The sequence below is a fragment of the Roseomonas elaeocarpi genome (assembly GCF_042433915.1).
In the GTDB taxonomy this organism is placed as follows: domain Bacteria; phylum Pseudomonadota; class Alphaproteobacteria; order Acetobacterales; family Acetobacteraceae; genus Roseomonas; species Roseomonas elaeocarpi.
This window is the reverse complement of sequence record NZ_JBHLUN010000015.1, coordinates 54525-165519: the sequence shown is the minus strand read 5'-3', so window position 1 is coordinate 165519 and position 110995 is coordinate 54525. Positions and strand designations below refer to the sequence as shown.

At 71.8% G+C, this 110995-nt stretch carries 103 protein-coding genes and 3 tRNA genes (2 of these 106 only partly in view); 45 read left to right on the top strand and 61 right to left on the bottom strand.

Annotation, left to right across the window (positions count from 1 at the left end; translation table 11 throughout):
* Together ACFFGY_RS19890 and ACFFGY_RS19885 are read left to right on the top strand one after the other, a co-directional pair.
* Nucleotides 1-488, top strand: the 3' portion of a protein-coding gene (locus ACFFGY_RS19890) for an ATP-binding protein (protein WP_377046357.1). Its footprint begins 319 nt before the window's first position; only the last 488 of its 807 coding nucleotides appear in the window; its start codon lies off the left edge, out of view; the stop codon is at nt 486-488.
* Nucleotides 485-1540 (top strand): MBL fold metallo-hydrolase, encoded by a 1056-nt coding sequence (locus ACFFGY_RS19885; RefSeq protein WP_377046270.1) that lies wholly within the window; start codon nt 485-487, stop codon nt 1538-1540. Before ACFFGY_RS19890 ends, ACFFGY_RS19885 begins: the two co-directional genes overlap by 4 nt.
* A gap of 80 nt (nt 1541-1620) precedes the next feature.
* Here ACFFGY_RS19885 and ACFFGY_RS19880 read toward each other — a convergent pair whose 3' ends face one another.
* Complete coding sequence (locus tag ACFFGY_RS19880; RefSeq protein WP_377046269.1) at nt 1621-2097, bottom strand: DUF192 domain-containing protein; 477 nt, start codon at nt 2095-2097, stop codon at nt 1621-1623.
* A 291-nt stretch (nt 2098-2388) separates the two neighbouring features.
* Between ACFFGY_RS19880 and ACFFGY_RS19875 the strand changes: the two genes are divergently transcribed.
* The 6 genes from ACFFGY_RS19875 to ACFFGY_RS19850 are packed head-to-tail and all read left to right on the top strand — an operon-like array spanning nt 2389 to nt 7827.
* Nucleotides 2389-3093 carry a CoxG family protein gene (locus ACFFGY_RS19875; protein ID WP_377046268.1) on the top strand — a complete coding sequence of 235 codons (705 nt, stop codon included), beginning with the start codon at nt 2389-2391 and terminating at the stop codon, nt 3091-3093.
* A gap of 2 nt (nt 3094-3095) precedes the next feature.
* On the top strand, nt 3096-4004 hold the full coding sequence (locus tag ACFFGY_RS19870; RefSeq protein WP_377046267.1) for an AAA family ATPase: 909 nt from the start codon (nt 3096-3098) through the stop codon (nt 4002-4004).
* Nucleotides 3991-5208 carry a vWA domain-containing protein gene (locus tag ACFFGY_RS19865; RefSeq protein ID WP_377046266.1) on the top strand — a complete coding sequence of 406 codons (1218 nt, stop codon included), beginning with the start codon at nt 3991-3993 and terminating at the stop codon, nt 5206-5208. The genes ACFFGY_RS19870 and ACFFGY_RS19865 overlap by 14 nt, the downstream gene beginning before the upstream one ends.
* Nucleotides 5205-5525 (top strand): XdhC family protein, encoded by a 321-nt coding sequence (locus ACFFGY_RS19860; protein ID WP_377046265.1) that lies wholly within the window; start codon nt 5205-5207, stop codon nt 5523-5525. Before ACFFGY_RS19865 ends, ACFFGY_RS19860 begins: the two co-directional genes overlap by 4 nt.
* Entirely contained in the window at nt 5522-6217 is a 696-nt protein-coding gene (locus ACFFGY_RS19855; protein WP_377046264.1) for an XdhC family protein, read from the top strand. The genes ACFFGY_RS19860 and ACFFGY_RS19855 overlap by 4 nt, the downstream gene beginning before the upstream one ends.
* Complete coding sequence (locus tag ACFFGY_RS19850) at nt 6214-7827, top strand: NTP transferase domain-containing protein (protein ID WP_377046263.1); 1614 nt, start codon at nt 6214-6216, stop codon at nt 7825-7827. The genes ACFFGY_RS19855 and ACFFGY_RS19850 overlap by 4 nt, the downstream gene beginning before the upstream one ends.
* A 4-nt stretch (nt 7828-7831) precedes the next feature.
* Here ACFFGY_RS19850 and ACFFGY_RS19845 read toward each other — a convergent pair whose 3' ends face one another.
* The gene (locus ACFFGY_RS19845) at nt 7832-9355 is read right to left on the bottom strand and encodes a hypothetical protein (protein ID WP_377046262.1); all 1524 of its coding nucleotides are present in this window, start codon (nt 9353-9355) and stop codon (nt 7832-7834) included.
* 94 nt (nt 9356-9449) lie between these two features.
* Between ACFFGY_RS19845 and ACFFGY_RS19840 the strand changes: the two genes are divergently transcribed.
* From ACFFGY_RS19840 to ACFFGY_RS19825, 4 genes are all read left to right on the top strand, one after another.
* A complete protein-coding gene (locus tag ACFFGY_RS19840) occupies nt 9450-9968 on the top strand; it encodes a hypothetical protein (RefSeq protein WP_377046261.1) in 519 nt (172 codons plus the stop codon).
* Nucleotides 9965-10375 carry a hypothetical protein gene (locus ACFFGY_RS19835; RefSeq protein WP_377046260.1) on the top strand — a complete coding sequence of 137 codons (411 nt, stop codon included), beginning with the start codon at nt 9965-9967 and terminating at the stop codon, nt 10373-10375. The genes ACFFGY_RS19840 and ACFFGY_RS19835 overlap by 4 nt, the downstream gene beginning before the upstream one ends.
* Before the next feature lie 277 nt (nt 10376-10652).
* Nucleotides 10653-11003: a RidA family protein gene (locus ACFFGY_RS19830; RefSeq protein ID WP_377046259.1), complete on the top strand. Its 351-nt coding sequence runs from the start codon at nt 10653-10655 to the stop codon at nt 11001-11003.
* 272 nt (nt 11004-11275) lie between these two features.
* Nucleotides 11276-12124 carry a CHAP domain-containing protein gene (locus ACFFGY_RS19825; RefSeq protein WP_377046258.1) on the top strand — a complete coding sequence of 283 codons (849 nt, stop codon included), beginning with the start codon at nt 11276-11278 and terminating at the stop codon, nt 12122-12124.
* Between the two features lie 125 nt (nt 12125-12249).
* Here ACFFGY_RS19825 and ACFFGY_RS19820 read toward each other — a convergent pair whose 3' ends face one another.
* Nucleotides 12250-13608: a cytochrome P450 gene (locus ACFFGY_RS19820; RefSeq protein ID WP_377046257.1), complete on the bottom strand. Its 1359-nt coding sequence runs from the start codon at nt 13606-13608 to the stop codon at nt 12250-12252.
* A gap of 130 nt (nt 13609-13738) precedes the next feature.
* Between ACFFGY_RS19820 and ACFFGY_RS19815 the strand changes: the two genes are divergently transcribed.
* Nucleotides 13739-14230, top strand: coding sequence for a YidB family protein (locus ACFFGY_RS19815; RefSeq protein ID WP_377046256.1), 492 nt, complete (start codon nt 13739-13741; stop codon nt 14228-14230).
* Nucleotides 14231-14283: 53 nt separating this feature from the next.
* Here the strand turns inward: ACFFGY_RS19815 and ACFFGY_RS19810 are convergent, their stop codons facing one another.
* The 9 genes from ACFFGY_RS19810 to ACFFGY_RS19770 all read right to left on the bottom strand — a co-directional run bounded on the left by ACFFGY_RS19810 (nt 14284) and on the right by ACFFGY_RS19770 (nt 22719).
* Nucleotides 14284-15366, bottom strand: a complete 1083-nt coding sequence (locus ACFFGY_RS19810) for a toxic anion resistance protein (protein WP_377046255.1) — start codon at nt 15364-15366, stop codon at nt 14284-14286.
* The gene (locus tag ACFFGY_RS19805) at nt 15363-16064 is read right to left on the bottom strand and encodes a hypothetical protein (RefSeq protein ID WP_377046254.1); all 702 of its coding nucleotides are present in this window, start codon (nt 16062-16064) and stop codon (nt 15363-15365) included. The genes ACFFGY_RS19810 and ACFFGY_RS19805 overlap by 4 nt, the downstream gene beginning before the upstream one ends.
* Entirely contained in the window at nt 16064-16201 is a 138-nt protein-coding gene (locus ACFFGY_RS19800; protein WP_377046253.1) for a hypothetical protein, read from the bottom strand. The genes ACFFGY_RS19805 and ACFFGY_RS19800 overlap by 1 nt, the downstream gene beginning before the upstream one ends.
* A 183-nt stretch (nt 16202-16384) precedes the next feature.
* Entirely contained in the window at nt 16385-17281 is an 897-nt protein-coding gene (locus ACFFGY_RS19795) for an ABC transporter permease (RefSeq protein ID WP_377046252.1), read from the bottom strand.
* Nucleotides 17278-18225 (bottom strand): ABC transporter permease, encoded by a 948-nt coding sequence (locus tag ACFFGY_RS19790; protein ID WP_377046251.1) that lies wholly within the window; start codon nt 18223-18225, stop codon nt 17278-17280. Before ACFFGY_RS19790 ends, ACFFGY_RS19795 begins: the two co-directional genes overlap by 4 nt.
* A gap of 45 nt (nt 18226-18270) precedes the next feature.
* Nucleotides 18271-19821, bottom strand: coding sequence for an ABC transporter substrate-binding protein (locus ACFFGY_RS19785; RefSeq protein ID WP_377046250.1), 1551 nt, complete (start codon nt 19819-19821; stop codon nt 18271-18273).
* On the bottom strand, nt 19818-20924 hold the full coding sequence (locus ACFFGY_RS19780; protein WP_377046249.1) for an ABC transporter ATP-binding protein: 1107 nt from the start codon (nt 20922-20924) through the stop codon (nt 19818-19820). Before ACFFGY_RS19780 ends, ACFFGY_RS19785 begins: the two co-directional genes overlap by 4 nt.
* A gap of 8 nt (nt 20925-20932) precedes the next feature.
* Nucleotides 20933-21904: an ABC transporter ATP-binding protein gene (locus tag ACFFGY_RS19775; RefSeq protein ID WP_377046356.1), complete on the bottom strand. Its 972-nt coding sequence runs from the start codon at nt 21902-21904 to the stop codon at nt 20933-20935.
* Between the two features lie 95 nt (nt 21905-21999).
* Nucleotides 22000-22719: a DUF1028 domain-containing protein gene (locus ACFFGY_RS19770; protein ID WP_377046248.1), complete on the bottom strand. Its 720-nt coding sequence runs from the start codon at nt 22717-22719 to the stop codon at nt 22000-22002.
* Nucleotides 22720-22845: 126 nt separating this feature from the next.
* Between ACFFGY_RS19770 and ACFFGY_RS19765 the strand changes: the two genes are divergently transcribed.
* A complete protein-coding gene (locus ACFFGY_RS19765; protein ID WP_377046247.1) occupies nt 22846-24345 on the top strand; it encodes a YifB family Mg chelatase-like AAA ATPase in 1500 nt (499 codons plus the stop codon).
* Nucleotides 24346-24425: 80 nt separating this feature from the next.
* Here the strand turns inward: ACFFGY_RS19765 and ACFFGY_RS19760 are convergent, their stop codons facing one another.
* Nucleotides 24426-24803, bottom strand: a complete 378-nt coding sequence (locus tag ACFFGY_RS19760; RefSeq protein ID WP_377046246.1) for a YraN family protein — start codon at nt 24801-24803, stop codon at nt 24426-24428.
* A 69-nt stretch (nt 24804-24872) separates the two neighbouring features.
* Here ACFFGY_RS19760 and ggt point away from each other — a divergent pair, with 69 nt between their 5' ends.
* Nucleotides 24873-26678, top strand: a complete 1806-nt coding sequence (gene ggt / locus ACFFGY_RS19755) for a gamma-glutamyltransferase (protein ID WP_377046245.1) — start codon at nt 24873-24875, stop codon at nt 26676-26678.
* 223 nt (nt 26679-26901) lie between these two features.
* Nucleotides 26902-27381, top strand: a complete 480-nt coding sequence (locus tag ACFFGY_RS19750; RefSeq protein WP_377046244.1) for a CreA family protein — start codon at nt 26902-26904, stop codon at nt 27379-27381.
* A gap of 19 nt (nt 27382-27400) precedes the next feature.
* Here ACFFGY_RS19750 and ACFFGY_RS19745 read toward each other — a convergent pair whose 3' ends face one another.
* Entirely contained in the window at nt 27401-28492 is a 1092-nt protein-coding gene (locus tag ACFFGY_RS19745; RefSeq protein WP_377046243.1) for an AI-2E family transporter, read from the bottom strand.
* A gap of 292 nt (nt 28493-28784) precedes the next feature.
* Between ACFFGY_RS19745 and otnI the strand changes: the two genes are divergently transcribed.
* A complete protein-coding gene (gene otnI / locus ACFFGY_RS19740) occupies nt 28785-29564 on the top strand; it encodes a 2-oxo-tetronate isomerase (RefSeq protein ID WP_377046242.1) in 780 nt (259 codons plus the stop codon).
* 225 nt (nt 29565-29789) lie between these two features.
* Nucleotides 29790-30668, top strand: coding sequence for a helix-turn-helix domain-containing protein (locus ACFFGY_RS19735; RefSeq protein WP_377046241.1), 879 nt, complete (start codon nt 29790-29792; stop codon nt 30666-30668).
* A gap of 117 nt (nt 30669-30785) precedes the next feature.
* Here the strand turns inward: ACFFGY_RS19735 and ACFFGY_RS19730 are convergent, their stop codons facing one another.
* Nucleotides 30786-33479, bottom strand: a complete 2694-nt coding sequence (locus ACFFGY_RS19730; RefSeq protein WP_377046240.1) for a bifunctional acetate--CoA ligase family protein/GNAT family N-acetyltransferase — start codon at nt 33477-33479, stop codon at nt 30786-30788.
* 85 nt (nt 33480-33564) lie between these two features.
* On the opposite strand from ACFFGY_RS19730, the gene ACFFGY_RS19725 reads away from it, so the two are divergent.
* Nucleotides 33565-34530 (top strand): alpha/beta hydrolase fold domain-containing protein, encoded by a 966-nt coding sequence (locus tag ACFFGY_RS19725; RefSeq protein WP_377046239.1) that lies wholly within the window; start codon nt 33565-33567, stop codon nt 34528-34530.
* A gap of 85 nt (nt 34531-34615) precedes the next feature.
* On the opposite strand, the gene ACFFGY_RS19720 is transcribed toward ACFFGY_RS19725, so the two are convergent.
* A complete protein-coding gene (locus ACFFGY_RS19720) occupies nt 34616-35770 on the bottom strand; it encodes an amidohydrolase (RefSeq protein WP_377046355.1) in 1155 nt (384 codons plus the stop codon).
* 23 nt (nt 35771-35793) lie between these two features.
* Here ACFFGY_RS19720 and ACFFGY_RS19715 point away from each other — a divergent pair, with 23 nt between their 5' ends.
* The 3 genes from ACFFGY_RS19715 (at nt 35794) to ACFFGY_RS19705 (ending at nt 42163) form a co-directional block, all read left to right on the top strand.
* Entirely contained in the window at nt 35794-37764 is a 1971-nt protein-coding gene (locus tag ACFFGY_RS19715) for a BamA/TamA family outer membrane protein (RefSeq protein WP_377046238.1), read from the top strand.
* The gene (locus ACFFGY_RS19710; protein WP_377046237.1) at nt 37764-41828 is read left to right on the top strand and encodes a translocation/assembly module TamB domain-containing protein; all 4065 of its coding nucleotides are present in this window, start codon (nt 37764-37766) and stop codon (nt 41826-41828) included. The genes ACFFGY_RS19715 and ACFFGY_RS19710 overlap by 1 nt, the downstream gene beginning before the upstream one ends.
* Nucleotides 41829-41977: 149 nt before the next feature.
* On the top strand, nt 41978-42163 hold the full coding sequence (locus tag ACFFGY_RS19705) for a hypothetical protein (protein WP_377046236.1): 186 nt from the start codon (nt 41978-41980) through the stop codon (nt 42161-42163).
* Between the two features lie 54 nt (nt 42164-42217).
* On the opposite strand, the gene ACFFGY_RS19700 is transcribed toward ACFFGY_RS19705, so the two are convergent.
* From ACFFGY_RS19700 to ACFFGY_RS19690, 3 genes are all read right to left on the bottom strand, one after another.
* On the bottom strand, nt 42218-43606 hold the full coding sequence (locus ACFFGY_RS19700; protein ID WP_377046235.1) for a dipeptidase: 1389 nt from the start codon (nt 43604-43606) through the stop codon (nt 42218-42220).
* Nucleotides 43607-43886: 280 nt separating this feature from the next.
* On the bottom strand, nt 43887-44345 hold the full coding sequence (locus ACFFGY_RS19695; RefSeq protein WP_377046234.1) for a GlcG/HbpS family heme-binding protein: 459 nt from the start codon (nt 44343-44345) through the stop codon (nt 43887-43889).
* A gap of 230 nt (nt 44346-44575) precedes the next feature.
* Nucleotides 44576-44794, bottom strand: coding sequence for a hypothetical protein (locus ACFFGY_RS19690; protein WP_377046233.1), 219 nt, complete (start codon nt 44792-44794; stop codon nt 44576-44578).
* Nucleotides 44795-45114: 320 nt separating this feature from the next.
* On the opposite strand from ACFFGY_RS19690, the gene ACFFGY_RS19685 reads away from it, so the two are divergent.
* Nucleotides 45115-46074 (top strand): aldo/keto reductase, encoded by a 960-nt coding sequence (locus tag ACFFGY_RS19685; RefSeq protein WP_377046232.1) that lies wholly within the window; start codon nt 45115-45117, stop codon nt 46072-46074.
* Nucleotides 46075-46128: 54 nt separating this feature from the next.
* Here ACFFGY_RS19685 and ACFFGY_RS19680 read toward each other — a convergent pair whose 3' ends face one another.
* The gene (locus ACFFGY_RS19680) at nt 46129-46692 is read right to left on the bottom strand and encodes a DedA family protein (protein ID WP_377046231.1); all 564 of its coding nucleotides are present in this window, start codon (nt 46690-46692) and stop codon (nt 46129-46131) included.
* Nucleotides 46693-46892: 200 nt separating this feature from the next.
* Between ACFFGY_RS19680 and ACFFGY_RS19675 the strand changes: the two genes are divergently transcribed.
* Both ACFFGY_RS19675 and asnB read left to right on the top strand, forming a co-directional pair.
* On the top strand, nt 46893-47189 hold the full coding sequence (locus ACFFGY_RS19675) for a hypothetical protein (protein ID WP_377046230.1): 297 nt from the start codon (nt 46893-46895) through the stop codon (nt 47187-47189).
* Nucleotides 47190-47405: 216 nt separating this feature from the next.
* Nucleotides 47406-49289 carry an asparagine synthase (glutamine-hydrolyzing) gene (asnB, locus tag ACFFGY_RS19670; protein ID WP_377046229.1) on the top strand — a complete coding sequence of 628 codons (1884 nt, stop codon included), beginning with the start codon at nt 47406-47408 and terminating at the stop codon, nt 49287-49289.
* 21 nt (nt 49290-49310) lie between these two features.
* On the opposite strand, the gene ACFFGY_RS19665 is transcribed toward asnB, so the two are convergent.
* The 5 genes from ACFFGY_RS19665 to ACFFGY_RS19645 all read right to left on the bottom strand — a co-directional run bounded on the left by ACFFGY_RS19665 (nt 49311) and on the right by ACFFGY_RS19645 (nt 55823).
* Nucleotides 49311-49679, bottom strand: a complete 369-nt coding sequence (locus ACFFGY_RS19665; RefSeq protein WP_377046228.1) for a DUF2934 domain-containing protein — start codon at nt 49677-49679, stop codon at nt 49311-49313.
* Nucleotides 49680-49929: 250 nt separating this feature from the next.
* Nucleotides 49930-52626, bottom strand: coding sequence for a valine--tRNA ligase (locus ACFFGY_RS19660; RefSeq protein ID WP_377046227.1), 2697 nt, complete (start codon nt 52624-52626; stop codon nt 49930-49932).
* A gap of 167 nt (nt 52627-52793) precedes the next feature.
* Nucleotides 52794-53453, bottom strand: coding sequence for a DUF2497 domain-containing protein (locus ACFFGY_RS19655; protein ID WP_377046226.1), 660 nt, complete (start codon nt 53451-53453; stop codon nt 52794-52796).
* Nucleotides 53454-53455: 2 nt separating this feature from the next.
* Nucleotides 53456-54946, bottom strand: coding sequence for a TolC family outer membrane protein (locus ACFFGY_RS19650; RefSeq protein ID WP_377046225.1), 1491 nt, complete (start codon nt 54944-54946; stop codon nt 53456-53458).
* 178 nt (nt 54947-55124) lie between these two features.
* On the bottom strand, nt 55125-55823 hold the full coding sequence (locus ACFFGY_RS19645; protein WP_377046224.1) for a protein-L-isoaspartate O-methyltransferase family protein: 699 nt from the start codon (nt 55821-55823) through the stop codon (nt 55125-55127).
* 601 nt (nt 55824-56424) lie between these two features.
* Between ACFFGY_RS19645 and argC the strand changes: the two genes are divergently transcribed.
* The 7 genes from argC (at nt 56425) to ACFFGY_RS19610 (ending at nt 63448) form a co-directional block, all read left to right on the top strand.
* The gene (gene argC, locus ACFFGY_RS19640) at nt 56425-57402 is read left to right on the top strand and encodes an N-acetyl-gamma-glutamyl-phosphate reductase (RefSeq protein ID WP_377046223.1); all 978 of its coding nucleotides are present in this window, start codon (nt 56425-56427) and stop codon (nt 57400-57402) included.
* Nucleotides 57403-57515: 113 nt separating this feature from the next.
* Nucleotides 57516-57589: transfer RNA gene (locus ACFFGY_RS19635), tRNA-Cys, on the top strand.
* 101 nt (nt 57590-57690) lie between these two features.
* A tRNA-Asn gene (locus ACFFGY_RS19630) sits at nt 57691-57766 on the top strand.
* A 399-nt stretch (nt 57767-58165) separates the two neighbouring features.
* Nucleotides 58166-59317 carry an alpha-D-ribose 1-methylphosphonate 5-triphosphate diphosphatase gene (locus ACFFGY_RS19625; RefSeq protein WP_377046222.1) on the top strand — a complete coding sequence of 384 codons (1152 nt, stop codon included), beginning with the start codon at nt 58166-58168 and terminating at the stop codon, nt 59315-59317.
* Nucleotides 59314-60123: a DUF1045 domain-containing protein gene (locus ACFFGY_RS19620; RefSeq protein ID WP_377046221.1), complete on the top strand. Its 810-nt coding sequence runs from the start codon at nt 59314-59316 to the stop codon at nt 60121-60123. The genes ACFFGY_RS19625 and ACFFGY_RS19620 overlap by 4 nt, the downstream gene beginning before the upstream one ends.
* Before the next feature lie 109 nt (nt 60124-60232).
* A complete protein-coding gene (locus ACFFGY_RS19615; RefSeq protein WP_377046220.1) occupies nt 60233-62020 on the top strand; it encodes a gamma-glutamyltransferase family protein in 1788 nt (595 codons plus the stop codon).
* Between the two features lie 336 nt (nt 62021-62356).
* On the top strand, nt 62357-63448 hold the full coding sequence (locus ACFFGY_RS19610; protein ID WP_377046219.1) for a hypothetical protein: 1092 nt from the start codon (nt 62357-62359) through the stop codon (nt 63446-63448).
* 42 nt (nt 63449-63490) lie between these two features.
* Here ACFFGY_RS19610 and ACFFGY_RS19605 read toward each other — a convergent pair whose 3' ends face one another.
* Nucleotides 63491-65089 (bottom strand): ABC transporter substrate-binding protein, encoded by a 1599-nt coding sequence (locus tag ACFFGY_RS19605; protein WP_377046218.1) that lies wholly within the window; start codon nt 65087-65089, stop codon nt 63491-63493.
* 108 nt (nt 65090-65197) lie between these two features.
* Here ACFFGY_RS19605 and ACFFGY_RS22765 point away from each other — a divergent pair, with 108 nt between their 5' ends.
* Entirely contained in the window at nt 65198-65590 is a 393-nt protein-coding gene (locus ACFFGY_RS22765) for an Lrp/AsnC ligand binding domain-containing protein (RefSeq protein WP_456316176.1), read from the top strand.
* 178 nt (nt 65591-65768) lie between these two features.
* Nucleotides 65769-67061 carry a sugar MFS transporter gene (locus ACFFGY_RS19595; protein ID WP_377046217.1) on the top strand — a complete coding sequence of 431 codons (1293 nt, stop codon included), beginning with the start codon at nt 65769-65771 and terminating at the stop codon, nt 67059-67061.
* A 228-nt stretch (nt 67062-67289) separates the two neighbouring features.
* Here ACFFGY_RS19595 and ACFFGY_RS19590 read toward each other — a convergent pair whose 3' ends face one another.
* Nucleotides 67290-68897: a gamma-glutamyltransferase family protein gene (locus tag ACFFGY_RS19590; protein ID WP_377046216.1), complete on the bottom strand. Its 1608-nt coding sequence runs from the start codon at nt 68895-68897 to the stop codon at nt 67290-67292.
* A 155-nt stretch (nt 68898-69052) separates the two neighbouring features.
* Here ACFFGY_RS19590 and ACFFGY_RS19585 point away from each other — a divergent pair, with 155 nt between their 5' ends.
* The 3 genes from ACFFGY_RS19585 to ACFFGY_RS19575 all read left to right on the top strand — a co-directional run bounded on the left by ACFFGY_RS19585 (nt 69053) and on the right by ACFFGY_RS19575 (nt 70534).
* Nucleotides 69053-69394: a tRNA-binding protein gene (locus ACFFGY_RS19585; RefSeq protein WP_377046215.1), complete on the top strand. Its 342-nt coding sequence runs from the start codon at nt 69053-69055 to the stop codon at nt 69392-69394.
* Between the two features lie 12 nt (nt 69395-69406).
* Nucleotides 69407-69895 (top strand): xanthine phosphoribosyltransferase, encoded by a 489-nt coding sequence (gpt, locus tag ACFFGY_RS19580; RefSeq protein WP_377046214.1) that lies wholly within the window; start codon nt 69407-69409, stop codon nt 69893-69895.
* Between the two features lie 123 nt (nt 69896-70018).
* Nucleotides 70019-70534, top strand: a complete 516-nt coding sequence (locus ACFFGY_RS19575; RefSeq protein WP_377046213.1) for a DUF4142 domain-containing protein — start codon at nt 70019-70021, stop codon at nt 70532-70534.
* Nucleotides 70535-70628: 94 nt separating this feature from the next.
* Here ACFFGY_RS19575 and ACFFGY_RS19570 read toward each other — a convergent pair whose 3' ends face one another.
* Complete coding sequence (locus tag ACFFGY_RS19570) at nt 70629-71927, bottom strand: hemolysin family protein (RefSeq protein WP_377046212.1); 1299 nt, start codon at nt 71925-71927, stop codon at nt 70629-70631.
* Nucleotides 71928-72142: 215 nt separating this feature from the next.
* Between ACFFGY_RS19570 and ACFFGY_RS19565 the strand changes: the two genes are divergently transcribed.
* The 3 genes from ACFFGY_RS19565 to ACFFGY_RS19555 all read left to right on the top strand — a co-directional run bounded on the left by ACFFGY_RS19565 (nt 72143) and on the right by ACFFGY_RS19555 (nt 75738).
* Nucleotides 72143-74968, top strand: coding sequence for a glycosyltransferase (locus ACFFGY_RS19565; RefSeq protein ID WP_377046211.1), 2826 nt, complete (start codon nt 72143-72145; stop codon nt 74966-74968).
* Nucleotides 74961-75413 (top strand): DUF3429 domain-containing protein, encoded by a 453-nt coding sequence (locus ACFFGY_RS19560; protein ID WP_377046210.1) that lies wholly within the window; start codon nt 74961-74963, stop codon nt 75411-75413. Before ACFFGY_RS19565 ends, ACFFGY_RS19560 begins: the two co-directional genes overlap by 8 nt.
* Nucleotides 75414-75480: 67 nt before the next feature.
* Nucleotides 75481-75738, top strand: a complete 258-nt coding sequence (locus tag ACFFGY_RS19555; RefSeq protein WP_377046209.1) for a hypothetical protein — start codon at nt 75481-75483, stop codon at nt 75736-75738.
* Between the two features lie 90 nt (nt 75739-75828).
* Here ACFFGY_RS19555 and ACFFGY_RS19550 read toward each other — a convergent pair whose 3' ends face one another.
* The 11 genes from ACFFGY_RS19550 to ACFFGY_RS19500 form a co-directional block, all read right to left on the bottom strand.
* The gene (locus tag ACFFGY_RS19550) at nt 75829-77328 is read right to left on the bottom strand and encodes a M81 family metallopeptidase (RefSeq protein WP_377046208.1); all 1500 of its coding nucleotides are present in this window, start codon (nt 77326-77328) and stop codon (nt 75829-75831) included.
* 2 nt (nt 77329-77330) lie between these two features.
* Nucleotides 77331-78578 (bottom strand): Zn-dependent hydrolase, encoded by a 1248-nt coding sequence (locus ACFFGY_RS19545; RefSeq protein ID WP_377046207.1) that lies wholly within the window; start codon nt 78576-78578, stop codon nt 77331-77333.
* Nucleotides 78575-79864 (bottom strand): ArgE/DapE family deacylase, encoded by a 1290-nt coding sequence (locus tag ACFFGY_RS19540; protein ID WP_377046206.1) that lies wholly within the window; start codon nt 79862-79864, stop codon nt 78575-78577. The genes ACFFGY_RS19545 and ACFFGY_RS19540 overlap by 4 nt, the downstream gene beginning before the upstream one ends.
* Before the next feature lie 210 nt (nt 79865-80074).
* A tRNA-Pro gene (locus tag ACFFGY_RS19535) sits at nt 80075-80151 on the bottom strand.
* Nucleotides 80152-80185: 34 nt separating this feature from the next.
* On the bottom strand, nt 80186-80593 hold the full coding sequence (locus ACFFGY_RS19530; RefSeq protein WP_377046205.1) for a MerR family transcriptional regulator: 408 nt from the start codon (nt 80591-80593) through the stop codon (nt 80186-80188).
* Nucleotides 80594-80923 carry an integration host factor subunit alpha gene (locus tag ACFFGY_RS19525; RefSeq protein WP_377046204.1) on the bottom strand — a complete coding sequence of 110 codons (330 nt, stop codon included), beginning with the start codon at nt 80921-80923 and terminating at the stop codon, nt 80594-80596.
* A 133-nt stretch (nt 80924-81056) separates the two neighbouring features.
* Entirely contained in the window at nt 81057-82022 is a 966-nt protein-coding gene (locus ACFFGY_RS19520; RefSeq protein ID WP_377046203.1) for a beta-ketoacyl-ACP synthase III, read from the bottom strand.
* 8 nt (nt 82023-82030) lie between these two features.
* Nucleotides 82031-83119: a phosphate acyltransferase PlsX gene (plsX, locus tag ACFFGY_RS19515; protein WP_377046202.1), complete on the bottom strand. Its 1089-nt coding sequence runs from the start codon at nt 83117-83119 to the stop codon at nt 82031-82033.
* Nucleotides 83120-83145: 26 nt separating this feature from the next.
* Nucleotides 83146-83349 (bottom strand): 50S ribosomal protein L32, encoded by a 204-nt coding sequence (gene rpmF / locus ACFFGY_RS19510; protein WP_377046201.1) that lies wholly within the window; start codon nt 83347-83349, stop codon nt 83146-83148.
* Nucleotides 83350-83465: 116 nt separating this feature from the next.
* The gene (locus ACFFGY_RS19505) at nt 83466-83978 is read right to left on the bottom strand and encodes a YceD family protein (protein ID WP_377046200.1); all 513 of its coding nucleotides are present in this window, start codon (nt 83976-83978) and stop codon (nt 83466-83468) included.
* The gene (locus ACFFGY_RS19500; RefSeq protein WP_377046199.1) at nt 83975-84514 is read right to left on the bottom strand and encodes a ubiquinol-cytochrome C chaperone family protein; all 540 of its coding nucleotides are present in this window, start codon (nt 84512-84514) and stop codon (nt 83975-83977) included. The genes ACFFGY_RS19505 and ACFFGY_RS19500 overlap by 4 nt, the downstream gene beginning before the upstream one ends.
* Here ACFFGY_RS19500 and ACFFGY_RS19495 point away from each other — a divergent pair.
* The gene (locus tag ACFFGY_RS19495; protein WP_377046198.1) at nt 84513-85190 is read left to right on the top strand and encodes an outer membrane protein assembly factor BamE; all 678 of its coding nucleotides are present in this window, start codon (nt 84513-84515) and stop codon (nt 85188-85190) included. The genes ACFFGY_RS19500 and ACFFGY_RS19495 overlap by 2 nt on opposite strands.
* Before the next feature lie 33 nt (nt 85191-85223).
* On the opposite strand, the gene thiL is transcribed toward ACFFGY_RS19495, so the two are convergent.
* From thiL to rpiB, 9 genes are read right to left on the bottom strand one after another with little or no spacing between them, the layout of a single operon-like run.
* Nucleotides 85224-86192 carry a thiamine-phosphate kinase gene (gene thiL, locus ACFFGY_RS19490; protein WP_377046197.1) on the bottom strand — a complete coding sequence of 323 codons (969 nt, stop codon included), beginning with the start codon at nt 86190-86192 and terminating at the stop codon, nt 85224-85226.
* Between the two features lies 1 nt (nt 86193).
* Complete coding sequence (gene nusB / locus ACFFGY_RS19485) at nt 86194-86748, bottom strand: transcription antitermination factor NusB (RefSeq protein ID WP_377046196.1); 555 nt, start codon at nt 86746-86748, stop codon at nt 86194-86196.
* Nucleotides 86745-87254, bottom strand: a complete 510-nt coding sequence (gene ribH, locus ACFFGY_RS19480) for a 6,7-dimethyl-8-ribityllumazine synthase (RefSeq protein WP_377046195.1) — start codon at nt 87252-87254, stop codon at nt 86745-86747. Before ribH ends, nusB begins: the two co-directional genes overlap by 4 nt.
* Nucleotides 87251-88369, bottom strand: a complete 1119-nt coding sequence (gene ribB / locus ACFFGY_RS19475) for a 3,4-dihydroxy-2-butanone-4-phosphate synthase (RefSeq protein ID WP_377046194.1) — start codon at nt 88367-88369, stop codon at nt 87251-87253. Before ribB ends, ribH begins: the two co-directional genes overlap by 4 nt.
* Complete coding sequence (locus ACFFGY_RS19470; protein ID WP_377046193.1) at nt 88366-88983, bottom strand: riboflavin synthase; 618 nt, start codon at nt 88981-88983, stop codon at nt 88366-88368. The genes ribB and ACFFGY_RS19470 overlap by 4 nt, the downstream gene beginning before the upstream one ends.
* Nucleotides 88983-90086, bottom strand: coding sequence for a bifunctional diaminohydroxyphosphoribosylaminopyrimidine deaminase/5-amino-6-(5-phosphoribosylamino)uracil reductase RibD (ribD, locus tag ACFFGY_RS19465; protein WP_377046192.1), 1104 nt, complete (start codon nt 90084-90086; stop codon nt 88983-88985). Before ribD ends, ACFFGY_RS19470 begins: the two co-directional genes overlap by 1 nt.
* Before the next feature lie 26 nt (nt 90087-90112).
* Complete coding sequence (gene nrdR / locus ACFFGY_RS19460; protein WP_377046191.1) at nt 90113-90565, bottom strand: transcriptional regulator NrdR; 453 nt, start codon at nt 90563-90565, stop codon at nt 90113-90115.
* Between the two features lie 13 nt (nt 90566-90578).
* Nucleotides 90579-91883, bottom strand: a complete 1305-nt coding sequence (gene glyA / locus ACFFGY_RS19455; protein ID WP_377046190.1) for a serine hydroxymethyltransferase — start codon at nt 91881-91883, stop codon at nt 90579-90581.
* Nucleotides 91884-91893: 10 nt separating this feature from the next.
* Nucleotides 91894-92355, bottom strand: coding sequence for a ribose 5-phosphate isomerase B (gene rpiB, locus ACFFGY_RS19450; protein ID WP_377046189.1), 462 nt, complete (start codon nt 92353-92355; stop codon nt 91894-91896).
* 200 nt (nt 92356-92555) lie between these two features.
* Between rpiB and hemB the strand changes: the two genes are divergently transcribed.
* A complete protein-coding gene (gene hemB / locus ACFFGY_RS19445; protein ID WP_377046188.1) occupies nt 92556-93551 on the top strand; it encodes a porphobilinogen synthase in 996 nt (331 codons plus the stop codon).
* A gap of 34 nt (nt 93552-93585) precedes the next feature.
* Here hemB and ACFFGY_RS19440 read toward each other — a convergent pair whose 3' ends face one another.
* Together ACFFGY_RS19440 and ACFFGY_RS19435 are read right to left on the bottom strand one after the other, a co-directional pair.
* The gene (locus ACFFGY_RS19440) at nt 93586-94737 is read right to left on the bottom strand and encodes an alpha/beta hydrolase (RefSeq protein ID WP_377046187.1); all 1152 of its coding nucleotides are present in this window, start codon (nt 94735-94737) and stop codon (nt 93586-93588) included.
* Nucleotides 94738-94810: 73 nt separating this feature from the next.
* A complete protein-coding gene (locus ACFFGY_RS19435; RefSeq protein ID WP_377046186.1) occupies nt 94811-95701 on the bottom strand; it encodes an alpha/beta fold hydrolase in 891 nt (296 codons plus the stop codon).
* Nucleotides 95702-95771: 70 nt separating this feature from the next.
* On the opposite strand from ACFFGY_RS19435, the gene ACFFGY_RS19430 reads away from it, so the two are divergent.
* Both ACFFGY_RS19430 and ACFFGY_RS19425 read left to right on the top strand, forming a co-directional pair.
* The gene (locus ACFFGY_RS19430) at nt 95772-98216 is read left to right on the top strand and encodes a penicillin acylase family protein (RefSeq protein WP_377046185.1); all 2445 of its coding nucleotides are present in this window, start codon (nt 95772-95774) and stop codon (nt 98214-98216) included.
* A 72-nt stretch (nt 98217-98288) separates the two neighbouring features.
* Nucleotides 98289-99062 (top strand): arginyltransferase, encoded by a 774-nt coding sequence (locus ACFFGY_RS19425; protein ID WP_377046184.1) that lies wholly within the window; start codon nt 98289-98291, stop codon nt 99060-99062.
* A 45-nt stretch (nt 99063-99107) separates the two neighbouring features.
* On the opposite strand, the gene parC is transcribed toward ACFFGY_RS19425, so the two are convergent.
* The 10 genes from parC to ACFFGY_RS19375 all read right to left on the bottom strand — a co-directional run bounded on the left by parC (nt 99108) and on the right by ACFFGY_RS19375 (nt 110167).
* Nucleotides 99108-101378: a DNA topoisomerase IV subunit A gene (gene parC, locus ACFFGY_RS19420; RefSeq protein WP_377046183.1), complete on the bottom strand. Its 2271-nt coding sequence runs from the start codon at nt 101376-101378 to the stop codon at nt 99108-99110.
* Nucleotides 101379-101481: 103 nt separating this feature from the next.
* Nucleotides 101482-102285 carry a DNA repair protein RecO gene (gene recO, locus ACFFGY_RS19415; RefSeq protein ID WP_377046182.1) on the bottom strand — a complete coding sequence of 268 codons (804 nt, stop codon included), beginning with the start codon at nt 102283-102285 and terminating at the stop codon, nt 101482-101484.
* 7 nt (nt 102286-102292) lie between these two features.
* On the bottom strand, nt 102293-103222 hold the full coding sequence (gene era, locus ACFFGY_RS19410; protein ID WP_377046181.1) for a GTPase Era: 930 nt from the start codon (nt 103220-103222) through the stop codon (nt 102293-102295).
* A complete protein-coding gene (gene rnc / locus ACFFGY_RS19405) occupies nt 103215-103895 on the bottom strand; it encodes a ribonuclease III (RefSeq protein ID WP_377046180.1) in 681 nt (226 codons plus the stop codon). Before rnc ends, era begins: the two co-directional genes overlap by 8 nt.
* A 5-nt stretch (nt 103896-103900) precedes the next feature.
* A complete protein-coding gene (gene lepB, locus ACFFGY_RS19400) occupies nt 103901-104656 on the bottom strand; it encodes a signal peptidase I (protein WP_377046179.1) in 756 nt (251 codons plus the stop codon).
* 150 nt (nt 104657-104806) lie between these two features.
* Complete coding sequence (acpS, locus tag ACFFGY_RS19395) at nt 104807-105214, bottom strand: holo-ACP synthase (protein WP_377046178.1); 408 nt, start codon at nt 105212-105214, stop codon at nt 104807-104809.
* Nucleotides 105215-105222: 8 nt separating this feature from the next.
* Entirely contained in the window at nt 105223-107502 is a 2280-nt protein-coding gene (locus ACFFGY_RS19390; protein ID WP_377046177.1) for a RelA/SpoT family protein, read from the bottom strand.
* An 11-nt stretch (nt 107503-107513) separates the two neighbouring features.
* Nucleotides 107514-107915, bottom strand: coding sequence for a DNA-directed RNA polymerase subunit omega (rpoZ, locus tag ACFFGY_RS19385; protein WP_377046176.1), 402 nt, complete (start codon nt 107913-107915; stop codon nt 107514-107516).
* A 76-nt stretch (nt 107916-107991) separates the two neighbouring features.
* Nucleotides 107992-108513 carry a 2-amino-4-hydroxy-6-hydroxymethyldihydropteridine diphosphokinase gene (folK, locus tag ACFFGY_RS19380; protein WP_377046175.1) on the bottom strand — a complete coding sequence of 174 codons (522 nt, stop codon included), beginning with the start codon at nt 108511-108513 and terminating at the stop codon, nt 107992-107994.
* Nucleotides 108514-108586: 73 nt separating this feature from the next.
* Complete coding sequence (locus ACFFGY_RS19375; protein WP_377046174.1) at nt 108587-110167, bottom strand: ABC transporter substrate-binding protein; 1581 nt, start codon at nt 110165-110167, stop codon at nt 108587-108589.
* Between the two features lie 239 nt (nt 110168-110406).
* Here ACFFGY_RS19375 and ACFFGY_RS19370 point away from each other — a divergent pair, with 239 nt between their 5' ends.
* On the top strand, nt 110407-110805 hold the full coding sequence (locus ACFFGY_RS19370; protein WP_377046173.1) for a hypothetical protein: 399 nt from the start codon (nt 110407-110409) through the stop codon (nt 110803-110805).
* Between the two features lie 8 nt (nt 110806-110813).
* Here ACFFGY_RS19370 and ACFFGY_RS19365 read toward each other — a convergent pair whose 3' ends face one another.
* A protein-coding gene (locus ACFFGY_RS19365; protein WP_377046172.1) for a sulfite oxidase-like oxidoreductase crosses the window boundary here: on the bottom strand, nt 110814-110995 show its final stretch. The gene runs 478 nt beyond the window's last position; only the last 182 of its 660 coding nucleotides appear in the window; its start codon lies beyond the right edge, outside the window; the stop codon is at nt 110814-110816.

Genomic DNA, 110995 nt, shown 5'->3' with positions numbered 1-110995 from the left:
GCAGCCTGCCCGCGCTGCTGAACCTGCTGCGGGCGCAGCCTCGCCGCTGCCTCGTCTTCTGTGACGACCTGAGCTTCGAGCGCGAGGATGCCGACTACAAGGCGCTGAAATCGGTGCTCGACGGCGGCATCGAGGGGCGGCCGGCCAACGTGATCTTCTACGCCACCTCGAACCGCCGCCACCTGATGGCGCGCGACATGATCGAGAACGAGCGCTCCACCGCCATCAACCCCGGCGAGGCAGTGGAGGAGAAGGTGTCCCTGAGCGACCGTTTCGGTCTCTGGATCGGCTTCCACAACTGCGACCAGCCGACCTTCCTGCGGATGGTGGACGGCTATGCCCACCGCTTCGGGCTGGACGTGCCGACGGAGGAACTGCACGCCCGCGCGCGGGAATGGTCGGTGACGCGCGGCGGCCGCTCGGGCCGCGTGGCCTGGCAGTTCGTAACCGACCTGGCCGGGCAGCTCGGCCGGTCGATCCCGGCGTGACGGCGCAGTCCTCCGTGGCCGTCGGAGCGGCGGGCCAGACGCCAGCCACGGCCACGGTCCCGGCGACCGGCCAAGCCACGGGCGCGGTGCTGCGCAAGGGCCGCTTCCTGAACCCCGACGGCTCGCGCGCCGGGCAGCACCCGCGCAACGTCCTGCGCCTGTTCCGGGAAGGCTTCGGCCCGCCCTGGCCGCCGGTCACCGCTGCCGTCATCCGCAGCGAGGCGCCACCAGCGCCCCTGCCCGGCCATGTCGCGGTAACCTTTGTCGGCCACAGCACCTTCCTGCTGCGCTTCCACAACGGTCCGACGCTGCTCACCGACCCGGTCTGGAGCGACCGCTGCTCGCCCTTCCGCTTCGCAGGTCCCAAGCGCGTCCGGCCGCCGGGCCTGGCACTCGACGCCCTGCCGCCGCTCGACGCGGTGCTGCTGAGCCACAACCACTACGACCACATGGACCTGGCGACCCTGCGCCGCCTCATGCCCGTGCGCGTGGTGACGGGGCTGGGCAACGGCCGCTATCTCGCCCGCAAGGGCCTGCCCGGCGCGGAAGAGCTGGACTGGTGGCAGCACACCACCCTGCCCGACGGAACGCGGCTGACCTACCTGCCGGCGCGGCACTTCTCGGCGCGGACGCCCTTCGATGCCGGCCGGATGCTCTGGGGCGGCTTCGCCGTGCACACGCCGGGCGGCGGCTCGCTCTACTTCGCCGGCGACACGGCCTACGGTTCCCACCTGCGCGAGATCGGCGACCGGGTCGGCCCCTTCGACGTCGGGCTGCTGCCGATCGGCGCTTACGACCCGCGCTGGTTCATGGAAGTCGTCCACACCGACCCGGCGGAAGCGGTGCGGATGCACCGCGACCTCCGCGTGCGCACGGGGGTGGCGATGCATTTCGGCACCTTCAAGCTGACGCGCGAGGCCATCGACGCGCCGGTCCTGGGCCTGGAAGCCGCCCGCGCCGCCGCCGGCATTCCGCCCGAGCGCTTCCTGGTACCGGAATTCGGCGGAACCCTGATGCTGCCGCTGGGCGGGGCCTCAGCCTCGGCGGACTGAGCCCCAGGGGACCTAAGCCTTGGGGACATCGACCTGGGGAACTCGAACCTCGGGAACCCGAGCCCCCGGAAATCCGCCCCTCAGCCGGCGTTGTTGAAGATCCGCTGCTCGACCTTGTCGCCCACGCGCAGGCCGAGCCGCGCCGCGGTGCCGGCCGCAACTTCCAGCGTGGCGCGCGCCGGGCCGTTGCTGGAGATGATCGCCAGGCTGCGCGGCACGGTGTTTTCCGCGATGTGGCTGATCCGCCCATCCTGCGAGATGAAGATCATGTCCAGCGAGGTGACCGTGTTCTTCATCCACATGGCGGCGTCGCGCGGGCGGTTCCAGTCGAACAGCATCCCCTCATCCGGGCGCACGCGCTGACGGTACATCAGCCCCACGCGCTGCTGCTCGGTTTCCAGCGCCATCTCGACGTTGAAGTCGTGGCGCTTGCCGTCGCGGGTGATGATGGTCAGCGGCTCGGTCGGCAAGCGCGGCTGCGGGCCTTCCTGGGCCAGCGCCGGCAGGGCCGCCGTGGCGAGCAGGGTGGACAGGAGCAAGGCGCGGCGTTGGATCAACTGTCTGGGTCCTTTCCGACTGGGTCGGCCAACGGGGCTGGCCGACGGGATCGGCCAACGGGATCGAGGTGGCGTTCCGGCAGCGCCGGGTCTAGCGCCGCGCCGGGGCAACCACAACGGGCCCCCGGTTGGGCATCGGTTGAGCCGCAGGTGGGCGTTGGGCGGAGATCGGGCGCGTGCCCTCACGCGGCCGCCGCGGGGGAGCGCCGTGCCTGGTGGCCTTTCCTGCCTCGACGGCAGCACCTAGGCTGCGGCCGAATCTTGTTTTTGGCGTCGTGAAGGACCGTCCGAATGGAAATGACCGGTGAAAGGCGCATCGAGGCCTCCCGGCAGCGCGTCTGGGATGCGCTGAACGACCCCGAGATGCTCAAGACCGCCATTCCCGGCTGCGAAAGCATCGAGCGCACCCCCGAGGGCAACTTCATCGCCCGCGTCGCGATCCGCCTTGGCCCGATGGCCGCGAAGTTCAGCGGCCGCGTGGCGCTGACCAACCTCAACCCGCCCCAGTCCTACACCATCAGCGGCGAGGGCAACGGCGGCGCCATGGGCTTTGCCAAGGGCGGCGCCGACGTGGCGCTGGACGAGCTCGGCCCGGCCGCCACGCTGCTGCGCTACGACGTCAAGGCGCAGGTCGGCGGCAAGATGGCCCAGCTCGGCGGCCGGCTGATCGACAGCACCGCCAAGCAGATGGCCGACCAGTTCTTCGACCGCTTCGCCAAGCAGGTGAGCGCGCCGGAGGAGCCCGCCCAGACCTCCCCCGCCGCGCCGGCTGCCACGGCCGGAAGCCCCGCCGCCGCGCCGGCGGCGCCGGTGGAACGCGACAGCGCCGCGCCCGTGTCCGGCATGACGCCGGAGGTTCAGGCGGTGGCCGGCGCCGGCCGCGGCATCGCCGGGTTGATCGACCGCATCCCGCGCAACCTCGGCGGTCAGAGCGTCATCTTCTGGGGCGGGCTCGTGGTGTGGCTCTTCGTCATCTTCCTGCTGTTCGTCGGCTGAGGATGACGGACTCCCTGCCCCGCGACGTCGCCGCGACCCGGCAGCTCCTGGCGGAGGGCGGCTACATCGCGGACGGGGCGCTGGCCACGGCGGTCCACCTTGCCCTGCACATGGGCCGTCCTCTCTTCCTCGAGGGCGAGCCCGGCACCGGCAAGACCGAGATCGCCAAGGTCCTGGCAGCCCGGCTCGGGCGCCGGCTGGTTCGGCTGCAATGCTACGACGGCCTCGACCTCAACGCCGCGGCCTACGAGTGGGACCATGCGCGGCAGCTGATGGCGATCCGCCTGGCCGAGGCCAGCGGCGAAGCCGCCGACCGCGCGGCGCTGGAGCGCGGCCTGTATGACCGCCGCTTCCTGCAGGAACGGCCGCTGCTCTCGGCGCTGGGCGGCAGCCCGGCCGTGCTGCTGATCGACGAGCTCGACCGCGCCGACGAGCCCTTCGAGGCCTTCCTGCTGGAGATCCTGGCCGACAACCAGATCACCGTGCCCGAGCTCGGCACCATCCGGGCCGAAGTGCCGCCGGTGGTGGTGATCACCTCCAACCGCACGCGCGAGGTCCACGACGCGATCCGCCGCCGCTGCCTGTACCACTGGGTGGACTACCCCGATGCGGCGCGCGAACGCCTGATCCTGGACACCCGCGCCCCCGGTCTCGCCGCGACGCTCTCGGCCGAGGTGGTGGCTTTCGTGCAGCGGCTGCGCGCCGGCGGCGAATGGTTCAAGCTGCCGGGGGTCGCCGAAACGATCGACTGGGCCCGGGCGCTGGCGGCGCTGGATGCCGGGCGGCTGGAGCCGGGCGTGGTGGACGACACGCTCGGCGTGCTGCTGAAGTACCAGGACGACATCGGCCGGCTGCGCGGTGCCGAGGCTGAGCGCCTGATCGCCGAGGCCCGCCAGGATGCCCTTGCCTGACGCTGCTGCCCCGGCGGAGGCCGCGGCGGACGGCGCTTTCGCGGACAATCCCCGCGGCGCTTTCGCCGACAACCTCCTGGGCTTCACCCGCTTCCTGCGTCGCGCCGGCCTGCCCGTCGGCCCGGCCGAAAGCCTGGCGGCCGCCGCAGCCCTCCGCCTGACCGGCGTCGCCGACCGCGACACCACCCGCGACGCCCTGCGCGCCACGCTGCTCCATGCGCGCGAAGGGCAGGACATCTTCGACGGCGCCTTCGACCTCTGGTGGCGCCCGCCCGCCCCGCCCGGCGGCGAAGCGCCCGCGCCTGGGGAAACGGCCCCCCGGCAGCCCGGCGCCCGCCGGCTGGCGGAAGCGCTGCTCGCGAACCAGCCTTCCGCCTCCGACCCACAGGGTGAGCGGCAGCGCAGCGACACCGCCGTTTCCGTCAGCGCCGCCGAACGCCTGGGCGCCATGGATTTCGAGAGCATGGGCGCGGAGGAAATCCGCGACGCCCGGCGCGAGATCCGCCGCCTGTCGCTGCCGCTGGCTGCCCGGCCGACGCGCCGCTTCCGCCCCGCCCCGCACGGACCTCGCTTCGACCTGCCCGCCACCGTGCGCGAAAGCCTGCGCCAGGGCGGCGAGCTGGCCACGATCCAGCGCAGCGCCCGCGTGGAGAAGCCGCCGCCGCTGGTGGTGATCTGCGATATTTCCGGCTCCATGGCCCGCTACGCGCAGGTGCTGGTGCATTTCCTTCACGCCGTGACCCAGGATCGGGAGCGCGTGCACACCTTCCTGTTCGGCACGCGGCTCACCAACGTGACGCGGCAACTGCGCCAGCGCGATCCGGACGTGGCCTTCGACCTCGTGGGCCGCGCCGTGCCGGACTGGTCGGGCGGCACGCGCATCGGCGACGCCATCGCGGAGTTCAACCGCCTTTGGGCGCGGCGCGTGCTGACCCAGGGCGCGGTGGTGCTGCTGATCACCGACGGGCTCGACCGTTCCGGCGGCGCCGGGCTGGCCGAGGCGGCGGAGCGCCTGGCGCGCTCCTGCCGGCGGCTGATCTGGCTGAACCCCCTGTTGCGCTACAGCGGCTTCCAGCCCAAGTCCGGAGGGGTGCGGGCGCTGCTGCCGCACGTTCATGAGCACCGGCCCGTGCACAACCTCAACAGCCTCCGCGCGCTGATCGAGACCCTGTCCGACGCGCGTGGGGCGGGGAAGACCCGATGAGCGACAGCGAAGACATCCTCGCCACCGCCGACCGCTGGCGGCACGAGGGCGAGACCGTGGCGCTGGCCACGGTGGTGGAAACCTGGGGCTCCTCGCCGCGCCCGGCCGGGTCGCGGCTGGCGGTGACGGCCTCGGGGCGGCTGGCGGGCTCGGTGTCCGGCGGCTGCATCGAGGGCGCGGTGGCCGACGTGGCGCAGCAGACGATGCGCACCGGCGCGCCGCAGCTCCTGGATTTCGGCATCTCCGACGAGCGTGCCTGGGAGGTCGGCCTGGCCTGCGGCGGCAAGCTGAAGGTTTTCGTGGAGAAGCTCGCGTGAAGGCTGCCGTCTTCGAACGCCTGCGGGTGGCCCAGGCCGCGGCGGAGCCGGTGGCCCTGCTGACGCGCCTGCCCGACGGCGCCCAGCATCTCTTCCCCGGCGACGCCGTGCCCGAACCGCTGGCCGAGGCCGCGCGCGCCGCGCTGGAGGCCGACAAGGCCGCGCAGGTGACGCTGGAGGAGGACACCTGGTTTATCCACCCGCACAACCCGCCGCTGCGCCTCCTCGTGGTGGGCGCCGTCCACATCGCGCAGGCGCTGGTGCCGATCGCCGCCGCCGCAGGCTACGCGGTCACGGTGGTGGACCCGCGGCGAGCCTTCGCCACCGAGGAACGCTTCGCCGAGGGGGCGACGCTGGTCGGCGACTGGCCGGATGAGGCGATGGAGGCGCTGCGCCCAGACACCCGCACCGCCGTGGTGACGCTGACCCACGACCCGAAGCTGGACGACCCGGCCCTCGACGCCGCGATCCGCTCCCCGGCCTTCTACGTCGGCGCGCTGGGCAGCCGCCGCACCCACGCCAAGCGCGTCGACCGACTGCGCGAGATCGGCCACGGTGACGAGGCCATCGCACGGATCAAGGCCCCCGTCGGGCTCGACATCGCGGCGGTGACCGCGCCCGAGATCGCCCTCTCGATCATGGCCGAGATCGTGGCGGTCCGCCGCGGCAGCGCGCTCGGCCGGCGCGCGTGATCTTCGGCAGCGTCCCGATCGCGGAAGCCGAGGGCACGGTTCTCGCCCATACGCGGCGCCTGGCGACCGGCGTGATCAAGAAGGGCTCCAGGCTCGACGCCGCCGCGGTGCAGGCGCTGCGGGACGCCGGCTACCGCGAGGTGATCGCGGCGCGGCTGGAGCCGGGCGACGTCGCCGAGGACGAGGCCGCGGACCGCCTGGCCGCCGCGCTGATGCGGCCCGGGCTCACCCGCTCCGCCGCCGCGACCGGGCGGGTCAACCTGTTCGCCGAAGCCGCCGGGCTGCTGTCGCTCGACGTCGCGCTGATCGACCGGCTCAACAGCCTCGACGAAAGCCTGACCCTGGCGACGCTGCCCGCCTACGCCCCCGTGGCGCAGGCCGACATGGTGGCCACGATCAAGGTCATTCCCTTCGCCGTGCCGGCCGCCGTGCTGGCCGAGGCCGAGGCCCTGGCGCGCTCCGCCCACGCGCTGTCGCTGCACCCCTTCCGCCCCCTGCGCGCCGGCCTGGTGATGAGCCGGCTGCCAGGGATGAAGAGCAGCGTCCTCGCCAAGACGGAGGAGGCCACGCGGGCGCGGGTCGAAACGCTGGGCGCCACGCTGCTGCCGGCGGAAACCGTGGAGCACGACGAAGGCGAGATCGCCGCGGCGCTGCTGCGGCTGCACGAGGCCGGGGCCGGGCTGCTGATGGTAATCGGCGCTTCCGCCGTGGTGGACCGGCGCGATGTCGGCCCCGCCGGGATCGTGCGCGCCGGCGGCGAGATCGCGCATTTCGGCATGCCGGTGGACCCGGGAAACCTCCTGTGCCTCGGCAGCATCGGCCGGCTGCCGGCGCTGGTGCTGCCGGGCTGCGCCCGCAGCCCCAAGCTGAACGGCTTCGACTGGGTGTTGCAGCGGATCGTGGCCGACGTGCCGGTCACGGGGCGCGACATCCAGCGCATGGGCGCGGGCGGGCTGCTGACCGAGATCGAGACGCGCCCCCTGCCCCGCGCCCGCGCCACCGCCGCCCCACCTGGCCGGCATCGCGTGGCCGCCGTGGTGCTGGCGGCCGGGCTGTCGCGCCGGATGGGGCCGGTGAACAAGCTGCTGGCCGAGGACGACGCGGGCCGGACCATGGTGGCGCGGGTGGTCGACAACGTCCTGGCCAGCCGGGCAACGGAGGTGATCGTGGTCACCGGCCACGAGCATGAGCGGGTCGCGGCGACGCTGGACGGACGGGCAATCCGCTTCGTTCACGCGCCCGACTACGCCGAAGGCCTCGCGGCCTCGCTGCGCGCCGGCGTCGCAGCCCTGCCCGACGAGGTAGAGGGCGCGCTGATCTGCCTGGGCGACATGCCGTTGGTGTCGGCGGAAACCCTGGACCGGCTGATCGGAGCCTTCGACCCGGCGGCCGGCCGTGCCGCCGTGCAGCCGGTGCATGAGGGGCAGCCCGGCAATCCGGTGCTCTGGGGGCGGGAGTTCTTCCCCGAAATCCTGGAACTCGCGGGCGACAAGGGCGCCCGCGCGCTGCTCACCCGCCACGCGCCGCGCCTGGCCACGGTGAACACGGCGGATGACGGCGTACTGCGCGACTTCGACACGGCGGAAGCCCTGGCCACCATCCAGGGCTGAAGCGTCAGGCGGCCCGCAACTGCTCCAGCCGGGCCCGCAGCGCGCCGTCATGCGGCAGCAGCGCGACGGCGGCCTCGCAGCGTTCCGCCGCCTCAACGCGCAGTCCCGCCCGCTCCGCCAGGTGGCTGAGGTGGACCTGCAGACCGCCGCGCACCGCCGACTTTTCCATCGCGTCGCGCAGCGTGGCGCGCACCGTCTCCCGGAAGCCCGCGTCGTCCAGCAGGCGCAGCAGCGCCGCCGCGCCGCCCTCCTTCGCCAGCGCCGCGGCGGTGGCCTCCACCAGCGCCCAGTGATCGGCACCCACGCGCAGGAAGCCCGGGGCGCCGGCCGCGGCGTTGTCGAACATCAGGTTCAGCTCTTCGTTGGAATTGCCCGGACCCTGCCACATCAGCGAGTTCGCCGACTGCCCGACGAGGCTGAGCACGCCGGCCAGGAAGGCGGCACGCCGATCCCCGTCCCCCTCCAGGGCACGGCCCAGCACCACCAGCCGGCCGCTCATCCCGATGCCGGGCGGGGCGTCCAGTCCCTGCGCTGCCAGCGCCGCCGCGCCCGCCGCGTTGCCGCCGCGCAGAGCCCGGTCCGCTTGCAGGGTGCGCAGCACGTAGGCGGCCTGGGGCCCGAGCGGGGCCGGTCCCTCGGCGCTTTCGCGCAGCTCCGCCATCACCTCCTCGGTGCTCAGCAGCGCGTCGGCGCTCAACCCGTGCTGGTGCGGCATCGGCCGGACGCTGAGGTTCTGCGACACCAGCCAGTCGTGCAGCTCCACATGCACCTCACGCCAGGCACCGGCGGCGACGCGCGCGAAGGCGTGGGTGAAGAAGCCGGCGTAGCGGTCCAGCGCCGCCGAGGACCCGGCCGCCAGCTGGTCGCCCGCGGCACCGGCGCGGAAATGGTCGGCGAACAGCACGTCGGGCCCGGCGCCCAGCAGGGTCGGCAGCTCCACCATGCCCAGCGACTTGTCGGGCCGCAGCCGGATCACCGCGTCGAAGGGACGGCCGTCGCGCTGCTCTAGGTTGCGCTTCATCACACCGGCCTGGAACACCTTGTAGAACTGCCGCAGCGTATAGGGATCGCTACCCTGTGGCGTGCCGTCGGCATCACGCTGACGGTTCTCGAAGAAGCCGAAGGGGAAAGCGTCCTCGACGTGGATCTCCGCCGGGCCGGTTTCGCGCTCGATCGCCTCGCGCGTGATGTCGCCGCCCTCGGCCCGCGCGATCATCAGCCGGCGCAGGCGGGGAAAAACCTCGAAGAAGCGGTCCGACTTCCATTCCGCCGGCAGCACGCGCCCGATCTCGGCCGGCAGCACGAGGTTGAGGCGGCTGGCATTCATGGGCCCGGTGATCTTGGCGCCGCGCTCCCGCCAGGTCGCCACCACGACCTGCACATCGGCCTCGGCACGGAGGCGGTGCAGCCAGCCGAAGCTGCCCTCGAAGCGGCGCATCTGCCCCGACAGGCAGACGCAGACCCTGGGTCGCACCATCTCCGCCATGCCCCGCTCCGCTTCCTTCGTCGCCGGGCTTCTCCGAAGCATGTTTCCGGCGCCGTGGCGAGATGGCCCCTCGGATGCCCCTTCCGGACGGCCCGGTCCCCTTCCCGGCCCAACCCGGCGTGACCATCTCTCCTCCGTGAGCAAAAACCAGTCCTCGTCGCGCCGGGGCGTCCCAACACTGGAATCCGCCCCCTGGGGTGAGGACGGCGTCGCCCATGCCGTGCCGCTGCGCCCCGAGCAGGTGCCCGCGGTCTCCGGCCGGGCCCTCCTGAAAGCCTGGGACGCGGCGCGCGACGGCGCGGCGGCGGAGCTGCGCGGGCCGGAACGCCTGCTCCGCTTCGCCGGCGGCGAGGACGCGGTGGAGCTGCGCCTGTCGGACCCGGACGCGCGCTGCTGGGCCGCGGCGATCGACCTGACCTGGGGGCTGGGCACCATGGCCGGCATGGCGGTGTTCCTGCGGCTGCTTGCGTTGCTGGACGCCATGGGGCGGCTCGACTGGCTGCGCGGCATGTTCACGATCGAGGCGGACGGAACCCTGCTGCACCCCTCGCTGCTGGCCGCCGCGGCGGAGCTGCCACTGGACCGCGCGGCGCGGCTGGATGAAACCGGGTTGCGGCGCCGACTCGCGCGCCTGCCTGCCGGAGTGCCCGCATGACCAAGACCACCACCCTCCTGAAGCCCGTGCTTCTCCTGGCCGCCCTGGCCGCCTGCGCCCCGGTGGCGGAGCAGCGCAGCGCCGGCACCGAGCAGCAGGACGCCCGGGTGGCGGAATGCCGGCGCGAGGCCGAGCGCGTGGTGCTCTACCGCGACCGTGGCCAGACCATGCGGGTGGACGAGAACGAATCCCGCGTCGGCGTGTCCGGCATCTCCGGCTTCCAGACATCCAACAACCGCCTCGGCGCGACCTTCGCCCGCGACCGGCTGGCGGCGGAATGCGTGCGCGACGCCCAGCCGCCCGGCACCGGTCTGACGGGCCCGAACGGCACGGCCACCTCCGGCACCGCGACGGTGCTGCCGCAGGCGTCCCGCCCGGCCTCGGCCTCGCCTTCCCCGTCGCGCTGAGGCCGCGGCGCGCGGTTCCCCGCCCAGAACCGGGCGGCTGACATTCTCGGTCCGGCATTCCTGACCAGGATACGGAGCCAATATCTGGAAGCCTGCAGGCGGGCCGGGCGGCACATGCACGTGGTGCCGTCCGGCCCGCCTTGTTTCACCGACTGCGGAAGGCGACCCGGCCCCCGTCAGGCAAAATGCGCGTTCATGCGACGCGGCGGCGGTTCCGCGCGGGCGGAAACCGCTCTAGAGGAGCCGCGCCCCTCCTCGGGGCGAGGAGAACATCGCGATGAGCAAGATCACCCGCCACGGCAGCAATGCCGTGCTGTCCAACGCCGTCGAGTACCACAACTTCGTCTTCCTGGCCGGCATCACCGCGGACGACCTGTCGCAGGACGTGTCGGGCCAGACCGAGCAGGTGCTGCGCCGCATCGACGAGCTGCTGGAAGTCCACGGCACCGACAAGACCCGCCTGCTGCAGGCCCAGGTCTGGCTGAAGGACATCCGGGACCGTGAGGCCCTGAACAAGCTTTGGAGCGCCTGGCTGCCTGAGGGCGGCGCCCCGGTGCGCGCTTGCGTCCAGGCCAACATGGCCGATCCGCGTCACCTCGTGGAAATTATGATCACCGCCTGCCGCTGATCTCCACTGCGTGAATCGCGTGCCCGCTGTGGTGTTTCCGGATGCCACAGTGTGGCATTTGCCTATGACTACCGCCTGAACTGGGAAAATAGTCCTTATCGCGGTTTCGCGAGGACGCTCGTTCTGGCTAATCACGCATTCTTTCGGCTCGTTACGACTTCACGGATTGGCGAGCACGAAACCCTCGGATACGGCCTTGGTCGTCGGATGCCGCTGGGCCTCCGGCCCTGGTGTGGGAGCCAGGTCCGTCGACCGGGGGTTTCGGGGGGTTCATGCAGGCACGCTACTCAGCCATCGCTGCTACGGTACTGTGCGGCGCCTTTGTTCTGGTGTCCTCGCAGGATGCCGAGGCCGCCGCGCAACGCCAGGGCAACCGGTCTGGGCACGCGGCCAGCCAGCACGGCGCCAGCCCCGTCCGCTCCACCCCCGCCCAGGCCAGCCGGGCCGCCGCCAAGGCGCCCGCGGCCCGCACGGTGGCGACCACCCGTGCCCACGGCGGCAACGCCAAGGTGGTGGCTTCGGCCCGCGGAACCCGCGCCGTGCGCGCCGCCGCCGCCGGCAGCCTCGCCTCGCGCGGCAAGGCCATGGTGCGGGAGGCGACCTATTCCTATTCCGCAGGTGGCATTTCCTGCGTCCCCTACGCCCGCATGGTCACCGGCATGAACATCAGCGGTAACGGTGGCGACTGGTGGGGCAACGCCGCCGGCGAGTACCAGCGCGACGGCCGCCCTGAGCCGGGCTCCGTTCTGGCCTTCCGCGCCTCGGGCGGCATGCGCCTGGGCCACGTCGCGGTGGTGGAGCGGATGGTCAGCGCCCGCGAGATCGAGATCGAGCATGCCAACTGGGGTGGCCCGGGCATCCGCAAGGGCTCCGTGCTGCATAACGTGTCGGTGGTGGACGTGTCGGACCGCAACGACTGGACCGCGGTGCGCGTCGAGGTCGGTCACGGCAGCGGCGCCTACGGCCGCACCTACAGCACCTACGGCTTCATCCATAACCGTCCGGAAGGCAGCGGCGCGCCGCGCGTGACCTACGCCTCCAGCCGTCGCTACGAGGAAGTGGCCGAAGCCCCGGCGCTCAGCCGCCCGCTGGACATCACGGTCCGCAACACCGGCCGCTGAGGCCACGCGGGGGCCGGCCGACGGCCCCCCTGCCCGGCAGCGCCGCGGGGCTGCTACCAGCCGGGCCGTTAAATTCCTCCGGACAAGGCATTACTCGGGCTCACTCCCTGCCGGGGAGAGCCGCGTCAGAGCGGCCGCAATCGCAGCTTCATCCCACCCTCGGGGCGCAGCGTCAGCCGGAATCGCGGCAGCGGCGCCGGCCCTTCTGGCGGGTCGAAGTGGAAGCCCCGCACCAGCATTGCCAGAAGCGTCTGCATCTCCGCCATCCCGAAGGCCGCACCGGCGCAGACCCGCGCCCCCACGCCGAAGGGCAGGTAGGCGAAGCGCGGGATGGAACGCGCGTTTTCCGGCAGGAAGCGTTCCGGCTTGAAGGCGTGCGGCGCGTCCCAGATCGCCTCCTGCCGGTGCAGCAGCCAGGGAATGCAGAGCAGCGTATCGCCGGGCCGCAGCTGCCAGTGGCGGATGCGATCCGGGGCCGTGGCCTGCCGCGCCAGGATCGCCACGGGCGGGTAGAGCCGCATGGCTTCCTGCAGCACGGCCTTGTTCACCGACAGCCGCGACAGTTCCGCCGCTTCCGGCTCCCGATCCCCGAGGACCGCCACCGCCTCCGCCCGCACGCGCTCCTGCCACCGGGGGTCCGAGGCCAGCAGGAACAGCGTCCAGGCCAGGGCATTGGCCGCCGTTTCGCTGCCGGCCAGCAGCATCATCGCGACCTCGTCCAGCAGCCCGGCCTCGTCGAGCAGCGGGTTGCCCGCCTCGTCGCGCGCCGCGCGCATCCCCGGCAGCAGCCCGCCCTCGCCCAGGCCCGAGGCGATCAGCCGGCCCACGCGGCGCCGGATCTCGTTGGCGGCGCGCCGGGCGCGAACACCCTGCAGGCCCATGGTCCAGGAGGGCAGCCCGACCAGGTGCGGCAGGTCGATCACCTGCACCCGTGACTGGTAGTCCGAGAAGGCTTCCGCGATGGCGGTGGATTCGTCCTCCGGCACCTGCGGCCCGAACACGGCGTGGAGCATGATCCGCAGCGTCGCGGCGGCCAGCGCCGGCGCCACGTCCACCGCCCCCGCCGCAGAACCCGCCCGCCAGTCGCGCAGCAGCACCCGCCCGGTGTCCTGGAAGGCAGGCTGGAAGCGGTCCACGCCGGACGGGTGCAGCAGCCGCGCCACGGCCGGGCGCCGCGCCGCCCAGAGCGGCCCGTGATTGGCGAACAGGCTTTCGCCGATCACCGGGCTCAGCGCCTGTTCCTTGAAGTGGCTCTTGCGGCCGTAGATCGCGCCGCGAGTGACGAAGACGTCGCGCACCACCTCCGGATGGTTCACCACCACCACCTGCCGGCGCAGCACGCGCACCGCCATGACCTCGCGCCGGAAGGCGATCCGGGGCAGAGCGCGCAGCACGTCGCCGCGCAGCGAGACGATGCCGCGCAAGAGGCCGGGGACGCGTTCAGGCGGCTCGTGCCGGGGCGGGATGAAGACTTCGGTGGACATCGCCGCCCTCTGCTGTGCCGCAGCAGGAGGCATGGGCACGGCCGGGTCGTCAACCGACCCACCCCGGGGATCGCGCGCTTCAACCCGGGCCGGCGCGGCGCGTTGCTCACACCAGCAGGAGAACGATGCCATGAGCGAATTTCTGTCCCGGCTCGGCGGCGCCTCGATCGGCAACGATCCGCACAACCCGATCCAGACCATTGCCCAGGAACTGCTGTCCGGCGGCGAGGGTGCCGCGGGCGTGCGGGCCCTCGGCGACCGGCTGTCCGGCAGCGGCCTCGACCCGCAGTTGATGTCCTGGATCGGCAGCGGCGAGAACCAGCCCGCCGACCCTCAAGCCGTCGAGCAGGCCGTGGGGCCGGACCGCATCGAGGCACTGGCCGGCCGCACGGGCCTGTCGCGCGACGTGGTGCTGCAGATCGTGGTGGCGCTGCTGCCGCTGATCATCGACCACTTCTCCCCGAAGGGGCGGCTGCCGCAGAACGACGAGGAACTGCCGCAGGGCGGGCTCGGCGGGGTGCTGGGCGGCATCCTGGGCCGGCTCAACAACGGCAACGGCGCCGGTGCGGGGGGCCTCGGCAGCATCCTGGGCAATGTTCTGGGCAAGGCGCTGCGCAACTGAGCGCCGCGGGCCGGCCGCCGCCGGCCCTGATCCGGTAGCCCGCCCGCGCGGCCTCAGGCCGGGTCGCGGGCGGTTTCCAGCGCGCGGGCGGAGATCAGCGCCTTGCGGATATCCGCCTCCGCGCGCTCCAGCTCGCCCGCGGCGGCGGCGCGGCGGGCGCGGCCTTCCTGGGCGATGCGGAGCGAGTCCTCGATCGTGCCGACCAGCGCGGCGTTGGCGCGCTTGAGCGCGTCCATGTCCACCACGCCGCGCTCGATCTCCTGGCGCACCACCGCGTTGCCCTGGCGGAGCGACTCCGCGTTCGCGGTCAGCAGCTTGTTGGTCAGGTCGGTCGCCGCCTGCACCGCGTCGCCGGCCTCACGCATACGGCGGATCGCCAGGGCCTGCGCCAGCTGGGCGCGCCACAGCGGCACGGTGTTGGCCAGCACCGAGTGGATCTTGGCGGCCAGCGCCTTATCGTTTTCCTGGATCAGCCGGATGCCGGGCAGCGCCTGCATCGCGATCTGCCGGGTCAGCCGCAGGTCGTGGACACGACGGTCGAGCTCGTCGCGCGCGGCGCGCAGGTCACTCAGCCGCTGCGCCGCGAGCGGCGCCTTGTCCACCTCGGCCGCCCATTCGGCCTGGGGGATGGCCTCGGCATCGGTGCGGGCGAGGACCTGCTCGCCGGCCTCGATATGCTCGGCCAGCGAGTGGAACCAGTCGAGAGTCGCGAGGTAGAGCCGCTCCAGCCGCTCCACGTCCTCCATCAGCCGGGTGCGGTGGCCCTGCAGCAGGTCGCCCGCCGCCTCCACCTGGCCGCGCACCGTCTCGTAGCGCTGCAGGATGGCGGCCGCACCCGAGCCCGCACGGCCGAGCAGGCGCGAGAACAGCCCAGGCTTCTCCTCGCCCGCGGCGGGGTCGAAGCCGCGCAGGTGCGTCAGCAGGCCCGACAGCGCATCCCCGGCATCGCCGGTGGTGTCGTTGCGCGCGGCCCCCAGCATGGCGTCGGCGGCCGCCGCCGCGTGGCCCTGCGCCTCGGTGCCGAAGCGCAGGATGGAGCCGGGGTCGTTCAGGTCGATCCGGGTGGAGAGTTCCGCGACCCGGGCGGCGTCCTTGGGGCGGACGGTGGCGTCGGGGGTGCTGTTGGTGTCGTTCATGCCACGCCTTCCTCACGCAGGCGCTGCCGCAGCACGCTGACCTGGATATCCAGTGCCTCGGTTTCCGCCGCCCGCAGCTTTGCCGCCGCGCTGCTGGCCGCGCTTTCCACGTCCCGCACCGCCTCGCGCAACTCGCGCGGCGCCTCGGCCCCACGACTGAGGCGGCCGGCGATACGCTCCAGCCCGTCCAGCCCGATCACCAGCAGGCCGCGCGCCTGGCTGCTCAGCGCCGGACGCAGCGACATCTCGCGCAGCAGCGACCGCAGCGCGCGCACGGCGCCGCCGAGGCGGTCATCGGCCGCTTCCAGGGCCGAAAGACGGCGGGCGAAGCCTTCCAGCGCGCTGTCGCCCTGGTAGGGTTCCGGCGGCGGCTCGCGCAGGCCGCCATAGGCGAAGTGTGCGCCGATCCCTGCCGCCAGGCCCAGGATCACGCCGCCCACCGGCCCGGCGCCGCCGGCCAGTGCCGCCGCGAAGCCGAGGCCCAGCCCCAGCGCCACCGAGGCCTGCTTGCGCGCCCCGCGCCGGCCACGCCGCAGCAGCGTCACCGCCAGCGCCACGCCGCCCAGGCCGAGCACGAGGCCCAGCAGCGTGCGCGACTGCCCGCTCGCCAGCGCCAGGATCAGCGCCGGCACCATGGGCAGCGCGAAGACCGGCAGCGCCAGCCCGCGAAGCCCGCGGCGATAGGTTTCGGGCCGCATCAATGGAAGATCCGGATGATCGAGTGCACGAGCGTCAGCAGCGACACGAGGCCCAGGCTGCCCAGCATCACGGCGGCACCGGCCAGCCGCTTCATCGGGATCTGGACCGGACGGAGGGGGGCGGGTTGGATCGGCATGGTGCCGGAAAGATGCGGACCCCTGCCCCCCGCTTCAAGCATCCTGCCCCCAGGCATCGCGGGTGATCCGCGATGCCGGAACAGCGCCGGGGTGCCGGTGCCTCCGCCGCCGGTCATCGCGTGTTCCGGCGCCGCCGCGCCTCAACGCCCGGGCGTGACGGCCCGGGTCGGCAGCGCGGCCCCTCAGCGCCCCCGGGCGCGCGGGTCGAGCGCGTCGCGCAAGCCGTCGCCCAGCAGGTTAAAGCTGAGCACCACCAGGAAGATCGCGAGGCCCGGGTAGATCGCCATCCAGGGAGCCTGGGTCAGGAAGCGCTGCGCGGCGTTGAGCATCGAGCCCCAGGAGGGCGCCGGCGGCTGCTGGCCCAGGCCCAGGAAGCTCAGCGAGGCTTCGGCGATGATGGCCTCGGCGATCGCCAGCGTCGCCTGCACCAGCAGCGGCGGCACGATGTTGGGCAGGATATGCAGCACCGCCAGCCGCCAGGGCGGGTTGCCCAGCGAGCGCGCGGCCTCGACCCACTCGGTGGACTTGGCTTCCAGCGCCATGCCGCGCGCCAGGCGGATAAAGATCGGGGTCGCGGAGATCGCGATGGCCAGCATCGCGTTCTCCAGCGCCGGACCCAGGAAGGCGGCCAGAGCGATGGCCAGGATCAGGAAGGGCACCGACAGCATCGCGTCGGTGATGCGCGAGATCAGCGCATCCACCCAGCCGCCGGCCATGCCGGCCAGCAACCCCAGCGGCACGCCGAACACCAGGGCCGCCGTCACCGACAACCCGCCCGCCGCGAGCGAGGCGCGCGCGCCCCACAGCACGCGCGACAGCACGTCGCGGCCGTTCTCGTCGGTGCCGAACAGGAAAGCTTCCGAAGGCGGCTTGCGGATGCGCGTCCAGGAGGTCGCGATCGGGTCGTAAGGGGCGATCCAGGGCGCCAGCACCGCGGCCAGGATGAACAGCACCACGACGACCAGGCCGAACACCGCCAGGCGGTGCCGGAAGAAGCGGCGCAGCGCACGGCGGCCCGGGCTGTCGCGCCGGGCCGGCTTCGCCGTCGCGGCGGGGATGGTGGACAGGCCGGCGCTCATGCCGCGCGCAGTCGGGGATTGATGAGCATGTAGAGGAGGTCCGACAACAGCGAGAGCACCACGAAGATCACCGCGGTGGTGACCACGACGCCCTGCACCACCGGGTAGTCGCGGTTGAACACGGCATCGACGATCAGCTTTCCGAAGCCTGGAATGGTAAAGATCTGTTCCGTCAGCACCGCGCCCGCCAGCAGCTTGCCGAGCTCGATCGTGCCCAGCGTCACCACCGGGATCAGCGCGTTGCGCAGCGCGTGCTTGCTGATCACCACCCGCTCCGGCAGGCCCTTGGCACGGGCGGTGCGGACGTAGTCCTGTTCCAGCGCACCCAGCATGGCGGCGCGGGTGTGGCGCATCAGCACGCCCGCGATGGCGTTGCCCAGCACGAAGGCCGGCATGATCGTGGTGGCGATCGACTGCCCGAAATCCTCCGTCAACGGCACGTAGCCGGACGGCGGCAGCCAGCCGAGCTTCACGCTGAACAACAGGATCATCAGGATGCCCAGCCAGAAGTTGGGCGTGGAGATGCCCGCCAGCGCCACGGCGTTGCTGATCCAGTCGGCCGGCTTGTCGCGCCGCACGGCGGAGACGACACCCAGCGGCACGCCGATCACCACCGCGATGATAAAGGCCATCACGCCCAGCTGCAGCGTCACCGGCAGCTTCTGCAGGATCAGGTGCAGCACGGGCTCCCGGATGCGCCAGGAAAAGCCGAGGTCACCCTGCAGCAGCCGGCCCAGCCAGGCGCCGTACTGGACCGGGATGGGCTGGTCCAGCATCAGCTCGGAGCGGATCTGGGCGAGGACCTGCGGGTCGCCCCGCTCCTCGCCCGCCAGGATCAGCGCCGGGTCGCCCGGCATCAGCTGCTGGAGGCCGAAAACCAGCATGCTGAGGATCAGAAGTGTGGGAACGACCTGTCCCAGTCGCCGCAGGAGCCAGCCCAGCATCGGCCGATAATCCTTACTATCTTACTATCTTACTATCTTACTTCCTTACCCAACCTTGAGGTCTTGAACCCGGATCATCCCGTCCGGCATCGGCCGGAAGCCCTGGAGCTTGGGCGAATGGGCCACGATGTTCTTCAGGTACCACAGGTAGGACCGGAAGTGGTCCTTATCGAGCGCCTGCGCCCAGAGCTGCCGGAACAGCTCCTTGCGCTTCTCGGGGTCGGTTTCCTCGCGCTGGGCGTCGAGGATGCGGTCGGTCTCGGGGCTGTTGTAGCGGCCGTCGTTCTGCGGCCCCTTGCTGTGCATGAAGGCCCAGGTGTTGCCGTCCGGATCGGGGCGGCCGGACCAGGCGCTCATGTAGAGCTGGAACTCGCCGCGCACCGCGGCCTGCAGGCCGGAGGCGAATTCCACCGCCTTGATCTGCAGGTCGAAGCCCGCCTCGGCCACCATGGACTGGATGACCTCGGCCGACTGGCGGATCTCGGGGCTGTTGGCCACCATGATCTCCACCTTGTAGGGCGTGGGAACCTTGGCCTCGGCGAGCAGCGCCTTGGCCCGTGCCACGTCGCGCTTCACCACCTTGCGGCTGCTGTCATGGTAGGGCGAGGCCGGCGCCACGGCCTGGGTCGCCGGGGTGAACATCCCCTCGTAGACCACCTGGATCAGCGCTTCGCGGTCGATGGCGAGGTCGAAGGCCTCGCGCACGCGGGCGTCCTGGCCGATCGGCGTCTTGGACTGCTCGCCGTTGTTCTGGTTGACCGTGATGCCGTTGTAGCCGAGCCCGTCGCCGATCTCGAGCTTGATGCGCCGGTCGTCCTTGAGGTCCTTCACGTCGGTGGGCGACACGTTCTCGATCAGGTCCAGCGTGCCGGCGCGCAGGTTGGCCAGGCGCACGGTGCTGTCCACGATCACCTGGTAGGTGATGCGGTCGAGGAAGATGCGACCCTTGTCCCAGTAGTCGGGGAAGCGCTCCACCACGATGCGGTCCTGCGCCACGCGCTCCACGAAGCGGAAGGGGCCGGTGCCCACGGGCTTGGCGCCGAAATCCTTGCCCGCCGCCTCGGCCGCCTTGGGCGAGATGATCATGCCGGCGCGGTCGGTGAGCTGCGAGATGAACGGGGCGGAGGGCGCCTTGAGGCGGATGCGCACGGTCTTGGGGTCCACCACCTCGACCGTGTCCATGATGCCGATCTCGCCCTTGCGGAAGGAGCCGGACATGGTGAGGTGGCGCATCAGCGAGTAGCGCACCGCCTCGGCATCCATGGTCTCACCGTCGTGGAACTTCACGCCCTCACGCAGCGTGATGAGGAGGGTCTTCGGGTCCTCGTACTTGTAGCCGGTGGCGAGCTGCGGAACGATCTCCAGCTTCTCGTTCACGTCGAACAGCTTGTCGCACAGCGAGCAGAACACGATGCGGCCGACGAAGGAGCGCGCCAGCGTCGGGTCCATGATGTCCGGGTCCTCGCGCAGCCCGATGCGGAGCTGCTTGGTGCCCTGGGCCAGCGCCGCCGCGGGACCGGCGACCTTGCCGGCCAGCAGCGCCGCGGTGCCCATGGCGAGGGCGCCCATGCCCCGGCGGGTGATCTCGTTGGTCATGCGGCGGTTCCCGTGACGGCTCGGTTGAAGAAGGATTGCAGCCTGGCCTGACGCTCGCCCCCGGCGCGGTGTTCGCGCAGGGGCGGCATGGGCGGCAGCGTGTCCTGGAAGTGGCAGGCGGCGCGATGGCCGGGGCCGGCCTTGGCACCCTGGGCCAGCGGCGGATCGTCGCGGCCGCAGACCTCCTGCGCGTGCGGGCAGCGCGTGTGGAAGCGGCAGCCCGCGGGCGGGTTGATCGGGCTCGGCAGGTCGCCCTGCAGCGGGGCGGCGCCGCCGACGCCGGGCACCGAGCCCAGCAGCGCGCGGGTATAGGGGTGGCGCGGATCGGTGAAGATCGCGTCGGTCGTGCCTTCCTCGACGATGCGGCCGAGATACATCACCGCCACCCGGTCGGCGACGTGGCGCACCACCGCGAGGTCGTGGCTGATCAGCACGAAAGCGAGGTTCAGCTCGCGGATCAGCTCCTGCAGCAGGTTGATCACCTGCGCCTGCACCGACACGTCCAGCGCGCTCACCGGCTCGTCGCCCACGATCAGGCGGGGGCCACTGGCCAGCGCGCGGGCGATGGCGATGCGCTGCCGCTGCCCGCCGGAGAATTCATGCGGCCAGCGGTCGGCGTGCTCGGGGCGCAGGCCCACGCGGGCCAGCAGCGCCTGCACGCGGGCGCGGCGCTCGGCCGCCGTGGCGTCGCCGTGAAGGCGCAGCGGTTCCTCCACCGCCTGCCCCACCGTCATGCGCGGGTCGAGCGAGGCGTAGGGGTCCTGGAAGATCATCTGCATCCAGCGCCGCTGCGCGCGCAGGTCGCGCGCCGACAGGGCACCGAGGTCACGGCCCTCGAAGCGGACGGTGCCGGCATCGGGCGCATCGAGGCGCAGCATCAGCCGGCCCAGCGTGGACTTGCCGCAGCCGCTCTCGCCCACCACGGCCAGGACCTCGCCGGGCTGGACGTGCAGCGACACGCCGTCCACCGCCTGCACGGCGCCGCGCCGCTGGCCCATCGGACCGCGCACGGTGAAGTGGCGGCGGACGTTCTCGAGCCGCAGGATCGCGCCCTCGGCGCCGGGCTGCGCGACCACGCCGTCACGGGCGGGCGCAGGGGTCATCACGGCGCTCACGCGGCCTCCAGCAGCTGGTCGAGCGGCGCGCGGTGGCAAGCGGAGCGATGGTCCGGCCCGACCTCGAAGAGCGGCGGCTGGGTGTCGCAGACCGGGATGCGGAAGGGGCAGCGCGGCGCGAAGCGGCAGCCGGGCGGCGGGTTGGCGAGGTCGGGCACGGTGCCCTCGACCGTGGCCAGGCGCCCTCCCCGCTCCCCGTCCAGGCGCGGGGCGGCGCCGAGCAGGCCCACGGTATAGGGGTGCTGCGGCGTGCCCAGCACCTGCGCCGCGGGGCCGCTCTCGGCGACACGGCCGGCATACATCACCACCACCTGGTCCGCGTGGTCGGCCACCACGCCGAGGTCGTGGGTGATCAGCAGCGTCGCGGCACCCGTGCGGGCGCGCATCTCATCGAGCAGGGTCAGGATCTGCGCCTGCACCGTGACGTCCAGGGCAGTGGTCGGTTCGTCGGCGATCAGCACGCGCGGCTCGCAGGCCAGCGCCATGGCGATCATCACGCGCTGCCGCATGCCGCCCGAAAGCTGGTGCGGGTACTGCCGCGCGCGGCGCCCGGCCTCGGGGATACGCACCGATTCCAGCATCCGCACCGCGGCCATCATGGCGGCGTCGCCCGACAGCCCGCGATGGAGGCGAAGCGCCTCGGCCACCTGCTCGCCCACCGTGAAGGCCGGGTTCAGCGAGGTCATCGGCTCCTGAAAGATCATCGCCAGGTCGCCGCCGCGAAGCTTGCGGCGCTGATCGGGCGGCAGTTCCGCGATCTCGCGCCCCTCAAGGCGGATGGTACCGGTGACCGTGGCGGAGGGCGGCAGCAGGCCCATCACCGCGAGCGAGGTGACGGACTTGCCGCAGCCGCTCTCGCCCACCAGCGCCACGGTGCGCCCGGGCTGGAGGCTGAAGGACACGCCGTCCAGCACGCGCAAGGGGCCCCGCTCGGTGCGGAAGGTCAGGGCGAGGTCGATCACCTCCAGCGCCGGGCGGGCGCCGGGCTCGGGGTGGGTCGGGTTGGCATGGCCCGGGGCGACCGCCGCGGAGGTGCTGCCGCCGGCGGGGCGGGCGATGGTGGTCAAGGCGCCTTGTCTCCGGCGGCGGCGGTCCCGCGCGCGATGGCGGCGTTGATGACGGCGCGGTCGAATACGCCGGGATGGTCGCGGCCGGCCAGGAAGGGCCGGTACTGGGTGAAGTGCTGCCCGGCCACGGCATGGAGGCGGCGCAGCTCCGCCAGCGGGTCGGGATGGTCGTCCACCCGGAGGTCGAGGTCCGGATAAGGATCGCGGCTGGTGACCTGAAGCGCCGCGGACTGCCGCCCGCGCTTGTCGCCGCCCGCGGCCTCGCCGGCCTCCAGCGCCGCGATCAGGCGCAGCGCCAGCGGCTGCCCGGCGGAGGCGCGGAAGGCGTCGCGGGTGGCCCAGATCACGCCCGGTCCCGCCAGCATGTTGCCGGCCACCGACACGTCGGCACCGTCGAGATGCCCGGCCCAGTCCACGCATTCCGCGCCGGTGTGCCGGAACGAGGCACCATCCGCCGCGATCATGTGCAGCTGCCTGGTTTCACGCCCGGCATCGTCGCGCAGCAGCGCGGCGCCGACGGCCTCGGGCGCTTCGCCGGCACGCAGCCGCTCGATGGCGCGAAGGCCCAGCATCGGGTTCACGAGGGCCTGGGTCGCCACGGCGCCGGTGCCGCCTTCGGTTCGCAGGCAAAGGGCGCCGACGGCGAAGAACTTCGTCGCCACCGCCGCGCCGAGTTCGCCCGTGGCAGGATCGCGGGCGAGGATGCTCCATGTCATGGCAGTCATGCTTGCATGAATCGTGCCGTGAAGCAGCCCCCAGCCCGCCTTGGTACGCTACCGGCCCCGGTGAGAGGCGGAGTGGCGACGTTGAGCACCGGCGGGCGCGCCTCTAGCCTCACGTGCATGACCATCGCCCGAGTCTCGACCTTCGCCTTCAGCGGCATCGAGGCCATTCCCGTGGAAGTGCAGGTGCAGGTGGCGCCGGGCCTGCCGGGCTTCACCGTGGTGGGCATGCCCAACAAGGCGGTGGCCGAGAGCCGTGAGCGGGTGCGCGCCGTGTTCTCCTCGCTCGGGCTGAGCCTGCCGCCACGGCGCGTGCTGGTGAACCTGGCCCCGGCCGACCTGCCCAAGGAGGGCACGCATTTCGACCTGCCCATCGCGCTGTCGCTGCTGGCCGCGATGGAGGTCATCCCGCCCGCCGAGGTGATCGGCTACGCCGCGCTGGGCGAGCTGGCGCTGGACGGGGCGATCGGGCCGACCACGGGCATCCTGCTGGCGGCGCTGGAGGCGGGGCGGCTCGGGCTGGGGCTGGTGTGCCCGAAAGCGCAGGCGGCGGAAGCGGCCTGGGCGGCGGATGCCGAGATCCTGGCGGCCGACGACCTGCGCGTGCTGATCGCGCATTTCCAGGGGCGGCAGATTCTTTCGCCCCCGGCGCGGCCCGTCGCGGCACCGGAAGCCCGGGCGGACGGTCCCTGCCTGTCGGAGGTGCGCGGCCAGGAAAGCGCCAAGCGGGCACTGGAGGTCGCGGCCGCGGGGTCGCACAACCTCCTGTTCGTGGGCCCGCCGGGCGCCGGCAAGTCGATGCTGGCGGAGCGGATGGCCGGCATCCTGCCGCCGCTGACACAGCGTGAGGCGCTGGAGGTCAGCACCATCCGCTCCGTCGCCGGGCTGCCGCTGGGCAACGTGCTCAGCAGCCGCCCGCCCTTCCGCAACCCGCACCACTCGGCGTCGCAGGCGGCGCTGACCGGCGGCGGCCCGCGCGGCCGGCCGGGCGAGATCACCCTGGCGCATCGCGGCGTGCTGTTCCTGGATGAGCTGCCGGAATTCCCCCGGCCGGCGCTGGAAGCGCTGCGCCAGCCGCTGGAATCGGGTGAGGTCGTGGTCAGCCGCGTCGCCGCCCACGTCACCTACCCGGCGCGGGTGCAGCTGGTGGCGGCGATGAACCCCTGCCGCTGCGGCCACCTGGGCGAGGCTGGGCGGGAATGCGGCCGGGCGCCCCGCTGTGGCGAGGACTACCGCGCCAAGCTGTCCGGCCCGGTGCTGGACCGGCTGGACATGGTGGTGGGGGTGCAGCCGATCCCGGCGACCGAACTGTCCCGCGCCCCGGCCGGTGAGCCCAGCGCCGCGGTGGCCGCGCGCGTCGCCGCCGCGCGGGAGCGGCAGCGGGTGCGCTGGGGCGAGGACGGGCCGCGCACCAACGCCGAAGCACCGATCGCCGCCCTGCAGCCGAGCATTTCGGCGGACGCGATGACCCTGGCCGAGCAGGCGGTGGAACGGCTCCGGCTGTCGAACCGCGGCTTCGTGCGGACGCTGCGCGTGGCGCGCTCCATCGCCGACCTGGCGGGCGAAGCGGCGGTCGAGCGGGCACACGTGGCCGAGGCGCTGGCCTACCGGCAACGCTGACGCCGCGGAGCGCGCCCCACGCCGTCGCGAAGTCACCCGCCTGGCCAATCCTCAGTCGTCCAGTTGCAGTTCCCCAGCCGTCAGTCCCCCAGGCGAAAGGCATCCGCCACCCGGCGCAAGCGGCCGGCGGCGTCCACCACCACGACGTCGAAGCGTATTCCCGCCGCGCCGTGACCCGGGTGCGCGGCCAGCCAGATCTCGGCGGCGGCGAGCAGGCGGGCCTGCTGGCGCGCGCCCAGCGCCCCGGCGGCCGCGCCCAGCGTGGGGCGCGCCTTGACCTCCACGAAGGCCAGCAGCCCCGCGCGCTCGGCCACGAGGTCGATCTCGCCGGCAGCACTTCTCCACCGGCGGGCCAGCACCGCCCAGCCCTCCGCTTCCAGCGCGGCGGCTGCCAGCGCTTCGGCGCGGTGACCCAGCGACTCCGCTTTCCGCCCGCGGTTTTTCGGCTCTTCACCCATCCTGCGCCATAATGGCCGGCAAGACTGGTGCTGTCCCGGTGCCCGAATCACCCTTGAGCGGAGTCCGCCATGCGCCGACCGACCCTGCTGCTCCTGGCGGCGCTGCTTCTGCCGCTGCCGCCCGCGCTGGCCCAGGGCCCCGTTGCGGCTCCCGTGGCGCCCCCAGTGGCACCTCCGGCAACGGCCGGCGCTGCCCGCCCCCGCGCGGGCCAGGGCGAGGCGATCGTCGCCGCCGCGCACCCCATGGCCGCCGAGGCCGGGATGGCGATGATCCGCGCCGGGGGCAGCGCGGTGGACGCGGCGGTGGCGATCCAGGCGATGCTGGCGCTGGTGGAACCGCAGTCCTCCGGCCTGGGCGGCGGCGCCGTGATGCTGAGCTGGGACAGCCGGAGCCGGCAGGTGGTGGCCTGGGACGGGCGCGAAACTGCCCCGGCCGCGGCGGACGAAACGCTGTTCCTGCGCGACGGGCAGCCGATACCCTTCACCGATGCGGTGCTGTCGGGCCGCTCCGTCGGCGTGCCGGGCGCCGTCGCGATGCTGGAAGCGGCACACAAGGAGTCCGGGCGCCTGCCCTGGGCCAAGCTGTTCGAGCCGGCGATCAAGGCGGCGCGCGACGGCTTCAAGGTGTCCGCCCGCCTGGCCGGCGCCATTGCCGCCGATGCCGAGCGGCTGCGTCGCGACCCCGGCGCGCTCGCCACCTTCTTTACCGCGCCCGGCCTGCTCGGCAGCCAGCCGCTGCCCGAGGGCGCGACCCTGCGCAACCCGGCGCTCGCCGACACGCTGGAGGCCATCGCGAAGGACGGCAGCGCCGCGCTGCTGCGCGGACCGATCGCGGCCGACATCGCGCGGGCTGTGCGCGGCTACGGCAGCGGCGGGCTGATGACCACCGATGACCTCGCCGGCTACGCGCCCCGCCGGCGCGAGGCGGTCTGCGCGCCCTATCGGGTCTGGCGGGTCTGCGGCTTTCCGCCGCCGAGCTCGGGCGGCGTCGCGGTCGCGCAGGCGCTGGGGCTGCTGGAACACTTCGACCTCGGCGCGCTTCGACCCAATTCCGCCGACGCGGCGCAGCTGATCGCCGAGGCGGGGCGCCTGGCCTTTGCCGACCGCAACCAGTTCCTGGCCGACACCGACTTCGTCGCCGTGCCGCTGCCGGGCCTGATCGACGAGCGCTACCTGACCACCCGCGCGCAGGGGATCGACCGCGACCGTGCCGCAACGGCACCGCGCGCCGGCAACCCCTCCTGGCGCGACGCGGTAGGCCCGGCCGCCACGGCGGGGCGCCCCGCGGCAGCCATGCCGCCGCAGCCCGAGCACGGCACCAGCCACTTCATCGTGGTGGACCGCGACGGCAACGCGGTCAGCATGACCACCACGGTGGAGGACAGCTTTGGCGCCCGGCTGATGGTGCGCGGCTTCCTGCTCAACAACGAGCTGACCGACTTCTCCTTCCGCCCCGAGGTGGACGGCAGGCCCGTGGCGAACCGGGTCGAGGGCGGCAAGCGGCCGCGTTCCTCCATGTCGCCCACGCTGGTGTTCGACCGCGATGGCCGGCTGGTGGCCGCGGCGGGCTCGGCCGGCGGCGCGCGGATCATCGGCTACACGCTGCAGGCGCTCGTGGGGATGCTGGACTGGAAGCTCGACCCGCAGGCGGCGCTGGCGCTGCCGCATGTCGGCACGCTGGGCAGCACGGTGGAGCTGGAAGAAGGCACCCCCGCCGCGGCGCTGAGCGGCACGCTCCAGGCGCGCGGCCAGGCGGTGGAGGTGCGGCCGATGCCTTCGGGATCGCAGGCCGTGTGGCTCTCGCCCACCGGCTGGCAGGGCGGCGTCGATCCGCGGCGCGAGGGCGTGGTGCTGACCCAGCCGGCGGGACGCTGAGCCGGAGGTACTGTCGCCGCGCGAACTGCGACGGAGCCAGCGTCCCGAACCGGACCTGCCTCACCCCGGGCCCAATAGCCGGGCGAGATGCCCGGGCGCGTTGCCACTCGACTGGACCCAGCCGGACCGAACCCAGCCCGCCTGGCCTTGCGACGCCTGATCCCGCCTCCTTCGAACCCGCCCGAACTAAACCTGGGCGGCCCTCGAACGCTTCCCCTTCGCCATGAACACCGCCCGCCTCCTCGCCCCCCTGGTCCTGCTGGCGCTCACCACGCCTCTGCCTGCCTCGGCGGCGGAAACCAAGGAGATCGGCTACGTCAACACCGCCGCCACCAACCTCGGCCTGACGCGCTCGCACCGCGTGGTGGTGGAACGGTTCGACGATCCGGACGTGCGCAACGTGTCCTGCTACGTCAGCCAGGCGCGCACCGGCGGCGTGTCGGGGATGGTGGGTCTGGCGGAGGACCCGGCCCGCTTCGGCTTGAGCTGCGTGGCCACCGGGCCGGTGCAGGTCACCGACGCGGCGAAGCGCGGCGATCGCGGCGAGAAGGTGTTCGAAAGCAACACCAGCCTGTTCTTCAAGGAAACCCGCGTCCATCGCTTCATCGACGAGGAACGCGGGGTGATCACCTATCTCGCCTGGTCCACGAAGCTGGTGGACGGCTCGCCCTACAACGTCGTGGCGGTGGTGCCGATCCGCTGAGGGCGCACCCCACGCCCGCTCAGCGCGGCGGCGGAACGGCGGCGGTCTCGGCGGGGAGGACCGCGGGCTGCACCGGCGTCGCCCATTCCCGCAGCACCGTGAAGCCCACCGCCAGCAGCACCGGCCCCATGAACAGCCCCAGGAAGCCGAAGGCGAAGGCGCCACCCAGCGCGCCCAGGATCGTCAGCAGCAGCGGCAGGTCGGCGCCGCGGGCGATCAGCCAGGGGCGGATGAAATTGTCCACCGAGGATATGCCGCCCGCGCCGTAGACCAGCATGAAGACGCCCCAGCCGGTGCGGCCCTCGATGAAGAGCCACAGCGCCGCCGGGATCCAGACCACCGGCGCGCCGATCGGCAGGATGGAGATGCAGCCCGCCACCACGCCCAGCAGCACCGGCTGCGGCACGCTGGCCAGCCACAGGCCGAAGCCGGTCATCAGCCCCTGCACCACCGCGGTGCCGAGCAGCCCGTACACCACGCCCTGCGTGACGTTGCCGGTCAGGATCACCAGCCGCCTGCCCCGCGGCCCGGCGATCTGCTCGGCCATGGTTTCCACGGCCGAGGCGATGCGCGCGCCGTCACGGAAGAAGAAGAAGGCCAGGAAGATCGCGATCAGCAGCTCCGCCAGCCCCGACAGCAGCGCCAGCAGCATCGACAGCACCGCCTGCGCCACGTTGCCGACATAGGGCTGCACCGTCTGCCACAGCCCCGCGAGGTCGAGGTCGAGGCGTTCCCAGTAATCCGCCAGGGTCGGCCCCAGCAAGGGCACGCGGGCCAGCAGCGTGCCGACACCCGTGAGGCCGCCGTCGGAGACGCGCTGCACCAGCGCCCGCAGCCGCTGCACGTCCTCACCGTTGACGGGCGCCGCGAAGAGCAGCGGTAGGCCCAGCACCAGGAACATCGCCACCACCATGACGCCGGCCGCGATGTTGGGCGACAGGCGCAGCCGTTCCCGCAGCAGCCGGTAGCCGGGCCAGGTGGAGTAGCTGAGGATCGCCGCCCAGATCAGCGCCGACAGGAAGGGCCGCAGCACCAGCAGGCAGCCGGTGATCAGCGCCAGCAGGCAGATCGCGCCGATCATCTGCGCGGGCCGGAAGGATTCTTGGGGCATGGCGCTGACTTAGCCCGGTCCCGGGCGGGAGGGATACCGCGGGGACGAGGCCGTGGAAGCCCGGTCGCGCCGGACGGCTCGCTCATGCGGTCCGCCGGTGACCGGCGGTGCGGATGCCGTGGCCCCACCCGGCGTCGGAACCGGCCGCGCATCGCCGCGGAGTATGCGCGAGCCTGGCCGGTCCACCGGCCAGCGCAGGATGGCCACCGGGCGGAGGCTGCCCTATGCACGGGGGCAAGCACGCCGGGTCGCCCTCTCGCGGTGGCGCGGCGCAACGACGAGGAACATCCCCATGCCCCGCTTCGCCGCCAACCTGTCGCTGATGTTCAACGAGGTGCCCTTCCTCGACCGCTTCGCCGCCGCCCGCGCGGCGGGCTTCACGGCGGTGGAGTTCCTGTTTCCCTACGAGCACCCGGCAGCCGAGATCCGCTCGCGCCTCGACGGCGAAGGGCTGGAGCTGGTGCTGTTCAACGCCCCGCCCGGCGATTGGAACAACGGCGAGCGCGGCACCTCCGCCCTGCCCGGCCGCCGGGCCGAGTTCCGCGAGAACTTTCCGCGCGCCCTGGACTACGCCACGGCGCTGGGCTGCCCCAGGCTGCACGTGATGGCGGGCATGGCGCCGGCCGGGGTGGCGCCGGAAACGCTGCTGGCGGGCTTCGCCGCCAACCTCGACTGGGCGGCCGACCGCTGCGCCGCGGCGGGCGTGCTGCCGGTGATCGAGCCGATCAACCACCGCGACATGCCGGGCTACGTCCTCAACACCACCGACCAGGGCGCGGCCATCATCGCGGCGCTGGGGGCGGATCGCGTCGGGTTGCAGTTCGACCTGTACCACTGCCAGATCACCGAGGGCGACCTGTGCCGGCAGGTCGAGAAGCACCTGCCGGTGATCGCGCACATGCAGGTGGCCGACGTGCCGGCGCGCCACGAGCCCGGCACGGGCGAGGTCAACTGGCCCTTCGTGTTCGAGCGCATCGACGCGCTGGGCTACCGCGGCTGGATCGGGTGCGAGTACCGTCCGGCCGGCGGAACGGTCGACGGGTTGGGGTGGTTTTCGCCGTACCGCGCGTGATACAGAGTCTCAATTAAGTGTCCGGCGCGAATCCGTGAGGATTCGCCTCATGCCGGGGGGCCGTGGTCGCGTGCGGCCGCGGCGCTTCGACATGAGCGTAGCGCTGCGACAAGGTCGGCCGGTATGTTGCTGGGCCACCTTATAACGAAGGGTCCGGCGCCGGCCGCCGGGTCCTGATGACAGTGCCCGCGACCGAGCGGGGCTGACGGAGAATGGGGTACGGCAATGCGGTTCGCTGATATCGGGCAGCAATTGCGCGCCTACAGACTCGAATCCGGTCTACGCGCCGAGGAGATCGCGGCCCGCCTCGGCGTGTCGCGCGCCGCGCTGTACCGCTACGAGAAGGGCGAGGTCATCAAGCTGGACACGATCCGGCGCCTGGCCGAGTTGCTGAAGATCTCGCCGCTCTCGCTGCTGGGCATCGGCGTCGAGTATTTCTCGCGTCCGCTGGCGCTGGGCGAGCGGATGCGCCAGGTCGAGGAATCGGCCGACCAGATGCTGCAGGTCGGCGGCGCGCTGTGCCTGCAGGTGACCACCGACGCGCTGGACGGCGCACTCGCCGAGGCCTTCGTGGAACTGGCCGACGCCGCGCCCGAGCGTCTGCAGGCGCGCAGCGTGGCGGAACAGGCGCTGGCGCAGATCAGCCAGCGCAAGCGCCTTTACGCCCAGCGCCGCCCCTCGATCATCGCCATGCTGGGCGAAACCTCGCTGCGCGCGATGCTCAAGGACGGCATCGGCGCGCACCTGCCGCTGTCGGAGCGCGCGCGCACGCGCTGCCTGCTGGCCGCCCGCGCCGAGGCCGAGCACATCGCGGACCTGATGCAGAGCGACCCGATGGGGCTGCAGATCGGCCTGCTGCCCGGCGGCGACCCGGCCGGCAACTTCACGGTGCTGCGCGACCGGGAACGCGCGCATCTCTGCGCGAACCCCTTCCCGCCCGATGCCTCACCCTTCGGGGCGGTGGGCGTGGGCATGATCACCGGGGCCGAGGAAGCGGTGGCGATCCACCAGCGCGTGGCCGAAACGGTGTGGCGCGACGCCCTGAAGGGCATGGCGGGTGCCGAGCGCGTCCGCACCCTGATCCGGGCCGCCGAAGGGGGCTGACGCCGCCCCGCGAAAGTGCCGGCGTTCGCGGGCCGGCGCATGGGAGCGGCTTGAACGATGTCACGCCCGCCTGCGGAGAAGGTTGCTTCGTCCGCAAGCCGGCGTGATCCGCCAGCCTCAGCCCAGCACCAGCAGCGCGTCCAGCGCGTCGTCCTCGCTGCGGCGCAGGGTGAAGCCCAGCTTGCGCGCGAAGTTCTGCATCGGGACGTTGTCGTGGAGGATCTGCCCCTCGATGCGGCGGACGCCGACCTCGCGCGCCCAGTCGATGGCGCGCCGCATCAGGTGCGTGCCCAGGCCCCGCCCCTTCCACTCGTTGAGCACCATCACCGCGAATTCCGCATCGTCGCCGGCGAAGCCCTGCCGCACGATGCGCGACACGCCCACGATCCGGTCGGCCTCGCCCGCGACCGCCTGCACCGCGACGAAGGCCATCTCGCGCTCGTAGTCGATCTGGGTCATGCGGGCGATCTGCACCGCCGACAGGTTGCGGATGGAGCCGAAGAAGCGCCAGCGCATGTCGTCCTCGCTCATGGCCCGCACCGTGCGGGCATGGGCCTCGGCATCCTCGGGCCGGATGGGACGGACCGTGAGGGTTTCGCCCGTGGGGGACGCCCAGGGCAGCGAGAGTTCCGCCGGGTAGGGCGGGATGGCCAGCATGCTGTTCTCGCCCGCCGGGCGCAGCCGCAGGTCTGCATCCACCACCACCGCCCCGGTCGGCGTCGCGATCAGCGGGTTGGCGGCGATCGTGGCGATCTCGGGGAAGTCCACCGCCAGCGCCGACAGGCGCACCAGGGCGCGGGCGATCGGCTCGGTCGGCACGGCCGGGTGGTCGCGCCAGCCACGCAAACGGCGGGCGACGCGGGTGCTGCCGATCAGCGCCTCGGCCAGCGGCAGGTTGAGCGGCAGGAGGTCCACCGCCTCGTCGGGCTGGAGGTCGGCCGCGGTGCCGCCAGCGCCGAAGCCGATCCAAGGGCCGAACATCGCGTCGTCGCCGACCCGCAGGCGAAGCTCGGCGCCCGCCGCGGCCTGGCGCTGCACCAGCAGCCCGTCGAGGCGAAGCTCCGGCCGTTCCCGCGCCAGGCGCGACAGCATCGCGCCGCCGGCCGTGCGGACACCCTTCACGTCGCGCAGGGAAAGCTGCACCCCGTCCGCCTCGGTCTTGCCCGGCAGGTCAGCCGTGAGAACCTTGAGCACCACCGGGAAGCCCAGCTCCATCGCCGCCTTGCCGGCCTCATTCGCGTCGCGCGCGGGACGGCGGGCGACGGTGGGGATGCCGTAAGCCTCCAGCACGTCGAGCGACTGCGCCTCGTTCAGCGCCAGTCGCCCGGCGGCGCGCACGGCGTCGAGGATGCGCCGGACGGTGGCACGGTCGGGCACGAATTCCAGCACGTCGGAGGCCGGCAGTTCCGCCGCGAATTCCCGGTTGCGGCGATCCTGCGCGAGGTGGAGGGCGCCGCGCACGGCGCGCTCGGGCGTCGGAAACACCGCCACGCCGGCCTTGGCCAGCGCTGCCCGCTGCGGGGAGCCGGTGGCCTGGCCGAGCCAGCCCACCAGCACCGGCGCGCCGCGCATCCCGGCGGTGGCCTGCATGGCCCGCACCGCGGCCTCGCCATCCTCGAACGGAGAGGGCGTGTGGATCGCGACCACGGTGCCGACCTCGGGCAAGGAGGCCAGCATGGCGGCGGCTTCCGCGAGGCGGTGCCCCTGCCCCGGCGGCATCACCAGCGGGTTCTCGCCGTGCCAGTCCGCCGGCAGGGCGAGGTCGAGCATGGTGCGCGCGGCTTCCGGGATCACGGCCAGCCTTCCGCCGCGCCGCACCGCCTCATCCGCCGCGAGCTGCCCGCTGGCCAGCCCGTTGCTGACGATGGCGATCCGGTCGGCCTCGGCGCCCGAGCGCAGCGCCGACAGGCGGACGCGGGCCAGGGTTTCGGCCGCGGCCAGCAGCTCGCCCAGGGTTTCGACGCGCAGGACGCCGGCGCGGCGAAGCGCCGCGTCCATCGCCGCTTCCGCGGTGCTGCCCGGCAGCGGCCCGACCGCGACGCTGCCGGCCGAGGCGATGGGGGCGGCGGAGCCGGGGCGGATCGCCACCACCGGGCGGGTGCGCGCCGTGGCACGGGCGGCGGAGATGAACTGGCGGCGGTTCTTGATGCGGCGCAGGTCCAGCACGACCGCGCCGGTGGTGCTGTCGCGCGCGAGCCAGTCCAGCGCGCCGGCGAAGCCGTAATCGGCGTTGCCGCCGATGCCACAGATCAGGCTGAAGCCCACGCCCTGCGCCTCGGCATAGTCGATCACGGCGCGCGCCAGCGCCGAGGACTGGCACAGCAGCGCCAGCCGCCCCGGGCGGATCGGCAGGTGCGACAGCGTGGCATTGAGGCCCAGCGCCGGGTTGGCCAGCCCGAAGGAGCGCTGCCCCACCGCGCGCACGCCAGCGGCGCGCGCCTGTTCCGCCAGCTCCGGCGCCGCCACCGGCACCACCGCCGCCCGGCAGCCGCGACGGCCGAGCTCCATCAGGGCCGGTCCGATCCGCTCCGGCGGCAGCGCGATCACGGCCAGCTCCGGCGCTTCCGCGAGGTCGTCGAGCGAGCGGAGCGGCGACAGCCCTTCCCACTGCGTGCCGTCCGCCGGCGTCAGCGCCTGCAGGCTGCCCCGGAAGCCGCCCGAGGCCAGGTTGCGGGCCAGCACCGCGCTTTCCCGCAGCGCCGGATCGGCCAGCAGCAGGACGCGGCGCGGCGCGAACAGCGCGGCGGGCCGGAACGGAGATGACGATCCGGCGAGGGGCGCGGCGGGGTCGGGTGACTCATCGGCTGGCATCGCCCACAAACTTGCGGCACCGGCCGCGAATGGCAACGGCGCAACGGGGCGATTCCGCGCCCGCGCCGCGGGTGGAGGACCGCCGATGACCGAGATCAGCCGCTGGGATGCGGAGATGCTGCGCTTCACGCGCGAGATGGAGGCAGCCGCCGCCCTAGACCCGCAGCCCGACCCGCGTCGCGACGTCGCGGGCGCGCGCGCCTGGACGGAGCGCATGAACCTGCCGCTCGCCGCCGGTGGCGACGCCATGGCCGAGAGCCGCGACGTCACGCTGCCCACCGCCGCAGGGCCGGTGCGCTGCCGCCTCCACCGGCCGGTGCGGGAGGCCGGGCTGCCGGTGCTGGTCTTCGTGCATGGCGGCGGCTGGGTGTGGAACAGCGTGGACACGCATGACCGGCTGCTGCGCGCCTACGCTGCGGCGGCGGGTTGCGCCGTGGTCTCGCCGGACTACGCGCTCTCGCCCGAGGCGGTGTTCCCCCGCGCGCTGCACGAGGTCGCGGGCGTGATCCGCCACCTGGCGGCGGAAGGCGCGTCGCTGGGGCTCGACGGCAGCCGGATCGTCGCGGGCGGCGACTCGGCCGGCGCGAACCTGGCGCTGGCGGCCGCGCTCCTGCTGCGCGACGAGGCCCCCGCCCTGGCGCTGCAAGGACTGCTGCTGAACTACGGCTGCTTCGACGCGAACTGCGACACCGCGAGCTACGCCGAATTCGCCGAGGGCTACGGCCTGACGCGGGCGCGGATGCGCATGTTCTGGGAGATGTACGCCCCCGACCCGGCCGAACGCCTCGGGCCGCTCGCCTCGCCCGGGCTGGCCTCGCTGCACGACCTGCCGCCGGTGCTGCTGCACATCGCCGAGCTCGACGTGCTGCGCGACGACAGCGAGGCGATCGAGCAGCGGCTGCTCGACGCCGGCGTGGCGGTGGAGCGGCACCTGTTTCCCGGCGTGGTGCACGGCTTCCTGCGGGCGCAGGGCCGCGTGAGCAAGGCCGGCGAGTCGGTGCGGGAAGCGGGCGCCTGGCTCAGGGCCCGCTTCGGCACTCCCGGCGCCTGAACCGCTTGCGGACGGCGGCGCGTCGGGCGGCCCCGAACAGCGGCGCCCGTCCTCCGGGATCCGCCGCGCCGGAACGCGCCGCGCGCTACCCCTGGGCGAGAGCCCGGCGTGCGGTTTCCGCCAGGAAGCCGCTGGCGGTCGGCAGCACCGCGTCGTCGAAGTCGTAGTGCGGGTTGTGCAGCTCGCGCCCACCCTCGGCCGGGCCGTTGCCGATCCACACGAAGGCACCGGGCACGCGCTGAAGGAAGGCGCTGAAATCCTCGCCCGTCATGGCCGGGCCCAGGTCGCGGCGCAGCGGCGCCACGGCGGCGGCAGCCTCGGCGGCGAGTTCCCGGCCCTCAGGGTGGTTGATCGTGGCGTCCACGCCGGTCTCCGGCACCTCCAGCGTCGCGTGGACGCCGAAGGTCCGGTCCAGCCCTTCCACCACGTCGCGCAGGCGCTCGATCACCAGCTGCCCGACCTCGTCCTCGATGAAGCGGATGGTGCCCTCGATCACCACCTCGGCCGCGATCTGGTTGGAGGCCTCGCCGCCATGGATCGTGGTGAGGCTGAGCACCGCGGTCTTCATCGGGTCCACCGAGCGCGCCACGATGGATTGCGCCGCCACGATGCAGTGGCCGGCGGCGACGATCGGATCGCGCGTCAGCTGCGGCAGCGCGGCGTGACCGGCATGGCCCTTGATCGTGATCTTCAGACGCCGGCCCGCGGCCATCACCGCGCTCTCGTGCACCGCGATCGTGCCGACCGGCAGGCCCGGCCAGTTGTGCCAGCCGAAGATGCGGTCCATCGGAAAGCGCTCGAACAGCCCGTCGGCCACCATGGAGCGGGCGCCGCCACCGCCCTCCTCGGCCGGCTGGAACACCAGCTGCACGGTGCCCGACCAGCTCTGGTCCTTCAGCAGCAGCGCCGCGGCGCCCAGCAGCGCCGTGGTGTGCCCGTCATGGCCGCAGGCATGCATGACGTTGGGCCGCGTGGAGCGCCAGGGCAGGTCCGTCGCGACCTCCTGGATCGGCAGCGCGTCCATGTCGGCGCGCAGGCCCACGGAGCGGTTTCCGCCGCCCCGGCGCAGCGTGGCGACCACGCCGTGGCCGCCCACGTTCTCGGTGATCTCGGTCACGCCCATCTCGCGGAGACGTGAGACGACGAAGGCAGCCGTCGGGCCCTCATCCAGGGTAGGGGCTGGGTTGGCATGCAAGTGCCGTCGCCAGCGGGTCAGCGTCTCGAGGAGGTCCTGGTCCATAAGCAAAGGGGATAGCCGTTTCATTGCGACCACTCCACCGTCTTCCCGTGCTGTTGGCCGCCGCTGGTCTCCTTGCCTCCCTCCCACCCGAAGCATCCCGCGCGCAGGCACCCTCGCCCGACGCGACATCCAACGCCGCTGCCAAGGATTCGCCCGACGCACCGGCGCCGGTCGGCAGCGGTGACACCGCCGGCGCGCCGCCCTCGCCGGCCGAAGCTTCCGACCAGGCGAGCCTGCCCTACGAGACGACGCTGAAGGAAACCGGCAACGGCGAGCTGGACGGGGCGATTCGCACCGTCTCGGCGCTGCGCCGGCTGCAGACCGTCGCACCGACCACGGCCGAGGGGCTGGTGGCGCGCGCCACGCAGGAACGTGACCTCGTCACCCGCGCCCTGCGGGCGGAAGGCTTCTACGACGGCAAGCCGGTGGTGCTGGTGGACGGCAAGGCGCCCGACACCCCGAACCTCGCGCTCGACATCGCGCACCACCAGGGACCGGTGCCGGTGACGGTCGGGGCGGAACCGGGCCCGCGCTACACCATCGGCTCGCTGCGGGTGTCGCCGGAAGTGCCGGAAGCCGACATCAGCGGCGCCGGCGACATCCAGGGCATCAAGGTCGGCGACCCGGCACGGTCCGAGGCGGTGATCTCGGCCGGCGACAAGCTGACCGAGGGCATGAAGGACACCGGCTTCCCCTTCGCGCAGGTGGTGCGCCGGCGGGTGGTGGTGGACCACGACACGCACCTGATGGAGGTGACCTACATCCTCCAGCCCGGGCCCCGCGCGCGCTTCGCCACACCCAGCGTCGAGGGCGCGACCCGGGTGGACCCGAAGATGCTCAACGCCGTGGCCGGGCAGCTCGACGGGCGGCAGTACGATCCCAAGCAGCTCGACCGCGTCCGGCGCGACCTGGTGAACCTCGGCGTCTTCGGCACGGTGCGGACCAAGACCGGCGACGCGCTGGATAACGAAGGGCGCCTGCCCACGACCTTCCTGGTGGTGGAACGGCCGCGCCACGCCATCGGCATCACCGGCGCCTACGAGACGCGCAACGGCCCCACCGTCACGACCTACTGGGAACACCGCAACCTGTTCGGCGGCGCCGAGAAGCTGCGCCTGGAGGGCACGGTCGGCCGCACCGACCAGAGCAGTTCCGGCAATTCCTTCAACGCCAAGGTGGACGCCAACCTGCGCTCGCCCTGGATCGCGGGGCGCAACCTGACGCTGGTGGCCGACATCGCCGCGATCCGGGAACGGCTGCTCGCCTATAACCGCGACGCGGTGACCGGCAGCCTGGCGCTGGAAACCAAGCCGGAGCCGCGGCTGACCCTGTCGGGCGGCATCCTGACCGAGGTCGGCCGCACCACCGAGTTCGAAACGCCCACCCGCCACTACCAGCTGGTGGGGCTGCTCGGCACCGCGGTGTGGGAGGATACCGACAACCTCCTCGACCCCAGCAAGGGCGTGCGCGGCAACCTGCTGGTCTCGCCGATCTACCCGATCAACGGCGGCGATCCCTTCGTGCGGCTGCGCGCCACGGGCAGCGGCTACTACGACGTGACCGGCTCCAAGAGCACGATCCTGGCAGGCCGGCTCTCGGTGGGCTCCATCGTCGGCACGAGCGACTACCTCGCGGTGCCGCCGCAGCTCCGCTTCTACTCGGGCGGCGGCGGCTCGGTGCGCGGCTACGACTTCCAGCGCATCGGACCACGGCGCGCCAACGACACGCCGCGCGGCGGCCTTTCGGTGGTCGAGGCCAGCATCGAGGTGCGGCAGAAAGTGTACGGGAACTTCGGCATGGCGGCCTTCGTGGACGGCGGCAGCGTGGGTTCCAACAGCAACCCCTCCTTCAACTCGCTGGCCTTCGGCGCGGGCCTCGGCGTGCGCTACGCCACCGCGATCGGGCCGATCCGCGCCGACGTGGCGCTGCCGCTGAAGGACATCTCCGGCAACAGCGGCTACGGCCTCTACGTCGGCATCGGGCAGGCCTTCTGATGCGCCGCTCCCTGAAGTGGATCGCCGGCATCCTGCTGGTCCTGATCCTGCTCCCCGTGATCCTCGTCGGCGGCGCGCTGGTCTGGGCCAGCACCGACAGCGGCGGCGACACGATCGGGCGGCTGGCCGGCCGCTTCGTGCCGGGTCTGACGATCACCGGGCTGCGCGGCTCCCTGCCCGGTCACCCGCGGATCGCGCGGATCACCATGGCCGACGAGAAGGGCGTTTACCTGACGGTGGACAATGCCCTGCTAGACCTCGACCTCGCGGCGCTGATCCACCGCCAGGTCCACGTCGCGGCGCTCAAGGCCGACCGCGTGGCCTTCGACCGCCTGCCGGTGAGCAGCGCGCCCGAACCGCCGTCGCAGCCGCGCGAAGGCAGCCTCCTGCCGCAGCTGCCACAGCTGCCCGTCGAGGTGGTGCTCGACACCGCCGAGGTCGGGCGCATCGAGCTGGGCGAGGCCGTGGCCGGCCGCGCGGCGGTGCTGAACCTCCAGGCCGGCGGGCGCTACGGCGCGGACGGGCTGTTCCTGGGCGCCAAGGCACGCCGCCTCGACGCGCCCGGCGCGCTGGACGCCGACGTAGCGATGGCGCCGGGGCAGCAGGTCAAGCTCCTGCTGAACTACGACGAGCCGGCGGGCGGCATGGTCGCCGGGCTGCTCGGCGTGCCGCCGGGTCCGGCCACCGCGCGGGTGTCGCTGGACGGGCCGGCCACCGGCGCGGCGCTGACGCTGGATGCCCGCATCGGCGACGGTGTTTCGGCGAAGATCAACGGCACGCTGGCGCTGCCGGCGGATGGCGGCATCGGGTTGCAGGCCAAGGGCAACGTCCAGGCGCCGGCGCTGCTGCCGCAACCCGTGACGGGCGGCGACTTCGCGGTGGACCTCAGGCCCGAGAACGGGGGCCTGCGGCTCAATGCGCTGACGGTGGACGCGACCCCCGGCCACGTCGAGGCCAGCGGCTTCGTCGGCGACAATTCCGACCTCCGCCTTTCGGCCCGCCTGAACAATGCTTCGACGCTGGGCAGCCTCCTGCCGGCGGGCCTCGGCTGGACCGGCATCACGCTGGACGGGCACGTCACCGGATCGACCTCCGCCCCGGCGGTGGAGGCGCATGCCGTGGTGGCCGACCCGCGCTTCCCGCAGGCGCCGCCGACGCTGGTGGGTGACAGGTTGACGGCCGACCTCAAGGCCGACGGGCAGCGGGTGGAGCACCTGACGCTGGCCGGCGCCGGGCTCAACGCCTCGGTCTCGGGCCAGTACCGCGACGCGCTGGACCTCGCGGTGCAGGCCAGCATGGGCGACGCCAAGGCTCTGGGCACGCTGCTGCCCGACGGCATCGGCTGGGGCGGGCTGAACCTCGACGGCAAGGTGACCGGCACCACCGCCGATCCCACGGTCGACGCGAAGCTGGTGATGCACGATCCGCGCCTGCCGGAACCGGCACCGGGCCTCCTGGGCAAGGCGCCGGTGCTGGCGCTGCGCGGCAACCTCCGCCAGATCGAGCACCTGGAACTGACCGGCGCCGGCCTCACCGCCACCGCGTCCGGCCAGTACCGCGACCCGCTGGACCTGAAGGCGCAGATCCGCCTGGCCAACGCCGCGGCCACCGGCCAGCCGGTGCGCGGAGAGCTGCAGGCCGACCTGCATGTCGGCGGCACCACCGCCGCGCCCTCGGTCGAGGCCACCGTCACCAGCCCACTGCTGGAAGCCCAGGGGCACAAGGTGGAAGGGCTGCGCCTCGAAGCCTCGCTGCCGCAGATCGCGCCGCCCACCGGCACGGCCACGCTGCGCGGCAAGGTGGACGGCCAGGCGCTGACCCTGGACGCGGCCTCGGTGCTGGAAGGCACGATCCTGCGCATCCAGAAGCTGGCGGCCGGGCTGGGGCCGGTGAACCTCCAGGGCGGCGGCAGCTTCGACACCGCGGCCAAGCTGTTTACCGGCGACGTCATGGTGCAGGCGGCCAACCTGGCGCCGCTCTCCGGGCTGGCGGGAACGCCGCTCTCCGGCGGGCTGCGGCTCGAGGCGCACGGGATGCCCGATGCCCGCGGCACCCAGGCGGTGCGGGCCGACCTGCGGCTGAACAACCTGTCCGCGGCCGGCACGCCGGTGAACGGCACGGTGCAGGCGGAAGGGCCGCTCGACGCGCTCAACCTTCAGGCGCAGGTCACCGCCATGGAGGCGCGGGTGAACACCCGGGCGCGGCTGGCGCTGCTGGGCGAGGAACGGCGCGTCGATCTCGCGGCGCTGGACGTCACGCGCGGACAACTCGGCGTGCGGCTGACCACGCCGGCCACCGTGACGCAGGCGGCGAACGGGGCGATCCGGATCGCCAACCTCAACCTCGCCGCCCGGCCGGGCGGCAGCCTGCGGGTGGCCGGGACCTGGGGGCCGCAGAATGCCGACTTGAAGGCTGTGCTGACCGCCCTGCCCGCCTCGATCGTCAACATCTTCGTGCCCGAGCCCGCCATCGCCGGCACCGTGTCGGCCGACGTGACGGTGGGCGGCACCACCGCCGCGCCCTCGGTGGACGGCACGGTGAAGGCCGTGGGCCTCAAGACCAACGCCCCCTGGGCGGCGGGCCTGCCGGCAGCCAACCTCGACGTCACGGCGCGGATGCGCGGCCAGGCCATCGAGGCCAACGCGGTGCTCCAGGCCGGCGCCGCCACGCGTGCCACGCTGGAGGCGCGGCTGCCGCAGGGCGCGGGTGGCGACGCGCCGATCCAGGCGACGCTGCGCGGCAACGCGGACCTCGGCGTGATCGCGGCGCCTCTGCTGGCGGCCGGCGCCAACCGCGCCACGGGGCGGCTGACCATCGACGCCCAGGCCGGCGGCACGGTCTCGGCCCCAAGGCTGAGCGGCGGCGCGCAGCTGGCGGGCGGCAGCTTCCGCAACCTCGAATACGGCGCGGCGCTGCGCAACATCGCCGCGCGCATCACCATGCAGGGCGACCGCGTGGTGATCGAGAGCCTGAGCGCCGACGGCGCCAAGGGCACGCTGACCGCCCAGGGCGAGCTGCAGCCCTTCGCGGCCGGGCAGCCGATCAACCTGACGCTGGCGACGCGGGGGCTTCAGCCGGTCACCAGCGACCTGTTCACCGGCACCTTCAACAGCGACGTGACGCTGTCGGGCGGCATCGGCAGCGGGCTTCGCACCGCCGGCCGCATCGAGATCCCGACCGCCACGCTGGGCATCCCCAACAGCCTGCCCGGCAGCGTCGCCGACCTCGGCCCGATCGAGGAGCGCGGCCGCGGCATCCCGGCACGCCAGGTGGCGGTGCGGCAGCGTGCGGCGCGGCCGGAAGCCAATGCCCAGGCCCATCAGGCGGCGCAGCAGGCGGCGGCCACATCCTCCGCCCCGATCGCGCTGGACGTGACGGTGGTGGTGCCGGGGCGCTTCTACGTGCGCGGCCACGGCCTCGACGCCGAGATGGAGGGCGAGCTGCACGTCACCGGCTTCGCCACGGCACCGCTGATCAACGGCGGGCTTCGCATGGTGCGCGGCAACTTCACCATTCTGGACCGGCGCATCAACTTCAGCCGCGGCAACCTGAACTTCGGCGGCGCGGTGATCCCGGACCTGGACTTCCTGGCCACCAGCACGGTGCAGAGCACCACGATCAACATCGCCATCACGGGCCAGCCCTCGGCGCCCAAGATCGAGTTCACCTCCTCGCCCGAGCTGCCGCAGGACGAGGTCCTGGCGCGGCTGCTGTTCCGCCGCTCCACCAGCCAGCTCTCGCCCTTCCAGATCGCGCAGATCGCGCAGGTGCTGGCGGGCGCCACCGGGCTGATCGACGAGGGCAGCGGCGGCGGCTTCCTCAGCCGCATCGGGCGCAGCCTCGGGCTGGACCGTCTCGGCGTCGGGTCGGGCAGCAGCGGGGCGCTGGGCGTCGAGGCCGGCGGCTATCTCGGCGACGGCATCTACCTGAACGTCGATCCGGGGGCGACCACGGGGCAGCCGCGCGTGGGCGTGGAGGTGGAGCTGACGCCCCGCCTCAAGGTCGAGAGCAGCACCGGCACCGACGGGCAGAGTGCCGGCGTGACCTACGAGTACGAGTACTGAGAAACCGGGACGGAAGCACCAGCGGCGGTTTCCGTCCCGTTCATTCTATCCTGTGATAATCTGGAACCGGATCGAAGCCCGGGGGGCGCTGCCCCTTGGACGCGATCTGTTCTAGTCTGCCTGTTCCATCGAACCGGGGGAGACCGATCATGCGCGCCTTTGAAGGCCAGTTCAGCGACAACAAGCCCATCCAGCGCAACAAGGACGAGAAGCGTCGCCTGTTGCGGGAGCTGGAGGAAACCCTCGCCAGCCTGAAGGCCCACGCCTCGCCCAGCCTGCGCGAAAGCCTGAAGACCCGGATCCAGACCCTGAAGACGGAGCTGGCGGGCCGCTAAAGGCCCGAACCCCTCCCGCCGCCTCGGGGGAGACGGTGGGACGGGGGATGCGGTTCAGCCCGCGAGCTTGCCCAGCAGGCGCGCGTGCGACCGGGCGCCGCGGGTCAGGCAGCGCCAGTCGAACTTCTCGTTGGGGCTGTGGACCTGGTCGTCGTCCAGTCCGAAGCCCATCAGCAGCGCGTCGGTATTCAGGATGCGCTTGAAGCTTTCCACCACCGGGATGGAGCCGCCGCCGCCGATCATCGCGGGGGCCACGCCGTACTCGTCCTGCAGCACCGCCTGCGCGGCCGCGATGAAGCGGTTTTCGACTGGCACCTCGACCGGGGCTGCGGAGGCGAAGATCCGCACCTCGGCCGAGCAGTCCTTGGGCAGCCGTTCGCGCACGAACTGGCGGATGCCCTCCTCGATCTTCGCCGGGTCCTGCTGGCCCACCAGGCGGCAGCTCAGCTTGGCATGCGCCTCGCCGGCGATCACCGTCTTGCTGCCCTCGCCGGTATAGCCGCCCCACATGCCGTTCACGTCGCAGGTCGGCCGCGCCCAGATACGCTCCAGCGCGCCCAGGCCGCGCTCGCCGGCCGGCACCGACAGGCCCACGTCGCCCAGGTAGCGCGCCTCGTCGAAGCCCAGCGCCGCCCACTGCGCGGCCTGGGCGTTGGAGACCGGCGTGACGCCGTCGTAGAAGCCGGGGATCTGGATGCGGCCGTCATCGTCATGGAGGTCGCCCAGGATACGCGCCAGCAGGTTCAGCGGGTTGCGCGCAGCACCCCCGTACATGCCCGAATGCAGGTCGCGCGAGGCCGCGCGAAGGTCGATCTGGGCATAGACCATGCCGCGCAGCCGCGTGGTGATGGCAGGGGTCGCGAAGTCCCACTGGTTGGTGTCGCTCACCACCGCGATATCGGCCGAAAGCTCCGCCGCGTTGTCGCGCAGAAAGGCGTCGAGGCTGGGGGAGCCGACCTCCTCCTCACCCTCGATCAGCGCCGTGACGCGCACGGGCAGGCCGCCGGTCACCTGGTGCCAGGCGCGCATGGCCGAGAGCCAGGTCATCACCTGCCCCTTGTCGTCCACGGCGCCGCGCGCCACCACGCGGTCCCCGTGCGGGCCCTCGACGACGGTCGGCTCGAAGGGCGGGCTGGTCCAGAGCTCGAAGGGCTCGGCCGGCTGCACGTCGTAGTGGCCGTAGTAGAGCAGGTGCGGCGCATCAATTCCGGCTGGCCCCGCATGCTTGGCCACCACCACCGGATGGCCGGCCGTCTCACGCACCGCGGCCTCGAAGCCGATCTCGCGCAGCTCGCCCACCAGCCACTCCGCGGTGCGGCGGCAGTCGGCGGCGTGGTCGGGCTGGGCGCTGACGCTCGGCATGCGCAGGAAATCGAAGTAGCGGCGGCGCATCTCGGCTTCGGCGGCGTCGAGCGCCTGCAACACGTCCTCGGTGCGGTTCATCGGCTGGGCCCTCAGTGGTTCGGCCGCAGCCTCCACCCGGCAGCGGGTGGCCGCAAGGCGGGGGGCACATCATTGCGCCGGCCGGAGCCACCCGCGAGAGGCCCGGAAACCCTGCGGGAGCCGGGTGCGCGGGCCGGAATGGCTCCAGCACCCCGCAGGGTTCGGCCGGCCCGGCGACGCCCCGGCCGGCGCGGACCGGATCGGCACCGACGCGCGAACCGGCGCGGCCTCCTGCCCCGGCAAGCGCATCGAAGCGGACCACTTGGCGAGGCGTGTCCGCTCAGTCGCCGGTATCGGGCTCCAGCCCGGCAGCGCGGATGCCGGCCACGGCGGCCAGCTCATCCTTGTCGGAGGCGTCACCCGACACGCCGACGGCGCCCAGGATCCGCCCGCCCTCGCCCCGCACCAGCACGCCGCCCGGCACCGGCACCGCCGACCCGCCCAGCAGGTCGGAATAGCTGTTCATGAAGCCCGGCATCCCTTGCGACCGCCGCGCGAGTTCCCGCCCGCCGAAGCCCAGACCGATCGCCCCAAAGGCCTTGCCGTGCGCGATCGCCGGGCGCTGGAGCGACGAGCCGTCTTCCCGCAGCAGCCCCTTGAGCTGCCCAGCCTGGTCCAGCACCACCACGGTCAGCGGCGCCAGGCCGAGGCGCCGCCCTTCCGCCAGGGTTTCGCGCAGGATGGTCTGCGCCGTGTCCAGCGTCAGCCCGTGATCGAAGCCGGTGGGCGGGTTGGGCATGGTGGCGTCCTTTGCTCAGGTTTGCGCAGCCCTCTCACCATGGCACGGGATGCGGCGCCAGGGGGCCGCGGCGGTTGGGTATTGAACGCCGTGGCGGGCGCGGGCGGCATCCGGGATGGCACCGGGGAAAGCCCGCCGCGACAAGGCACTCAGGGGAACAGTGCCCGGCCGACGCTGCCCGGAAGCCGTGCCGGTGGAGCAGCCCGGGAGCCGCACCCCCGCCCGCCGTGTCAGGGCGCCGGATCGGGCGGCATCACCTCGTAGCGCAGCGGCACCCAGCGGTCGCCGTCGAGGCGCCAGGAACGGCCGTCGATCGTGTCCACCACGAAGGCCGCCGCGCCCGCGCCGCACACCAGCCGGAAGCGGCCGGTTGGCCCCAGCGCGGCGTCCGCCGCGGCGGCAAGGTCCGCCTCGGCCGGAAAAGGGTTGGGCTCGGCGATGTCGCTCATCTCTGTGCCTCCATGGCGAAGTGTCGCGGCACGTCCGGCGCCTGGCCGGTCGCGTCCTCCGTCTGGGGCAACGTGCGGGATGCGCGGCGGCTTCCTCGGCGCGCCGTTGGGCCGACGCCCTGCTTCGCCCGGCAGCACGGGGTTGCGTGGCGGCCACGCGGCCAGCCCGGAAGTGGCAGCGGATGGAGGGCGCGCCCGGGCCGACGGCGGAACTATCCGGGCGGAACGACCGTGCGAGAGAGTCGCCGGCGGGGCTGCCTCCGCGCCTCGGCCGGTCCTAGGATGCCCGCGACCCTTTGCCCTGGAGCAAGCCTCACACCATGAAATACGTCCGACTGGGCCGCAGCGGCCTCCATGTTTCGGCGGTCTGCCTCGGCGGCAATTCCTGGGGTGCGGCCGGGCGCCGCGCCTGGGGCGCCTTCGACGAGGCGGGCTCGGCCCCCTTCTTCCGGGCGGCGCTGGATGCCGGAATCAACTTCTTCGACACCGCCGACGTCTACAACCTCGGTGAGAGCGAGCGGATCATCGGCGCCACGCTGCTGACCTATGCCCCGCGCAGCGAGCTGGTGATCTCCACCAAGGTCGGCCTGCCGATGACCGACAAGCCCAATGGCGGCGGCACCGGCCGCAAGCACCTGACGGAAGCACTCGACGCCTCGCTGAAGCGGCTGGGCACCGATTACGTGGACCTCCTGCAGATCCACCGCCTGGATGAGGTCACCCCGGTCGAGGAGGTGATGGAAACGCTCAACGACATGGTCCGTGCCGGCAAGGTGCTCTACGTCGGCGGCTCCACCATGCCGGCCTGGCGCTTCGCCCAGATGTGCGCCGTGGCGCAGTACCGCGGCTGGGCGCGGCCGGTGGCGATGCAGAACCTTTACAACCTCGTGCAGCGCGAGGAGGAGCGCGACATGATCCCGCTCTGCCTCGAGCAGGGCGTCGGGCTCGTGCCCTATTCCCCGCTGGCGCGCGGCTTCCTCGGCGGCAACCGCACGCGCGAAGGTGCGGCGAGCGAGCGGGCGCGCACCGACAAGCTGGCCGACGGGCTGTTCCGGGAAAGCGACTTCCGCATCCTCGACCAGGTCACCCGCATCGCGAACGAGCGCGGCGTGACGCCGATGCAGGTCGCCCTGGCCTGGCTGCTCAGCAAGCCGGTGATGGCCGCGCCGATCTTCGGGGTCAGCAACCCGGCGCAGATCCGCGACGCGGCGGCGGCAACGGCCATCACCTTGTCACCGGAAGATCTCCAGGCGCTGGAAGGCCCCTACGAGGGTCGCTGAGCGACGCGGCGGCGCGCCTCACGTGGCGCGCCGCCCCCGCCTGCTCTGCCCGGCCTACTCCGCCGGAACCGGCGGGCGACGCCAGGCGCGAAAGCACTTGAAGAGCAGCAGCACCACCACCGCCACGCCGATCGTGCCGAGCGCGTAGAAGGTGTTCTCCTCGCCCAGCCAGGACACGGCGTACCAGCCGGCGCCCACGAAGGAGGCGGCCCAGATCCCGGCCGCGATGAAGTTCAGCACGGCGAAGCGGATCCACTCCATGCCCGCCACGCCGCAGGCCGCGGCCGCGACGTTGCGGATGCCGTAGGCGAAGCGGAAGCACAGCACGAAGGTGGCGCCGTAGCGGTCGAGGAAGCGCATCGCGGTGTCCATGCGCTTCTGGGCGCCGGGGATCTTGCGGACCGCCCTGGCGCCGTATCGTCGGCCGAGCGTGAACCAGAGCTGGTCGCCCAGGAAAGAACCGCCCCATACCGAGAACATCAGGATCCACGGGTCGATGACGCCGGTGGCACGTCCCGCAGCGGCGGCCAGCAGCACGAAAGTCTCACCCTCGAAGAAGGCCCAGCAGGCCGCGGCGGCATACGCCAGTGCGCCCCACTCCGCCCAGAACTCCGCCACGCCGTTACTCCCGACCCACGCACGTCAACAGATGGAGGGTGCCCCATGCTCCTGCCACTGAAAACAACATTATCGGTATTTTGTTGCCCAATGCGGCAATTTCGTTACCCGCCCGTTCCTGGTCGCGGGTCCTCGCCTGCCACGAAGCTTCACGAATTTATGCTGCAGCGCGGAACCTCGTTCCGGTCTACGGTTGATTCATGCAGACCTATCGCCTGAAGCCGGTGGAGCGATTCCTGTCGGATCCCAGCTGGCTCGCCAGCCGGTACCTCGGGGAGTGCATCGTCGTGGCGGAATGCGCCGCGGCGGCACGGCGCTACGCCAACGGCACCTTCGCCCTGCCCGTCTGGCACGAGAGCGCGGGGCCGGTCCCGAGCCTGCCCTGGTCGCAGCCGCACCTGGTGGAGGTCCGCCAAGCCACCCCTGGGCAGGCTTCCTACGGGCAGGCCCTGCCGCAGCGGCAGGCGGTGCCCGCCTCACTCCTGCGCGCCGGCTGAAGGCTCTCACCACCCCAGCGGCGATCTGAACCGCGCCCCCGGACCACGCTTCGGGGCGGAGAGCCCGCGCTTGGTGCGCTGCCGCCCCTTCCGGCGCTGCCGCCGATGTGGGATGTGGCGCCGGCACTGCCCGGCAGGGGCAGCGCCAAGGCTGCGGAACCCGAACCTGACCGGAAGAGTCGGGGAACGGACGCTTTCCGCGAGGAAACAATCTTCATGTGCGGTATTGCGGGCTGGTACCGGCGCGGCGGCCGGCCGGTCGAGGCGCGCCTGCTCGAGGCGCAGTGCGACACCATTCTCCACCGGGGTCCCGATGAGGGCGGCGTGCTGGCCGAGGGCGACTTCGGCTTCGGCATGCGCCGACTGAGCATCCTCGACCTCGCGGGCGGGCACCAGCCGATGCGCTCGGCGGACGGGCGTGCCGCGATCGTCTTCAACGGCGAGATCTACAACCACCTGGAACTGCGCCCCGAGCTCGAGCGCGCCGGCCACCGCTTCCGGGGCAGCAGCGACACCGAAACCATCCTGGCCGCCTGGCAGCACTGGGGCGAGCGCTGCTGGGCGAGGCTGGAAGGCATGTTCGCCGTGGCGATCTGGGACCGCCCGGCGCGGCGGCTGGTGCTGGCGCGCGACCAGCTCGGCATCAAGCCGCTGTTCCTGACCGAGCAGCGCGGCGGCCTCGCCTTCGCTTCCGAGATCAAGGCGCTGCTGCCGCTGCCCGAGCACGGCTTCACCGTCGATCCGCGCGCCGTGCACGACTACTTCACCGCCGGCCACGTCCGCCCGCCGCGCAGCATCTACCGGGAGGTGCGGCAGCTGCCGCCCGGCCACGCGCTGACGCTCGGGCCCACGGGCGAGAGCAGCGTGGACGCCTTCTGGCGCTTCCCCCGCCCGGCGCCGCAGCGGCGCACGCCCGGGGAATGGGTCGAGGAGTTCCGCGCGATCTGGCTCGACACCGTGCGGCGGCACATGCTGTCGGACGTGCCGCTGGGCAGCTTCCTGTCGGGCGGCGTGGATTCCTCCGCCGTGACGGCGGCGATGGCGCGGCTGTCGGACCGGCCGGTGAAGGCCTTCACCATCGGCTTCCCCGGCAGCGCGGTGGACGAGACGGCCCATGCCCGCCGCGTGGCCGAGCACCTGGGCTGCGAGCGCCGGCACCGGGTGGTGGAGCTGCGCGACGCGGCCGAGATCCTGCCCCGGCTCGTCCGCAGCTTCGACGAGCCTTTCGCCGACCCGGCCGCGATCCCCAGCCTCTACCTGGCCGAGCTCGCGGCGGCCGAGGTCAAGGTGGCGCTGGCCGGCGACGGCGGCGACGAGATCTTCGCGGGCTATCGCCGCCACCGCACCGAGCAGCGGATCGGCCGCTACCGCGCGCTGCGCCACGCGATCCGGCCGCTGGGCGGCGCGCTCGGCCTGCTGGGCGAGGCGCGCACCGGCCAGCTGCGGCAGAAGCTGCGCCGCCTGGGCGACGCCGCCGGCACCGAGGGCGGCTATGCCCGGTTCTTCCGCAAAACCGAGATCACCTCGCCCGCGTTGCGCGAGGCGCTGATGGTGCCGGGCTTCCACGCGGCGCAGGACGCCGCGCCGGAGCAGCTGCGCGACGAGCTGGTGGACGACCCCTGGCACGGCGCCGGCGCGCTGCACCAGTTCCTCCACGCCGACGCGACGCTGCAGCTGCCCGGCCAGATGCTGTGCAAGGTGGACCGCGCCAGCATGGCGCATTCGCTGGAAGTGCGGGTGCCGTTCCTGTCGTCGCGGCTGGTGGACTGGGCCGCCACCGTGCCGCTGGAACTGAAGCTGCGCGGCGCCACGGGCAAGTGGATCATCCGCCGCGCCGTCGAGCCCTGGCTGCCGCCGGGCGTGCTGGACCGGCCCAAGCAAGGCTTCAAGCTGCCGTTGGCCGCCTGGTTCCGCGGCGACTTCGCGGATTACGCGCGCGCCGCCTGGAACGACAGCGGCGCGGCGGGGGCCGGCTTCCTGGAGCCGGCGTCGGTGGAAACCCTGTTCCGGGAACATGCCGCCGGAACGCGCGACCACGGACGCATCCTCTACGCCCTGGCGGTGTTCGGGACCTGGTGGGGCGGCCGGCCGGGCCGCTGAGCCCGGCCCGGCGCGATCGGCTCAGGCCGGCTTCTTCGCGCCCTTGGCGGCGGCGGGCTTCGCCGCCGCAGCCTTGGCCGGCTTGGCTTCGGCGGCAGGCTTCGCCTCGGCGGCGGTCTTCTTGGCCGCGGGCTTGCGGGCGGGCTTGATGGCCGGCGCCTGCGCGACCGAAGCGGTTTCCGCCGCCACGTCGGTCGGAGCGCCGTCGGTGTCCGCTGCCCCCGCCGCCTGCGCTTCGAGCGGCTCGCCCGCGGCCTCGTCGGCCATCAGCATCTTGCGGGCCTGTTCCCAGTGCGCCTCGTGGCTCCCGTGCTCACCGCCGGACTGTTCCCAAAGCTGGTAGGCGCGTTCGCGGATGCGCGCCTCCAGATCCTGGTCCTTCTTGCTCATACGGCTCGCCTCATCGGAATCGGGGTAGTGCGATCGAATGTGTGGCGGGGAATGGCCGAGCCGCAACGGGCAAGCCCCGGCCCGCTCGGTCACACAACGTTGAAACCTGCCGGGGCGCCGCGTTCGGGCCGCCCCTGTGGCCGCGTTGCACCAACGCACGGCAAAGCGGGGCGCCGCGACCGCCGGGAGAGCGCCGCGCGCCTTCCCTCCCGTGGGCGCGGCAGGGTCGGAACCGCCGCGCCCGCGCGGTTCAGGCCGCGATGCGTGCCAGCGCCGCGTCGAGCCGCGCCATCTCCGCTTCCGCCGCGACCAGCCGCTCGCGGTTCTCTTCCACGACTTCCGGCTTGGCGCGGGACACGAAGTCGGCGTTCTCCAGCTTCGCCGCGATCTTGCGCGCGTCGGCCTCGACCTTGTTGCGCTCCTTGGTCAGGCGCGCGCGCTCGGCGTCGAGGTCGATGATGCCGGCCAGCGGCAGCATGATCGTGGCCTCGCCCAGCACGGCCTGCGCCACGCCCTGCGGCGGCTCGCCCTTCAGCGGCTCCACCGCGGTGATGCGCGCCATGCGCTCCACCGTGTCGCTCCAGCGGTTGGCGCGCGCCAGCATCGCCTCCGACGCGCCCTGCACCAGCAGCGGGAAGCGATTGGAGGGCGGCACGTTCATCTCCGCCCGCACCGCGCGCACGGTGGAGATCAGCGACAGGAGCCATTCCATCTCCTCGGCCGCCTCGACCGGGTGCGAAACGGCGGACGCCTCCGGCCAGGCGGTGTGGATCAGGCTGAGCTCGGGCCCGTAGCCCATCTGGTGCCACAGCTCCTCGGTCACGTAGGGCGCGATCGGGTGCATCAGCCGCAGGATCACGCCCAGGACGTGCTGCGCGGCGCCCTTGGCCTCGCGCGCCTCAAGCGTGTCGCCCGAGGCGAGCGCGGGCTTGGCGAATTCCAGGAACCAGTCGCAGAACCCGTCCCAGGCGAAGCGACGCACGGCCGCCGCGTAGTCGTCGAAGCGGAAGTTCTCCAGCGCTGCCGTCGCTTCCGCCACCGCCGCGTTGGCGCGCGCGATGATCCAGCGCGCGAGCGGCGTGGTGCAGGCTTCCGGCAGGAAGGCCGGGTCGGCCTTGATGCCGTTCATCTCGCAGAAGCGCGCGGCGTTCCACAGCTTGGTGATGAAGGAGCGCCCGTTCTCGACCTTGGCGCGCCCGAGCTTCACGTCGCGCCCGGGCCCGGCGAGCGAGGCGATGGTGTAGCGCAGCGCATCCGCGCCGTAGCTGTCCACCAGCTCCAGGGGATCGATGACGTTCCCCTTGCTCTTGCTCATCTTCTGGCCCTTCTCGTCGCGGACCAGGCCGTGGATGTAGATCTTGCGGAAGGGCACGTCGCCCATGAAGTGCAGCCCCATCATCATCATCCGGGCAACCCAGAAGAAGATGATGTCGAAGCCCGTCACCAGCACGTCGGTCGGGTAGTAGCGCGCCAGTTCCGCGGTCCGCTCCGGCCAGCCCAGCGTCGAGAAGGGCCACAGCGCCGAGGAGAACCACGTGTCCAGCACGTCCTCGTCGCGCGTCAGCGCCTCGTCGCGTCCGTAATGCGCGCGCGCCTGTGCCTGCGCCGCGGCCTCGTCGCGCGCCACGAAGGGCGTGCCGTCGGGCCCGTACCAGGCGGGGATGCGATGGCCCCACCAGAGCTGGCGCGAGATGCACCAGGGCTCGATCTCGCGCATCCAGGAGAAGAAGGTGTTCTCCCACTGGCGCGGCACGAACTCCATGCGCCCGTCCTCGACGGCGGCCACGGCGGGCTTGGCCAGCGTCGCCGCGTCGCAGTACCACTGCACCGTCAGCCGCGGCTCGATCGCGACGCCGGAACGGTCGCCGAAGGGCACGGCGCTGGTGTGCGGCTCGATCTTGTCGAGCAGCTCCAGCCGCTCCAGCTCCGCCACGATCGCCTCGCGCGCCTTGAAGCGGTCCATCCCCGCCAGCGTGCGCGTGAAGGCGGGATCGGCGACGCCTTCCACCGCGGCCAGCGCGCCCTCGATCTCGGCCAGGGTCACGCACGCCTCGGCATCCAGCACGCTGATCGCGGCGAGATCGTGCCGCTTGCCCACGGCGAAGTCGTTGAAGTCGTGCGCCGGAGTGATCTTCACCGCACCCGTGCCCTTCTCCGGGTCGGAATACGTGTCTGCCACCACGGGGATGCGCCGCCCGGTCAGCGGCAGGATGACGTTCTTGCCCACGAGGTCGCGGTAGCGCTCATCCTCGGGGTGAACGGCCACCGCCGTGTCGCCCAGCATCGTTTCGGGCCGCGTCGTCGCCACAACGAGGAAACGCCCCGGCTCCCCTTCCACCGGGTAGCGCAGGTGCCACAGGCTGCCCTTGGTTTCCCGGCTCTCGACCTCGAGGTCGGAGATGGCGGACTGGAACACCGGATCCCAGTTCACCAGCCGCTTATCGCGATAGATCAGCCCCTGCTCGTGCAGCGTGACGAAGACCTCGCGCACCGCCGCCGACAGGCCCTCGTCCATGGTGAAGCGTTCGCGCGGCCAGTCGAGGCTGGCGCCCAGGCGCCGCAGCTGGCGGGTGATCGTGCCGCCCGACTGCGCCTTCCATTCCCAGACATGCTCCAGGAAGGCCTCACGCCCGATCTCGCGCCGCTTGATCCCCTGCCCGCCCAGCAGTCGCTCCACCACCATCTGCGTCGCGATGCCGGCATGGTCCGAGCCCGGCTGCCACAGCGCGTCGCGGCCCTGCATCCGGCGCCAGCGGATCAGCATGTCCTGCACCGTGAAGGTCAGGGCATGGCCAATATGGAGGCTGCCCGTGACGTTGGGCGGCGGGATCATGATGGTGAAGGGCGCGGCCGCGCTCTCGGGCCTGGCGGAAAAGGCGCCGGCGCCTTCCCACCCCTCGTACAGGCGGTTCTCGAATTCGGCGGGTGAGAGGGTCTTCTCGAGCATGGCGCATCCCTGTGCCGGGACGCGCCCGAACGTCAAGGGTGCCGCAACAACCGCGCCGCTGCTGCGCCCGTGGCGCATCCCGGCGGAGGGCGCGCCATGCCCGGCGCGGGCAGGGTCCGGGGCGCACCCGCCACGGAACAGCGGGGCCATGTCCGGCCCCGCCGGGATCAGCCCAGCGAGCCGCCCACCAGCCGCTGGATCTCGGCGCGCACCATGCGCTCCACCATGGCGGGCAGGTGCGTGTCGAGCCAGGCCTTCACCACCGGCCGGACCTCGTCGCGCACCACGTCCTCGATCGTGACCGCGGAGGAGCGCGTCACCTGCGCCGTGCGCTCGGCCGAAACAGCGCGCGCCAGCTCACCCAGCGCCGCCGCCGTGGCGGCCGCCGTGGCCGGCGCCAGCAGCGCGTCGCGCAGCGGCCCACCCTCGCCCGCCAGGGCAGGCGGGACGCCGGCCGGAGCGGAGGCCGGCGGCGCGAAGGGCAGCTCCGCGCGGGTGTCCGCGCCAGGGGATGGCGCAGGGGATGACACAGGGGCCGGCGCAGGCGGCGGTGCGGCGGGCGGCGACACCATCATCGCCTCGGTCAGCTCCAGCGGCTCCTCTTCCTCCACCGGCGCATAGGCGGCGGGCGGCGGTGCCGGAACGACGGCCGGTGCCGGGGAAGGTGACGGCGCGGCCACCGGGGCTGGCGCCGCGCCCATCCCGGTGGCGGCGGGCTTGGCCGGGGCGGCCGCCACCGGCTCATCCTCGTTCAGGATGCGCCGGATGGAGGCCAGGATGTCCTCCATGTTCGGGTCTTGCCCGTGGGAAGAAGCGGGTCCGCTCATGCTTATCGTCCGACTGGCGCCATGGTGGAGGGCGGCGTCGCCGTGGCGGGCACCGTCCCTGCCACCGGCGCCGCATCCGCGCTCTGGATCGTTTCGCTGTCGCTGCCCAGACCGATCCAGCGGTTGCGCACCGCCTTGTAGTAGGCCGTCATGTCATAGAGCGGCACCGGCAGCGCCAGGTCGCGCGCCGTCAGGCGCCCCACCGCCGCGGCCAGCGAGTAGGAGGAGGTGACGTTGCTGGCCAGCGCGCGCACCAGCGCCACGCGGTTGTTCAGCAATTCCTGCTCCTGGTTCAGCACGTCGAGCGTGGTGCGGCTGCCCACCACCGCCTCTCGCTGCACGCCGTCCAGCGCCACTTCCGCCGCGCGGATAGCGGCGCGGTTGGATTCCACCGTGGCGCGATTGCTGACCAGCGTTTCCCAGGCCGAGGCCGCCTGCTGCGCCGAGGTGCGGCGCTGGTCGTCGATGATCTGGCGGTAGCGCGACGCGTCCTGCCGCGCCTGACGCACCGTCGAATACTCGGCGCCGCCCTGGTAGATCGGCACGCTCACCGTCGCGGTGATGGCGGTGCCGGTGCCGCGCGTGTTGGGCTGCGTGCTGTTGTCCACGCGGAACTGCTGCGCCTGCGCGCTCACCTGCGGCAGCAGCGCGCCGGTCTGCACGTCGATCAGCGACCGCGCCGCGGCCTCGTCAAACAGCGCCGCCACGACGTTAGGGTTGTTGGTCGCCGCGGCCTGCGACGCCTCTACCGCCGAGCGCACCGGCGGGCGCAGCGGCTGCGGCGCCGTCAGCGAAACCGGCACCGTCCCGATCACGCGGCGGAACACCGCGCGCGCGCTCTGCAGCTGCCCTTCGGCATCGGCGCGCGTCGCCCGCGCCGCGGCCAGCCGCGACTCCGCCTGCGCCACGTCGGTGCGGGTGATCTCGCCCACCCGGAAGCGCTCGTTGGTGGCGTCGAGCTGACGCTGGAGCACCTGAACGTTGTTCAGGTTGAGGCGGACCTCCTCCTGGTAGCGGATGACGTTGATGTAGGCCTGTACCGCGTCGCTGAGCACCTGCTGCTCGGTGGCCAGCAGGCGTGCGCGCTGCGCCATCACTTGGTTCTCGGCGCGCTGCGTCTGCGCCACGGTGCGGCCGCCGCGATAGATCGGCTGCGAGGCGGTGGCCTGCAGCGTCAGCGTGTCGCGGCTGACGTCCTGATACACCGAGATGGGGCCCGACTTGGCGCGCGCGTTGGCGTCCTGGTACCCGGCCGAGCCGCTCAGCGTCACGGTCGGGCGCCAGCCGGCCAGGGCCTGCGGCACGTTCTCGTCGATCACCCGCAGCTGCGCGCGCGCCGTCTGCAGGGTGGGGTTGTTGGTATAGGCCTGGCCCAGCGCTTCCTGCAGCGTTTGCGCGCGGGCACCGCTGGCGCTGCCGGCGAGAACGGCGACCGAAACGGCCAGCGGCAGCGTGATGGTCGTGGCCATGGCCAGGGCTGTGCGTCGTGACATCGGCACCGACACTCCTGTGCGTCCCCGCAGGATCTACGGGGTGAAGATGAACAGATTGCCCTGAGCCTAGGGCTGGGGCCCGGGCAAAGGCCAGGGTGATTTACCCGAGCGATTTACCTGGGCGACTTTCCTGGCCGCTGCCCCTGGCGGGCATCCGCGCGGCGCCGCGCGGACAGGCTCAAACGAACTGGAAGGCGCCGGCCGGCGCCGGCGCCGCGGCCGCCGCGAAGTCCGGCAGGCGCGCGGTCTGCGCGTCAAAGGTTTCGGTCAGGCCGAAGCTGCCGTGCGTGCGCCGGGCGAGCACCGCCCGCCCCGCGCCGCCGGCAGCGCGGATCACGCCGACGATGCGCCCGCCCTCGGCCAACTGGTCGCGCAGCGCGGGCGGGATCGCGTCCACCGCGCCGTCGATCAGGATCGCGTCGTAGGGGGCAGCCGCCGCCCAGCCCTCGGCCAGCGGCCCGCTTTCCACCCGCACCGGCGCCGCGGCGGCGCTGGCCATGGAACCCTCGGCCGGCATCGCGAGGTTGGCGCGCGCGGCGGCCAGCAGCTCGGGATTGCTTTCGAGCGCCACGACCTCGGCCCCGATGTGGCGCAGCACCGCGGCGCTGTAGCCGGTGCCCGCCGCCACCACCAGCACGCGCTGGCCGGGCAGCACCGCAGCACTTTGCAGCAGCCGCGCCAACGTCATGGCCTGCATCATCACGCGGCCGTCGCGCAGCGGCGTGTCGGCATCGGCCATCACGCGGAAGGCCAGTGCGGGCGGCACGAAACGCTCACGCGGGACCTCGCGCATGGCATCGAGGATGCGGGGATCGGTGACCTTGTTGGGGCGGATCTGGCCGTCCACCATGAACCGCCGCGCTTCGGTAAAGTCCATGACGTTTTGCGCGCCCCCCGATCAGCCCTCGCTGCGGCGCTTATAAGGGCGCGGCGGGCGCCGGCCAAGCGCCGAGACCTTTCCCGGTGTATGTAAAACCGCGGCGGCGCACCCGCCCCGCGCGCGCCGCGGAGCGTCGCCGCCCCGCCGCCGGGCCCGCGGCCCCAGCTCCGTTCCGGGTCTTCCCCTTTGCGCCGGGAGCCTGTCAGCATCCCGATCAACGACCGAGGGCCGCAAGCAACGTGCTTCCGGTCCGCGCCGCGGCCTTCGGCCCCGAGCGGTGTTCCAGACCCGGTGTTCCCGACCCTGAGCAGCCCAGGCTTGGGCGGGCACAGGGCCACGAACCCGCGTTGACGGATGCGCAGGCGCCCCCCAATCTCCGCCCCATGGGTGGCCTTCCCTTCCGCACCGCGAACCGACGCCGTCGCTGCTTTCCAGCGGCGGCTTCCATGGCTGCGTGCAGAAACGCCCCTCCCCCGGTGAGGTCCGCTTCCTAGCGGCCCACCCCCGCGAGGCGGCATCGGCCCGCACCCTTCGAACCCCCGCAGCCCCCGGCTCCGGGGGTTTTTCTTTGCCCTCACCCCAGCAGCAGGACACCAGCATGAGCATCCGCGTCGGCATCGTCGGCATCAGCGGTTTCGGTGGCGGCGAGGCGCTGCGCCTCGTCGCCAGCCACCCATCCTTCGAGCTCGTCTACGCCGCGGGCGAGGGCAGCGCCGGCAGCCGCCTGGTGGACCGCTTTCCCGGCGCGCCGGCCAGGCTGGCCGATCTGGTGATCCGGAAGTGGGACCCCGCGGCCCTGCCGAAGCTCGACCTGCTGTTCACGTCGCTGCCCACGGGCAGCTCGGCCGAGGCGCTGGCGCGCGTGTCCGGCGACGTGAAGATCGTCGACATCGGGGGCGACCACCGCTACGCCGAGGGCTGGGCCTACGGTCTGGCCGACGTCTGGCCGGACCGGATCGAGGGGCAGCGCCGCGTCGCCAACCCCGGCTGCTTCCCCGCGGCGACGCTGACCGCGCTGGCGCCGCTGCTGGCGGGCGGGCTGATCGAGCCCGGCAACATCGTCGTCGACGCCAAGACCGGCATCTCCGGTGCCGGCCGCGGCGGCGGCGACAGCCGCTTCGGCTATGCCGAGAGCAACGAGAACCTCCTGCCCTACGGCCTGCTCCGCCACGTCCACATGCCCGAGATGGCCACGACGATCGAGCGGCTGAGCGGCGGCAGCGCGGCCGGGCTGGTGTTCACGCCGCACCTGGTGCCGATGACCCGCGGCATCCTCGCCACGGTGTACTGCCGCGGCCGCGCCACCACGGAACAGTGCCTGGAGGCGGCCCGGCGCTTCTACTCCGGGCGGGCCTTCGTGCGCGTGACCGACCGGCCGCCGCAGACCAAATGGGCCACCGGCTCGAACCTCGCCTTCGTCAGCTACGCGGCCGATCCGGAGCGCGCGCTGGTGATCGCGATGGGCGTGGTCGACAACCTCGGCAAGGGAGCGGCCGGACAGGCGGTGCAGAACGCGAACCTGATCTGCGGCCTTCCCGAGACCGCGGGGCTGGAGGGCGCACCCGTCTGGCCCTGAGGTTCTTCGCGCGCCCGTGCTGCCCGCCGTTCCGCTCCCCGGGCGGCGCGTTCCGCGTCTTCCGCCCCGCACCCTCTGGACTTCCGGCCGCGCCCCCCGTAGATGGGCGGCGCGGCTCCGTGCCCGAGTGGTCAGGGAGAGGTCTGCAAAACCTTCTACGGCGGTTCGATTCCGCCCGGAGCCTCCAACTAACCCGTTGTTCGATCCGGATAACGGCGCTCTTTAAAAACTTCGCTCAGCGGTCTTGCGGCCCCGCGCCGCCCAGGATAGATGAGCGCCACCAAGTGATCCCCGATAGCTCAGTTGGTAGAGCAAGCGACTGTTAATCGCTTTGTCGTAGGTTCGAGTCCTACTCGGGGAGCCACCCTCCTTCTCCACATCGATAACTGACCGGCACGGCACCCGCCGCCGACCACGCGCGTCCACGTCGCACCCGCGTGCCGCCGATGCATCGCGCCTCGCGCGACCTGGCCCGCGCGATCCGGCCGCCTGCCCGACCGCCTTCGCCGATCCGTGCCTGTCTTGATCACTCGGCCACCATCCCGGCCCGGTTGCCCCGGTCCGGGCACGTCAGTCTGGTCGCCCCAATCCGGACGCCCCAGTCCGTCTGTCCCGGTCCGGCTGTCCCGGTCCGGTCGCCCCCGGCCTGAGGTGCCCCGGCGTGAACGCCTGACACCGACCGGCCCTGCCTCAACCGCATGACACGGAAATTTCGCGTGCCCCGCGCTGGCGCTGCGGCGCGCGCCGTGCAGGATCGTCCCCCATGTTTGCCGAGCAGATCTTCACCAACGCCAGGATCGTCCTCCCCGACCAGGTGATCCGGGGCACGCTGCTGCTGCGCGGCGGCACGATCGCCGAGGTGTCCGACACCCGCAGTCACGCCCCGGGCGCCCTCGACTTCGAGGGCGACACGCTGATCCCGGGCATCGTGGACCTCCACACCGACAACCTCGAACGGCAGGTGCAGCCGCGCCCCGCCGCCCGCTGGCCCTCGCGCTCGGCCCTGCTGGCGCACGACGCGCAGACGGCCGCCGCCGGCGTGACCACGGTATTCGACGCGCTCTGCGTGGGCGACATCCATCCGGCCGGCAACCGGCGCCGCACCTTCACCGACGGCGCGGCCGACCTCGCGGCCCTGGCACCCACGGGCGCGCTGAAGTGCGATCACTTCCTCCATATCCGCTGCGAACTGCCGGCCCATGACATGCTGCCGCTGCTGGAGGAGGTCGTGGACCATCCGCTGCTGCGGCTGGCCAGCCTGATGGACCACTGCCCCGGCGTCGGGCAGTTCAGCGACGTGGAGCGGTTCCGGCGCATGCTGCTGAGCGAGGGCTTCGACGCGGCCGGCGCGGACCGCCGCATCCGGGAAATGCTGGCGCTGCGGGCGGAAAACGCCGAGCCGAACCGGGCCGCCCTGCTCGCGCGCCTCGGCGACCGGGTGCCGCTGGCCGCGCATGACGACTGGGACGCCGCCGAGATCCGCCGCAACAGCGCCGACGGCATCCGCATCAGCGAGTTCCCCGTCAGCCTCGCCGCCGCAGAGGCCGCGCGGCGCGAGGGCATGACGGTGATCGTCGGCGCGCCCAACCTCGTGCGCGGCGGCAGCCACTCCGGCAACGTCGCCGCCCGCACGCTGGTGGAGGCCGGGCTGGCGGACGCCATCGCCAGCGACTACGTGCCGCCCGCCATGCTGGAAGCCGCCTGGAAGCTGGCGCTGGACCCCGAGATCGGCCTCGCGCGCGCCGTCGCCATGGTGACGGCGAACCCGGCCGCGATGGCGGGCCTCAGCGACCGTGGCCGCATCGCGGTCGGCCTGCGGGCCGATCTCGTGCGCGTCCGCCCCCTGCCCGATCCCTTGAACGGCGAGCTCGCGGTGCCACGCGCCGTGTGGCGCGCGGCGGAGCGCGTGGCATGAGTGGCGGCACCCGCACCCCGCGCGACGCGAACGGTTCCGTCGCCGGGGGTTTCGCGAAGGGCGGCTTCGCCGAGGGCATCACCCCCTGGGGCGACCCGCGCGGCGGCGTCGGCAGCACCATGCGCGCGGCGCTCTACTGGGCGCCGGAGGTGGACGACCCGCTGCACGCGCTGGGAGCCCGCTGGCTCGGCCGCGACCCGGAAACCGCGGCAACCGTGCCGCAGCCCGAGATCCCGGGCCTCGACCTCGCCGAGGCCACGGCGGAAGCCCGTCGCTACGGCCTCCATGCCACGCTGAAGGCGCCCTTCCGCCTGGCCCAGCCTTTCCCAGCACTGCGCGAAGCGGTGCAGCGCCTGGCGGCAACCACGGAGCCTTTCGATCTGCCGCCGCTGGTGCTGGAGAATTTCGGCGGCTTCCTGGCGTTGCGCGAGGCCGAGCCCTGCCCCGCCCTCCAGGCCCTGGCCGACGAGGCGGTGCGGCAGCTCGACCCCTGCCGCGCGCCGCTGAGCGAGGCGGAACGCGCCCGCCGGCGGCCGGAGCGGCTCGACGCCTCCCGGCGCGAGAAGCTTGACCGTTGGGGCTACCCGGACGTTTTCGAGGACTGGCGCTTCCACGTCACGCTGACGCGGCGCCTTTCGCCCGAGGAGGAGGCGCTGGTGCGCCCGGTGCTGGAGCGGCACCTGGGCGACATCCCGGCACGCCCCCGGCGGGTCACGTCGGTTTCGCTGTTCACGCAGGGGTCGCCGGAAGTACCCTTTCTGATCAGCGAGCGATTCCCGCTCGGCGCCGCTGCGGGCGCCGGGTAAGATAGCAAGATGGTAAGGAAATAAGGCGAACGCGCCGCTTCCCCGCCGTTGCGAAAACCCGCGCGAAGCGGATACCCAGGCCGGGTAAACGGTTCTAGCCTCGCGCCCCATGTTCACCACACGCCCCGAGATCGCCGGCACCTTCGGTGCCGTGTCGAGTACGCACTGGATCGCGAGCCAGGTCGGCATGGCCGTGCTCGAGCGCGGCGGCAACGCCTTCGACGCCGCCGCCGCCGCCGGCTTCACCCTGCAGATCGCCGAGCCGCACCTGAACGGCCCGTTGGGCGACTGCCCGATCATCGTCCACAGCGCCACCACCGGTGCGCAGAGCGTGATCTGCGGCCAGGGCGTGGCGCCGGCCAAGCTCGACGTGGCGCATGTGCGCGACCACCTGACGCTGGGGCTGATCCCCGGCACGGGGCTGTTGCCGGCCATGGTGCCGGGCGCCTTCGACGCCTGGGCGACGATGCTGCGCGACCACGGCACCTGGCGCATCGCCGACGTGCTGGAATACGCCATCGGCTATGCCATCAACGGCATGCACTATGTGCCGCGCATCTGCGCCACGGTGCAGACGATGCGTCCGCTCTTCGAACAGGAATGGCCCACCAGCGCCGCGCTGTGGCTACGCGACGGCGGGCCGCAGCCGGGCAAGCTGTGGAGCAACCCGACGCTGGGCGAGACCTACCGCCGCGTGGTGCGCGAGGCCGAGGCCGCCGGGTCCGACCGCGTGCGGCAGATCGACGCGGCGCGCGACGCCTGGTACCGGGGCTTCGTGGCCGAGGCGATCGACCGCTTCGTGCGTGAGACCGAGGTGCTCGATGCCTCCGGCCAGCGCAACCGCGGCGTGCTGACGGGCGACGACATGGCCCGCTGGCACGCGCCGGTGGAAGCGCCGGTGGGCGTCGACTACGGCAATACGCGCATCCTGAAGTGCGGCACCTGGAGCCAGGGGCCGGCGATGCTGCAGACCCTGGCGCTGCTGCGCGGCTTCGACCTCGACGCGACCGACCCGCTGGGCGACGAGTTCGCGCACCTGGTGGTGGAAGCCATGAAGCTGGCCTTCGCCGACCGCGAAGCCTTCTACGGCGACCCGGACTTCGCGGAGGTCCCTCTCGCGACGCTGCTGTCCGAGGGCTACAACGCCGAGCGCCGCAAGCTGATCACCGAGGCGGCCACCGACGAATGGCGGCCGGGCTCGCCCGACGGCATCGCGCCGCGCACCGACTACGCGGCCGCCATCGCCCGTGCCGCCGCGGCGCACGAGGCGCTGGGCGGCGGCGAGCCCACCGTGTCGCGCCTGGGCGCCTCGGGTGGCGACACCTGCCACGTCGACGTGGTGGACCGCTGGGGCAACATGGTCTCCGCCACGCCCTCGGGCGGCTGGCTGCAGTCCTCGCCGGCCATTCCGGAGCTCGGCTTCTGCCTCGGCACGCGCGGGCAGATGTTCTGGCTCGACGAAACGCTGCCCAACGGGCTCAAGCCCGGCAAGCGGCCGCGGACCACGCTCTCGCCCTCCATGGCGCTGCGCGACGGCCAGCCCTGGATGGCCTTCGGCACCCCCGGAGGAGAGCAGCAGGACCAGTGGCAGCCGATCATGCTGCTGCGGATGCTCCACCACGGCTACAACAGCCAGCAGGCGATCGACGCGCCTTCCTTCCACACGGAGCACTGGGTCTCCTCCTTCTGGCCGCGTGGCGCGCGCCCGGGAAAGATGGTGATCGAGGGCCGCTACCCCGCCGCCGTGGCCGAGGCGCTGCGCGCGCGCGGGCACCGGCTGGAGGTCGGGCAGGACTGGTCGGAAGGCCGCCTCTGCGCCGTCAGGCGGGAGCCGGACGGACAGATCATCGCCGGCGCCAATCCGCGCGGGATGCAGGGCTACGCGGTGGGACGCTGAGCATCTGTTGGGAGGAAACGGGAGCGCATCATGCCGACCATCGTGAATGCCAACCTCTCCGACGTCAGCTACGCGCAAAACGGCACTCCGGGGGCGAGCTACTTCGTCCTCAGTGGCCAGGTGACGCCGGGTCACGCCGTCCAAGTCGTTGATCAGGCGGGCCAGACCCCAGTCGGACTGAACTACACGAGCCCAAGCGGGGAGTGGACTACTCAGCTCGTCGGCTTCGGGGGTCTGCCCTTCCACGGCCTCTACGAGTACACAGCTGTCGACACGGCGACCGGCGAGCAGTCGGCGCCGACCGGCATCCTCATCGCCTCGTCACCTGGGACGACCTTGGCAGGCCCCACTCTGGGCGAGACCATCACCGGCCCGACCATCCTGATCGCCTTCCCCGCGATGCTCCGGTTCTTTGGAGGCACCGACCCGGGCGGGAACAACACCTTCCTTGCCTACACGGTCTCGCCGGACGCTGCCGGCAACCACGCCACCGGCGCCGATATCGTCGTGCACGGCGGGTACAACTCCACCGTGGTGCTGCCGGTCGACATTGATGCGCTGACCGGACACCACATCTACGTCACTCCGAACACCTCTTTCGGCTCCAACCTGACGCTGGAGACGGCCGATGCCCGGGTGCGGGCAGATCAGGATGTTACCACGCTCCGCTTTAACGACGTGACGGTGACGGTGCAGCAGGACCCGCTGGTCGACTTCCTGTACTATGACACGCGCTACCGCGACGTGGCCGCCCTCGACCTCAACGTGCGCGAGCACTACGACACCTACGGCTGGCACGAGGGGCGTGACCCCAATGCTCTCTTCTCAACGCTGGGCTACGAGAGTGCCTACGGCGACGTGCGCGCCGCCGACTACAATCCGCTGACCCACTACGACAGCTTCGGCTGGAAGGAAGGCCGAGATCCTTCCGCGAACTTCGACACCAGCCTCTACCTCGCCTTCAACCCGGACGTGGCGAAGGCGGGCGTGGATCCCCTTCTGCATTATCTGAACTACGGCATCGAGGAAGGGCGCAAGACCTCGCCCGTGGTGGCGAGCAGCCTGGTGCAGGACGGCTTTGACCCGCTCTACTACAAGCTGGCCAACCCCGACGTGGGCTTCAGCGACATGGACGCACTGGCCCACTACGAGACTTTCGGCTGGCGCGAAGGGCGCAACCCGGACGCCTTCTTCGACACCAACTGGTACCTCGCCCACAACCCGGACGTGGCCGCGGCCGGGATCGATCCGCTGACGCACTACGAGGTGTTCGGCTGGCACGAAGGGCGCGACCCCTCCAGCCACTTCAACACGCAGGCCTATCTCGCCACCAACCCTGACGTGGCCGCGGCCGGCATCGACCCGCTCGACCACTTCCTGAAGTTCGGCGTCGCAGAAGGCCGCTCCGCACAAGGCGACCTGTTCTGACCGATCCGGGCGCGGTCACGGACCGTGCCCGGACGGGTGCCCTCAGCCCTTCCGCACGTTCCAGAACAGCGGGAACGGCGCCTTGCTCACACCCGTCACGTTCTTGCGCCAGGCGCCGTAGCCCAGGAAGAACCCCGTCGGAATAAAGGTCACGAGGTCCATCGAGGCACGGTTCAACACCTCGATCGCCTTCTTCTCGGCCGCGAGGTCCGGCGCCTCGTACCAGTTGGCGATGTCGCCCTGCACCTCGTCGGACTTGGGCCAGCCGAACCAGGCGCCGTCGCCGCTGGCATCGATGCCCTTGTAGGGCGCCGGGTTGATGCAATCGACGCCCGAGTGCCAGGAGAAGAAGATGTTCCAACCGCCCTTGGCCGGATCGCCCTTGTTGGTGCGGCGCGAGCCCACCGTGCCCCAGTCCGTCGCCACGTAGTCGACGTTCAGGCCCAGCTGCTTCAGCGCTTCCGCCGTGACGTCGCCCTGCGCCTTGGTGATCGCGACGTCGGTGGCCACCAGCATCACCACCTTGGCGCCGGCATGGCCCGCATCGGCCACCATCTTGCGCGCGGCTTCGACCTGGCGCTTGCCCTTGAGACGGTCGCCCCCGGCCTCGGTGTAGAGCGGCGTACCCGGCGTGAAGAAGGAGGGCAGCGCCTTCCACAGCGCCGGGTCGTCGCCCACGATCGCGCGCATGCAGTCTTCCTGGCTGATCACCATCTGCAGGGCCTGACGCACGCGGACGTCGTTGAAGGGCGGCTGCAGGTGGTTCAGCCGCATCGCGCCGATATTGCCCAGCGGGTCGGCGATCTCAACCTGGAGGTCGTCGCTGGACTTCAGCACCGGCACGAGGTCGGCGATCGGGTTTTCCCACCAGTCGGCCTCGCCGTTCTGCAGCGCGCCGGCGGCGGTGCCGGGGTCGGGCATGGTCAGCCACTCGACGCGATCCAGGAACATCGGCTTGCCGCCGGCCAGCCAGTCGCTCGCCTCCTGGCGGGGCACGTAGCCGTCGAAGCGCTCGAACACCGCCTTGGAGCCGGCCATCCACTCGTCGCGCTTGAAGCGCATCGGGCCGGAGCCGACGTATTCCTTGATCTGCTGGAACGGGTCGGTCTTGGCGATGCGCTCGGGCATGATGAGCAGCAGCGGCGTGTTGCTCTTGCCCAGGGCGAAGAGCAGCTTCGGGAAGGGCTTGTTCAGCCGGAAGCGGAAGGTGCGGTCGTCCACCGCTTCCAGCGCATCGAGCCGCGCCTTGATCATCTGGCCCATGGTGTCGCGCGCCATCCAGCGGTTGACGCTGGCCACCACGTCGCGCGTGGTGACGGCCTCACCATCGTGGAACTTCAGCCCCGGGCGCAGGCGGAAGGTCCAGGTCTTGCCGTCGTCGGAAACCTCGTGGCCCTCGCACATCTGCGGCTTCGGCGTCAGGTCGGCGCCCAGGCCGTAGAGCATGTCCCACACCAGCAGGCTGCCGTTGCGCACCACGAGCTGCGTGCCCGCCACGGCGTCGAGGTTGGGCAGGTCGGCCTGCGGGATGAAGCGCAGCACCTTGGAGCCCTGCGCCCTGGCGAGACACGGCGCCGCCAGCCCGGACATGGTTGCCGTGATCGCCGCCGCGCTGGACTTGAGAAGGGTTCGGCGTTGCATGGCGGGGGTTCCCTGAAACGTGACGGAGCGTTCCGGCCTCAGCAAACCGGAGGGGGACCGCTTACGCGCCCCGGCCGGGGCTGCACACCCGCGGCATGACCCGCATCCGTGGCCCTGACCCCGCCGTTGCACAAGCCGTCGCCACCCGGCGTGCATCAGCTGGGCGTCCTGCCTGCCCCGTCGGCGGGTGACGGGCAGAGCGGCGGCCCGTATTCTGGCGGCGACCTCAGCGGGCGGGAGCGGCGGATGCGGGCGATCTTCGTGATGATCAAGTGCGAGTTGGGCCAGGCCTACCGCGTGGCGCGCGAGATGACGGACACGATCCCGGAGCTGAGCGAGATGCACTCGACCTCCGGCCAGTACGACCTCCTCGGCAAGTTCTACCTGGAGGCCGGCACCGATATCGGCCTCTTCGTGGTGGAGCGCGTGCAGACCATCCCCGGCGTGCGCGACACCTACACGCTGCAAACCTTCAACGCCTTCAGCCTCGGCGGCGCGTAACCGTTTCGTTCGGCGGACAGCCCGCGCAAGCGTGATGCGGAAGGCGGAACTTTCCGTCGCCGGCGGCTTGCCGCACCGGGTGCCCCCCGGCACCCATGCGGCGTTCCCGGACGTGCGACCTTCCCCAGGGCCAGGGCTCCGCCCGGAAGGTACGTAACAGCCAGGAGCCGCCTCCGAGATGCGGGCACGCAGCGACACCACCACCATGGGACCGGGCACGGGATCGGGCGCGATCCTTTCCGTCACCACGCTCTTCTTCGCCTGGGGCTTCGCCACCTCGATCATCGACACGCTGGTGCCGATCGTGAAGTCGGTGTTCCAGTTGAGCTACACCGAAGCGCTGCTGACGCAGTTCGCCTTCTTCATGGCCTACGGCATCGTTTCGCTGCCCGCGGCGGCGCTGGTCAGCCGCCTGGGCTTTCCGCGCTCCATCGTGCTCAGCATCGCGGTGATGATCCTGGCCTGCCTCGGCATGCCGCTGGCCACCCAGATGAACCAGTACCCGCTGGTGCTGCTCAGCCTCTTCGTGCTGGCCTGCGGCATCACTGCGCTGCAAGTGGCGGCGAACCCGCTCTGCGCCCTGCTCGGCGATCCGGCAGGCAAGCATCGCCGCCTGACGCTGTCGCAGGCCTTCAACTCGCTGGGCACCGTGCTGGGGCCGCTGGTCGGGTCCTGGTTCCTGCTCCGCGGCGGCGTGTTCGACGCCGATGCGGGTGCTGCCGCCACGGCCGAGCACGTGCGCGAGTCGCTGCACAACATCGACGCGCAGTTCCTGGTCATCGCCGCGGGCCTCGCGCTGCTGGCGCTGCTGATCTGGGTGATGCGCGGCCGCCTCAACCTGGCAGCGCTGAGCGCCGAGGGTGGCTCGGTGCTCGCGGCCTTCCGCTCGGGCTGGGCGCTCGCGGGGGCGCTGGCGATCTTCCTTTACGTCGGCGCCGAGGTGTCGATCGGCTCCGTGATGATCAACTTCCTCGAGCAGGGCAGCACGCTGGGCGCCACGGCGGAGCGCGCCGGGCATCTGCTGTCGCTCTACTGGGGCGGCGCGATGGTGGGGCGCTTCATCGGCACCGCCGTGCTGAGCCGGGTCGAGGCCGGGCGGCTGCTGACGGGCGTGGCGGCGGTGGCGGCGGTGCTCTGCGTGGTGGTGTTCGGCTCCACCGGGCAGGTCGCCGCGGTCTGCGCGCTGGCGATCGGGCTGTTCAACGCGGTGATGTTCCCGACGATCTTCACGCTGACGCTGGAACGCTCCGCCGCCCCGGCTTCCGCCACCTCGGGCCTGCTGTGCATGGCCATCGTGGGCGGCGCGCTGGTGCCGGTGCTGACGGGTGCCGTCGCGGATCGCCTGGGCCTGGGCAGCGCCTTCCTGGTGCCGGCCGTGTGCTACGCCGGCATCACGCTCTTCGCGCTGATGGGGCTGCTGACCCGCGCCGGCGCCGCGCGTCCCGGCGCGCTGGGCTCCGCCGCGCACTGACGCACGAAGAAGGGTCGACATAGGCTGCCGGAATGGCCGCCCACGGCAATGCCACCCTGAGCGGCCCGCTGGTGACAATCCCCTGGGGGCGACTCCCCGGGGAAACGATCCTGGGGTGCCCCTGGGACGAGCCTGGGGCGCCCCTGGCAGCAAGCCTTGTGGGGCGAGCTCCGGTAGAACAGCCCCGGGTGCCGTCCCCGGGGCCATCGGCGGACCGGCGGCGTTAGCTCAATAGCCCAGCGCGATGCCGTCCTTGCGCGGGTCGGAGCCGCCGATCAGCACGCCGCGCTCGTGGTCGATCAGGATGGCCTGACCACCGCCATGCGGCTTGTCGATCGGCTCGCAGTGATGGCCCATGGCGTTGAGCTTCGCGACCACCTCGGCCGGGATGCCACGCTCCACCTGTACCTTGCCGCCGATCGCGAAGAGGCGCGGCAGGTCCAGCGCCGCCTGCGGGTCGAGGCCGAACTGGAAGTGGTTGGCCAGGAACCAAGTCTGCCCCATCGGCTGGAAGTGCCCGCCCATCACGCCGTAGGGCATGATGGCCTTGCCGCCCTTCAGCACCATGCCGGGGATGATCGTGTGCATCGGGCGCTTGCGCGGCGCGATGCAGTTCGGGTGCCCTTCCTCCAGGCGGAAGCCGTAGCCGCGGTTCTGCAGCATCACGCCCGACTGTTCCGCGAGAATACCCGAGCCGAAGCCCTCGAACAGCGAGTTGATGAAGGAGCAGGCGTTGCCGTCGCGGTCCACCACGCAGAGGTAGACGGTGTCCTTGTGGCGGGCCCAGTCCGCCTCGCCTGCCGGCGGCAGTTCCGGCAGCGCACGGTCGTCCTGGATCTGCGCGCGGATCGCGTCGCCGTAGGCGGGCGAGATCAGGTGCTCCACCGGCACGTCCACCTGGGACGGGTCGGCCAGGAAGGCGTCGCGGTCACGATAGGCGAAGCGGGCCGCTTCCAGGTGGCGGTGGATGCGCTGCACCGAGAGCGGGTCGTCGCCGTAGTCGGTGTAGCCGCCCAGCGTGTTGAGGATCTGCAGCACCAGCATGCCGGAACCGTTGGGCGGGCACTGGAACACCTCCATGCCGTGCCAGCCCGTGCGGATCGGCGTCACGAACTCCGCCGCGGTCTCGCCTTCGGCAAAGTCTTCCTCGGTGTGGAGGCCGCCGGCCTCGCGCAGCGTCGCCACGATGTCGGACGCCACCTTGCCGCGGTAGAAGCCGGCGGCGCCGTCGCGGCCGATGGCGCGCAGGGTCTCGGCCAGCGCCGGGTTGCGGAAGATGTCGCCCACCCCGTAGGGCTTGCCATCCTTCAGGAAGCGCCGCGCGGTGGCGCCATGCTTCGCGAGCTTGCCCGTGCTGGCTTCCCAGTCATGGGCGACGCGCGGCGTGATGGCGTGGCCGTCCTCAGCCAGCGTGATCGCGGCCTGGAGCACGCGCTCCAGCGACAGGCGGCCATGGGTGCGCGACAGCAGCGCCCAGCCCGACACCGCGCCTGGCACCGTCACGGAATGGGGCGAGGTCGGGTTCATCGCCGTCAGCCCGGTGGCACGCAGAGCCTCGGGCGTGGCGGCGGCGGGGGCGCGGCCAGAGGCGTTCATCGCCACGACCTTGCCGGTGCCGGCGGGGGCGTAAAGGCAGAAGCAGTCGCCGCCGACACCGGTGCTCTGCGGCTCGATCACCGCCAGCACCGCGGCGGTCGCCAGCGCCGCGTCCACCGCGTTGCCGCCGGCGCGCAGGATGTCGAGCCCGGCCAGCGTGGCGGCGGGCATGGAGCTCGCGACCATGCCGTTGGTGGCCAAGGACGGGCTGCGGCCGGGGCGGTGGAAGTCACGGATCATTCGGGGCGTCTCCTGGCCGGGTAATCGCGCGGACGCTGGCACGCCGGGCCGCGTGGGGCAACGTGGCGGCGTCGCCGGGTCCCGTCGCGCACCCGCGGCGAGATGGCGCAACCGCCACCCTTTCCTCGCGCCCGCCCCTCGGGTAACGCAACAACATGGAGAACACGGCCAGCATCGAGGATTTCCATCGGATCGACATCCGCGCCGGCATCGTGCAGCGCGCGGAGGCTTTTCCGGAAGCACGGGTGCCCGCGATCAAGCTCTGGATCGATTTCGGGGCCGAGATCGGCCTGCGCCAGTCCTCGGCCCAGGTGACGGTGCACTACGCGCCGGAAACGCTGGTGGGGCAGCAGGTGATCGCGGTGGTGAACTTCGCCCCCCGGCGCATCGCGGGCTTCCGCAGCGAGGTGCTGGTGCTGGGCATGCCCGACGCCGAGGGTGCCGTGGTTCTCCTGCGCCCCGACACGCCCGTGCCGGCCGGCGCCCGCATGTTCTGAGGAAGCAGGAAAATGGCTCCGCGCTACTACACCGTGTCCTGGGAGCAGCTGCACCGGGACGGCAAGGCCCTGGCCTGGCGGCTGATGGACAAGGGACCTGATGGCGGCCCGTGGCGGGGCGTCGTCGCGATCACGCGCGGCGGGCTGATCCCCGCGGCCATCGTGGCGCGCGAGCTCGACTGCCGGATCATCGAGAGCATCTCGGTCGTGACCTACGACGAGGAGGAGCGCGGCAAGCCGCAGGTGGTCAAGCCGGCCGAGGCGGCCGGCGATGGCGAGGGCTGGCTGGTGCTCGACGATCTGGTGGACACCGGCACCACCGCCAAGGTGGTACGCGCGCTGATGCCCAAGGCGCATTTCGCCACGGTCTATGCCAAGCCCGCCGGCAAGCCACTGGTGGACACCTTCGTGACCGAGGTCAGCCAGGACACCTGGATCCTGTTCCCCTGGGACACCGAGCAGCAGTTCGTGGCGCCGATCGCCAAGACCGCGAAGAGCTGAACCGCCGGTTGCGGCCGGGGGAGGTCTTTCGGGCCTCGCGGTTACGTTGGGGAAACCCCGGTTGATCGGCGGCCGTTTTCCCCGGAGCGGAACGAAAGACGTTCCGATCCGGAGGAAACCACCATGCTGCCCCGCCGTACACTCGGAATAACCCTTGCCGGCGCCGCGCTGCTGGCCGGATGTGCCAACGCCCAGACCGGTGGAGCCATGGCCGGCGGCGCCGCGGCGGGGGGTCCTGCGGAGCTGCGTGCGTCCGCGCTGCAGGGCGGCATGTTCCTGATGCAGAGTGCGGAACTGGGCATCCAGAAGGCGACCCGCGCCGACGTGAAGCGCTTCGCGCAGTTCGAGGCTGCGGAGCAGCAGAGCATCGTCCAGGCGATGCAGATCGCCGGCCAGCCGGCGATGCAGATGCCGCTGCCGGCGCAGAAGGCCACCATGCTGCAGTCCCTGCAGGCGGCCAGCGGCACCGAGTTCGACCGCATGTTCGTGCAGGCGCAAACGATGGGGCACCAGGAAGCGCTGCAGGTCTACAGCGCGATCCAGAACAGCTCCGCCGCGCCCACCACGGACCGCGTCATCGCCACCCTGGCCGTCACCACGATCCGCGAGCACCTGGTTCTGCTGCAGCTGCTGGGCTGAGGCGCTGAAAGGTCGGGCCCGTGGCGCCGCGGGCCTTCGCACCGTGCTGCCGGGGCCGAGGTCCCTCCCTCGCCCCGTCAGCCGGCGCCGCGGTTCAGCCGGCCATGGGCTCGTTCGAGACCAGCACCTTGTCCACGCGCCGGCCATCCATGTCCATCACCTCGAACTGCCAGCCGCTCCAGGCGATGCGGTCGCCCTCGCGCGGCACCCGCTGCAACAGCGCCAGCACCAGGCCGGCCACGGTGTGGTAGGTGCCTTCCTGCGGCAGCGACGGCAGGTCGAGGCGCGCCTTGAGCTCATCCGACGGCATGGTGCCGTCGATCAGCAGCGAGCCGTCGTGGCGCTCCACCGCGGCACCCGGTTCCGGGGCTTCCTCGCCGCCCAGCTCGCCCACGATGGCTTCCAGCAGGTCCGAGGCGGTGACGATGCCTTCGAAGGAGCCGTACTCGTCCATCACCAGCGCCATGCCGAGGCGGTCGTGCCGCATCCGCTCCAGCGCGTCGAGCGCGGGCAGGTTGTCGGGCAGCACCATCGGCTGGCGCATGGTGTCGGTCAGCGACAGCGGCTCACCCGCCAGGATACGGTCGAGCAGGTCCTTGGTGGCGACGACGCCGATCGGGTTGTCCACGCGCCCGTCGCCCACGACGTAGCGGTTGGCGTTCTGTTCGCGCAGGCGGGCGGCGATGACTTCCGCCGGATCGTCCTTGTCGAGCCAGAAGACCTCGGGCCGCGGCGTCATCAGCGCGCGCACCGGCTTGTCGGCCAGGCGCAGCACGCGCTCGATCATGTGCCGCTCCTCGGTTTCGAGCGCGCCGGCCTCGGCGCCCTCGGCCACCACGGCCTTGACCTCTTCTTCCGTCACCGTCGCCTCGACCTGCTTGGACGCGCCCACCAGGCGCAGCACCAGCGAGGAGGAGGAGGACAGCAGCCACACCGCGGGCGCCGCGACCTTGGACAGCAGCAGCAGCAGCGCGGCGAGCTTGCAGGCCACGCCCTCCGGATTGCGCAGCGCGAAGGTCTTGGGCACGAGCTCACCCAGGATCAGCGACAGGTAGGTGATGATCAGCACCACCACGCCGAAGGCGATGTCGTCGGCGTAGGGCGCCAGCACCGGGATGCGCGCCACGGCGGGCGACAGGGTGGCGGAGAGCCGCGCGCCACCGAAGGCGCCGGCCAGGATGCCCACCAGCGTGATGCCGATCTGCACCGTGGGCAGCATCCGCTCGGGGTTCTCGGCCAGCTTCAGCGCGGTGGAAGCACCCTTCACGCCGGCCTTCTGCATGGCCATCAGCCGTCCTCGCCGGGCCGACACCACGGCCAGCTCACCCATGGCGAAGACGCCGTTGAGCAGCACGAGGAGGATGACGACGGCGATTTCAACGAGAGCGGACATGATGACGCTCTGTTTAGGCGAGACCTCGCCCGCTTGGTAGCACCGTGCCGATGACGCTTCGGTGGACGCCGTGAAAATGCCCCATTTGCGGCCGACCGGCGCCTCAGCGCACCGGCCTGATGACGCCGTAACGAGCGGCAATGGATTCGGCCGTGGCACCGGGAGACTCCGGCTGACACGTCGCCCGGAACGGGTCGCCCAGCACCGGAAACGCGATGATTCTCCGTCGTTGGAACATTGATCGGACGCAGCGCATGACCGGCGGCGCGACGGCGGCTGGCCGTCGCCAGCCGGGCCGGCATCTGAGCACGCTGCTGGTGCTGCTTCTCGTGGCCGCGGTGCACCTGGGCGCCTGGTGGGCGTGGAACCGTCCCATGCTGATGCCGGACTTCCGCGGGCAGGTCGCGGGCTTCGCCTTCGCGCCGTATCAGCGCGGGCAGAGCGCGGAGGGCGACAACCAGCCTTCGGCCGCCGATATCGAGCGCGACCTGCGCCGCGTCGCGCCGATGACCGCGCACATCCGCACCTACGCCACGAGCCAGGGTCTCGACCGCATCCCGGCCATCGCCGAGGAGGCCGATCTCGGCCTCGCCATCACCATGGGCTCCTGGCTCGACAAGCGGCTGGACCGCAACGTGGCGGAGCTGCGCCGGCTGGTCGAGGTCGCGCGCGCCCACCGCAACGTCGAGCGCGTGCTGGTGGGCAACGAGGCGGTGCTGCGCGGCGACCTCAGCGTGCCGCAGCTGGTGGGCTATATCCGGCAGGTGAAGCGGCAGGTGCACCAGCCGGTCTCCACCGCCGAGCCCTGGCACGTCTGGGTGGACCACCCGGAACTCGGCGAGGCCGTGGACTTCATCACCATCCACCTCCTGCCCTACTGGGAAGGCCTGCCGGTGGATGAGGCGCTGCGCTTCTCGCTCGAGAAGTACGACCAAGTGCACCGCATGTTCCCGAACAAGCCCATCCTGATCGGCGAGATCGGCTGGCCCTCGGACGGCGTGGCGCAGGGCGCCGCGCGGGCGAGCCGCGTGAACCAGGCGATGTTCCTGCGCAAGTTCTTCCGTATCGCGGAGGAACGGCACCTCGACTACTTCGTGATGGAAGCCTTCGACCAGCCCTGGAAGGTGAGCTTCGAGGGTCGTGCCGCCGGCTACTGGGGCATGCTCGACCTCGACCGGCAGCCCAAGTGGCCGCTGGTGGGCAGCGTCGAGGAAACGCCGGGCTGGGCTGACTGGGCCCTCGGCGGCAGCTTCGCGGCCTTCCTGGCGAGCTTCTTCTTCCTGGTGCGCCGTCCCGACATCCGCCTCGCCGGCAAGCTGGTGATGGCGGGACTGGCGCAGATCTCGGTCACCGGCGTGGTGGCGGTGATGCTGGCGATGTCGGAAACCTACCTGTCCGTCGCCGCGGCCGCGGTGTGGTGCGTGCTGATCCTGGGACAACTGCTGCTGCTGGCGCTGCTGCTGAGCGACAGCTTCGAACTGGCGGAAACCATCTGGGGCCGCGTCAGCAAGCGCCAGTGGGCCGCCCTGCCCGCCAGCGACACCGCCTCGCTGCCCAAGGTCTCGATCCACCTGCCGATCTGCAACGAGCCGCCGGAGATGGTGCGGGAGACGCTGGATGCGCTGGCAGCCCTCGACTACGCGGATTTCGAGGTGCTGGTGGTGGACAACAACACCACCGACCCCGCGATCTGGGAGCCGGTGGCCGAGCACTGCGCGCGGCTGGGGCCGAAGTTCCGCTTCTTTCATCTCGGCCGCTGGAAGGGCTTCAAGGCCGGCGCGCTGAACTTCGCCCTGCGCGAAACCGCGCCCGACGCCGCCGTCATCGGCGTGCTGGACAGCGACTACCTTGTGCGGCCGGACTGGCTGCGCCGTATGGTGCCCTTCTTCCGCAACCCGGCGATCGGCTTCACCCAGTCGCCGCAGGATTACCGCGACGGGCGCGAGGGCTGGTTCAAGCGCATCATGTTCTGGGAATACGCCGGCTTCTTCCGCGCCGGCATGGTCACCCGCAACGAGCGCAACGCCATTATCCAGCACGGCACCATGACGCTGATCCGCCGTACGGCGCTGGAAGGCGCCGGTGGCTGGGCGGAGTGGTGCATCTGCGAGGATAGCGAACTCGGCCTCAAGCTGATGCGCCAGGGCTGGGAAGCAGCCTACGTGCCCGACAGCATGGGCCGCGGCGTGATGCCCGACGACTTCGCCGCTTATCGCAAGCAGCGCCACCGCTGGGCTTTCGGCGCGGTGCAGATCGTCAAGGGCCACTGGCGGGCGCTGCTGAACCCCTTCGACCGCTCGCTGACGCAGGGACAGCGCTTCCATTTCGTGATGGGCTGGATGCCCTGGTTCGGCGACGCGCTGGGCCTCCTCTTCGTGATCGGCGGGCTGTTCTGGTCGCTGGGCCTGGTGCTGCTGCCGCTGTGCAACCCGCTGGCCTACGAGGGTCTGCACGCCGCGCTGCAGGCGAAGCTGGGCCTGGGCGAGGTGTTCTGGAGCGGGCTGCGCGGCGTGCTGCAGGCGGTGGGGCTGTCGAACGAGTTCCCGATCCTGCTCTTCATGCTGCCGAGCCTGGGGCTGTTCCTGTTCAAGCTCGCACAGATCTGGATGCTCTACGCCGCGCGGGTGAGCTGCGGCACGGGCGACCGTCTGGCCGCGGCGCTGGGCGGGCTGGCGCTGACCCACACCATCGGCAAGGCCGTGTGGCAGGGCTTCTTCAAGCGCCGCGCTCATTTCGCCCGCACGCCGAAGATGGAGAACGCCCCTGCCCTGGTGCAGGCCTTCTCCACGGCGCGTGAAGAGTTGATCCTGCTCGCGCTGCTCTGGTCCGCTGCGGCCGGCGTTACCGTGGTTCATCGTGCCGGAACCTGGGAGGCCCTGCTCTGGACCGTGATCCTGATCGTACAATCCGTGCCCTACATGGCGGCCGTGTCGATGGCCGCGGTCGCGGCGATGCCGGCGCGGCAGCGCTCCGGCGTGCCGGGCGCGGTGCCGGCCACCTCAACCGCGGGCAGCATGGTGGCCCGCCTTGGCGGTGACTGAGAGGACTGCCGGCGGCTGGCGGGTTCCGCCCGCCGCCCGCCTGCTGGGCCTGGCCGGGCTGATCCCCTTCTTCGGGCTGGCGCTGCTGTCGCTGGCTGGCGAGACCTGGGCGCGGATGCCGCTGCTCTTCTACGGCGCCAGCATCCTGTCCTTCCTGGGCGCCGTGCACTGGGGCGCCGCGCTGCGGGGTACGGAGGCGGAAGCGGGGTGGGACTGGCCGCGGCTCGGGATCGGCGTGATGCCGTCGCTCGTCGCCTGGGTCGCCCTGTTGCTGCCGGCGGGCTGGGACGCAGGGCTGCTGATCCTGGGCTTCCTGTGCCTCGTCCTGGTGGAAAGCGTCGCGACCAGGACCGGCGCCGTGGGCCGCAACTGGCTGCGCCTGCGCTGGGTGCTGACTATCGGCGCCGTGTTGTCGCTCTTCCTGGGAGAAGTTCTGGTTTTTTAGATTTACGATTGCCGCCCTGCGACGTTAAGCTTCCGTCAACGGTTGCACGCAGCATGGAGAAGCAGGCATGGCGCAGGTGGTTCCCTTTCCGGTGGCGCCGGGCCGCCGGCTCCAGCTGGCCCTCGACCGCCTGATGGAAGCGCAGCAGGAACAGCGCCGCGTCGTGCGTGAGTTCCAGGAGGCCATGCGCGACCTCCGCAGCGGCACGGCACGGCTCGGCGAGTCCCTGGGTGATCTCGACAGCGAGTTGCGGACGGTCGGCCACCGCGTCGAGGAAGCGCGCGAGGCGTCCCGACGCCTGGAGGAAACCGCGGCGCGGATGTAGCCGCGCCGCCACCCTACTCCCCAGCTTCCCGCGTCGGCGGCTGGCGAGGCCGGGCGTCCCCGGGCCTCGCCGCGTCACGTGGCCGGCGTCTCAAGCCGTCGGGCTGTTGGCCCCGGGGCGGAGGCGCACGCCGGGGCGGACGTGCCGGAAGGGCAGCGTGGCGGGATCGGCCACCACCGGCCCTGGCGCCACCGCCACCAGCACGCGGCTGGCGATCGGCTGGAAGTCGGCCCGGAAATGCACGCTGGACTTGAGCGCGAGGATCCGTTCCGCCGAAGGCTCGATGCCAACATGGCGGAACAGCGCCTGGTCCAGTGCCTGCATCTTGCGGCTGGTCACGATCACCTTCACCCCGCCGATCGCGACCAGCGCCGAAGCGCCGAGATCCACCGCGTTGCCGGCCGCCATCGGGCCGGTGCAGGTAAAGCAGCCGTCGGTCAGGCGCAGCACCAACGCCTCGACCTCGAGCGGCACGCCATCCGACTTGCCGCCGAGCGAAAGATGCAGCCTGGCACCTTCGCCGGCAGCATGGCAGGCGGCGGCGCTCTCGGCGTCGTTGATGATCCCGAGCGTGGCGCCCTGCGCCTCCTGGCGCACCAGTTCCCGCAGCAGGCCCGTGGTGTCGCCGTGCCCGCCGCCGCCAGGATTGTCCTGCGTGTCCGCGATCACCACCGGCCCCTCAGCCGTGCGGGACAACTCGCGGGCCAGCGCGACCGCGGCCTCGGCCGACAGGAGGTCGGGGACGAATTCCGCTTCCCGCCGCGCCAGGGTGGCCAGGAACTGCTCCGCGCCGTCGCGGGCGGCGGCCGGGTTCTCGGCGTAGCAGGCGACCGCCATGCCGCAATCGGCGAAGTCGGCGTAGGGGAAGCCGAAGCAGAAGCCCAGCTCCACCACGCCGGGGGCCCCTTCCAGCCGGGCGCGGTCCGCCATGACGTCGGCCATGGGCGAGACCAGCGTGCATTGGCCGGTGATCGGGGTCCAGTAGTCGCTCTGCTGCCAGTGCTTGGCAAAGGGCGCACCCCGCTCGATCCGACGCAGCAGCAGCGCCAGCGCCCGGGCACCGCATTCGGCGCCGTCGACGTGCGGATAGGTGCGGTAGGGCACCAGCACATCGCTGTGTTCCACCATCGCGGCGGTCAGGTTGCAGTGCGGGTCCAGGCTGGCCGCGATCGGGACAGCGGGGCCGGCCACGGCGCGGAAGCGGCGCAGCAGCTCCCCTTCCGCGTCGGGGAAGCCTTCCGCCACCATGGCACCGTGCAGTTCCAGCACGACGCCGTCGAGCGGCCCCTCCTCCATCGCGGCCTGAAGGTCGCTCAGCAACAGGGCGGACATCGACTCGAAGGCCTGCGCCGTGACGGGGCCGCTCGGCCCGGTGGTAGCCCAGCTCAGCGGCGCGACGGTAATGCCCTGCGCCTCGGCGGCGCGGATGGCGCCCGAGGCCGGGTAGCTGCTGTTGCGCAGCGCCGCCAGCATGGTGTCCGGGCGCAGCAGTGCGGGCGAGCCGCTCGGCGTGCGGAAATCCGCCCAGGTGGCGGGCAGCGGGGCGAAGGAATGGCTTTCGTGCTGAAAGCCGCCGATGGCGATGCGCATGCTCAGTCCTTCGCGATCCCGGCCGTGGCCAGCACGGCATCCGCCAACACGGCGGTGCCGGCGGCGGCCCATTCGGGGGTGATGCTTTCACGCTCGTTGTGGCTGATCCCGCCGTGGCAAGGCACGAACAGGAAGCCGGCGGGCAGGGTTTGCGCGACGTAAACCGCGTCGTGACCAATGCCGGTGGGCATGTCGCGCATCCGCAAACCCCGTGCGCCGGCGGCCTCCCGCAGCCGGTCGGTCAGCGCCGGGTCGAAGGGCGTGTGCGGCGAGTACCAGAAGGACTCGACCTCCACCGCCACGCCGCGACGGGCCGCGACGGCGGCGGCGCGCTCGCGCAGGGCGTCGCCCATGCCCTCCAGCGCCTCCGGGCTGCCGTGGCGGAAGTCCACGCTGAACCAGGTTTCCGAGGGCACGACGTTGCGGCTCGACGGCACCACCCGCAGCACGCCCACGGTGCCGCGCGCGTCGCCGCCGGATGCGAGCGCGATCTCCTCCACCGCGGTGACGAGTTCCGCGGCCGCCACCAGGGCGTCGCGGCGATGCGCCATGCCGCCGCCGGCATGGGCGTCCTCGCCGCGCACCGTGACCTCGAACCAGTGCTGCGCCAGCGCGTGCGTGACGATGCCGATCTCCAGCCCGTCGCGCTCCAGCGCCGGTCCCTGCTCGATGTGCAGCTCGAAATAGGCTTCGAGGTCGCGCAAGGACGCCGGGTCGGCCTCGCCCGCCCAGCCGATGGCCTGCAGCGCGTCACCGAAGCGGGTGCCCGCGGCGTCGGTCTTGTTCAGCACCTCGGCCTCGGTGAAGAGGCCCATGGCGCCGCCGCTGCCCATCATCGGCGGCGAGAAGCGCGCGCCTTCCTCGTTGGTCCAGTTGATCAGCAGGAGCGGTGCCTCGGTCTCGACCCCGGCCTCGTGGAGGGCACGCATCACCTCCAGCCCGGCCAGGACGCCCAGCACACCGTCGAACTTGCCGCCCGTGGGCTGGGTGTCGAGGTGCGAGCCGATGGCCACCGGGCGGCGCGACGGGTCGCGGCCCTCGCGCCGCAGCGCCATGTTGCCCAGCCGGTCGGTGGTCAGCGTCAGGCCGATCTCGCGGCCCCAGCGCGCCAACAGCGCGCGCCCTTCCCCGTCCTCGGCGGTCAGCGTTTGCCGGTTGCAGCCGCCCTTCGCGGTGCCGCCGATCCGCGCCATCTCCATCAGCGATTGCCAGAGCCGCTCGCCCGAGAGCGGCAGGTTGGTGCCGCTCACGCCGCCGGCTCCAGCCCGCACCAGTCCGCAATGGCCAGCGCGATGGTGCCGGTGGTGTGGTGCATGCTGTCGAGGCTGACGTTCTCGTCGATGCCGTGGATGTTCTGGCCTTCTGGCCCGAAACAGGCGACCGGCGTGTTGCGGTAAAGCTCGAAGTGGCGGCCGTCCGTCAAGCCGGTGGCAGGCACCGCGCGCAACTCCTCGCCGGTGATCTCGGCGTAGTTCGTGCGCACCAGCCGCGCGATGCCGCTTTCCATGTCGAAGACGCAGGGGTCGGCCATGAAGCCCTTGAACTCGAGCTTCAGGGCGACGTTGCGCAGCCGCTCATCCGCGCCGGCCTCGGCCACGATGCGCTCGATGTCGGCCTTGGTCTGCGCGGCGGTGTAGCCCATCATCACGCCCACCCGCATGCCGATGCGCGCTCGCGTGGCCACCGAGGAATTCCATTCCCCGCCCTCGATCGTGCCGAGGTTGACGTTGACCGGGTGGTTCACGCCGCGGAAGGAGGCGTGGACGCGCTCGGCGCGGTTCATCTCCCCCTCGTAGCGCTTGAAGCCCTCCGCCACGACGAGCGCCGCCTCGATGGCGTTGATGCCGGCCTGCATCTCGCGCACGTGGGCCGGGCGGCCGGTCACCGTGACCCAGGCCCAGACCACGCCCACCTCGGCCGCGTAGATGCCGGCGAGGCCGGGACCGACCTCGGGGATGATGCAGGCCTCGGTGCGCGGCAGCGCCAGCATGGCGGCGAGCGCACCGTTGCCGGTGCATTCTTCCTCGATCACCGCGTGCATCTGTACCGGCGCGGCGGGCTGGAGCCCCGCCAGCTTCAGCGCCCGAAAGGCCGCGAGGTAGGAGGCGACGCCCGCCTTCATGTCGGCGGCGCCGCGGCCGTACATGCGGCCGCCCTCCACCCGGGGTTCGAAGGGTGGCGTCGTCCACAGGTCGTCGGCGCCCACCGGCACCACGTCGACATGGCCCTGCAGCGTCAGGCTGCGGCCGCGCACCTCGCGCGGCGTGTGGGTGGCCACCACGTTGTCGCGTCCGGCGTAGGAAATCAGCGGCGGTGAGAAGCCAGGATGGTCGCGCAAAGCGTCGGGATCGGTGGGAATCCGCTGCGGCACCAGGCCCAGTGCGCCGTAGAGCTCCGCCACGAGGTCCAGCGCCGAGGCTTCCTGGCCCAGCACCGAAGGGCAGCGGACGAGTCGGGCCAGGACGTCTTCCGTTTCGGAGCGCAGCGCATCCACGGCCTGGAGAATCGCGCGGCGGGCGCCACTGTCAGCCGTCATGCCCGGCACCCGCGACGCTGCGAGGCAATGGACAGGACGCGCAGGCGCGGGGATGCGGTGCCCTGATCAGGGACACGACGCTCTAGGATCATTGATGTCTCCGGAACTCCCGGAGAAGAGGCTAGGCGCCGCCGGAGCGAGGCGACAACCCTTTGCACGGCATGAACCGCTTCGCTGAGACCAATCCGCGATGTTCGGGAAGGAAGCGAATGGTCGGAGCGGCGGGATTTGAACCCACGACCCCTTGTCCCCCAGACAAGTGCGCTACCAGGCTGCGCTACGCTCCGTGTGGAGGCCGTCTAGCACCCGATGCCGGATGCCTCAAGCCTTCCCCGGACGAGTTATGAGGCGAAGCTGCCCGGCAATGGTCTCTAATTCTTCCAGGCACTCGCGCAGCAGCGCGTCGCGCGCCTCGGCTTCGGAGATCTGCGGCTCTTCCGCCACGGCATCGCCGCCGTCGCCCTGCAGCAGGCGCTGCACGCCCTTGATCGTGTAGCCCTGGGTATAGAGCAGGTCGCCGATGCGCTTGAGCAGCGCGATATCGTCGGGGCGATAGTAGCGCCGGCCGCCACCGCGCTTGAGCGGGCGGACCTGTGGGAACTTGCTTTCCCAGAATCGGAGGACGTGCTGCGGAATGTGCAGGTCCTCGGCGACCTCGCTGATCGTGCGAAAGGCCGTGGCGACCTTTCTCGGTCGTGGCGAGGTGTCGTCGGTCAGTCCGGAAGGCATTTACCCGTTGTCCTGCGACTCGCCATCCTCGCCGTCGGGCAGGGCCTCGCCGTTGATGCGGGCCTTGAGCACCTGGCTCGCGCGGAAGGAGAGCACGCGACGCGGCGAGATCGGAACCTCGATTCCCGTCTTGGGATTACGGCCCACCCGCTCGGCCTTTTGCCGCACGGTGAAGGTGCCGAAGGCGGATAGCTTGACGGCCCTGCCGGAGGCGAGACTGCTGGAGATGCGTTCCAGCACGTCTTCCAGCAGCACGGCGCTCTCGTTCCGGGACAACCCGACCTGTGCATAGATCGCGTCGGCCAGATGCGCGCGCGTGACGGTGTTCATGCCCGAAGACTACCTCGACTCACCCCTCGGGCCGGAGTGAAAACCGGGGAGCGGCGCGACGTCAACCGCCGACCGGGTCTTCCAGGGCACAGTGGTGCCGAGAAGGCACAGCCGCCAAGAATCCTCGGCGGATTCAGAAACGTGCGAGTGCCGCGCCCCAGGTCAGGCCGCCGCCGATGGCCTCCATCAACACCAGGTCGCCCTGCTTGATGCGCCCGTCGCGCGCCGCTTCCGCCAGCGCCAGAGGGATCGACGCGGCGGAGGTATTGGCGTGACGATCGACGGTGACCACCACGCGCTCCGGCGGCAGGCCGAGCTTGCGGCCCATGGCGTCGATGATGCGCAGGTTCGCCTGATGCGGCACGAGCCAGTTCACCGCGGAACGGTCGAGCGCATTGGCCTGGAGCGCCTGGTCCACCACGGCGGCGAGCTTGGACACGGCGTGGCGGAAGACTTCCCGCCCCGACATGCGCAGCAAGCCGGCGCCGCCGGTGCTGCCGGCGCCACCCTCCACCTGCAGGATGTCGGCGTGGCGCCCGTCGGCATGAAGGTGCCAGGACAGCAGGCCCCGCTCCTGCTCCTCGTCACTGGCGCGCAGCACCACGGCGCCGGCGCCGTCGCCGAACAGCACGCAGGTGGAGCGGTCGGTCCAGTCCACGATGCGCGAATAGATCTCGGTGCCGATCACCAGCACGCAGCGCGCGGCGCCGCTGCGCATGAGCGACTCGGCCATGCCCAGGGCGTAGATGAAGCCGGTGCAGGCCGCCGACAGGTCGAAGGCGAGGCCTGGCCTGGCGCCGATCGCCGCCTGGACCCGGGCCGCGGTGGAAGGAAAGGCGCTGTCGGGCGTGGTGGTCGCCACGATGATGGCGTCGACCTCGTCCACCGCGATCCCGGCCTGCTCCAGCGCCTGCCGCGCGGCGGCGGCCCCCATGGAGGAGGCCGTTTCGCCGCGCGCTGCCAGGTGGCGCTGCCGGATGCCGGTGCGCCCGCGGATCCACTCGTCGGAGGTGTCGAGCCCGTACTCGGCCGCGAGCTGGTCGTTGCCGAGAACACGCTCCGGCAGGTAGCCGCCCGTACCGGCGATGATGGCGCGCATATCGGTTCTCAGTGCGTGGTGGCGAGCGGGGGCAGCGGCTGCTCGGGAGGGGGAGTGGTCTGGCGCTGGATCAGGGCGACGCCCTCGCGGATGCGCTCGTTGAGGCCGTGCGTGACCATGTCCATGCCGACATCCATGGCATGGGCAAAGCCCAGCGCGTCGGTGCCGCCGTGGCTCTTCACCACCACGCCGTTCAGCCCGACCAGCACGGCGCCGTTGTAGCGGCGCGGGTCCATGTACTCGCGCAGCCGGTCCAGCCCGGGACGCGCCAGCAGGTAGCCGATGCGGGCCAGGAGCGAGGAGGTGTAGATCTGCTTGAGCATGCGCAGCATCAGCTTCATGGCACCCTCGCCGGTCTTCAGCGCGATGTTGCCGGTGAAGCCGTCGGTCACCACCACGTCCACCGTGCCGGCCGTAATGTCATGGCCTTCCACGAAGCCGCGGAAATTGGCGCTGATATGGCTTTCGCGCAGGATGTCGGCGGCCTGGCGGACGCGCTCGTCGCCCTTCAGCTCCTCGGAGCCGACGTTGAGCAGCCCAATCGACGGGGCGTCGAGGCCCAGCACCGCGCGGGCGAAAGCGTCGCCCATCACCGCGAACTGCACGAGGTTGGCGGCGTCGTACTGAACGTTGGCGCCCAGGTCGAGCATGATGACGTCGCCGCGCGCCGAGGGGCAGATGGCCGACAGCGCCGGCCGGTCGATCTCGGGCAGGGTCTTCAGCACGATCTTGGCCAGCGCCATGAGCGCGCCGGTGTTGCCGGCCGACACCACGCCCGCCGCCTCACCCGCCGCCACAGCGTCGATGGCCAGGCGCATGGAGGAATTGCGCAGCCGCAGCGCCGCCGTCGGCTTCAGGTCGCCGGCGATCGCCTCGGGGGCATGGCGCAGGTCGCAGGCCGCGCGGGCACGCGGGCGGCGCTCCAGCAGCGCCTTCAGCCGTGCCTCGTCACCCAGCAGCAGGAAACGGGCGCCGGGGTGGCGTTCTGCCGAGATCTCGATGCCGTCGAGGACGGACTCGGGGGCGTTGTCGCCACCCATCGCGTCCACGGCCAGCGCGTAGGCAGGAACACGTCCTGCCTCGGAGGGTAAGGTCACGATGAGCCCCGCGGCAACGCCGTCGTTCAGGTGCGAACCGCAGCCTTCAGAGCGTCACCGGCCTGCACGACCTCACGGCCGTCGTAGTGACCGCAGGAGGAGCAGACATGATGGGGGCGCTTCAGCTCACCGCAGTTCGGGCACTCGTTGTAGGCCTCGGTGCCCAGCGCCTCGTGGCTGCGACGCATGCCGCGGCGGGAGGGCGAAACTTTTCTCTTAGGGACGGCCATTGTCGCCGGGCCTTTCTAAAGGGACTCAATGAAGAGATTTCAAAGGAGGCGGGCTCCTACCACCCCCCTCCGGCGGAGGCAAGCCGCAAGCTTACCCGCCGGGGGAATGGGTGATCTCAGCTCTTGCGCTGCACGGTACGCAAGACCGCGAAAGGATTGAAGGGGCCATCGCCCACCCCTTCCTCGCCGAGCCCGGCACCGGGGGCGCGGGGATAAGGGTCGAGCGCCAGCGAAAGCTGCTGCGCGATCTCCTCGCCGAGGTCGAGGACGCCGTCCGACACCTCCACCTGGTCGGGACCGTCGAGGTCATCCTCCTCGCCCGGCTCTTCCTCCTCGCCGGCGGCGGCCTGGACCACCTGCCAGTTCACCGCCTCATCGATGTGCTGCGGCACCGGCTCCAGCGTGACGACGCAGGCCTGGACCACCTCGGCGCGCATCCGCCCGACCACGGAGAAGCCACCGTCGATCGTGGGCTTGATCGTGACCTCGGCCTGAAGGCTGTCGAGCGCGAGCAGTTCGAAGCGGCGGGCCAGGGCCTCGCGCTCGGCGGGGCTCGCTTCCACGCGCTCCTGCCGGCCGGCGGCGGGGATGTGGGCGAGGACGATGGGACGGGACAATTCGTTGTTCATGCTGCACCCATGTCGTAGCTCACCTGGCCTCGCGCCAGATCGTCCAGCCGTTGCCGCCGCAAACCCGCCGAAAGGGCCCGGACGCGCGCCGCCAGCAGCGCCGCCGCGCCCTCCGGCGCCTGCCCGCTCCAGATATTGCGCACCAGCACGTCCTCCAGCGACGCGTGGCCGGGCTGATCCAGCGCGGCCTCGTAGGCGCGGGCGCGGCCATGAAAGGCTTCCCACATCCGCTTCACCCGCTTGCCGATGGACATGTCGCCTACCCCCATCTCCCGCAGGCTGATGTCCATGTCGGCGAACATGGCGTCGAACACCGCCTGGGCGAGCGGCGCGCCCCGCGCGTCCGCGTCGTGCCGCAGCCGGTGGACCAGCAGCGCGACGTGCAGGGCGATGGCGTCGAAGCGGCCTTCCAGCGTATCGGGAATCGCGTGGTGCTCGAACAGCGCGGGCGCGCGCGCGGCCGACACCGTGGTGGTATAAAGCTCGAAGCCCGTCCGCTCGAAGGGCTTGCGCCTGAGGAGGCCAAGGAGGCCCATGCCGTATCCCGATCGTGCAACGAACCACGCCATGCGCCCCGTGGCGGCGATCGAGCCGTTGACCGGGCCGCCCGGCGGTGGCAATCCGCCCGACGAGATGGCCCGTGCCCCCTCCCCCGTCAATCGCGACCCGTCAGGGTCAACCCGCTCCAGGCGAACCGGCCGCGCCGGCTTGGCCCTGGCCGCCATCCTGCTGGGTGCCGTCCCGCTCGGAGGCTGCTCGGTATTCGGCGCCCCGCGCGAGGTTCGCGGCAACCGGGTGGACGAGGACCAGCTGAAGCAGATCACGCCCGGCGTGCAGACCAAGCAGGACGTCAGTGCCCTGCTGGGCTCCCCCAGCGCGATCGGGACCTTTGATCCCAGCAACTGGTACTACATCAGCGCGGTGACCCATATCCGCCCGGGCCAGATGCCGGGGCTGGAGAACCAGCGCGTGGTGGCGGTGCACTTCGACGACAAGGGCGTCGTCCAGGGGGTTCGTGAGCTCGGCCCGAAGGACACCCAGGACGTCCAGTTCGTGTCGCGCACCACGCCGGTCCCGGGCACCGACCGCAGCTTCCTGCAGTCGCTCTTCGGCAATATCGGCCGCTTCAACGGCGCCGGCAGTGGCGGCGGCGGCGGTGGCAGCAACGCGCCGGGTTCTGGCGGCCCGGGCGGCGGCGGCGGCGGTCTCTGACCATCCGGCCCTCACCCCGCGTGAGGGCCCTCGCTAGAAGTGACTCCATCCCCCGGTCGGGAGCGGCAGCCTGTCGCCCCCGGCGTCGAGGACCTGCACCGCGGCGTCGCCCGCCGCGAAGCGGCCGATGCGCGTGACAGGCGTGTCGGCGGCGCGCCCCGCGGCCAGCACATCGTCCCGACGTCCGGCCGGGGCGGCGAACAGCAACTCGTAGTCGTCGCCGCCCGTCAGGAGGCGGGGAAGCCAGCCGGGATCCCCTTCCACCGCCGCGCGGGCGGGCGCGGAAAGCGGCACCCGCGCCGCCTCGATCACGGCCGCGACCTGGCTGGCGCGGCAAAGGTGGCCGAGGTCCTGCACCAGCCCGTCCGACACGTCCATCGCCGCGTGCGCCAGGCCCAGCAGCGCCTGTCCCAGCCGCAGGCGCGGCTCCGGCAGGCGGTAGCGGCGGAGAAGATAGCCCGCCGCGTCACCCGGCCAGCGGTTCTGCCCCACCGCGAGGCCCAGTGCGCCGTCGCCCACCGTGCCGGACACCCACAGATCGTCGCACGGCAGGGCCCCGCTCCGCCGCAGCGCCTGGCCCCGCGGCAGGGTGCCCAGGATGGTTAGGGAGTAGCAGCCCGGCCCCGGGATCGCGACGGTGTCGCCGCCGAGCACCTGCAGGCCGAACAGTGCCTGGTCCTCCGCCAGCCCGGCGGCGAAGCCCGCCACCACATCCTCGGCCGTGCCGCGCGGAAAAGCGGTGGTGAGCAGGTAGCCCAGCGGCTCCGCGCCCATCGCCGCGAGGTCGGACAGGTTGGTGCGCAGCAGCTTGCGCGACACCGTGTCGGGCGGATCGTCGGCGAGGAAGTGGACCCCTTCCACGATGGCATCCGCCGCCAGCACCAGGCTGCGGCCAGGGGGCAGGTCCAAGATGGCCGCGTCGTCGGCGAGGTCGAGCGCGCCCGGGCCGGCCAGCGGGCGGAAGTACCGCGCGATCAGGCCGAACTCCGCGGGCAGCGACATCTCAGCCCGTGACGCCGGGGGTGCCGCCGAGTTCCCCGCCACGCAGGTGCTTGGCGATGGCGTCCAGGACGCCGTTGGCGAAGCGAGGCTCCGAGCCGTCGAAGAAGCCGTGCGCCACGTCCATGTACTCGTTGATCACGACCTTGGCCGGCGGCTCCTTGCCGGACCAGAGCTCGCCCGCCGCGGCGCGCAGCAGGGCGCGCAGCACGGGGTCGAGCCGCTCCATGCTCCAGCCGGCCGACAGGTGACCGGCGATCACCGGGTCCAGTGTTTCGGCGTTCTTGGCCACAGCGCGCACGATGTTCACGAAGAGCGGTACGTCCGCCTGCGGGACGCGGCCTTCCTCGAAGCCGCCCTCGCCCGGCATGGTGCCGAGGCGGTGGCTGATGAACTGCTGGATGATCGCCTCGGCGCTTTCGCCGCTGGCCTCGGACTGGAACAGCGCCTGAACCGCGGCCACGCGGGCGCCGAGCCGCGGGCGGCCCTTACCGAGCGGCTTGGCGCCGGTCTTGGCGGCGGGTTTTGCGTCGCCCTTGTTCTTCTGGGTACCACTCATGCCTTGGGTCCTGTCGGGGCGAGGCCGAGGCGGCGGGCGAGCGCGATCTGCCCCACCAGCGCGTGGGCGGCCTCCGACCCCTTGTTGTGCCGGTCGGGAAGCGAACGCTCGACCGCCTGCTGCAGCGTGGCGACGGTCAGCAGCGCGAAGCCGATCGGGGCGGCGGTTTCCACGGAGATGTCCATCACGCCGCGGCAGGCTTCCCGGCAGATGTGTTCGTAATGGTCGGTGTCGCCCTTCACCACGCAGCCGAGGATCAGGTAGCCGTCGTGGCCGCCCCTGCTCCCCTCGGCCCGCAGTGCCATGCGCAGCGCCGCCGGCAGCTCGAAGGCGCCGGCCACGTCCACGATCTCGACCGTTGCGCCGATGGCCTCCAGCGTGCGCAGCGCGCCCTCCCGCATGCCGCCCACCACGTCGGCGTAGTAGGGGGCCTGGATCAGCAGCACGCGCGGCGCGGGCCCTTCCAGCGTGGCGGTGCCGCGTTCCGGGGCGTCCTGCGTGCTCATGGCTGTTCCTCGATCGGGCGCGTGTCGACGACCGAAAGGCCATAGCCCTCCAGGCCGACGATCGGGCGGGGGTGGTTGGATAGCAGCACCATCTCGCGCACGCCGAGATCGGAGAGGATCTGGGCACCGATGCCGTAATCGCGCAGCTCCGGCGCCATGCGGCCGCGGCCGGCGCGCACGCGCTCGCTCAGGATGGTGGGCTTGAGCTCGCGCAGGAGGACCACGACGCCGTGGCCGGCGCGGTCGATGGTGCGCATCGCCGCGTGCAGTTCGGCCGGTCCCGCGGCGCTCAGCGTGTCGTGCAGCATGTTCACCGCGTGCATCCGCACCAGCGCCGGCTGGTGGCGGGCGGGGTCGCCCTTCACCAGCACGATGTGCTCGCCGTACTCGACGGTGTTGGCATAAACCATGACGCGCCACGGACCGCCGGGCGCGTCCTCCAGCGTGTTCTCGGCCACGCGCTTGACCAGCTGCTCGGTGCGGCGGCGATAGGCGATCAGGTCGGCCACGGTGCCGAGCTTGAGGCCGTGATGCTGCGCGAAACTCACGAGGTCGGGCAGCCGCGCCATGGTGCCGTCCTCGTTCATGATCTCGCAGATCACGCCCGAGGGGTTGAGGCCGGCCAGTCGCGCGAGGTCCACCGAGGCTTCCGTATGGCCGGCGCGCACCAGCGTGCCGCCGTCGCGGGCGGCCAGCGGGAAGACGTGGCCCGGCGTCACGATGTCGGCGCGGCCGAGTTCGGGGTTGATCGCGACCGCCACAGTGCGGGCGCGGTCGGCGGCGGAGATGCCGGTGGTCACGCCCTCGCGCGCCTCGATCGAGACGGTGAAGGCGGTCTGGTGCCGCGTGCCGTTGCTCTGCGCCATCAGCGGCAGGCCCAGCGCCTCGACGCGGCTGCGGGTCATGGCCAGGCAGATCAGGCCGCGGGCGTGGCGGGCCATGAAGTTGATGGCATCCGGGGTCGCGAACTGCGCCGGGATCACGAGGTCGCCCTCGTTCTCGCGGTCTTCGTCGTCCACCAGCACGAACATGCGGCCGGCGCGCGCTTCCTCGATCAGCTCCTCGGTGGGGCTGATGAAGTCGTTCAGCGAGGTGCGGACGGTGCTGGGGCTCATGCCTCGAACTCCTTCAGCCGCGCGACGTAGCGGGCCAGCATATCGATCTCGAGGTTCACCCGTGCGCCCGGCTCGAGCTGGCCCAGCGTGGTGACGCTCTGCGTGTGGGGGATGATGTTGACGCCGAAGACGTGCCCGCCCCCGGCATCGGTGAAGACCTCGTTCACCGTGAGCGACACGCCGTCCAGCGTCACCGAGCCCTTGGGCGCGATGAAGCGCGCCAGCGCGGCGGGGGCACGGAACCGCAGCCGGGTGGAGCCGTTCTCGGGCTCGGCCGACAGCAGCTCGGCCACGCCGTCCACGTGGCCCGACACGACGTGGCCGCCGAGCTCGTCGCCCATGCGGAGAGGCCGTTCGAGGTTGATCCGGGTGCCCGGCTGCCAGCCGCCCAGCACGGTGTGGGCCAGGGTTTCGGCGGAAGCCTCGACCTCGAAGCCCGCGGGCTCCAGCGTTACGGCGGTGAGGCAGCAGCCGTCACAGGCGATGGAGGCGCCGAGCTGGGCGCCCTCCAGCCAGCCCGGGGGCGTCGCCACGCGCAGGCGCATGTCCTGGCCGTTGCCGATGGGGGATGCGGAGACGATCTCTCCGACGGCGGTGATGATACCGGTGAACATCAGGCGCGCTCGTACTCGCTGAACAGGTCGGGGCCGCAGGGGATCGCGGCGGTCCGACGGAAGCTGGGCATGGCGCGCAGCGTTTCCACCGGCAGCGCCTGGGCGGCGGGCATGCCGTCGCCGCCCATCACGGCCGGAGCATGGAACCAGGCAAGCCGGTCCACCAGCCCCGCGCGCAGCAGCGAGGCCGACAGCGCCGCGCCACCCTCGGCCAGAAGGCGCGTGACGCCACGCGCCGCGAGAGCCTTCAGCAGCGCCAGCGGCTCCAGATCGCCGGCCTCATCCGCCGGCGGCACCACCACGAGGCTGGCGCCGGCGGCGGTGAGGCGGTCCATCGCCTCGCGCCCGTGGCCGGGGGCGGTCAGCACCACCGCCTCGCCCACGCCCTGGAACAGCCGCGCCGTCGGCGGCGTGCGCAGCCTCCTGTCCGCCACGGCGCGCAGGATCGGGCGCGGGGTATAGTTCGGGAGGCGACAGGACAGGTCCGGGTCATCGGCCAGCACCGTGCCGCTGCCCACCAGGATCGCGTCGTGCGAGCCGCGCAGCGCATGCACCCGCCGGCGCGCCTCGGGGCCGGTGATCCAGCGGCTCTCGCCCGTCTTGGTCGCAATGCGGCCGTCGAGCGTGGTGGCGAGCTTCAGCGTGACCAGCGGGCGCCCCTGGGTCATGCGCAGGATGAAGCCGGCGTTCAGCGCCCTCGCCTCCGTCTCCAGCACGCCTTCGGTGACCTCGATCCCCGCTTCGCGCAGGAGGCGGAAGCCGGCGCCGTCCACGCGCGGGTCCGGGTCGCGCATCGCCGCCACGACGCGCGCCACGCCGGCTTCGCGCAACCCGTCAACGCAGGGCGGCGTCTTGCCCCAGTGCGAGCAGGGTTCGAGCGTGACATAGGCCGTGGCGCCGCGGGCTGCCTCGCCGGCCCGGGCCAGCGCTTCCCGCTCGGCATGCGGGCGGCCGCCCGGCGCGGTCCAGCCCCGGCCGACGACGCGCCCGTCGCGCACGATGACGCAGCCCACCGCCGGGTTCGGCGAGGTGGTGCCGAGGCCGCGCGCCGCCAGGGCCAGCGCGGCGCGCATGTGATGCTCGTCTTCGGGATGGTGCGCCATGGAAGGGGCGGGGTTTGGCAGCCGCGTCAGCGGTTGTCCAGCGAGCCCAGGAGGTTCTGGAAGTCCTTCGCTTCGCTGAAGTTCTCGTAGACGCTGGCGAAGCGGACATAGGCAACCTGGTCCAGCGTCTTGAGGCGCTCCATCGCCATCTGGCCGATCTGGCGGGAGGTCACCTCGCTGTCGCCGTCGCTCTCGAGCCGGCGCTGGAGGCTGTTGACGATGCGGTCCACCACGCCTTCCTCGACGGGGCGTTTGCGCAGCGCGACACGGATGGAGCGGGCGAGCTTTTCCCGGTCGAAGGGAACCCGCCTGCCGTCCGACTTCACCACCGTCAGGTCGCGCAGCTGCACGCGCTCGAAGGTGGTGAAGCGCTCGCCGCAGCCGTTGCAGACGCGGCGGCGGCGGATCGAGCCGCCTTCGTCGGCCGGGCGGCTGTCCTTCACCTGCGTGTCGTCGCTTCCGCAGAAAGGGCAGCGCACCGGCCGGTACCCCTTAGTTCGGGTAGATCGGGAAGCGGGTGCAGAGGTCGAGCACCCGCTCCTTCACCGCGGCCTCGGCCGCCGTATTCTCGTCCGGCGCATTGGCCTTGCCCAGACCATCCAGCACCTGCCCGATCAGCGCGCCGATCTCGCGGAACTCCGCCTCGCCGAAGCCGCGGGTGGTGCCGGCGGGCGTGCCGAGGCGGATGCCCGAGGTCACCATCGGCTTCTCGGGGTCGAAGGGAATGGCGTTCTTGTTGCAGGTTAGGTGCGCGCGGTTCAGCGAACCTTCCGCCGCCTTGCCGGTGGTCTTCTTGGGCCGCAGGTCCACCAGCATCAGGTGGCTGTCGGTCCCGCCGGTGGAGATGTCGAGGCCCTGTTCCCGCAGCGAAGCCGCCAGCGCCCGGGCATTGGCCACAACCTGGCGGGCATAGGTGCGGAATTCCGGCCGCAGCGCCTCGCCGAAGGCGACCGCCTTGGCGGCGATGACGTGCATCAGCGGGCCGCCCTGCAGGCCGGGGAAGACGGCGCTGTTGAACTTCTTGGCCAGCGCTTCGTCGTCCGTGAGGATCATGCCGCCGCGCGGGCCGCGCAGCGTCTTGTGCGTGGTGGTGGTGCAGACATGGGCGTGCGGCACGGGGCTGTCGTAAACGCCCGCCGCGATCAGCCCGGCGTAGTGCGCCATGTCCACCATCAGCAGCGCGCCGACCTCGTCCGCGATGCGACGGAAACGCGCGAAGTCGATCTGGCGGGAATAAGCGGAACCGCCGGCGATGATCAGCTTCGGCTTGTGCTCGCGCGCCGCGGCTTCCATGCCCTCGTAGTCGAGGAGCCCGTCCTCACGACGAACGCCGTAGGAAACCGGCTTGAACCACTTGCCCGACAGGTTGGCCGGCGAGCCGTGGGTCAGGTGACCGCCGCCGGCGAGGTCCATGCCCAGGAACACGTCGCCCGGCTGCAGCAGCGCCAGGAACACCGCCTGGTTGGCCTGGGCGCCCGAGTGCGGCTGCACGTTGGCGAAGCCGCAGCCGAACAGCTGCTTGGCGCGCTCGATCGCCAGCGTCTCGGCCACGTCCACGACCTCGCAGCCGCCGTAGTAGCGGCGGCCAGGATAGCCCTCGGCGTACTTGTTGGTCAGCACCGAGCCCTGCGCTTCCATCACCGCGCGCGACACGATGTTCTCGGACGCGATCAGCTCGATCCCGTCCTGCTGGCGGGTGAGCTCGCGCCCGAGGGCCTCGGCGATCTGCGGGTCGACCTCGCGCAGCGGTGCGGAGAAGAAGCGCTGGAGGTTCGGGGCGGCGGACTGCTCGTTCATGGCAGGATCCTCAGGCAACAGGGGCGCGTTCGGGCGAAAGCTTGGCCACCCGGCGCTCGTGGCGGCCGCCCTCGTAGGGCGTGGCCAGGAAGGTGCGGACGGCGTCGATCGCGACTTCCGGCCCGATCAGCCGGGCGCCGAGGGCGATGACGTTGGCGTCGTTGTGCTGGCGGGTCAGGCGCGCGCCGGTGGTGTCGTGCACCAGGGCGCAGCGGATCGCGGCGTGACGGTTGGCCGCGATGGAGATGCCGATGCCGGTGCCGCAGATCAACACGCCGAAGCTGGCCTGTCCGGACACCACGGCGCCCGCCACCTTGTTCGCGAAGTCCGGGTAGTCGACGCTTTCGGGACCGTGGGTGCCGAAATCCTCGACCTTGTGGCCGGCGCTTTCCAGCACCTGCTTCACCTGGGCCTTGAGTTCCACGCCGGCATGGTCGCTGCCGATCGCGATGGGAGTTTCGGACGGAGTCATGGGCGGTCACTACCACGGCCGGTGTCCAGGCGAAACAACGACCTCCACCGGTGGTATGCGGCGGGGTCATGCAAGCCTCAACCATGGGAGTGTGGCCGCGGCTCGACCGCAACACGACATCCGTGCTGGTTTGCGGGCAAACAGGCCCGTTGTTCCGGGCCGGTTCTTCCCGGGTTTCTCAGCACAAAGGGCGTGCCAGCGTGACGATCGGACGTTTTCCCCTCACCCGGCCCCGTCGCAACCGGCGCGACGGCTGGACGCGTCGGCTGGTGGCGGAGAACCGCCTGTCGGTGGACGACCTGATCTGGCCGGTGTTCATCCGCCCCGGCAGCGGCGAGGCCGTGGAGGTCGCGTCCATGCCCGGACAGTTCCGCGTGGGGCTGGACCGGCTGGTGGATCATGTCGGGCAGGCGGTGGAGCTCGGCATCCCGGCCGTGGCGCTGTTTCCGGCGACGCCGGCCGAGCTGAAGGATGCCGAGGGAACCGAGGCCAGCAACCCGGAGAACCTGATCTGCCAGGGTGCCCGCGCGCTGCGAAAGGCGTTTCCGGAGCTCGGCCTCGTCGGCGACGTGGCGCTCGATCCCTATACCGACCACGGCCATGACGGGGTGATCCGCGACGGCTACGTCCACAACGACGACAGCGTTGCGGTGCTGGTTCGGCAGGCGGTGGTGCAGGCCGAGGCCGGGGTCGACTGCCTCGCCCCTTCCGACATGATGGACGGCCGCGTCGCCGCCATCCGCGCCGCGCTGGACGAGAAGGGCCTGATCGACACGCGGATCATGTCCTACGCCGCCAAGTACGCATCGGGCTTCTACGGCCCCTTCCGCGACGCGCTGGGCTCGGGCGGCGCGCTCAAGGGCGACAAGAAGACCTACCAGATGGACCCGGCCAATGCCGACGAGGCGCTGCGCGAGGTCGCCATGGACCTGGCGGAAGGCGCCGACATGGTGATGGTCAAGCCGGGGATGCCCTACCTCGACATCATCCGCCGGGTGAAGGACGAGTTCCGCGTGCCGACCTTCGCCTACCAGGTGAGCGGCGAGTACGCGATGTTAATGGCGGCGATCCGCAACGGCTGGCTCGATCCGGACCGGGTGATCATGGAAGCGCTGATGGCCTTCAAGCGCGCCGGCTGCGACGGCGTGCTGACCTACTTCGCCCTGGACGCGGCGCGGCGGCTGCGCGCCGGCTGAGGGAGGGCGCGAGCCCTCCCCCGTTCCGTCCTGCTCAGGGCGTCGCGCGGCGCGGGTGCACCGGGCGGACGCGGCCGCGCGGCGCCGGCAGGGGCGGCGTGGGCGTGTTGACGAAGACGGCGCGCAGCTCACCCGCCACGAAGGTCTGGGCGTCCTTGGCTTTGCTGAGCACCGCATCGGCGCCGAAGAACTCGTGCGTCACGCCGGGGTAGACGCGCCGCGTCACCGACACGCCCGCCTGTTGCAGCTTCTGTTCCAGTCGCGCGCCGTCGTCGGCCAGCGGATCGATCTCCGCGTTGACGATGATCGTGCGCGGCAGGCCGCGAAGGTCGGCAGCGCCGTAAACGTTCAGGCGCGGGTCCTGAAGGTCCGACCCGCCGTTCGTGTACTGCCCCACGAACCACAGCACGGCCGGGCGGCTCAGCGGCTTGGCGTTGGCGAACTGCGTGTAGGACGGGGTGGCCGTATCGGTGCCCGCCACCGGGTAGACCAGCGCCAGGGCCTGCGGCATCGGGGCACCGCCCGCCTTGGCGGACAGGGCCGTGGCGATGGCGAGGTTGCCGCCCGCGCTCTCGCCCACGATGGCGACGCGGTTCGGGTCGGCACCCAGCGTGGTGGCGTTCTGCACCGCCCAGACATAGGCGGCATAGGCGTCGTCATGCGCGGCGGGGAACTTGTTCTCAGGCCCCTTGCGGTATTCGACCGACACCACGACCGCCCCGGCGTCGAGCGACAGCGCGCGGGCCGAGGTGTCGTAGGTGTCGATGGTGGAGATCACCCAGCCGCCGCCGTGGAAGTACACGATCAGCGGCAGCGGCGCCTGACCAGGCATCTCCGGAATATGGGCCGAGGAGTAGACGCGCGCCTGCAGCGGGCCGCCCGGCCCCGGGATGGTGACGTCCTTGACCAACGGCACGGCGCGCGGCGTGGTCGGCTTGTTCTGCTGCCGCAGGAGGTTGAGCGTGGCATCGGCCAGCCCCGGCTGCCGGCGGGCCTCGGCGGGGGTCAGCCCTTCGAGCGGCTTCGGACCCAGCGACGCCAGGCTCGCGAGCAGCGCGCGCATCTCGGGGTCAGCCATGCCGGTCGGGTCAGGCGGGCTCATGGGCGGCGTGGTGGCGCAGGCAGCAAGAAAGGCCGGCGTGGACAGGCCGAGCAGGAGGGCGCTGCGGCGGGACAAGGCTGACATCGTGCGTGGTTCTCCTCCGGAGCCGGCTTTGGGGCCGGCAAACGGTGGGTCAACGTCGCGCGGCGCCGGATGGTTACCGGCCACCCTCCGGTTTCAACCCCGCCTGCGGCGAGAGCCAGCGGCCAAGGAACTCGGCCACCAGCGCCGTTTGTCCCGGGTCCATCAGCGCCGGCGCATGTCCGCAGCCGGGAACCTCGGCGGCCTCCACCCCGTCGCGTTCCAGCATCCGCGCGACGGTGTCAGGCTGCAGGAGCTCGCTGCGGGCGCCGCGCAGAACCAGCACGGGCTGCTGCACGGCGTCCCAGAACTTCCACAGGTCGACATCCACCGGCGGCGACTGGCGCATGGGCTCGGCGATGGCCGGGTCGTAGTGCAGCACCAGCCGACCGTCCGCCGTCATGCGGGCGCTGGTGCGGGCCAGGTGCTCCCACTGGGTGTCGGTGAGCGGGCCGAAGGGGGCGTGGATCACCCGCAGATGCGCTTCCAGTGCCCGCAGGTCGGGGAAGTCCTGGCCGGTGGACAGGTAGGAGGCGATATGGCGCAGCGCTTCCGCCGGGATGGCCGGGCCGACATCGTTGAGCACGAGGCGGCGCAGCCGGTTGCCCGGCACGGTGGCCACCATCATGCCGATCAACCCGCCCATCGAGGTGCCGACCCAGTCATAGGGGCGGCCCAGCGCGGCCAGCACCGGCAGCAGCGCGGCGACATAGGTGGGAACGGCGTAGAGGTGGCCGTCGGGCAGCCAGTCGCTGAGGCCGCGGCCGAAGATGTCGGGGCAGATGACGCGCCGCCCCTGCCCCGCCAGCACCTGCGCCAGCGCGTCGAAGTCGCGGCCTGTGCGGGTCAGCCCGTGGACGCAGACCACCGGCGCCCCGTCCAGGGGGCCCCACTCGGTCCAGCGCAGCGTGGCGCCGAACAGGTTGAGCGGGCAGCGGGCCGCGCCGTTGCGGGGCAGCAAGCTCATGCGTGGAACCCTCCGCCGGCGCGATCGCCACGCTGACGACCACGCCCGGACGCACCATACTGCGTTTCGCATGCCTCGACGCCAACGATCCTTCCGCCGATTCGTCCTGCGGAGCCTGAGCGCCCTGGTGGTGCTGATCCTCGTTCTGCCCGGTGCGGTGGCCGGGTTGCTGTGGTGGACCCTGCCCGGCCGGGACGAAACGCTCGACCTGCCGGGCCTGTCGGCGCCGGTGGAGATCACGCTCGACCGCGACGGCGTGCCGCGCATCCGGGCGAACAACGAGTTCGACGCGGCCATGGCGCTGGGCGTGCTGCACGCGCGCGACCGGATGTTCCAGATGGAGCTGATGCGCCGCGGCGCCAGCGGCCGCCTGTCGGAGATCGCGGGTCCCGCGACGCTGCGGGCCGACCGCTTCACGCGGACGCTGGGCCTCGCGCGCCGGGCGGAGGCGGACCTGGCGGTGCTGGACGAGGGCACGCGGCGGCTGCTCGATGCCTACGCGGCGGGCGTGAACAGCTGGATCAGCGCGCGCGGGCGCTTCGCGGCGCCGGAGTTCCTGCTGCTCGGCGCGCCGGAGCCCTGGACAGCGCGCGACAGCCTGCTCTGGGGCAAGGTGATGGGACTCTACCTGTCGGGGAACTGGCGGGCCGAGCTCCAGCGCGCCCGGGTGGCCGGCAAGGTGACGGCGGAACAGCTGGAAGACCTCTGGCCCACGGACCGGAGTTCCGGCCGCGCCGAGGTCGCGGCGCTGTCCGGAGGGTCGGCGCCCGAAGGGTCCGCGCCTGGGGGACCCGCGCCTGAAGGCGCGCTGCCCGCGGCAGCCCTGCCGGGCCTCGGGCCGCTGCTGGCGGCGCTGCCGGAATTCCCCGTGGATGCCCCGTTGCCCAGCACGGCCTCCAACGCCTGGGCGGTGTCGGCGTCGCGCTCGACCACCGGCGGAGCGCTGCTCGCCTCCGACCCGCACCTGGGCTTCGGGGCGCCGATCCTGTGGTACCTGGCCCGCATCGATCTGCCCGGCGGGCGGATGCTCGCGGGCGCCACCGCGCCGGGCGTGCCCTTCATGGTGATCGGCCGCAACGAGCGCCTGGCCTGGGGCTTCACCACCACCACCTCCGACACCCAGGACAGCTTCGTCGAGCGCCTGGTCGGCAAGGACCAGTACGAGACGCCCGAGGGCCCACGGCCGTTCACGGTGCGCGAGGAGCGCATCGCGGTGCGCGGCCGGCCGGACGAGATCCTGCGCGTCCGCGAAACCCGCCACGGGCCGGTACTGTCGGACCTGGACCTCTGGCCCGACGACGGCACGGTGCTGGCGGTGGCCATGGCGAACCTCGCACCCGACGACACCGCCCCTTCGGGGCTGCGCGCGCTGAACCTCGCCCGCAACCTCGACGAGGCCGGCCGGGCCGTGGCCCGCATCACCAGCCCGCCCCAGAACATCACCGTGGCGGACCGCGACGGCGGCGTGGCGATGTTCCTGTCGGGCCGGACGCCGGTCCGCGCCGGCGGCGACGGCAGCATGCCCTCGCCCGGCTGGGACGGCAGCCACGACTGGACCGGCTGGGTGCCCTTCGACGCGATGCCCAACGTGGTGCGGCCGGCGGGCGGCATGGTAGCCAACGCCAACAACCGCGTGCAGCCCGAGGGCTCGCCGGTGTTTCTCGCCCGCGACTGGCCGGGGGACTGGCGCTTCCGGCGGATCGCCGAGGTTCTGCGCTCCCGCCCGCGCCACGCGCCGGAGGATTTTGCGGCGCTGCAGAACGACAGCGTCAGCCTGCTGGCGCGCGACCTCCTGCCGCGGCTGCGCGCCCTGCCCCGCCCCTGGGGCGAGGTCGGCGCCGCACGCGACCTGCTGCTGGGCTGGGACGGGCAGATGGCCCCGGACCGGCCGCAGCCGCTGATCTTCAACGCCTGGCTGGCGGAGTTCGGGCGCCTGGTGCTGGCCAAGGCCGGCAACCCGGAAGGGCTGCGGGCGAGCGCCGAATTCGTGGCGCATATCCTCGGTGACGAGGCCGCTGGCCGGCGCTGGTGCGGCGATGCGGGCTGCGACGCCACCGTGGGCGAAGCCCTGGAGCGCGCGGTGCGGCACCTGACGGAGCGCTTCGGCGGTGAGCCCGCTTCCTGGCGCTGGGGCGCGGCCCACGTGGCGCGCTTCGAGCATCCGCTGCTCAAGGCGCTGCCCCTCCTGGGCAGGCTCACCACGATCGCGGTGGCAACACCGGGCGACGATCAGACGGTGAACCGGGGGGGCACGACGGAGGACTTCGCCGACGTGCACGGCGCCGGCTTGCGGCTGGTGGCGGACCTTTCGGACACGGACGGGCTGCTGGCGGTGACGGCGACGGGGCAGTCCGGCAACCCGCTGTCGGGCCACTGGGCCGACCTGACGCCGCGATGGGTCAGGGGCCAGTTCCTCCGCCTCGGGCTCCAGGCGGAGGCGGTGGAGCGCCTGCACCTCCGCCCCTCGGCCGCGCCCCGGGCCGCGCCCCGGGCCACGCCCCAGGCCACGCCATGATCAGGCTTCGTGGCGGCTTGCGCGGCTGGCCCATTGCCGTGCGGCCCGCGGATGCCGAACTATAGGGCAACGATGTCGCTCCGCCCCACCACGCGCCCGCAATTCTTCTACACCACGGCCCCGCTGCCCTGCCCCTACCTGGAGGGCCGGACGGAGCGGAAGATCGTGACCGAGCTCATCGGCAGCGAGGGCGAGGCACTGCACGACCGCCTGTCGCGCGCAGGCTTCCGCCGGTCGCACAACATCGCCTACGCGCCGGTCTGCCCGGGCTGCCGGTCCTGCATCCCCATCCGCATCCGCGTGGCGAGCTTCTCGCCCGACAAGACGCAGCGGAAGATCGCCCGCCTGAATGCGGCCGTGCAGTCGCGCGAGGTTGCGCCGCGCGCCACGGCGGAACAGTTCGCGCTGTTCCAACGGTATCAGCGGGACCGCCACGGCGACGGCGACATGGCGGCCATGGGCTTCTACGACTACCGCGCCATGGTGGAGGACACGCCGATCACCACCAGCCTGGTGGAGTTCCGCGACGAGCCGGACCGGCTGGTGGGCGCCTGCCTGACCGACGTTCTCGAGGACGGGCTGTCGGCGGTCTACAGCTTCTACGACCTGTCGCTGGAGCGGCGGTCGCTGGGCACCTACGCGATCCTGTGGCTGGTCTCCCACGCCGCGAAGCTCGGCCTGCCCTACGTGTACCTGGGCTACTGGGTGCCGCAGAGTCGCAAGATGGCCTACAAAGCGCGCTTCCGGCCGAGCGAGATCCTGACCGGCGGCGCCTGGCGCCTGCTGACCGATGCGGAGGCGGCACCGCCTCAGGCCAACCTCACGCCGGAGATGGTGGCGGGCTGAGCCAGCCAGCCGGAGGAGCATCCTCCGGCACGGCCACGGCGCCGCTCAGCCGCTGAAGCGGTTCGACTTCGGGAAGCCGTTGGGCGGCATCTTGCCGGCACCGCCGCGATTGCCGCGCCAGCCGGCTAGCGCCGTTTCGGTCCGGGTGCGGCCGCCCAGCACCCAGGTCAGGCCCTCGGCCCGGTTGAAGACCTTGATGTCCGAGAGCTGCCCGTCCTTGAAGCTTTGCAGCGACACGCCGCGCCCGCGCGTCATCTGCGGCACCTGCTCCAGCGGGAAGACCAGCAGCTTCCGGTTCTCGCCGATCGCCGCCACGCTGTCGCCCACCGCGTCCACGCAGGCCACGAGGCGGTCGGGCGCTTCCACCACCAGCGCCTGCTTGCCGGTGCGCTTCTCGGCCAGCAGATCCTCCGACCGCGCGATGAAGCCGCGGCCGCTGCCCGAGGCCAGCAGGAAGCGCAGGCCCTCGCGGTACAGGAAGGCGGCCACGACCTCGTCCTCGTTGCCGAGGTCGATGGTCAGGCGAACCGGCTGCCCGTCGCCCCGCCCGCGCGGCAGGCTGTCGGCCTTCACGGTGTAGCTGCGGCCGTTCGAGGCCAGGAAGCAGATCCGGTCCGAGGTTTCGGCGTGCAGCGAAAGGCGGAGGCTGTCGCCCTCCTTGAAGCGAAGCTCCGCATCCGCCGCCAGGTGGCCCTTCACCGCCCGCAGCCAGCCCTTCTCGCTCAGGATCACGGTGATCGGCTCGCGCTCCACGAAAGCGGATTCATCGATCAGCGCGGCGACTGGCGCCTCGGACTGGAGCGTGCGGCGGTCGCCGAGGCTGCCGGAGCCGAACTTCTCGCGCGTCGCCTCGATTTCCTCGCCGATGCGGCGCCAGCGTGCCGGCTCGCTGTCGAGCAGGCGCTGCAGCGCCTTGCCCTCGGTCGTCAGCTTCTTGTGCTCGCGCCGGAGCTCCATCTCCTCGAGCTTGCGGAGCGCCCGCAGCCGCATGTTGAGGATGGCCTCGGCCTGGATATCGGTCAGCTCGAAGGTGCGGATCAGCGCTTCCTTCGGATGGTCCTCCTCGCGGACGATGCGGATCACCTCGTCGAGGTTGAGGAAGACGATCAGGTAGCCGTCCAGCACCTCCAGCCGCCGCTGGATCGCGGCGAGGCGGTGCTTCGAACGCCGCACCAGCACGACCTCGCGATGGTCGAGCCAGTGTCGCAGCACGTCGCGCAGGCCCAGCACCCGCGGCGTGCGGTCGGCCGTCAGCACGTTCATGTTCAGCGGGATGCGCGATTCCAGCGCGGTCAGCCGGAACAGCGACTCCATCAGCACCGCGGGCTCCACCGTGCGGACGCGCGGCTCCAGCACCATGCGCACCACGTCGGTGCTCTCGTCGCGGATATCCGCCAGCAGCGGGAGCTTCTTGGCCTCCATCAGCTCGGCGATCTGCTCGATCAGCCGGCTCTTGCCGACCTGGTACGGGATCTCCGTGACCACGATCTGCCAGGTGCCGTTCTTGAGGGACTCGCGCTCCCACTTCGCGCGCAGGCGGAAGCCGCCGCGGCCGGTCTCGTAGGCGCTGAGGATGCTCTCGGCCGATTCCACCAGCACGCCGCCGGTCGGGAAGTCAGGGCCGGGAACGTGGCGCAGCAGCTCCGCCGTGGTGGCCGGGCGGGCGTCGCGGGCATTGGCCGGATGCTCGATGCGCAGCAGTTCCAGCGCGGCAGAGCAGAGTTCCCCGGCATTGTGCGGCGGGATCGAGGTGGCCATGCCCACGGCGATGCCGTTGGCGCCGTTGGCCAGCAGGTTGGGGAAGGCGGCGGGCAGGACGATCGGCTCCTGCTCCTCGCCATCGTAGGTGGCGCGGAAGTCGGTGGCATCGTCCTCGATGCCTTCCAGCAGCGCCTTGGCGACCTCGGTGAGCTTGGCCTCGGTGTAGCGCATCGCCGCGGCGTTATCGCCGTCGATGTTGCCGAAGTTCCCCTGGCCCTCGACCAGCGGGTAGCGGGCGGCGAAGTCCTGCGCCAGCCGCACCAGCGCCTCGTAGACCGAGGCATCACCGTGCGGGTGGTACTTACCGATCACGTCGCCCACCACGCGGGCGCATTTCTTGAAGCCGCCGGCGGGGTCGAGCTTGAGCTGCTGCATGGCCCAGAGCAGCCGGCGGTGCACCGGCTTCAGCCCATCGCGCACGTCCGGCAGGGACCGCGAGACGATGGTGGACATGGCATAGGCGAGGTAGCGCTCGCTGAGTGCGGCGGCGAGAGGCGCGTCGTGGATACGGCCGCCATCGGGCCCAGGGTGCAGGGTCTTCAGGTCATCCGGCATGGTGGGCAGCCCCGCTTGTTCTCTCTTCGTTCTCTTACGCGCAGTTTTACCAGATGGGGTGACCGATCACCAGCACCAAGCGGCTTCCCACCCCGGAGCCGGGCTATCCCTGCCGCTCATCCGGCCTGGGGGAAGCATCGGGCGAGGCGCCCTCCCCCGACGTCGCGCCCCGTTCCCGCTGGGCCCGGTCGGCGATGCGGCTCGCCAGCATCTCGCGCGCCGCCGGCATCGCGCGGTGCGTGGCGCCGAACACGTCGCGCTCCAGGAAATAGCCCGTGAGGCGCAGGGCGGCGTCCCAATCCGCCCAGCCGGAGGGTGCCGCCCGATCCATCAGGAAACCCGGCAGCGTCAGCAGCCGGTCGGCATAGGGTGCCGCGGCCTCGGCTGAGACAGCGCGGCCGCTACGGGGCGAGACGTGGGTCAGGCCCTCCTGCACCCCGGTCGCTGCGCAACGCTCCAGGTCCAGGCCGTAGCCCAGGTCCCGCAGCAGCGACACCTCCCAGCGGAGGTAGTCCGGCAGCACCGTTTCCACCCCCGCGGCAAGGTGGGCGATCACCGGCAGCAGACCGCGAAACAGGGCGGGATAGGCCTCGCGCTCTGGCAGGGCCTCGGCGGCCACGGCGCAGGCGCCGGTGAGCAGCGCCAGCGCCAGCGCATCCTCCAGCACCAGCGCCGCCGTGGGGTGGACCAGCTCACCCGTCAGGTTGCCGAGCTGATCCGCGAGGCGCGCCACCCAGCGCACCTCCACCAGGTTGCCCTGCTGCCAGAGCGCGGCCTGGGCGCGGGAGGAGCCGCCGCGCACCAGCCCGGCATGGCGCCCGTGATCCTCGGTGAGCAGCGTCACGATCGCCCCGCCCTCGCCGTAGGTGCGGGCATCGAGCACGATGGCGGGGGCTTCCCACTCCAAGGCTGCGCTAGCCTTCTTCCTCGTGCAGCCCGATGGCGCGCAGGCGGGCACGCTCCTCGTCCCAGCCGGGACGTTCCTTGACGTTCAGGAACAGGTGGACGCGGCGCTCCAGCAGCTTCGTCAGCTCCTCGCGCGCGCGGCGGCCGATCTCCTTGATGCGGGCGCCGCCGTCGCCGATCAGGATGGCCTTCTGGGAGGCCCGCCCGACATAGATGGTGCAGTCCACCCGCACGCTGCCGTCGCGGCGCTCGCTCCAGGATTCCGTCTCGACGGTGGCGTGGTGCGGCACCTCGTCATGGGTCTGGCGCAGGATCTGCTCGCGCACGATCTCGGCGGCCAGCATGCGTTCGTTGAGGTCCGAAAGCTCGTCCTCGGGGAAGAGCCAGGGACCTTCCGGCATCACGGCCGCCAGGGCGTTGCTCAGCCGCTCCACCCCGTCGCCGGTCTCGGCGCTGATCATGAAGGTTTCGGCAAAGGTCAGCTGCTCGTTCAGCTGCGCGGTGAGCGGCAGCAGGCGCTTGGTGTCGAACAGGTCGGTCTTGTTCAGCACCAGCCAGAGCGTCGGGCTACCCTTCTTGAGGCGGTCGATGATGGCCTGCACCGCCTCGGTCAACCCGGCGCGGGCATCCACCACCAGCAGCGCCATGTCGGCATCCTGCGCGCCGTTCCAGGCGGCCGCCACCATGGCGCGGTCCAGCCGGCGCTTGGGCCGGAAGATGCCCGGCGTATCGGTCAGAACGACCTGCGACGCGCCGTTCATCAGCACGGCGCGCACCCGGAAGCGGGTGGTCTGCGGCTTGGGCGAGACGATCGAGACCTTGGCGCCGGTCATCCGGTTCACCAGCGTGGACTTGCCGGCATTGGGCGCGCCCACCACCGCCACGATGCCGGCGCGGGTCGGCTGCGGAGCCCCTTCAGACGGAGCTTGTTCAGACATCGCTGCGCCCTTCCAGCCCGGCCAGCCAGTTCTCGGCCGCCTGCTGCTCGGCGGAACGTTTGGTGTCGCCGGTGCCTTCCGCCACCCGTCCGGCGGCCTGGACGGTTATCACGAAGACGGGTGCGTGCGAGGGACCCGTGGCGGAAACGAGCTGGTATTCCGGCAGGCCGAGGCCGCGGCCCAGCGTGTGTTCCTGCAACCGGCTCTTGGCGGACATCGGCGGCGTGACGTCGGCCGCGATCCACTTCGCCCATTCCTGGCGCACGAAGCGGCGCGCCGCTTCCAGGCCGCCATCAAGGTAGAGCGCGCCGATCAGCGCCTCGGTCGCGTCGGCCAGCACGGTGGCGCGCTGCCGCAGCCCGGTACGCCCTTCGGCGGGGGGAATGCGCAGCGCCTGCGACAGGCCGATCTCCTCGCCCACCTTGGCCAGGACGTCGGCCGCCACGAGGACCGACAGACGCTTGCCGAGCTCGCCCTCACGCTCCTGCGGGAAACGCTCCGACAGCCATTCCGCGACGGTCAGCGCGAGGACGCGGTCGCCCAGGAACTCCAGCCGCTCGTTGCTGTCGAGCTGCCGGCGCCGCGGGTCGGCGGCGGAGCGGTGGGTAAGAGCCTGGGACAGCAGCGCGGGGTCGGCGAAGTCGTGTCCCAGGCGGCGAAGGAAATCGGTCACGTCAATCAGCGAACGGCCGTGAACAGCCGGCTCCAGCGGATCGCGAGCGGCCAGCGCCAGACCTGCCACCAGCTGGCCGAGCCGTCCCACGAGAAGAACAGGAATTCCGCGCGCCCCACCAGGTTCTCCACCGGAATAAAGCCCACCGCGTTCATGTAGCGGCTGTCCTGGCTGTTGTCGCGGTTGTCGCCCATGGCGAAGAGCCGGTCCGCCGGCACCACGTATTCGGGCGTGTTGTTGGCGTCGCCCTGGTTGGTGGCCTTGAGGATGTCGTGCGTCCGGGGCTGGGCGCCGGGGCTGGCGGGCAGCGTCTCGTGCAGCAGCCGCACCACGATGCGCGGCCCGTCGCCTTCAACCGTGTAGGGTCCGACCGGCTCGACCTTCACCGGCTGCCCGTTCACGTAGAGCAGCCCCTCGCGCACCTGGATGTGGTCGCCGGGCAGGCCGATGATGCGCTTGATGTAGTCGGTCTCGCCGTCCGCGGGCAGCTTGAACACGGCCACGTCGCCACGCGCCGGAAGCCGGCCGAACAGGCGGCCAGAGATCAGGTTCGGCGCAAAGGGCAACGAGGCGTTCGAGTAGCCGTAGGAATACTTCGACACGAACAGGTAGTCGCCGACCTGCAAGGTCGGGATCATGCTGCCGGAAGGGATGTTGAAGGGCTCGAAAGCCACCGTCCGGATCGCGACGGCGATCACCACGGCATAGATGATGGTCTTCAGGCTCTCGAGCCAGCCACCCTGGGTCTTCTTCTTCGCCATGCTGTTCAAAGGGAGAAATCCGCCTTCGCGTGCCACCGGAAGCGGGCAGCTGCGCGGCGGTTAGACCCCCTGCCCCTCCGCCCTGTCAAGGAAGCGCCCCGCGGGAGCATGGCCGGATCGCTGCGGGCGAGAGGCAGCCCTGCAGCGTCGTCAGGGCAGCGGCACGGCGGAGATGATCACCACGGCCTCGGCATAGGGCCATTCGTCGGTCATGGTCAGGCTGACCTGCGCGCCGTAGCCGGCCGGCGTGATCGCCGCCAGGCGCTCGGCCGCCCCGTTGGTCAGGCGCATCGTCGGCTGACCGGTGGACAGGTTCACCACCCCCAGGTCGCGGTGGAAGACGCCGGCGCGGAAGCCCGTGCCCAGCGCCTTGGAGGCCGCCTCCTTGGCCGCGAAGCGCTTGGCATAGGTCGCGGCGCGGATGCGCTCGGTCCGCATCTCCGCCTTGCGGCGCTCGGCCGGGGTGAAGACGCGCTCCAGGAAGCGCTCGCCGTGGCGTTCCAGCACGCGCTCGATGCGGCGGATGTCCACCATGTCGTTGCCCAGGCCGATGATCATGCTTGCTTTCAGCCCTTGGCCCGCTCGACCTGCTCGATGCCCGGCGTCGCACGAAGCGTGGCGATGACGCCCGACAGGTGGCGAAGGTCCTTGACCTCCAGGTCCACCGTCAGCTCGCTGAAGTCGGCGGCGCGGTGGACGAACTTCAGCGACTGGATCTTGCCGTCCTGCTTGGCCATGGCGATCGTCATGGCCGCCACCGCCGCCGCGTCGTTCGCCGTCACCACCGAGAGCCGCGCCACATGCTGCCCGCCGGCACCGGCCGCGGTGTCCCAGTCCACGTCGATGAAGCGCTCGGGCGTCGCCGCGAAGGAAGTCAGCGTCGAGCATTCCGCGTTGTGGATGGTGACGCCCTTGCCGGTGGTCACGATCCCCACGATCCGGTCGCCCGGCACCGGATGGCAGCAGCCGGCGAAGCTGACCGCCATGCCGCTGACCAGGCCGGTGATGCCGTAGGCCGCCTCAGGCCGGCGCGCCTGCCGCGTCGGCACCACGGTGGCGCCGGGCTTGCCGCGGGCGGGTGTGAGCGGCAGGCCTTCATGCAGGGCGCGCACGGGGCCGCGCAGCTCCGGCACCGCCGCGTGCAGCACGTCGCGCGGGGCGATGTGCCCGCCGCCCACCGCGATGCAGAGCTCGTCGAAGCCCGGCTGCTTGAGCGCCTTGACCGCGGGCTCGGCGATCTTCTCGGAAAAGTCGAGGCCTTCCTGACGGAAGGCGCGCGCGATGGCGGAGCGGCCCTGCTCGCGCGATTCCTCGCGCTGGCGGGCCAGCACGAAGCGGCGGATGCGGGCCTTGGCCTTGCCCGAGACGACGAAGCGTTCCCAGGCCGGGTTGGGCGTGTTGCCGCGCGCCGTGATGATCTCGACCTGGTCGCCGTTCTCCAGCGGCTGCCGCAGCGGGCGGATCTGGCCGTTGATCTTGGCGCCGACGCAGGCGTCGCCCACCTGGCTGTGGACCTGATAGGCGAAGTCCACCGGGGTCGAGCCGCGTGGCAGCGCGATCAGGTCACCCTTGGGCGTGAAGCAGAAGACCTGGTCCTGGTGCAGCGCGAGCTTGGTGTGCTCCAGGAAGTCCTGCGCCTCGCCGGCATTCTCCAGGATATCCAGCAGGTCCTTGACCCATGGATAGCGCCGGCGCGTCGCCTGCGCCCCTTCCGGCCCCTGCTTGTAGATCCAGTGTGCCGCGACGCCGTATTCCGCGACCTCGTGCATCTCCGGCGTGCGGATCTGCACCTCGATCTTGGCGTTGCGCCGCTCCGGCACCGTCACGCCCGTATGGAGCGACTGGTAGCCGTTGGGCTTGGGCGTGGAGATGTAGTCCTTGAAGCGCCCGGGCACCACGCGATAGGCCGAGTGCACCGCTCCCAGCGCCGCGTAGCATTGGCCCTTGTCCGGCACGATGACGCGGAAGGCCATGATGTCCGAGAGCTGCTCGAACTCAACCTTCTTCTCGTGCATCTTGAGCCAGATCGAGTAGGCCGACTTCTCGCGCCCCTTGATCTCCATCACCGGCACGTCGGCCGCCACCAGCTTGCGGCGAAGGTCGTCGGTGACCTCCTCGATCAGGTCGGCCCCCTGCCCGTGCAGGAAGGCCAGGCGCGCCGAGATCGTCTGGAACGCATCGGGCTGGAGCTCGCGGAAGCAGATCGCCTGCAGCTCGGTGCGCAGCGCCTCCATGCCGATGCGCTCGGCCAGGGGCGCGTAGATCTCCATGGTTTCGCGGGCGACGCGCTGCCGCTTCTCGGGCTTCACCACGAGGTGCAGCGTGCGGACGTTGTGCAGCCGGTCCGCCAGCTTCACCAGCAGGACACGGATGTCCTCGCTCATGGCCAGGACGAGCTTGCGGAAGTTCTCCGCCTGCTTGGTGCGCTCGGACTGCAGTTCCAGCCGGGTCAGCTTGGTGACGCCGTCCACCAGCCGCGCGACCTCGGCCCCGAACTGCTTCTCGAGCTTGCCGAGCGTCAGCCCGGTGTCTTCCACCGTGTCGTGGAGGAGCGCCGTGACGATGGTAGCGGTGTCGAGCCGGTAGCCGGCGAGGATCTGCGCCACCGCGAGCGGGTGGCCGATATAAGGGTCGCCGTTCTCGCGACGCTGCCCCTCATGCGCCTGCCGCGCGACTTCGTAGGCACGCTCGATCGCGGCGACGTCGGTGCGCGGATCGTAGGAATGGACCAGGGAGGCGAGCTGCCGTCCCTCATCCCCGGCGGTCCCCGGCGCGGTCGCCAGGGTGCCGATCGCGCCTTCGGGGGCATGCGCCACCCAGCCCAGCGGGGAGCCGGTGATGGGCATGCCCGGGCGGCTCAGCGGCGGCCGCCGCCCAGCTCGGCGGCGATGGCCGCCTCGATGTCATCGGCGCTGGCATCGTCGACGCTGATGCCGGCCTCGTTGGCCTCCGCCTCGTTGACATCCATGACGCCGAAGATGTTCTCGTCGGTGGCGATCAGGTCGATGACCTCCTCTTCCACCGGCTCCGGCTCCGGCGCGCGCAGCAGCGACTTGATGATGTCCTGCTCCAGCTCCGGCAGCTCCACCGTCTCGTCGGCGATCTCGCGCAGCGCCACGACGGGGTTCTTGTCGTTGTCGCGGTCGAGCGTCAGCTCCTCACCGCGGCTGATGTTGCGCGCGCGCTGGGCGGCCAGGAGAACGAGCTCGAAGCGGTTCGGAACCTGGAGAATGCAGTCTTCAACCGTGACGCGGGCCATGCGTGGTACCAACTTCTGCTTCGGAGAATAGCAACAGATAGACCGACCAGCGCCGGAAAACAAGTTGCGGCCAGCGTCACAGCCGCCGCATCAGCATGGGAGGCGCTGCCCGGATCATCTCCTCCAGCGTTTCGCCCGTCCGCGGGTTGCGCCATTCCGGCGCGACTTCCGCCAGCGGGCAGAGCACGAAGCGGCGGAGCCGGGCGCGCGGGTGCGGCAGGATGGGGTCCGGCGTCTCACGCAGGAACGCGCCGACCGCGATCAGGTCCAGGTCCAGGGTGCGAGGCGCGTTCGGGCGACTGCGGACCCGCCCCATCCGGTTCTCGATGCTCTGCGTCGCCTCGAGCAGCAGTTCCGGCGGCGCGACGCCGCGCAGGCGCGCCACGCCGTTGACGTAGGGCGGCGAGTCCGGGTCCGGCGGATCGGGCGGCGTTTCCCACCAGTTCGAGACCGCCACGAGCGGCAGGCCGCAGATCCCGTCCAGCGCCGCCGCCGCCCTGCGGCAGGTTTCCAGCGGCCCCTGCCCGTCCTCGCCCGGCAGGTTGGCCCCCAGCGCCACCAGCGTGTCGGGGAAGTCGATGGATGGCGGGTGACTCAAGACGCGTCCTGACAGTTTCGCGCGGGAGGTAAAGGTGCCGGCGGAGGGCGCGCGTGCCTCCGCCGAGGTTCCGTCAGGCCTTCCGGACGTTCCAGAAGATCGGCATCGAGGCCGGCACGATCCCGGTCAGGGTGTCGCGGAAGGCCGTGGAGGTGAAGATCTGGCCGAGCGGGAAGAACGGCACTTCCTCGAAGGCGACGCGCTGCATGTCCGAGGCGATCGCATGTTGCGCCTCCTCGTCCGGCGCGTCGAACCAACGGTCGCGCAGGGCTTCCAGCCGCGGGCTCGTGGGCCAGCCGAACCAGCCGGCCGGGCCGTTGCCGCGCAGCGGGATGTGCGTGGCCGGATCGGCAACGGTCAGGCCTTCGTAGGTCGTGCAGTAGGCGTTCCAACCGCCCTTGTCCGACGGCTCCTTGCTGGTGCGCCGCTGCACCAGCGTGCCCCAGTCCGTGCTGACGTAATCGACGTTGAGGCCGAGCCGCTTCATCAGGTCGGTGGCGACCTGCGCCAGGCTCTGCGTCGCCGGGTAGTCGGAGGGCGACATCAGCACGATGCGCTCGCCCTTGTAGCCGCTCTCGGCCACCAGCTTGCGGCTGCGCTCGATGTCGCGCGGGCTGGTCAGGACCTCCATCCCGGCATCGGTCGCCATCGGCAGGCCCGGCGTGAAGATGCCGCAGGGAATATGGAAGAGCGACGCCTCGCCCCCCGTCGCGGCCTGCATGAAGTCTGACTGGTCCACCGCCGACAGGATGGCCCGCAGCAGCTTCGGGTTGTCGAAGGGCGGCTGCGTGTGGTTCACCGCCAGCATCGCCACGGCGCCTACCTTGTCGTTGACCGCCACCGTGACACCGGGGCTGGACCGAAGCACCGGCAGCAGGTCCACCTGCGGCTGCTGCACCCAGTCCACCTCGCCGCTCTGCAACGCCGAGGCGGCGGTGCCGGGGTCGGGGATGATCTGCCATTCCACGCGGTCGAAATTCGCCACCTTGCCGCCGGCCAGGAAGCTCGGCGGCTCCTGCCGCGGTTGGTAGCGGTCGAAGCGGGCATAGGCGGCGCGGGAGCCGGACACCCATTCGTCGCGCAGGAAGCGGAAAGGGCCGCTGCCGACGTAGTCCCCGATCTGCTGGTACGCGTCGGTCTTGGCGATCCGCTCCGGCATCACGAAGCAGCTGTCGGTGAAGGCGTTGGTCATCAGCGCGAAGGGCTTCTTCAGGCGGATCTCGAAGCGACGGTCATCCATCGCCGTCATCTCGTTCGCCAGTTCCAGCAGCGTCTGCCCGAGCGGCCGGCGACGCGCCCAGCGCTTGATGCTGGCGACGCAGTCCGCCGCGCGAACCGGCTCGCCGTCATGGAACAGCAGGCCTTCGCGCAGCGTGAAGCGCCAGCGCAGCCGGTCGTCCGAGATTTCGTGCCCCTGCACCATCTGCGGCTGCGGCCGGAAGCTGGCGTCGCGGGCGTAGAGCATGTCCCAGATCATGGCGGCGTGGTTCCGCGCCACGGTGGTGGTGGTCCAGACCGGATCGGGGTTGGCGAGGTTGCCCTCGGGCACGAAGCGCAGGACCCGGTCGGCCGACTGGGCCAGGGCCGGCCTGCGGAGACCGCCGAGCGCGGCCACAGCGCTGGAAGCCAGGATCGTCCTGCGTGTCGCGTTCATCCACGTCATCCCACTCGCCGAGCCCGCGCCGCCTGGCGTGGCCCGTCGAGAATGCGGCAGCGTGGATCGTGGCGAAAGCCCCCTGCTTCCGGCGATGGAAGCCCCGGGGAGCCTCCACAGCAGGCGTGTCATGCCGGTGACACCACCACGCCGGGCTTCGCTGCATCGCACAATGTGTTTGAAATGGGGCACGATCTGGGCAAAGAAGGCGCGCCCGCCGCTCTACTTCGGAACTGCCGATGCGTACCACTGCCCGCCTGCGACTTGTTTTCTGTGCCCTTCTGCTCTCGGCAGTTCTCCCCGCCGCAGCGCAGGCCCGTGACGATGGGTTGGAGGTGACGGCCGCGGTCGGCGGCAGCGTGCCGCTGCCACAATTGGGCGGCGACGCCATCTACCTGTCGGCGGATCTCCTGGGCGGGCACGTGCTGAAGGTCGGCAAGAGCGTGCCGATGCTGGCGCAGGTGAAGAATGTCTGGGATGCGCGGCCGCAGCTGATGATCGGCGGCCGCTACCCGATCGCGGAACTGCCCGGCCTGGGGCAGCTCTCGGTCAGCGGCCTCGTCTCCGGGGCGCTGGAAGCCGCGCCGGAGGAGCCCCGCCCGGTGGTCGGGCTTGCGAAGCTGCAACTGCGCTTCTGAGCCGCGGCTCAGCCGTAGCGTTCTTCCAGCCAGGGATCGCCGCGGTGATGGTAGCCGCGCACCTCCCAGAAGCCCGGCCGGTCCTCGCTCAGGAACTCGATCCGGCGCAGCCACTTCGGGCTCTTCCAGAAGTACAGGTGCGGCACCACCAGGCGCATCGGGCCACCGTGCTGCCGCTCCAGCGGCCTGC

Bases quoted from the DNA above. Each gene is read 5' to 3' on its own strand.
- ACFFGY_RS19875 (WP_377046268.1), top strand. From the start codon at position 2,389: ATGGAAATGACCGGTGAAAGGCGCATCGAGGCCTCCCGGCAGCGCGTC.
- ACFFGY_RS19870 (WP_377046267.1), top strand. From the start codon at position 3,096: ATGACGGACTCCCTGCCCCGCGACGTCGCCGCGACCCGGCAGCTCCTG.
- ACFFGY_RS19865 (WP_377046266.1), top strand. From the start codon at position 3,991: ATGCCCTTGCCTGACGCTGCTGCCCCGGCGGAGGCCGCGGCGGACGGC.
- ACFFGY_RS19860 (WP_377046265.1), top strand. From the start codon at position 5,205: ATGAGCGACAGCGAAGACATCCTCGCCACCGCCGACCGCTGGCGGCAC.
- ACFFGY_RS19845 (WP_377046262.1), bottom strand. From the start codon at position 9,355: ATGCTTCGGAGAAGCCCGGCGACGAAGGAAGCGGAGCGGGGCATGGCG.
- ACFFGY_RS19835 (WP_377046260.1), top strand. From the start codon at position 9,965: ATGACCAAGACCACCACCCTCCTGAAGCCCGTGCTTCTCCTGGCCGCC.
- ACFFGY_RS19830 (WP_377046259.1), top strand. From the start codon at position 10,653: ATGAGCAAGATCACCCGCCACGGCAGCAATGCCGTGCTGTCCAACGCC.
- ACFFGY_RS19825 (WP_377046258.1), top strand. From the start codon at position 11,276: ATGCAGGCACGCTACTCAGCCATCGCTGCTACGGTACTGTGCGGCGCC.
- ACFFGY_RS19820 (WP_377046257.1), bottom strand. From the start codon at position 13,608: ATGTCCACCGAAGTCTTCATCCCGCCCCGGCACGAGCCGCCTGAACGC.
- ACFFGY_RS19815 (WP_377046256.1), top strand. From the start codon at position 13,739: ATGAGCGAATTTCTGTCCCGGCTCGGCGGCGCCTCGATCGGCAACGAT.
- ACFFGY_RS19810 (WP_377046255.1), bottom strand. From the start codon at position 15,366: ATGAACGACACCAACAGCACCCCCGACGCCACCGTCCGCCCCAAGGAC.
- ACFFGY_RS19805 (WP_377046254.1), bottom strand. From the start codon at position 16,064: ATGCGGCCCGAAACCTATCGCCGCGGGCTTCGCGGGCTGGCGCTGCCG.
- ACFFGY_RS19800 (WP_377046253.1), bottom strand. From the start codon at position 16,201: ATGCCGATCCAACCCGCCCCCCTCCGTCCGGTCCAGATCCCGATGAAG.
- ACFFGY_RS19795 (WP_377046252.1), bottom strand. From the start codon at position 17,281: ATGAGCGCCGGCCTGTCCACCATCCCCGCCGCGACGGCGAAGCCGGCC.
- ACFFGY_RS19790 (WP_377046251.1), bottom strand. From the start codon at position 18,225: ATGCTGGGCTGGCTCCTGCGGCGACTGGGACAGGTCGTTCCCACACTT.
- ACFFGY_RS19785 (WP_377046250.1), bottom strand. From the start codon at position 19,821: ATGACCAACGAGATCACCCGCCGGGGCATGGGCGCCCTCGCCATGGGC.
- ACFFGY_RS19780 (WP_377046249.1), bottom strand. From the start codon at position 20,924: ATGACCCCTGCGCCCGCCCGTGACGGCGTGGTCGCGCAGCCCGGCGCC.
- ACFFGY_RS19770 (WP_377046248.1), bottom strand. From the start codon at position 22,719: ATGACATGGAGCATCCTCGCCCGCGATCCTGCCACGGGCGAACTCGGC.
- ACFFGY_RS19765 (WP_377046247.1), top strand. From the start codon at position 22,846: ATGACCATCGCCCGAGTCTCGACCTTCGCCTTCAGCGGCATCGAGGCC.
- ACFFGY_RS19760 (WP_377046246.1), bottom strand. From the start codon at position 24,803: ATGGGTGAAGAGCCGAAAAACCGCGGGCGGAAAGCGGAGTCGCTGGGT.
- ggt (WP_377046245.1), top strand. From the start codon at position 24,873: ATGCGCCGACCGACCCTGCTGCTCCTGGCGGCGCTGCTTCTGCCGCTG.
- ACFFGY_RS19750 (WP_377046244.1), top strand. From the start codon at position 26,902: ATGAACACCGCCCGCCTCCTCGCCCCCCTGGTCCTGCTGGCGCTCACC.
- ACFFGY_RS19745 (WP_377046243.1), bottom strand. From the start codon at position 28,492: ATGCCCCAAGAATCCTTCCGGCCCGCGCAGATGATCGGCGCGATCTGC.
- otnI (WP_377046242.1), top strand. From the start codon at position 28,785: ATGCCCCGCTTCGCCGCCAACCTGTCGCTGATGTTCAACGAGGTGCCC.
- ACFFGY_RS19735 (WP_377046241.1), top strand. From the start codon at position 29,790: ATGCGGTTCGCTGATATCGGGCAGCAATTGCGCGCCTACAGACTCGAA.
- ACFFGY_RS19730 (WP_377046240.1), bottom strand. From the start codon at position 33,479: ATGCCAGCCGATGAGTCACCCGACCCCGCCGCGCCCCTCGCCGGATCG.
- ACFFGY_RS19725 (WP_377046239.1), top strand. From the start codon at position 33,565: ATGACCGAGATCAGCCGCTGGGATGCGGAGATGCTGCGCTTCACGCGC.
- ACFFGY_RS19720 (WP_377046355.1), bottom strand. From the start codon at position 35,770: ATGGACCAGGACCTCCTCGAGACGCTGACCCGCTGGCGACGGCACTTG.
- ACFFGY_RS19710 (WP_377046237.1), top strand. From the start codon at position 37,764: ATGCGCCGCTCCCTGAAGTGGATCGCCGGCATCCTGCTGGTCCTGATC.
- ACFFGY_RS19705 (WP_377046236.1), top strand. From the start codon at position 41,978: ATGCGCGCCTTTGAAGGCCAGTTCAGCGACAACAAGCCCATCCAGCGC.
- ACFFGY_RS19700 (WP_377046235.1), bottom strand. From the start codon at position 43,606: ATGAACCGCACCGAGGACGTGTTGCAGGCGCTCGACGCCGCCGAAGCC.
- ACFFGY_RS19695 (WP_377046234.1), bottom strand. From the start codon at position 44,345: ATGCCCAACCCGCCCACCGGCTTCGATCACGGGCTGACGCTGGACACG.
- ACFFGY_RS19690 (WP_377046233.1), bottom strand. From the start codon at position 44,794: ATGAGCGACATCGCCGAGCCCAACCCTTTTCCGGCCGAGGCGGACCTT.
- ACFFGY_RS19685 (WP_377046232.1), top strand. From the start codon at position 45,115: ATGAAATACGTCCGACTGGGCCGCAGCGGCCTCCATGTTTCGGCGGTC.
- ACFFGY_RS19675 (WP_377046230.1), top strand. From the start codon at position 46,893: ATGCAGACCTATCGCCTGAAGCCGGTGGAGCGATTCCTGTCGGATCCC.
- asnB (WP_377046229.1), top strand. From the start codon at position 47,406: ATGTGCGGTATTGCGGGCTGGTACCGGCGCGGCGGCCGGCCGGTCGAG.
- ACFFGY_RS19665 (WP_377046228.1), bottom strand. From the start codon at position 49,679: ATGAGCAAGAAGGACCAGGATCTGGAGGCGCGCATCCGCGAACGCGCC.
- ACFFGY_RS19660 (WP_377046227.1), bottom strand. From the start codon at position 52,626: ATGCTCGAGAAGACCCTCTCACCCGCCGAATTCGAGAACCGCCTGTAC.
- ACFFGY_RS19655 (WP_377046226.1), bottom strand. From the start codon at position 53,453: ATGAGCGGACCCGCTTCTTCCCACGGGCAAGACCCGAACATGGAGGAC.
- ACFFGY_RS19650 (WP_377046225.1), bottom strand. From the start codon at position 54,946: ATGTCACGACGCACAGCCCTGGCCATGGCCACGACCATCACGCTGCCG.
- ACFFGY_RS19645 (WP_377046224.1), bottom strand. From the start codon at position 55,823: ATGGACTTTACCGAAGCGCGGCGGTTCATGGTGGACGGCCAGATCCGC.
- argC (WP_377046223.1), top strand. From the start codon at position 56,425: ATGAGCATCCGCGTCGGCATCGTCGGCATCAGCGGTTTCGGTGGCGGC.
- ACFFGY_RS19625 (WP_377046222.1), top strand. From the start codon at position 58,166: ATGTTTGCCGAGCAGATCTTCACCAACGCCAGGATCGTCCTCCCCGAC.
- ACFFGY_RS19620 (WP_377046221.1), top strand. From the start codon at position 59,314: ATGAGTGGCGGCACCCGCACCCCGCGCGACGCGAACGGTTCCGTCGCC.
- ACFFGY_RS19615 (WP_377046220.1), top strand. From the start codon at position 60,233: ATGTTCACCACACGCCCCGAGATCGCCGGCACCTTCGGTGCCGTGTCG.
- ACFFGY_RS19605 (WP_377046218.1), bottom strand. From the start codon at position 65,089: ATGCAACGCCGAACCCTTCTCAAGTCCAGCGCGGCGGCGATCACGGCA.
- ACFFGY_RS19595 (WP_377046217.1), top strand. From the start codon at position 65,769: ATGCGGGCACGCAGCGACACCACCACCATGGGACCGGGCACGGGATCG.
- ACFFGY_RS19590 (WP_377046216.1), bottom strand. From the start codon at position 68,897: ATGATCCGTGACTTCCACCGCCCCGGCCGCAGCCCGTCCTTGGCCACC.
- ACFFGY_RS19585 (WP_377046215.1), top strand. From the start codon at position 69,053: ATGGAGAACACGGCCAGCATCGAGGATTTCCATCGGATCGACATCCGC.
- gpt (WP_377046214.1), top strand. From the start codon at position 69,407: ATGGCTCCGCGCTACTACACCGTGTCCTGGGAGCAGCTGCACCGGGAC.
- ACFFGY_RS19575 (WP_377046213.1), top strand. From the start codon at position 70,019: ATGCTGCCCCGCCGTACACTCGGAATAACCCTTGCCGGCGCCGCGCTG.
- ACFFGY_RS19570 (WP_377046212.1), bottom strand. From the start codon at position 71,927: ATGTCCGCTCTCGTTGAAATCGCCGTCGTCATCCTCCTCGTGCTGCTC.
- ACFFGY_RS19565 (WP_377046211.1), top strand. From the start codon at position 72,143: ATGATTCTCCGTCGTTGGAACATTGATCGGACGCAGCGCATGACCGGC.
- ACFFGY_RS19555 (WP_377046209.1), top strand. From the start codon at position 75,481: ATGGCGCAGGTGGTTCCCTTTCCGGTGGCGCCGGGCCGCCGGCTCCAG.
- ACFFGY_RS19550 (WP_377046208.1), bottom strand. From the start codon at position 77,328: ATGCGCATCGCCATCGGCGGCTTTCAGCACGAAAGCCATTCCTTCGCC.
- ACFFGY_RS19540 (WP_377046206.1), bottom strand. From the start codon at position 79,864: ATGACGGCTGACAGTGGCGCCCGCCGCGCGATTCTCCAGGCCGTGGAT.
- ACFFGY_RS19530 (WP_377046205.1), bottom strand. From the start codon at position 80,593: ATGCCTTCCGGACTGACCGACGACACCTCGCCACGACCGAGAAAGGTC.
- ACFFGY_RS19525 (WP_377046204.1), bottom strand. From the start codon at position 80,923: ATGAACACCGTCACGCGCGCGCATCTGGCCGACGCGATCTATGCACAG.
- ACFFGY_RS19520 (WP_377046203.1), bottom strand. From the start codon at position 82,022: ATGCGCGCCATCATCGCCGGTACGGGCGGCTACCTGCCGGAGCGTGTT.
- rpmF (WP_377046201.1), bottom strand. From the start codon at position 83,349: ATGGCCGTCCCTAAGAGAAAAGTTTCGCCCTCCCGCCGCGGCATGCGT.
- ACFFGY_RS19505 (WP_377046200.1), bottom strand. From the start codon at position 83,978: ATGAACAACGAATTGTCCCGTCCCATCGTCCTCGCCCACATCCCCGCC.
- ACFFGY_RS19495 (WP_377046198.1), top strand. From the start codon at position 84,513: ATGCCGTATCCCGATCGTGCAACGAACCACGCCATGCGCCCCGTGGCG.
- ACFFGY_RS19500 (WP_377046199.1), bottom strand. From the start codon at position 84,514: ATGGGCCTCCTTGGCCTCCTCAGGCGCAAGCCCTTCGAGCGGACGGGC.
- thiL (WP_377046197.1), bottom strand. From the start codon at position 86,192: ATGTCGCTGCCCGCGGAGTTCGGCCTGATCGCGCGGTACTTCCGCCCG.
- nusB (WP_377046196.1), bottom strand. From the start codon at position 86,748: ATGAGTGGTACCCAGAAGAACAAGGGCGACGCAAAACCCGCCGCCAAG.
- ribH (WP_377046195.1), bottom strand. From the start codon at position 87,254: ATGAGCACGCAGGACGCCCCGGAACGCGGCACCGCCACGCTGGAAGGG.
- ribB (WP_377046194.1), bottom strand. From the start codon at position 88,369: ATGAGCCCCAGCACCGTCCGCACCTCGCTGAACGACTTCATCAGCCCC.
- ACFFGY_RS19470 (WP_377046193.1), bottom strand. From the start codon at position 88,983: ATGTTCACCGGTATCATCACCGCCGTCGGAGAGATCGTCTCCGCATCC.
- ribD (WP_377046192.1), bottom strand. From the start codon at position 90,086: ATGGCGCACCATCCCGAAGACGAGCATCACATGCGCGCCGCGCTGGCC.
- glyA (WP_377046190.1), bottom strand. From the start codon at position 91,883: ATGAACGAGCAGTCCGCCGCCCCGAACCTCCAGCGCTTCTTCTCCGCA.
- rpiB (WP_377046189.1), bottom strand. From the start codon at position 92,355: ATGACTCCGTCCGAAACTCCCATCGCGATCGGCAGCGACCATGCCGGC.
- ACFFGY_RS19440 (WP_377046187.1), bottom strand. From the start codon at position 94,737: ATGTCAGCCTTGTCCCGCCGCAGCGCCCTCCTGCTCGGCCTGTCCACG.
- ACFFGY_RS19435 (WP_377046186.1), bottom strand. From the start codon at position 95,701: ATGAGCTTGCTGCCCCGCAACGGCGCGGCCCGCTGCCCGCTCAACCTG.
- ACFFGY_RS19430 (WP_377046185.1), top strand. From the start codon at position 95,772: ATGCCTCGACGCCAACGATCCTTCCGCCGATTCGTCCTGCGGAGCCTG.
- ACFFGY_RS19425 (WP_377046184.1), top strand. From the start codon at position 98,289: ATGTCGCTCCGCCCCACCACGCGCCCGCAATTCTTCTACACCACGGCC.
- parC (WP_377046183.1), bottom strand. From the start codon at position 101,378: ATGCCGGATGACCTGAAGACCCTGCACCCTGGGCCCGATGGCGGCCGT.
- era (WP_377046181.1), bottom strand. From the start codon at position 103,222: ATGTCTGAACAAGCTCCGTCTGAAGGGGCTCCGCAGCCGACCCGCGCC.
- lepB (WP_377046179.1), bottom strand. From the start codon at position 104,656: ATGGCGAAGAAGAAGACCCAGGGTGGCTGGCTCGAGAGCCTGAAGACC.
- acpS (WP_377046178.1), bottom strand. From the start codon at position 105,214: ATGATCATCGGCCTGGGCAACGACATGGTGGACATCCGCCGCATCGAG.
- ACFFGY_RS19390 (WP_377046177.1), bottom strand. From the start codon at position 107,502: ATGCCCATCACCGGCTCCCCGCTGGGCTGGGTGGCGCATGCCCCCGAA.
- rpoZ (WP_377046176.1), bottom strand. From the start codon at position 107,915: ATGGCCCGCGTCACGGTTGAAGACTGCATTCTCCAGGTTCCGAACCGC.
- ACFFGY_RS19375 (WP_377046174.1), bottom strand. From the start codon at position 110,167: ATGAACGCGACACGCAGGACGATCCTGGCTTCCAGCGCTGTGGCCGCG.
- ACFFGY_RS19370 (WP_377046173.1), top strand. From the start codon at position 110,407: ATGCGTACCACTGCCCGCCTGCGACTTGTTTTCTGTGCCCTTCTGCTC.